Origin of the sequence: Pseudomonas sp. HMSC065H01 (genome assembly GCF_001815235.1) — a bacterium.
GTDB lineage: Bacteria > Pseudomonadota > Gammaproteobacteria > Pseudomonadales > Pseudomonadaceae > Pseudomonas > Pseudomonas aeruginosa.
The window spans coordinates 332058-445296 of record NZ_KV819937.1 but is presented as its reverse complement, the minus strand read 5'-3'; the positions used below and the strand labels follow the sequence as shown (position 1 = coordinate 445296).

General features: G+C 67.4%; 96 protein-coding genes, 2 tRNA genes, 1 pseudogene and 1 riboswitch (2 of these 100 only partly in view). Of the genes and pseudogenes, 30 read left to right on the top strand and 69 right to left on the bottom strand.

Annotation, left to right across the window (positions count from 1 at the left end):
* The 3 genes from HMPREF3014_RS31500 to mdlC all read right to left on the bottom strand — a co-directional run.
* Positions 1-356, bottom strand: the 5' end (the start) of a protein-coding gene (locus HMPREF3014_RS31500; RefSeq protein ID WP_003107137.1) for an aldehyde dehydrogenase family protein. 1114 nt of this gene lie to the left of the window's left edge; the window shows 356 of its 1470 coding nt (coding positions 1-356); the start codon lies at positions 354-356; its stop codon lies beyond the left edge, outside the window.
* Positions 357-378: 22 nt separating this feature from the next.
* Entirely contained in the window at positions 379-1716 is a 1338-nt protein-coding gene (locus tag HMPREF3014_RS31495) for an MFS transporter (RefSeq protein ID WP_034017046.1), read from the bottom strand.
* 86 nt (positions 1717-1802) lie between these two features.
* Positions 1803-3389, bottom strand: a complete 1587-nt coding sequence (gene mdlC, locus HMPREF3014_RS31490) for a benzoylformate decarboxylase (RefSeq protein WP_003121139.1) — start codon at positions 3387-3389, stop codon at positions 1803-1805.
* Positions 3390-3489: 100 nt separating this feature from the next.
* Here mdlC and HMPREF3014_RS31485 point away from each other — a divergent pair, with 100 nt between their 5' ends.
* The gene (locus HMPREF3014_RS31485) at positions 3490-4386 is read left to right on the top strand and encodes a LysR family transcriptional regulator (RefSeq protein WP_003095545.1); all 897 of its coding nucleotides are present in this window, start codon (positions 3490-3492) and stop codon (positions 4384-4386) included.
* Between the two features lie 14 nt (positions 4387-4400).
* Here HMPREF3014_RS31485 and HMPREF3014_RS31480 read toward each other — a convergent pair whose 3' ends face one another.
* On the bottom strand, positions 4401-5735 hold the full coding sequence (locus tag HMPREF3014_RS31480) for an MFS transporter (RefSeq protein ID WP_003112297.1): 1335 nt from the start codon (positions 5733-5735) through the stop codon (positions 4401-4403).
* A 378-nt stretch (positions 5736-6113) separates the two neighbouring features.
* On the opposite strand from HMPREF3014_RS31480, the gene HMPREF3014_RS31475 reads away from it, so the two are divergent.
* Complete coding sequence (locus HMPREF3014_RS31475) at positions 6114-7169, top strand: aromatic ring-hydroxylating dioxygenase subunit alpha (protein ID WP_003099966.1); 1056 nt, start codon at positions 6114-6116, stop codon at positions 7167-7169.
* Between the two features lie 14 nt (positions 7170-7183).
* The gene (locus HMPREF3014_RS31470) at positions 7184-8137 is read left to right on the top strand and encodes a PDR/VanB family oxidoreductase (protein WP_034067897.1); all 954 of its coding nucleotides are present in this window, start codon (positions 7184-7186) and stop codon (positions 8135-8137) included.
* Here HMPREF3014_RS31470 and HMPREF3014_RS31465 read toward each other — a convergent pair.
* The 8 genes from HMPREF3014_RS31465 to HMPREF3014_RS31430 form a co-directional block, all read right to left on the bottom strand.
* Positions 8134-8847: a GntR family transcriptional regulator gene (locus tag HMPREF3014_RS31465; RefSeq protein ID WP_003099978.1), complete on the bottom strand. Its 714-nt coding sequence runs from the start codon at positions 8845-8847 to the stop codon at positions 8134-8136. The genes HMPREF3014_RS31470 and HMPREF3014_RS31465 overlap by 4 nt on opposite strands.
* A 63-nt stretch (positions 8848-8910) precedes the next feature.
* Positions 8911-9672: an SDR family oxidoreductase gene (locus tag HMPREF3014_RS31460; protein ID WP_003095557.1), complete on the bottom strand. Its 762-nt coding sequence runs from the start codon at positions 9670-9672 to the stop codon at positions 8911-8913.
* A 356-nt stretch (positions 9673-10028) separates the two neighbouring features.
* Positions 10029-10961, bottom strand: a complete 933-nt coding sequence (locus HMPREF3014_RS31455) for a bifunctional Delta(1)-pyrroline-2-carboxylate/Delta(1)-piperideine-2-carboxylate reductase (protein ID WP_003099980.1) — start codon at positions 10959-10961, stop codon at positions 10029-10031.
* 70 nt (positions 10962-11031) lie between these two features.
* Positions 11032-11748, bottom strand: coding sequence for an ABC transporter ATP-binding protein (locus HMPREF3014_RS31450; protein ID WP_003095563.1), 717 nt, complete (start codon positions 11746-11748; stop codon positions 11032-11034).
* Positions 11745-12617: an ATP-binding cassette domain-containing protein gene (locus tag HMPREF3014_RS31445; protein WP_003095566.1), complete on the bottom strand. Its 873-nt coding sequence runs from the start codon at positions 12615-12617 to the stop codon at positions 11745-11747. The genes HMPREF3014_RS31450 and HMPREF3014_RS31445 overlap by 4 nt, the downstream gene beginning before the upstream one ends.
* Positions 12614-13891 (bottom strand): high-affinity branched-chain amino acid ABC transporter permease LivM, encoded by a 1278-nt coding sequence (livM, locus tag HMPREF3014_RS31440; RefSeq protein ID WP_003161297.1) that lies wholly within the window; start codon positions 13889-13891, stop codon positions 12614-12616. Before livM ends, HMPREF3014_RS31445 begins: the two co-directional genes overlap by 4 nt.
* A 10-nt stretch (positions 13892-13901) precedes the next feature.
* Positions 13902-14816, bottom strand: a complete 915-nt coding sequence (locus tag HMPREF3014_RS31435) for an ABC transporter permease subunit (protein WP_003095571.1) — start codon at positions 14814-14816, stop codon at positions 13902-13904.
* A 234-nt stretch (positions 14817-15050) separates the two neighbouring features.
* Positions 15051-16175 carry a branched-chain amino acid ABC transporter substrate-binding protein gene (locus HMPREF3014_RS31430; protein ID WP_003116179.1) on the bottom strand — a complete coding sequence of 375 codons (1125 nt, stop codon included), beginning with the start codon at positions 16173-16175 and terminating at the stop codon, positions 15051-15053.
* A 619-nt stretch (positions 16176-16794) separates the two neighbouring features.
* Between HMPREF3014_RS31430 and HMPREF3014_RS31425 the strand changes: the two genes are divergently transcribed.
* Together HMPREF3014_RS31425 and HMPREF3014_RS31420 are read left to right on the top strand one after the other, a co-directional pair.
* Positions 16795-17733: a LysR substrate-binding domain-containing protein gene (locus HMPREF3014_RS31425; protein ID WP_012614609.1), complete on the top strand. Its 939-nt coding sequence runs from the start codon at positions 16795-16797 to the stop codon at positions 17731-17733.
* A gap of 56 nt (positions 17734-17789) precedes the next feature.
* Positions 17790-19415, top strand: a complete 1626-nt coding sequence (locus tag HMPREF3014_RS31420) for a methyl-accepting chemotaxis protein (RefSeq protein WP_003099990.1) — start codon at positions 17790-17792, stop codon at positions 19413-19415.
* A gap of 46 nt (positions 19416-19461) precedes the next feature.
* Here the strand turns inward: HMPREF3014_RS31420 and HMPREF3014_RS31415 are convergent, their stop codons facing one another.
* Both HMPREF3014_RS31415 and HMPREF3014_RS31410 read right to left on the bottom strand, forming a co-directional pair.
* Positions 19462-20157 carry an NUDIX domain-containing protein gene (locus tag HMPREF3014_RS31415; protein WP_003095579.1) on the bottom strand — a complete coding sequence of 232 codons (696 nt, stop codon included), beginning with the start codon at positions 20155-20157 and terminating at the stop codon, positions 19462-19464.
* A gap of 14 nt (positions 20158-20171) precedes the next feature.
* Positions 20172-20774, bottom strand: coding sequence for an adenylyltransferase/cytidyltransferase family protein (locus HMPREF3014_RS31410; RefSeq protein WP_003125444.1), 603 nt, complete (start codon positions 20772-20774; stop codon positions 20172-20174).
* 109 nt (positions 20775-20883) lie between these two features.
* On the opposite strand from HMPREF3014_RS31410, the gene HMPREF3014_RS31405 reads away from it, so the two are divergent.
* The 4 genes from HMPREF3014_RS31405 (at position 20884) to choE (ending at position 24658) form a co-directional block, all read left to right on the top strand.
* Positions 20884-21543: a nicotinamidase gene (locus HMPREF3014_RS31405; protein WP_023087854.1), complete on the top strand. Its 660-nt coding sequence runs from the start codon at positions 20884-20886 to the stop codon at positions 21541-21543.
* A 2-nt stretch (positions 21544-21545) separates the two neighbouring features.
* Positions 21546-22745, top strand: coding sequence for a nicotinate phosphoribosyltransferase (pncB, locus tag HMPREF3014_RS31400; protein WP_003135529.1), 1200 nt, complete (start codon positions 21546-21548; stop codon positions 22743-22745).
* Positions 22746-22773: 28 nt separating this feature from the next.
* Complete coding sequence (gene nadE / locus HMPREF3014_RS31395) at positions 22774-23601, top strand: ammonia-dependent NAD(+) synthetase (RefSeq protein WP_003109458.1); 828 nt, start codon at positions 22774-22776, stop codon at positions 23599-23601.
* Positions 23602-23734: 133 nt separating this feature from the next.
* On the top strand, positions 23735-24658 hold the full coding sequence (choE, locus tag HMPREF3014_RS31390; protein WP_023087855.1) for a cholinesterase ChoE: 924 nt from the start codon (positions 23735-23737) through the stop codon (positions 24656-24658).
* A 68-nt stretch (positions 24659-24726) separates the two neighbouring features.
* Here choE and azu read toward each other — a convergent pair whose 3' ends face one another.
* Positions 24727-25173, bottom strand: a complete 447-nt coding sequence (gene azu, locus HMPREF3014_RS31385) for an azurin (protein WP_003095591.1) — start codon at positions 25171-25173, stop codon at positions 24727-24729.
* Between the two features lie 275 nt (positions 25174-25448).
* Here azu and HMPREF3014_RS31380 point away from each other — a divergent pair, with 275 nt between their 5' ends.
* Positions 25449-26036 (top strand): LOG family protein, encoded by a 588-nt coding sequence (locus HMPREF3014_RS31380; protein ID WP_003123561.1) that lies wholly within the window; start codon positions 25449-25451, stop codon positions 26034-26036.
* 12 nt (positions 26037-26048) lie between these two features.
* Here HMPREF3014_RS31380 and HMPREF3014_RS31375 read toward each other — a convergent pair whose 3' ends face one another.
* From HMPREF3014_RS31375 to HMPREF3014_RS31355, 5 genes are all read right to left on the bottom strand, one after another.
* Positions 26049-26744 (bottom strand): peptidoglycan DD-metalloendopeptidase family protein, encoded by a 696-nt coding sequence (locus HMPREF3014_RS31375; RefSeq protein WP_004352555.1) that lies wholly within the window; start codon positions 26742-26744, stop codon positions 26049-26051.
* Between the two features lie 186 nt (positions 26745-26930).
* Entirely contained in the window at positions 26931-27782 is an 852-nt protein-coding gene (locus HMPREF3014_RS31370; RefSeq protein ID WP_003095599.1) for a mechanosensitive ion channel family protein, read from the bottom strand.
* Positions 27783-28032: 250 nt separating this feature from the next.
* A complete protein-coding gene (locus HMPREF3014_RS31365; protein ID WP_003100003.1) occupies positions 28033-28968 on the bottom strand; it encodes a transglutaminase family protein in 936 nt (311 codons plus the stop codon).
* A complete protein-coding gene (locus HMPREF3014_RS31360) occupies positions 28968-31466 on the bottom strand; it encodes a circularly permuted type 2 ATP-grasp protein (RefSeq protein WP_009877177.1) in 2499 nt (832 codons plus the stop codon). Before HMPREF3014_RS31360 ends, HMPREF3014_RS31365 begins: the two co-directional genes overlap by 1 nt.
* A 261-nt stretch (positions 31467-31727) precedes the next feature.
* A complete protein-coding gene (locus tag HMPREF3014_RS31355) occupies positions 31728-33971 on the bottom strand; it encodes a YgiQ family radical SAM protein (RefSeq protein ID WP_003162499.1) in 2244 nt (747 codons plus the stop codon).
* Between the two features lie 212 nt (positions 33972-34183).
* Here HMPREF3014_RS31355 and HMPREF3014_RS31350 point away from each other — a divergent pair, with 212 nt between their 5' ends.
* Entirely contained in the window at positions 34184-36085 is a 1902-nt protein-coding gene (locus tag HMPREF3014_RS31350) for a diguanylate cyclase (RefSeq protein ID WP_023087856.1), read from the top strand.
* Between the two features lies 1 nt (position 36086).
* Here the strand turns inward: HMPREF3014_RS31350 and alr are convergent, their stop codons facing one another.
* From alr to rnr, 8 genes are all read right to left on the bottom strand, one after another.
* Entirely contained in the window at positions 36087-37163 is a 1077-nt protein-coding gene (alr, locus tag HMPREF3014_RS31345; RefSeq protein WP_003100010.1) for an alanine racemase, read from the bottom strand.
* Between the two features lie 68 nt (positions 37164-37231).
* Positions 37232-38626 (bottom strand): replicative DNA helicase, encoded by a 1395-nt coding sequence (gene dnaB, locus HMPREF3014_RS31340; protein WP_003100012.1) that lies wholly within the window; start codon positions 38624-38626, stop codon positions 37232-37234.
* A 128-nt stretch (positions 38627-38754) separates the two neighbouring features.
* A complete protein-coding gene (gene rplI / locus HMPREF3014_RS31335; protein ID WP_003095627.1) occupies positions 38755-39201 on the bottom strand; it encodes a 50S ribosomal protein L9 in 447 nt (148 codons plus the stop codon).
* 21 nt (positions 39202-39222) lie between these two features.
* Positions 39223-40092, bottom strand: coding sequence for a hypothetical protein (locus tag HMPREF3014_RS31330; RefSeq protein ID WP_023087857.1), 870 nt, complete (start codon positions 40090-40092; stop codon positions 39223-39225).
* A 36-nt stretch (positions 40093-40128) separates the two neighbouring features.
* The gene (gene rpsR / locus HMPREF3014_RS31325; RefSeq protein ID WP_003095634.1) at positions 40129-40359 is read right to left on the bottom strand and encodes a 30S ribosomal protein S18; all 231 of its coding nucleotides are present in this window, start codon (positions 40357-40359) and stop codon (positions 40129-40131) included.
* Between the two features lie 29 nt (positions 40360-40388).
* Positions 40389-40808 carry a 30S ribosomal protein S6 gene (gene rpsF, locus HMPREF3014_RS31320; protein WP_003095636.1) on the bottom strand — a complete coding sequence of 140 codons (420 nt, stop codon included), beginning with the start codon at positions 40806-40808 and terminating at the stop codon, positions 40389-40391.
* 214 nt (positions 40809-41022) lie between these two features.
* A complete protein-coding gene (gene rlmB, locus HMPREF3014_RS31315) occupies positions 41023-41769 on the bottom strand; it encodes a 23S rRNA (guanosine(2251)-2'-O)-methyltransferase RlmB (RefSeq protein WP_003095638.1) in 747 nt (248 codons plus the stop codon).
* Positions 41766-44480 carry a ribonuclease R gene (gene rnr, locus HMPREF3014_RS31310; RefSeq protein WP_003100016.1) on the bottom strand — a complete coding sequence of 905 codons (2715 nt, stop codon included), beginning with the start codon at positions 44478-44480 and terminating at the stop codon, positions 41766-41768. The genes rlmB and rnr overlap by 4 nt, the downstream gene beginning before the upstream one ends.
* Positions 44481-44684: 204 nt before the next feature.
* On the opposite strand from rnr, the gene HMPREF3014_RS31305 reads away from it, so the two are divergent.
* Together HMPREF3014_RS31305 and HMPREF3014_RS31300 are read left to right on the top strand one after the other, a co-directional pair.
* A tRNA-Leu gene (locus HMPREF3014_RS31305) sits at positions 44685-44771 on the top strand.
* Positions 44772-44900: 129 nt separating this feature from the next.
* Positions 44901-44987: transfer RNA gene (locus HMPREF3014_RS31300), tRNA-Leu, on the top strand.
* Positions 44988-45142: 155 nt separating this feature from the next.
* On the opposite strand, the gene HMPREF3014_RS31295 is transcribed toward HMPREF3014_RS31300, so the two are convergent.
* The 12 genes and pseudogenes from HMPREF3014_RS31295 to HMPREF3014_RS31240 all read right to left on the bottom strand — a co-directional run bounded on the left by HMPREF3014_RS31295 (position 45143) and on the right by HMPREF3014_RS31240 (position 58149).
* Positions 45143-46435, bottom strand: a complete 1293-nt coding sequence (locus HMPREF3014_RS31295) for an adenylosuccinate synthase (RefSeq protein WP_003095642.1) — start codon at positions 46433-46435, stop codon at positions 45143-45145.
* 51 nt (positions 46436-46486) lie between these two features.
* Positions 46487-47671 (bottom strand): ATP phosphoribosyltransferase regulatory subunit, encoded by a 1185-nt coding sequence (locus tag HMPREF3014_RS31290; RefSeq protein ID WP_003116169.1) that lies wholly within the window; start codon positions 47669-47671, stop codon positions 46487-46489.
* Between the two features lie 34 nt (positions 47672-47705).
* Positions 47706-47890 (bottom strand): annotated as a pseudogene (locus tag HMPREF3014_RS31285) (DUF2065 domain-containing protein).
* Between the two features lie 95 nt (positions 47891-47985).
* Positions 47986-48855 (bottom strand): protease modulator HflC, encoded by an 870-nt coding sequence (hflC, locus tag HMPREF3014_RS31280; RefSeq protein WP_023087859.1) that lies wholly within the window; start codon positions 48853-48855, stop codon positions 47986-47988.
* A complete protein-coding gene (hflK, locus tag HMPREF3014_RS31275) occupies positions 48855-50057 on the bottom strand; it encodes an FtsH protease activity modulator HflK (protein ID WP_003106427.1) in 1203 nt (400 codons plus the stop codon). Before hflK ends, hflC begins: the two co-directional genes overlap by 1 nt.
* Positions 50058-50151: 94 nt before the next feature.
* Positions 50152-51453: a ribosome rescue GTPase HflX gene (gene hflX / locus HMPREF3014_RS31270; protein ID WP_003113930.1), complete on the bottom strand. Its 1302-nt coding sequence runs from the start codon at positions 51451-51453 to the stop codon at positions 50152-50154.
* Positions 51454-51465: 12 nt separating this feature from the next.
* On the bottom strand, positions 51466-51714 hold the full coding sequence (hfq, locus tag HMPREF3014_RS31265) for an RNA chaperone Hfq (RefSeq protein WP_003095657.1): 249 nt from the start codon (positions 51712-51714) through the stop codon (positions 51466-51468).
* A gap of 105 nt (positions 51715-51819) precedes the next feature.
* Entirely contained in the window at positions 51820-52791 is a 972-nt protein-coding gene (miaA, locus tag HMPREF3014_RS31260; RefSeq protein WP_003106415.1) for a tRNA (adenosine(37)-N6)-dimethylallyltransferase MiaA, read from the bottom strand.
* 57 nt (positions 52792-52848) lie between these two features.
* The gene (mutL, locus tag HMPREF3014_RS31255; RefSeq protein WP_003106411.1) at positions 52849-54750 is read right to left on the bottom strand and encodes a DNA mismatch repair endonuclease MutL; all 1902 of its coding nucleotides are present in this window, start codon (positions 54748-54750) and stop codon (positions 52849-52851) included.
* Positions 54750-56177 carry an N-acetylmuramoyl-L-alanine amidase AmiB gene (amiB, locus tag HMPREF3014_RS31250; protein ID WP_003123571.1) on the bottom strand — a complete coding sequence of 476 codons (1428 nt, stop codon included), beginning with the start codon at positions 56175-56177 and terminating at the stop codon, positions 54750-54752. The genes mutL and amiB overlap by 1 nt, the downstream gene beginning before the upstream one ends.
* A gap of 8 nt (positions 56178-56185) precedes the next feature.
* Entirely contained in the window at positions 56186-56653 is a 468-nt protein-coding gene (gene tsaE, locus HMPREF3014_RS31245; RefSeq protein ID WP_003106408.1) for a tRNA (adenosine(37)-N6)-threonylcarbamoyltransferase complex ATPase subunit type 1 TsaE, read from the bottom strand.
* Positions 56641-58149 (bottom strand): bifunctional ADP-dependent NAD(P)H-hydrate dehydratase/NAD(P)H-hydrate epimerase, encoded by a 1509-nt coding sequence (locus tag HMPREF3014_RS31240; RefSeq protein ID WP_023087860.1) that lies wholly within the window; start codon positions 58147-58149, stop codon positions 56641-56643. Before HMPREF3014_RS31240 ends, tsaE begins: the two co-directional genes overlap by 13 nt.
* 81 nt (positions 58150-58230) lie before the next feature.
* Here HMPREF3014_RS31240 and queG point away from each other — a divergent pair, with 81 nt between their 5' ends.
* Positions 58231-59316: a tRNA epoxyqueuosine(34) reductase QueG gene (gene queG, locus HMPREF3014_RS31235; RefSeq protein WP_003110324.1), complete on the top strand. Its 1086-nt coding sequence runs from the start codon at positions 58231-58233 to the stop codon at positions 59314-59316.
* A gap of 33 nt (positions 59317-59349) precedes the next feature.
* Here queG and orn read toward each other — a convergent pair whose 3' ends face one another.
* Complete coding sequence (gene orn / locus HMPREF3014_RS31230; protein ID WP_003095671.1) at positions 59350-59892, bottom strand: oligoribonuclease; 543 nt, start codon at positions 59890-59892, stop codon at positions 59350-59352.
* Positions 59893-60003: 111 nt separating this feature from the next.
* Between orn and rsgA the strand changes: the two genes are divergently transcribed.
* Positions 60004-61023, top strand: coding sequence for a small ribosomal subunit biogenesis GTPase RsgA (gene rsgA / locus HMPREF3014_RS31225; protein ID WP_003113927.1), 1020 nt, complete (start codon positions 60004-60006; stop codon positions 61021-61023).
* Between the two features lie 3 nt (positions 61024-61026).
* Here rsgA and motB read toward each other — a convergent pair whose 3' ends face one another.
* Complete coding sequence (gene motB, locus HMPREF3014_RS31220; RefSeq protein ID WP_034017041.1) at positions 61027-62031, bottom strand: flagellar motor protein MotB; 1005 nt, start codon at positions 62029-62031, stop codon at positions 61027-61029.
* A 19-nt stretch (positions 62032-62050) separates the two neighbouring features.
* Complete coding sequence (gene motA / locus HMPREF3014_RS31215; RefSeq protein ID WP_009877181.1) at positions 62051-62902, bottom strand: flagellar motor stator protein MotA; 852 nt, start codon at positions 62900-62902, stop codon at positions 62051-62053.
* Positions 62903-63042: 140 nt separating this feature from the next.
* Here motA and HMPREF3014_RS31210 point away from each other — a divergent pair, with 140 nt between their 5' ends.
* The 5 genes from HMPREF3014_RS31210 (at position 63043) to fimX (ending at position 70598) form a co-directional block, all read left to right on the top strand.
* Positions 63043-64554 carry an HDOD domain-containing protein gene (locus HMPREF3014_RS31210; protein WP_003102046.1) on the top strand — a complete coding sequence of 504 codons (1512 nt, stop codon included), beginning with the start codon at positions 63043-63045 and terminating at the stop codon, positions 64552-64554.
* A 74-nt stretch (positions 64555-64628) separates the two neighbouring features.
* Positions 64629-65444 carry a thiosulfate sulfurtransferase gene (gene rhdA, locus HMPREF3014_RS31205; protein WP_003102047.1) on the top strand — a complete coding sequence of 272 codons (816 nt, stop codon included), beginning with the start codon at positions 64629-64631 and terminating at the stop codon, positions 65442-65444.
* Positions 65445-65447: 3 nt separating this feature from the next.
* A complete protein-coding gene (gene asd / locus HMPREF3014_RS31200; protein WP_003095677.1) occupies positions 65448-66317 on the top strand; it encodes an archaetidylserine decarboxylase in 870 nt (289 codons plus the stop codon).
* A 317-nt stretch (positions 66318-66634) separates the two neighbouring features.
* A complete protein-coding gene (gene fimW, locus HMPREF3014_RS31195) occupies positions 66635-68458 on the top strand; it encodes a cyclic-di-GMP receptor FimW (RefSeq protein ID WP_009877182.1) in 1824 nt (607 codons plus the stop codon).
* A 64-nt stretch (positions 68459-68522) separates the two neighbouring features.
* The gene (gene fimX, locus HMPREF3014_RS31190) at positions 68523-70598 is read left to right on the top strand and encodes a cyclic di-GMP-binding protein FimX (protein WP_009877183.1); all 2076 of its coding nucleotides are present in this window, start codon (positions 68523-68525) and stop codon (positions 70596-70598) included.
* Between the two features lie 86 nt (positions 70599-70684).
* Here fimX and serB read toward each other — a convergent pair whose 3' ends face one another.
* Complete coding sequence (gene serB, locus HMPREF3014_RS31185; protein WP_003095681.1) at positions 70685-71899, bottom strand: phosphoserine phosphatase SerB; 1215 nt, start codon at positions 71897-71899, stop codon at positions 70685-70687.
* 220 nt (positions 71900-72119) lie between these two features.
* On the opposite strand from serB, the gene HMPREF3014_RS31180 reads away from it, so the two are divergent.
* Positions 72120-73658 (top strand): AhpA/YtjB family protein, encoded by a 1539-nt coding sequence (locus tag HMPREF3014_RS31180; protein WP_003102052.1) that lies wholly within the window; start codon positions 72120-72122, stop codon positions 73656-73658.
* Complete coding sequence (locus HMPREF3014_RS31175) at positions 73655-74191, top strand: metal-dependent hydrolase (RefSeq protein WP_003095684.1); 537 nt, start codon at positions 73655-73657, stop codon at positions 74189-74191. The genes HMPREF3014_RS31180 and HMPREF3014_RS31175 overlap by 4 nt, the downstream gene beginning before the upstream one ends.
* Before the next feature lie 57 nt (positions 74192-74248).
* Here HMPREF3014_RS31175 and HMPREF3014_RS31170 read toward each other — a convergent pair whose 3' ends face one another.
* The 9 genes from HMPREF3014_RS31170 to HMPREF3014_RS31130 form a co-directional block, all read right to left on the bottom strand.
* A complete protein-coding gene (locus HMPREF3014_RS31170; RefSeq protein WP_003102054.1) occupies positions 74249-74959 on the bottom strand; it encodes a PqiC family protein in 711 nt (236 codons plus the stop codon).
* 292 nt (positions 74960-75251) lie between these two features.
* On the bottom strand, positions 75252-77516 hold the full coding sequence (gene parC / locus HMPREF3014_RS31165) for a DNA topoisomerase IV subunit A (protein WP_003095687.1): 2265 nt from the start codon (positions 77514-77516) through the stop codon (positions 75252-75254).
* Positions 77517-77523: 7 nt separating this feature from the next.
* The gene (locus HMPREF3014_RS31160; RefSeq protein ID WP_003116165.1) at positions 77524-78048 is read right to left on the bottom strand and encodes a retropepsin-like aspartic protease family protein; all 525 of its coding nucleotides are present in this window, start codon (positions 78046-78048) and stop codon (positions 77524-77526) included.
* Complete coding sequence (locus tag HMPREF3014_RS31155; RefSeq protein WP_003095689.1) at positions 78045-79058, bottom strand: esterase-like activity of phytase family protein; 1014 nt, start codon at positions 79056-79058, stop codon at positions 78045-78047. The genes HMPREF3014_RS31160 and HMPREF3014_RS31155 overlap by 4 nt, the downstream gene beginning before the upstream one ends.
* Entirely contained in the window at positions 79058-80947 is a 1890-nt protein-coding gene (parE, locus tag HMPREF3014_RS31150; protein ID WP_003095690.1) for a DNA topoisomerase IV subunit B, read from the bottom strand. The genes HMPREF3014_RS31155 and parE overlap by 1 nt, the downstream gene beginning before the upstream one ends.
* An 11-nt stretch (positions 80948-80958) precedes the next feature.
* On the bottom strand, positions 80959-81579 hold the full coding sequence (locus HMPREF3014_RS31145; RefSeq protein ID WP_003110317.1) for a YqiA/YcfP family alpha/beta fold hydrolase: 621 nt from the start codon (positions 81577-81579) through the stop codon (positions 80959-80961).
* 131 nt (positions 81580-81710) lie between these two features.
* Positions 81711-82529 (bottom strand): 3',5'-cyclic-AMP phosphodiesterase, encoded by an 819-nt coding sequence (gene cpdA / locus HMPREF3014_RS31140; protein WP_003123580.1) that lies wholly within the window; start codon positions 82527-82529, stop codon positions 81711-81713.
* Positions 82530-82682: 153 nt separating this feature from the next.
* Positions 82683-83141 carry a DUF1249 domain-containing protein gene (locus HMPREF3014_RS31135; protein ID WP_003102067.1) on the bottom strand — a complete coding sequence of 153 codons (459 nt, stop codon included), beginning with the start codon at positions 83139-83141 and terminating at the stop codon, positions 82683-82685.
* The gene (locus tag HMPREF3014_RS31130; RefSeq protein WP_003095694.1) at positions 83132-83749 is read right to left on the bottom strand and encodes an NUDIX domain-containing protein; all 618 of its coding nucleotides are present in this window, start codon (positions 83747-83749) and stop codon (positions 83132-83134) included. The genes HMPREF3014_RS31135 and HMPREF3014_RS31130 overlap by 10 nt, the downstream gene beginning before the upstream one ends.
* 242 nt (positions 83750-83991) lie before the next feature.
* Here HMPREF3014_RS31130 and HMPREF3014_RS31125 point away from each other — a divergent pair, with 242 nt between their 5' ends.
* Positions 83992-84738, top strand: coding sequence for an RsiV family protein (locus tag HMPREF3014_RS31125; RefSeq protein WP_003102069.1), 747 nt, complete (start codon positions 83992-83994; stop codon positions 84736-84738).
* 53 nt (positions 84739-84791) lie between these two features.
* Here HMPREF3014_RS31125 and thiC read toward each other — a convergent pair whose 3' ends face one another.
* Entirely contained in the window at positions 84792-86675 is a 1884-nt protein-coding gene (gene thiC, locus HMPREF3014_RS31120; RefSeq protein WP_003095696.1) for a phosphomethylpyrimidine synthase ThiC, read from the bottom strand.
* An 89-nt stretch (positions 86676-86764) separates the two neighbouring features.
* A riboswitch (TPP riboswitch) is annotated at positions 86765-86901 on the bottom strand.
* A 229-nt stretch (positions 86902-87130) separates the two neighbouring features.
* On the opposite strand from thiC, the gene opmH reads away from it, so the two are divergent.
* Complete coding sequence (opmH, locus tag HMPREF3014_RS31115) at positions 87131-88579, top strand: efflux transporter outer membrane subunit OpmH (protein ID WP_009877184.1); 1449 nt, start codon at positions 87131-87133, stop codon at positions 88577-88579.
* Between the two features lie 65 nt (positions 88580-88644).
* On the opposite strand, the gene HMPREF3014_RS31110 is transcribed toward opmH, so the two are convergent.
* The 12 genes from HMPREF3014_RS31110 to HMPREF3014_RS31055 form a co-directional block, all read right to left on the bottom strand.
* On the bottom strand, positions 88645-89349 hold the full coding sequence (locus HMPREF3014_RS31110) for an NAD(P)H-dependent oxidoreductase (RefSeq protein WP_003102071.1): 705 nt from the start codon (positions 89347-89349) through the stop codon (positions 88645-88647).
* Positions 89350-89399: 50 nt separating this feature from the next.
* The gene (gene aruH / locus HMPREF3014_RS31105) at positions 89400-90581 is read right to left on the bottom strand and encodes an arginine--pyruvate transaminase AruH (protein WP_003102073.1); all 1182 of its coding nucleotides are present in this window, start codon (positions 90579-90581) and stop codon (positions 89400-89402) included.
* 22 nt (positions 90582-90603) lie between these two features.
* Positions 90604-92283 (bottom strand): 5-guanidino-2-oxopentanoate decarboxylase, encoded by a 1680-nt coding sequence (locus HMPREF3014_RS31100; RefSeq protein WP_003123583.1) that lies wholly within the window; start codon positions 92281-92283, stop codon positions 90604-90606.
* A 41-nt stretch (positions 92284-92324) separates the two neighbouring features.
* The gene (locus HMPREF3014_RS31095) at positions 92325-94415 is read right to left on the bottom strand and encodes an acetate--CoA ligase family protein (protein ID WP_003114528.1); all 2091 of its coding nucleotides are present in this window, start codon (positions 94413-94415) and stop codon (positions 92325-92327) included.
* 66 nt (positions 94416-94481) lie between these two features.
* Positions 94482-95642, bottom strand: a complete 1161-nt coding sequence (locus HMPREF3014_RS31090; RefSeq protein WP_003095708.1) for an acyl-CoA dehydrogenase family protein — start codon at positions 95640-95642, stop codon at positions 94482-94484.
* 20 nt (positions 95643-95662) lie between these two features.
* Positions 95663-96454, bottom strand: coding sequence for an enoyl-CoA hydratase/isomerase family protein (locus tag HMPREF3014_RS31085; RefSeq protein WP_003116159.1), 792 nt, complete (start codon positions 96452-96454; stop codon positions 95663-95665).
* Between the two features lie 258 nt (positions 96455-96712).
* The gene (locus HMPREF3014_RS31080; protein WP_003116157.1) at positions 96713-98125 is read right to left on the bottom strand and encodes an amino acid permease; all 1413 of its coding nucleotides are present in this window, start codon (positions 98123-98125) and stop codon (positions 96713-96715) included.
* A gap of 183 nt (positions 98126-98308) precedes the next feature.
* A complete protein-coding gene (locus HMPREF3014_RS31075; protein ID WP_016253973.1) occupies positions 98309-100561 on the bottom strand; it encodes an ATP-binding protein in 2253 nt (750 codons plus the stop codon).
* Complete coding sequence (locus HMPREF3014_RS31070; RefSeq protein ID WP_003116156.1) at positions 100558-101334, bottom strand: substrate-binding periplasmic protein; 777 nt, start codon at positions 101332-101334, stop codon at positions 100558-100560. The genes HMPREF3014_RS31075 and HMPREF3014_RS31070 overlap by 4 nt, the downstream gene beginning before the upstream one ends.
* A gap of 3 nt (positions 101335-101337) precedes the next feature.
* Entirely contained in the window at positions 101338-102072 is a 735-nt protein-coding gene (gene aruR, locus HMPREF3014_RS31065) for a two-component system response regulator AruR (protein WP_003095718.1), read from the bottom strand.
* Between the two features lie 117 nt (positions 102073-102189).
* On the bottom strand, positions 102190-102837 hold the full coding sequence (locus HMPREF3014_RS31060) for a TetR family transcriptional regulator C-terminal domain-containing protein (RefSeq protein WP_003114535.1): 648 nt from the start codon (positions 102835-102837) through the stop codon (positions 102190-102192).
* A gap of 76 nt (positions 102838-102913) precedes the next feature.
* On the bottom strand, positions 102914-104005 hold the full coding sequence (locus tag HMPREF3014_RS31055) for an ABC transporter substrate-binding protein (RefSeq protein WP_003095722.1): 1092 nt from the start codon (positions 104003-104005) through the stop codon (positions 102914-102916).
* A gap of 173 nt (positions 104006-104178) precedes the next feature.
* Between HMPREF3014_RS31055 and HMPREF3014_RS31050 the strand changes: the two genes are divergently transcribed.
* Positions 104179-106125 carry an oxidoreductase gene (locus HMPREF3014_RS31050; protein WP_003116155.1) on the top strand — a complete coding sequence of 649 codons (1947 nt, stop codon included), beginning with the start codon at positions 104179-104181 and terminating at the stop codon, positions 106123-106125.
* A 77-nt stretch (positions 106126-106202) separates the two neighbouring features.
* Positions 106203-106802, top strand: a complete 600-nt coding sequence (locus tag HMPREF3014_RS31045; RefSeq protein ID WP_003095727.1) for a helix-turn-helix domain-containing protein — start codon at positions 106203-106205, stop codon at positions 106800-106802.
* Positions 106803-106850: 48 nt separating this feature from the next.
* On the opposite strand, the gene waaA is transcribed toward HMPREF3014_RS31045, so the two are convergent.
* Positions 106851-108128, bottom strand: a complete 1278-nt coding sequence (waaA, locus tag HMPREF3014_RS31040; RefSeq protein WP_014834154.1) for a lipid IV(A) 3-deoxy-D-manno-octulosonic acid transferase — start codon at positions 108126-108128, stop codon at positions 106851-106853.
* 35 nt (positions 108129-108163) lie between these two features.
* Positions 108164-109048, bottom strand: a complete 885-nt coding sequence (locus HMPREF3014_RS31035) for a LysR family transcriptional regulator (RefSeq protein WP_003114539.1) — start codon at positions 109046-109048, stop codon at positions 108164-108166.
* An 84-nt stretch (positions 109049-109132) separates the two neighbouring features.
* Here HMPREF3014_RS31035 and HMPREF3014_RS31030 point away from each other — a divergent pair, with 84 nt between their 5' ends.
* The 4 genes from HMPREF3014_RS31030 (at position 109133) to HMPREF3014_RS31015 (ending at position 112599) form a co-directional block, all read left to right on the top strand.
* A complete protein-coding gene (locus tag HMPREF3014_RS31030) occupies positions 109133-109465 on the top strand; it encodes a DMT family transporter (protein ID WP_003095735.1) in 333 nt (110 codons plus the stop codon).
* A gap of 60 nt (positions 109466-109525) precedes the next feature.
* On the top strand, positions 109526-110701 hold the full coding sequence (locus tag HMPREF3014_RS31025; protein ID WP_003109889.1) for an NAD(P)/FAD-dependent oxidoreductase: 1176 nt from the start codon (positions 109526-109528) through the stop codon (positions 110699-110701).
* Positions 110698-111510: an aldo/keto reductase gene (locus tag HMPREF3014_RS31020; RefSeq protein WP_003114541.1), complete on the top strand. Its 813-nt coding sequence runs from the start codon at positions 110698-110700 to the stop codon at positions 111508-111510. Before HMPREF3014_RS31025 ends, HMPREF3014_RS31020 begins: the two co-directional genes overlap by 4 nt.
* Positions 111511-111678: 168 nt before the next feature.
* Positions 111679-112599 carry a hypothetical protein gene (locus HMPREF3014_RS31015; RefSeq protein ID WP_023087862.1) on the top strand — a complete coding sequence of 307 codons (921 nt, stop codon included), beginning with the start codon at positions 111679-111681 and terminating at the stop codon, positions 112597-112599.
* A 24-nt stretch (positions 112600-112623) separates the two neighbouring features.
* On the opposite strand, the gene HMPREF3014_RS31010 is transcribed toward HMPREF3014_RS31015, so the two are convergent.
* Positions 112624-113239 carry the 3' portion of an acyl-CoA dehydrogenase family protein gene (locus HMPREF3014_RS31010; RefSeq protein ID WP_003095742.1) on the bottom strand. It continues 593 nt past the right edge of the window, so the window shows 616 of its 1209 coding nt (coding positions 594-1209); its start codon lies off the right edge, out of view; the stop codon is at positions 112624-112626.

Sequence of the window (113239 nt, the reverse complement as noted above, 5' to 3'; positions counted from 1 at the left end):
GCCGACTCCAGGGTGATCGCGCGCGCCGCGCCCCATTCGATCTCGGCCTTCAGGCGGGTGCTGCCGGACTCGCGGATGATCCAGTCGACGATCTCCTCGTGGCGGCGGTCGAACACCTCCACCGCCTTGTACAGTACCGCCGCGCGTGCCGAGGGCCCGAGCGCGGCCCATGCCGGCTGGACCTCGGCGGCCTTGGCGTAGGCGGCATCGAGGTCGTCGCGGTCGGCCTGCTCGATCTCCAGCAGCAGGCTGCCGTCGAACGGGTTGCTCACCTTCAGCCGGCGGCCGGCCCGGCCGTGGCGCCACTCGCCGGCCAGGGGCTGGAGACCGAGGTCGGTATAACGGGAATCGCTCATCGCTCTTCTCCTCTTTCGAAAATCACAGGGGTTTCTTCGCCGTCGCGTCGACGGACGCTTCCGCCGGCACGCGCGGCCGCAGGTGGATGCAGGCGATCGCCAGCGCGCCGATCACGCCGGGCGCGGCGAAGGCCAGGAAGTTCTGCTGGAACGGCAGCTCCAGGGCCAGCAGGCTGCCGCCGAGCATCGGCCCGGCGATGGCGCCGAGGCGGCCGACGCCGGCGGCCCAGCCGACCCCGGTGGAGCGCACCCAGGCCGGATAGAACTGCGCGGCGTAGGCATGGATCACCGCCAGGGTGCCGATGGTGGTGGCGCCGGCCACCACCAGCAGGCCGTTGAGCAGCCAGGGGCCTGGCCCCAGGCCGAGGGCCGCCAGGGAGGCCGCGGCCAGGGCGAAGAACAGCACCAGGGTGCGGCCGGCGCCGAGGCGGTCGGCCAGCCAGCCGCCGAACAACGCACCGAGGGTCGCCCCGACATTCAGGGTGACGAGGAACGCCAGGCTCGAACCGAGGGCGTAGCCGCCGCCGGCCATCAGTTTCGGCAACCAGGTGTTGAGCCCGTAGCTCATCAGCATGCACATGGCGAAGGCCACCCACAGCAGCAGGGTGCCCACTGCCTGGCGCCCCTCGAACAACTGGGCGACCCGTCCGCTCGGCGCTTCGGCCGCGACAGCGTTCGCCCGCTCGGCGCCGGGCCGGTAGTCGGGATCGACCTTGCGCAGCAGCGCGTCCAGTTCGGCGCGGCGGCCCTTGAGTTCGAGGAACGCCGCCGACTCCGGCAACCAGCGCAACATCAGCGGCACCGCCAGTACCGGCAGCACCGCCACGTAGAACACCGATTGCCAGCCCCAGGCGGGGATCATGGCGATCGCCAGTAGCGCCGAGAGCACCGCGCCCACCGAGAAGGCCGACATCACCGTGACCAGGGTGCTGCGCCGCCCGGCCGGGGCGAATTCGCTGATCAGGTTGATCGCGCTGGGCACCAGCGCGCCCAGTGCCAGGCCGGTGAAGAAGCGTCCGGCGCCCAGTTCCAGCGGGTCGCGGGCGTGCCCGGTGAGGAAGGCGGCGAGGCTCGCCAGCAGGGTGGTGGCGATCACCAGGCGGCGCCGGCCGAAACGGTCCGCCAGCGGCGCCAGCAGGGTGCCGCCGAAGAGCATGCCGAACAGCGCGCAACTGCCGAGGGTGCCGGCCTGCACCGGGCTCAGCTGCCACTCCTGCATCAGGCGTGGCACCACCGAGCCGTAGATGACCATGTCGTAGCCGTCGAACAGCATGATGAAACACCCCCAGCCGAGGATCAGCCAGTGAGTACGGTTAAAGCGGGCAGCGTCGATCACCGCCGCAGCGGATTGCCTGTTCATACCAACCTCTCTCTTGTTCTTGTTATGGGCGCACGCGGGCGTCGGTCGGCACCGCCCACTCTGGCATGGGGCGGCGCCGTGGAACATCAGGGTTCGATGGTTTGCGTCGGCACCTCGATCAAAACCGGGCGATCAGCGGCCAGGGCATGCTTCAAGGCGCTTTCCAGTTCTTCGCGGGTGGCCGCGTGGAGCGCCTCGACGCCATAGCCGCGGGCGATCGCGCAGAAGTCCAGGCCGGGCACGTCGAGCCCCGGCGCATCGGGCACCTCGAGCACCCCGGCGAACCAGCGCAGGGCGCCGTAGGTACCGTTCTTGAGGATGATGAACACCGCCGGCACACGGTATTGCGCGGCGCTCCAGAGTGCGGTGATGCCATAGTTGGCCGAGCCGTCGCCGATGATCCCGATCACCTGCCGCCGCGGCTGCGCCAGTTGCGCGCCGACCGCCGCCGGCAGGCCGAAGCCGAGTCCACCGGCGGCCGGGAAGAAGTAGCTGCCCGGCTCGCGCATCTCCACGCGCTGCCAGAAGGCGGTCACGGTGGAAGTCGACTCCTTGACGAAGATGGCGTCGCGCGGCGCCAGCGCATCGATCACGTCGAACACGGTTTCCGGCCGCAGCGGTCCGCCCTCCTCGGCCAGCGCCGGCGGTCGCGGCAGCGCCTCGGGCAACGGCCGCGCACTGGGGCGGACCTGTTCGAGCAGTGCCTCGAGGGTCAGCGCGATGTCGCCGACCAACGCGTCGCCCATCGGCGCCCGTGCCGCTTCGCCGGGATCGCAGGTGACCTGCACCAGCTCGGCGCCGGCCGGCAGGTAATCGCCGGGGGCGAACTGGTGATAGCGGAACACCGGCGCGCCGACCACCAGGATCAGGTCGTGGCCGTCCAGCAGCCGGCTGATCCCGGCGATGGCCGCCGGCAGCACGCCGCGGAAGCAGGCATGGCGAGTGGGGAACGGACAACGCGAGGCCGACGGCGCGACCCAGGCCGGCATCCGCAGCTTCTCCGCCAGTTCCACGGCCAGGCCGTTGGCATTCGCCCCGTCGACGTCCGGACCGAGCACCAGCACCGGGTTGCGCGAGCGCGACAGGCGCTCGCCGAGTTCGGCCAGCAATGCCGGCGCGGGCAGCGCGGCGCCGCTGACCTGGCGCGCAGCCAGGTGTTCGACGCCGGCCGGCGCCGGTTGCGCCCAGTCGTCGTAGGGAATCGACAGGTACACCGGCGCCCGCGGCGGCAGGCTGGCGGTCTGGATCGCCTGGCTCAGCGCGCGCGGTACATCCTGGGCGCAGGCCGGCTCGTGGCTCCATTTCACCAGCGGCTTGGGCAGTTGTCCGGCATCGACGTTGGCGAGCATCGCCTCGACCCCGATCATCGAGCGCACCTGCTGCCCGGCGGTGATGACCAGGGGGCTATGGGAGTACCAGGCGTTGGTCAGGGCACCCATACCGTTGCCGGTGCCAGCCGCCGCATGCAGGTTGACGAAGGCCGGGCGGCCGCTGGCCAGGGCGAAGCCATCGGCCATGCCGACCACCGCGCCCTCGTGCAGGCCGAGGATGTAGCGGAAATCCTCGGGGAAGTCCTTGAGGAACGGCAGCTCGTTGGAGCCGGGGTTGCCGAAGACGGTGGTCAGGCCGTGGCGACGGAGGATCTCGTAAGACGCGGAATGGACGGTTTTCATGCAGGCCTTCAAGCTCGTTTCCTGGATTTGCGCTACTGTTGCAGCCGCTCGATAATCAATCAAATCGATACTCTTTCTATAAAAAATAGAACTGGTCTATATGAGTCCGATCGATCTCAACCTGATCCGCACCTTCGTCACCCTCTACGAAGCCGGCAGCGTGACCCTCGCCGCGGAGCGCCTGTTCGTCACCCAGCCATCGGTGAGCTACGCCCTGGCGCGCCTGCGCGAACTGTTCGACGACGCGTTGTTCACCCGCACCCGCGACGGCATCCAGCCGACCTTCGTCGCCGAGCAGCTCTACGGCACCTTCCGCGAGTCGCTGACGCGCATCGAGGGCGCGGTACAGAGCGTTCGCCACTTCGATCCGGCGACCACCGAGCGACGTTTCCGCATCGCCCTCACCGATCTCGGCGAAGTGGGTTTCCTCTCGCTGATCCTCGAACGCCTGACCCGCGACGCGCCGTTCGCCGAAGTGGAAGTGCTGCCGCTGCAGGTGGACGAGGTCGGCGCCTGGCTGAGCAGCGCCAAGGTCGACGCGGCGATTTGCCGCCAGCCGGTGCCCGGCGCGCGCAGCCAGCGGGTCCTGCACGAGCGCTACGTGTGCCTGCTCAGCGACCGCCACCCGCGGATCGGCGACAGCCTGAGCCTGGAGCAGTACCTGGCCGAGCGGCACATCGTGGTGACCCGTACCTCCGGCCACGGCATCGCCGAGGACGTGCTCGAGGCCATGCAGGTGCAGCGCCGCATCAGCCTGCGGGTGCCGCACTTCTCGGTGCTGCCGAAGATCATTCCCGGTACCGAGCTGCTGACCATCCTGCCGGCGCAGATCGCCTATCGCTTCGTCGCCGAAGGCGGCATGCGCATGCTCGAACTGCCCTTCACCCTGCCGCCGTTCGACGTCTCCCTGCACTGGCACGAGAGCAGCGAACGCTCGGCGGCGCTGAACTGGTTCCGCACCACCATCGCCGAGGCAATCATCGCCGCCCAACGCTGAAACGCCGGCGGCCCTCACGCAGCGTCTCCCAGCGTCGGCGAGCGCTCGCGACGCCGCGCACCGAGCAGCGGCAACACGGCGGCCGCGACGACGAACACCGCCGCGAACGCCCCATAGAGGGACAGCGGCTGCCAGCCGTCGTCGAGCAGGAGCCCGGCCACCAGCGGCGAGAGGATCGCCCCGCCGCGACCGACGCCGATCCCCCAGCCGACCCCGGTGGCGCGCACCGAAGCGTCGTAGAGGCTCGGCGCCAGGGCATACAAGCCGGCCACGCAGGCGTTGGCGCAAAGCCCGATCAGCAGTCCCAGCGGCAAGGCCGCGCCGGGCAGCCCGGCGCTCAGCGAGAACAGCGCGAGCAGAGCGGCGGTAAGCAGCATGAACAGCGCCAGCACCCGTTCCAGGCGAAAGCGCGCGGCAAGCCCGCCGAGCAAGGCGGCACCGAAGATCCCGCCGATGCTCAGCAGGGTGCCGCCGGTGATGCCCTGGGCGGTGGACAGGCCGGCGGCGACCAGCAGCTTCGGCGTCCAGCTCATGATGAAGTAGAAGCCGAACATCACCAGGAAAAACAGCGCCCAGAGCAGCAGCGTGGTACGTCGCTGGGCAACGCAAAGCAACCGGGCGAGGCGGCTACCGTGCTCCGCTCCGCCACCGGGCGGGCTCGGCAGTTCCGCGAGCGCCGCGCGGCCCAGGCGCCGGGCCAGCGCGTTGACCCGTTGCAACGCCCGCGGCGGCCGGCGCGCCAGGAGGAAGTCCAGCGACTCCGGCAGGCACAGGCAGACCAGCGGGATCACCGCCAGGGTCAGGCCAGCGCCGAAGACGAACACCGAGCGCCAGCCCCAGGCGCCGATCAGCCATACCGCGAGCAGTCCGCCAAGGGTCGCGCCGAGCGCGTAGCCGGTGGACTGCAGGCTTACCGCCAGGCCGCGCCAGCGGCGCGAGGCGTACTCGCTGGCGATCACGTTGCTGCTGGCGAGGATGCCGCCGATACCCAGTCCGGTCAGCCCGCGCAGCAACGCCAGTTGCCAGGCCGCCTGGCTCAGCGCCGAAGCGAGCATGCCCAGGCCCGACAGCGCCAGGCAGGCGAGGATCAGCGGGCGGCGCCCCCAGCGGTCGGCCCAGGGCGCGATGAACAGCGAGCCGGCGGCCATGCCAAAGAGGCCGGCGCTGAGCAGCAGGCCGATCTCGGCGCCGCCAAGGTTCCATTCGGCGGCCACCGAGGATGCGGTGAAGGCCATCACCAGCACGTCGAAGCCATCGATCAGGTTGAGCACGATGCACACAGCCACCGCCAGCCACTGGAACGGACGCATCGGTTCGTCGTCGAGAGCGCGGCGCAAGTCCCGGTTCATGGGCGGCCCTCCCCGAGCGGACAGGAAAGAAGCGACGGCAGGCGGGAGCGAGGCGCGGGAATGCAGGAATCCATCATCGGGAAGACCCTTTTTCTTGTTGTTGTAGGCACGGCAAGCGCAGGCACCCTGGCACCGTTGCGTCGATGCCGCAATCCTATTGGATCCATTTTGGCGACAAGAAAACGGATGGCCAGCGGATATCCCACTGTCAGCGAAATCCGAGAAAGGCTCTGGAACGAGATAATTTGGCAATTTATTCCTGAAGTTTTTTATGTGCGACTATCGAACAGATTATTTTTTGTACAGAAGCGGTTGACTTGGAAAAGTTGCCTCGCGAATCATTGGATCCAATTACAAAAACAACGAGAGGATCCGACGATGTTTCCGAAGAACGCCTGGTACGTGGCCTGCACCCCCGACGAACTGGCCGGCAAGCCGCTCGGCCGACGCATCTGCGACGAGCCGATGGTTTTCTACCGAGGCGAGGACGGCCGCGTGGCGGCCCTCGAGGATTTCTGCCCGCACCGTGGCGCGCCGCTGTCGCTGGGCTTCGTCGAGGACGGCGTGCTGGTCTGCGGCTACCACGGCCTGGCAATGGGCGAGGACGGTCGCACCCGCGCGATGCCCGGCCAGCGGGTCCGCGGCTTCCCCTGCATCCGTCGCTTCCCGGTGCAGGAACGGCACGGCTTCGTCTGGGTCTGGCCGGGCGCGGAAGAACAGGCCGACGCCGCGCTGATACCCCGCCTGGAATGGGCGGAAAGCCCCGATTGGGCCTATGGCGGCGGGCTGTACCACATCCACTGCGACTATCGCCTGATGATCGATAACCTGATGGACCTGACCCACGAGACCTATGTCCATGCGTCCAGCATCGGCCAGAAGGAAATCGACGAGGCCGCGCCGACCACGCGGGTGGAAGGCGACGAGGTGATCACCAGCCGCCACATGCAGAATGTCATGGCCCCGCCGTTCTGGCGCATGGCTCTGCGCGGCAACGGCCTGGCCGACGACGTGGCGGTGGACCGCTGGCAGATCTGCCGCTTCACGCCGCCCAGCCACGTGCTGATCGAGGTCGGCGTGGCCCACGCCGGCCACGGCGGCTACCAGGCGCCGGCGGAGCGCAAGGCGGCGAGCATCGTGGTCGACTTCATCACCCCGGAGAGCGCCACTTCCATCTGGTACTTCTGGGGCATGGCGCGCAACTTCCAGGCCCACGACCAGGCGCTCACCGAGAGCATTCGCGAAGGCCAGGGAAAGATCTTCGGCGAAGACCTGGAAATGCTCGAAAGCCAGCAGCGCAACCTGCTGCGCCATCCACGGCGCGACCTGCTGAAACTGAACATCGACGCCGGCGGCGTGCAGGCCCGGCGCATCATCGAGCGCCTGCTGGCGGACGAGCGCCAGGCCGCCGCCCCCAACCGCGCCCAGGCCTGACGGGAGCCTTCGCCATGATCGAGGTCATCGTCGGCGCCATCCGCCTGGAGGCGCAGGATATCCACAGCTTCGAACTGTTCCGGGCCGACGGGGCGGCCCTGCCGTCCTTCGAGCCGGGCGCACACATCGACCTGCACCTGCCCAACGGCCTGGTCCGCCAGTACTCCCTCTGCGGCCCCGCCGAACGGCCGCGCCACTACCGTATCGCCGTACTCCGCTGCCGCGACTCGCGCGGCGGCTCGGCCACGCTGCACGCCGAACTGCGGGTCGGCCAGCGGCTGCGCATCGGCGAGCCGCGCAATCTCTTCCCGCTGTCGCCGGAGCCCGGTCCGCGCCTGCTGTTCGCCGGCGGCATCGGCATCACGCCGCTGCTGGCGATGGCCGAACGCCTGACCCGCGATGGCGCCGACTTCCAGTTGCACTACTGCGCGCATTCCGCCGAGCGCGCGGCCTTCGTCGACTACCTTGGCCGGTGCGCCTTCGCCGACCGCGTGCACTGCCACTTCGACCACGGCGAAAGCAGCCGGCGCGCGGACCTTCGCGCCCTGCTGGCGACCAGTCCGCGCGACGCCCAGCTATACCTTTGCGGGCCGGCGGGCTTCATGCAGTGGATCGAAGAAAGCGCCCGCGAACTGGGCTGGGAAGCAAGCCGCTTGCATCGCGAGCACTTCGCCGCCGCGCCACGAGACGCCAGTGCGGACGGCACCTTCGAAGTGCAGTTGGCGAGCAACGGAGCGCTGATCCGGGTCGCCGCCGGGCAGACCGTGCTGGCGGCCCTGCGCGAAGCCGGGGTGGACCTGCCGGCCTCCTGCGAGCAGGGCATCTGCGGCACCTGCCTGACCCGCGTGCTGGACGGCGAGCCGGAGCATCGCGACCTCTACCTCAGCGAAGAGGAGCAGGCCGCCAACGATTGCTTCACGCCCTACTGTTCGCGTTCGCGCAGCCCACGGCTGGTGCTGGATCTCTAGTCGGCGGCGACGTCGCCGTGAAGCACGGTGACACCCTGCCGCGCCGGATCGAAGTAGTCGGCGTAGCGCAGGGTCGCGTTGGCGTGCTCGCGCATGATCGCCTCGGCGCGCGCCCCCTGGCCGTTGACCAGCGCGTCGACCACCGCGTGGTGCTGCATGTGGGCGAAGTTGAAACGGCGGAATTCCTGCTCGAGATTGTCGCGATCCACCGCCAGGGCGCTCACCGAGGCGAACGGCAGGTGGTCGTTGCGCGCCAGCGCCACGGCGATCGCCGGGTTGCCGCTGGCCTCGATGATGGTGCGGTGGAAACGCATGTTCATGCGCTGGTAGCGCTCCAGCTCCTCCAGCAGGACCTGGCCGTTGGCGAACAATCGGTCGCCCTCGGCCAGGCATTCCTCCAGGGTCGCCCGTGCCTCGGCGGACAGCCCGCGCTCGGCCGCCTGGCGTGCCGCCAGGCCTTCCAGAACGCCGCGCACCTCGACCGCGCCGGCGATATCCTCGCGGGTCACCGCGCGCACCCTGTAGCCGCGCCCGGTCTTGCACAGCAGGCCTTCCTGCTCGAGGGTACGCAGGGCGATGCGCACCGGCATGCGCGAGACCTGCAGGCGTTCGGCGGTGGGAATCTCGACGATGCGCTCGCCGGCGGCGAGTTCGCCGGAAGCGATCAGCTTGCGTAGCTCGGCCAGCACGCGTTGGCCCGGTTTGCTCATGGAATTCGCTTATTCGATCGGGACGTCCGGGGCATCATAGCGTGCCCCGGCCGCCTCCGCCGGTCAGCTTTCGCGGTGGATGGCGAAGCCGGCCCAGGACTGGCTCACCGGCATGATCTCGAGGCTGTTGATGTTCAGGTGGGCGGGCTGGTTCATGATCCAGAAGATGGTCTCGGCGATGTCTTCCGGCTGGATCGGATGGGCTCCGGCGTAGGTCTTGTCGTAGCGCGCCTGGTCGCCGCCGAAGCGGACCAGGGAGAACTCGCTCTCGCACAACCCCGGCTCGAGGTTGGTCACGCGCACCCCGGTGCCCTGCAGGTCGCAACGCAGGTTCAGGGAGAATTGCTCGACGAAAGCCTTGGTGCCGCCGTAGACATGGCTACCCGGATAGGGCCACTTGCCGGCCACCGAACCCAGGTTGACGATGCTCGCCCCGGCGCCGTGGGCGATCAGCCGCGGCAGCAGCAGGCGCGTGCTGTAGAGCAGGCCCTTGATGTTGGTGTCGACCATGGTGTCCCAGTCGTCCAGGTCGCAGGACTGCGCCGGGTCGGTGCCCAGCGCCAGGCCGGCGTTGTTGATCAGGCCGCGCAGGGTGGCGAACTCTTCCGGCAGGTTGTCCACGGCCGCGCTCATCGCCGCGCGGTCGCGCACGTCCAGGGTCAGCGGCAACACCCGGGTCTTCGCCGAAAGCTCACCGGCCAGGGCTTGCAGACGCTCCTCGCGACGGCCGGTGAGCACCAGCGACCAGCCGGCCTCGGCGAAACGACGGGCGCAGGCTTCGCCGAAGCCTGAGGTGGCGCCGGTGATGAACAGGGTGGACGACATGGGCATCTCCTCGTACGGGGCGGAAAAACGATGTCCGGGGATTCTAGAGCCTCGCCGTGCCCGGTTGGCCATACAGTTGCGCACGAGTTTGCCGAGGCGTCTGCTCAAAAAACGACCAACCTCGCGGAACCCGCACCGTGCCTGGGCCGAAGCGAACAGCCACCAACTTGTCCACAGGGCGTCGCACAGTTTTCCTGAACAACTGTGGCAGCGGGATGACCACGCGTTGGGGATAAGTACCTGGCGCGAGCGCTGTTCATTTTCTGACCAGCCACGCATAACCCTCGCCGATTCGGGGGTTTGGCGGTTCTTACCCACCTTATCCACAAGCCCCCGCACAGAAATCCTGAACAACCTCAGGCGGCGTTATCCACAACCCGGCGCGCGGCGACCAGGTCCTCCAGCGCATAACCCACCGACTTGAACAGGGTGATTTCCCCGGGATCGCCGCGCCGCCCTGCCCCGCCCAGCAAGTCGCGCAGTTCGGTGGATATCGCCTCGCGCCCGATGGCGCCTTCGGCGATCGCCTGCAACAGGTCGCCGGCCTCTTCCAGCGCGCCTGCGCGGGTATCCACCACGACCCGCGCGCGCGCCACCGCCAGGGCGTCGGTCTCGCGCATGGACGGCAGGAAGGCGCCGACCAGGTCGAGATGGACGCCCGGCTTCAGCCATGCGCCGCGCACCAGCGCTTCGCGGGAGGTGGTAACGCAACTGACGCAGTCGGCCGCCTCCACCGCCGCGCGCAACCCGTCGGCCGCTCGCGCCGGGTAGCCCTCCTCGCGCAGCCGGGCGGCCAGCGCGGCGGCCTTGGCCGGATCGCGGCCCCAGATGTCGATGTGGCGATAGTCGCGCACGCAGGCGTGGGCCCGCACCATGTGCGCAGCCAGGGTTCCGCAGCCGACCACCAGCAGGCGCCGCGCATCGTCCCGCGCCAGGTAGTCGGCGGCCAGCGCCGAGCTGCAGGCGGTACGCCGGGCGGTCAGCTCCGAAGCCTCCAGCAACGCCAGCGGGCGACCGTCTTCGCCGTCGAACAGAGCGAACACCGCGGCCACCGCCGGCAGGCCACGCGCCCCATTGCCAGGGAACACCGTCACCAGTTTCACGCCGATCCCCGCGCCGGCTTGCCACACCGGCATCTGTAGCAGCGAGGCCTGCGCCGGCAAGGCATGGCAGTTGCGCAGCGGCGCGCTGCAAGGCTTGGCCAGGCCGATGCGCAACGCCTCGATCAGTTGTGGATAAGCCAGGCGCTCGGCGACCTCGGCGTTGCTGAAAAAGCGCAGGCTGTGCATAAGTCGAGTTTCCTCCGTGGCTCCAGGGCAGCGCCCGCCCCGGCGGCCAGGCAGCCGGGGCGGGGCGTGCTCAATGTCCGCCGAGATAGGCGTTGCGCACCTCCTGGTTGCCGAGCAGTTCTTCGCCGCTGCCGCTCATGCGGATTTCCCCGGTGACCATCACGTAGGCGCGGTCGGAGAGCTTCAGCGCATGGTTGGCGTTCTGCTCGACGAGGAAGATGGTCATGCCGCTCCTGGCCAGCTCGCGCAGGGTCTGGAAGATCTGCTTGACCACGATCGGCGCCAGGCCCAGGGAGGGCTCGTCGAGCAACAGCAACTTCGGCCGGCTCATCAGCGCGCGGGCGATGGCGAGCATCTGCTGCTCGCCGCCGGACATGGTCATGGCGCGCTGGTTGCGCCGCTCCTTCAGGCGCGGGAACAGCTCGAACATGCGCTGCATGTCCTCCTCGGCGTGGTCCATGCCGATGGGAATGGTACCCATCAGCAGGTTTTCCTCGACGCTCATGTCGGGGAACACCCGGCGTCCTTCCGGCGACTGCGCGATGCCGTTGGACGCCACGTAGTGCGCCGACTTCTGGCGGATGTCCTGGCCGCGATAGAGGATCTGCCCGGCCGCCGCACGCGGCTGGCCGAAGATCGACATCAACAGCGTCGACTTGCCCGCGCCGTTGGCGCCGATCAGGCTCACCGTCTCGCCCTCGTTGACCTGCAGCGAGACCTTCTTCAGCGCCTGGATCGGCCCGTAGAACACGTCCACCTCACGGAATTCCAGCAACGCCGCGCTCATGACAGCTCCTCTTCGTCGGCACCGAGATAGGCGGCGATCACCTTCTCGTCATGGCGGATCTGTTCGGGGTTGCCACGGGCGATCACGTCGCCGTGGTCGAGCACGATGATGTGGTCGGAGATGTTCATCACCATGCCCATGTCATGCTCGATCAGCAGTACGGTGATCCCGTGGTGGTCGCGCAGGTAGCGGACGATGTTGCTCAGGGCGTGGGTCTCGGCCGGGTTGAGGCCGGCGGCCGGTTCGTCCAGGCAGATGAGTTCCGGCCGCGTGCACATGGCCCGGGCGATCTCCAGGCGCCGCTGCTGGCCGTAGGACATCTCGCCGGCCAGGCGGTTGGCGCAGTCCACCAGGTCGACCACCTCCAGCCAGTAGAACGCGTGGTCCAGCGCCTCGCTCTCGGCGCGGCGATAGCCGGGAGTGTTGAGGATGCCGGCGAGCAGGTTGCGGTTGACGAACATGTGCTGCGCCACCAGCAGGTTCTCCACCACCGACATGTCCTTGAACAGGCGGATGTTCTGGAAGGTCCGCGCCAGCCCGGCGCGGTTCACCAGGTGGGTGCCGCCGAACATCTTGTAGTAGAGGCGACTGCCCAGTTGCGGCGGCTTGACGAAGTCGTCCAGCTGGAACGGCTCGCCGAGCACCTGGATGACGTCCGTGGTGCGCCCCTGGGTGTTGAGCAGGATGTTGCCGCCGGTGGCCTTGTAGAAGCCGGTGAGACAGTTGAACACGGTGGTCTTGCCGGCGCCGTTGGGGCCGATCAGCGCGGTGATCGAACCGCGCTCGACGTCGAGGTTGACGTCGTTGAGCGCCTTGATGCCGCCGAAGTGCATCATCAGGTGCTCGACGCTGAGGATCTTGTCGCTCATGGCGCCACCCCCTTGCGCGGGGCGAAGCCCACCCGGCTGATGCGGATCAGCCCGCGCGGCCGCCAGATCATCATCACCACCATGAGTATCCCGAGCAGCAGCACGCGGATGTCGGCGAAGCTGCGCAGCAGCTCCGGCGCCACGGTGAGGACGAAGGCGGCGATCACCACCCCGACCGTCGAGCCCATGCCGCCGAGCACGACGATGGCGAGGATCAGCGCCGACTCGAAGAAGTTGAACGAGGACGGGTTGACGAAGCCCTGGTAGCTGGCGAAGAACACCCCGGCCAGTCCCGCGGTGGAGGCGCCGAGCATGAACGCCGAGAGTTTCACCAGCACATGGTTGAGGCCCATCGCGCGACAGGCGATCTCGTCCTCGCGCAGCGCCTCCCAGGCGCGCCCGACCGGCATCCGGGTCAGCCGGTGCTTGATGTAGAGCACCAGCAGCACGACCAGGAACAGCACCACGTAGATGAACAGGAACTTCATGTTGGGGTTGTAGGCGATGCCGAGGAACTCGTGGATCGGCACCCCGCCATCCTTGGCCCGGCGGCCGAACTCCAGGCCGAGGAAGGTCGGCGCCGGCGCCGGCATGCCGTTCGGCCCGCCGGTGAAGGACAGCCAGTTGTTCAGTACCAGGCGGATGATCTCGCCGAAGCCCAGGGTGACGATCGCCAGGTAGTCGCCATGCATGCGCAACACCGGGAAGCCGAGGATCGCCCCGGCCACCGCGGCGGTCAGCGCGGCCAGCGGCAGGACGGTCCAGAAGCCCAGGCCGAGGTACTGGTAGCCCAGCGCCAGGCCATAGGCGCCAATGGCGTAGAAGGCCACGTAGCCGAGGTCGAGCAGCCCGGCGAGGCCGACCACGATGTTCAGGCCCAGGCCCAGCAGCACGTAGATCAGGCCGAGGATGACCACCGCCAGCAGGTACTTGCTGGCGAAGAACGGGAAGATCACCGCGGCCACCAGGATCAGCGGCACGATCCAGCGCAAGCGGGTCTTGTAGCCCGGCGGCAGGACGTGGACGCCGCTGCCAGCCCCCTCGAAGCGCTCCAGCACGGCGCGCCCGCCGCGGGTCTGCAGGTAGAGGCTGAGCAGGAAGCGCCCGGCCATCACGATCGCGATGATCCAGCCGACCCGCTCGTAATGCAGGTTGAAGCCGTAGCCGTCGAGGACCACGCCGACGATGGGGCCGAACACCACCAGGGCGATCAACCCGGAGAGCACGGCATCGACGACGCACTGCTTGAGATCGATGGAAGTCTCGTTGCTCATCGTCGTCCCCTTACACCTTGGCGATCTGCGGGCGGCCGAGCAGGCCCTGGGGACGGAAGATCAGGATCAGTACCAGCAACGAGAAGGCGAACACGTCCTTGTAGTCGGTGTTGACCATCCCCGAGAACTGCGCCTCGGCCACTCCCAGCACCAGGCCGCCGAGCATCGCCCCGGGCAGCGAGCCGATGCCGCCGAGCACCGCCGCGGTGAACGCCTTGATGCCGATGATGAAGCCGGCGTAGAAGTCGAAGGTGCCGTAGTTCATGGTGATCAGCACCCCGGCCAGGGCGGCCATCGCCGCGCCGATGACGAACACGTAGGAGATCACCCGGTCGGTGTTGATCCCCAGGATCGAAGCCATCTTGCGGTCCTGCTGGGTCGCCCGGCACATGCGCCCGAGCTTGGTGTAGCGGATCACGTAGGTCAGCACCGCCATGCCGATCAGCGAAGCGATCAGGATGAACAGCTTGGTGTAGGTGAGCTGGACGAAACCGTCGCCGACGTGGAATTTCAGGGCGCCGTCGAGCAGGGTCGGGATCCCCTGCTGGCGCGGTCCCTGCGCCACCTGCACGTAGTTCTGCAGGATCAGCGACATGCCGATCGCCGAGATCAGCGGCGCCAGGCGCGTGGAGTTGCGCAGCGGCTTGTAGGCGATGCGCTCGATCACCCAGCCGTAGGTGCAGGTCACCAGCACGGTGAACAGCAAGGTGCCGAGGATCAGCAGCGGGAAGTTCTGCAGGCCGAAGAAGGCCAGCAGGGCAAGGGCGATGGCCGACAGGTAGGCGGAGATCATGTACACCTCGCCGTGGGCGAAGTTGATCATGCCGATGATGCCGTAGACCATGGTGTAGCCGATGGCGATGAGGCCGTAGACCGAGCCGAGGGTCAGCCCGTTGATCATTTGCTGGAGGAAGATGCCGTCCATTTTTCAGTCTCTTCAGGGCGAATCGCGACGGCCTTTGTAAGGCGCGCCGGCGCTCGCCGGTGAAAGCGGACGGGTGCTACTGAAACGGCCCCGGATCGCGGGACTCCAGACCGACCACACGCAGACGTCTTCGGTGAATCCGCACTACGGCGGCAAGCACGGGCGAGCACTTCAGCAGCTCCCGGACTTACCCATGCGCCGGGCCTGTGCCCGGCGCATGGCGGTCGAGCGCGATCAGGGCAACTGGTGGTACTTGCCCTTGTCGTCCCACTCGTAGACCACGTAGTCGGAGACTTTCAGGTCGCCCTTCTTGTCCCATTCCTTCTTGCCCATCACGGTCTGCACCGGATGCGACTTCAGCCACTCGGCGGCCTTGGCCGGATCGTTGGCGCCGGCGCCGTTGAAGGCCGCCGCCAGGGACTGGATCGAGGCGTAGGAGTAGAGGGTGTAGCCTTCCGGCTCGAAACCGCCGGCACGGAATTTCTCCACCACCGCCTTGCCGTCGGGGATCAGCCGCGGGTCGGCGCCGAAGGTCATCAGCACGCCCTTGACGTACTGCGGACCGCCGGCGGTGGTCGCCAGTTCGTCGGTGACCACGCCGTCGTCGGACATGAACTTGGCGGTCAGTCCCTGTTCGCGCATCTGCCGTACCAGCGGACCGGCTTCCGGATGCAGGCCGCCGAAGTAGACGACCTCGGCACCGGAGGCGCGGATCTTGGTGACCAGCGCGTTGAAGTCCTTCTCGCCGCGAGTCAGGCCCTCGTAGAGAACCTCTTTCACGCCGAGCTTGTTCAGTTGCGCCCTGGTGGCGTCCGCCAGGCCCTGGCCGTAGGTGTCCTTGTCATGGATCACCGCGACCTTCTTGGCCTTGAGCACGTTGACGATATAGTCGCCGGCGACCACGCCCTGCTGGTCGTCGCGGCCGCACATGCGGAACATCCCGGAGAGTCCGCGCTCGGTGACCTGCGGGTTGGTGGAACCGGGGGTGATGGCGATGATCCCGGCCTCGTCGTAGACCTCGGATGCGGGGATGGTCGAAGAAGAGCAGAAATGGCCGACCACGGCGATGGCCTTGTCCTGGTCCACCAGGCGGTTGGCCACGGCCACGGCCTGCTTCGGTTCGCAGGCGTCGTCGGCCTTGACCAGCTTGATCTTCTCGCCGTTGATCCCACCCGCCGCGTTGATGTCTTCCGCCGCCTGGGACGCGCCGCGCCAGTATTGCTCGCCGAAGGAGGCGTTGGCGCCGGTATGCGGTCCGGCCACGCCGATCACGACGTCGGCCAGCGCATGCGTGGAAAGACCCATCACGGATGAAACCGCGAGAGCCAGGATGCCTTTTCTGAACAGCTTCTTGGACATGGGGTGTTGCTCCTGAGGATGATGTTGGCGCTCGTAACTACGATGTTGTTGTTGTGTTTCGCTCAACAGGCAGAGCAAGCGGCGTGCCATTCGTTTTTTTCCTGAGTGGCCGGCCACAAGAACTTTAGCCCTCCTTTCCGTTTTTATCTTTGTTATTGGAAATCAGTCATTTAGGCATTTCTCCGAATCCCCTTCGGAGAGCTACAGCCCAGGCTTCACAAGGCCTGAACCGTTCCTAGGAATAACTCTACAACGATATTGAAGCGGTTAGAAACTGCACGTCACTGGTGCGTTCCACGCACTAATTGAGGTCCTCTTTTTCAATGAAAGTGCAGGACAGAGCGGTTTTTAAAATTAATATGAACATGAACTTCCCGTAATTCGGTACTTGGCGGAAAAAGTCGATTCGAATACGACATGAACATATCCGTTAGCGACGCCACGTTCGGCGCAAAACCCTGTGACGGATTCGTCATAAGCCAGCGAATGCTCTATCGCGAGACTTGCCGGCAGTAATAAGCGTCGCGCGGCACTCCGGCAAGCGAGCTTTCCTCCCCACGTCATTCCGTTTATTCATATAACGCGTTCCGCCCGCTCCACCCGCGCCAGGAAACCCGCCATGCTGAACAAACGCCGCCTGCCGTCGATGACCGCCCTGCAATGCTTCGAAGCGGTAGCCCGGCACCTGAGCTTCACCCGCGCCGCCGAAGAGTTGAGCCTGACCCAGAGCGCCATGAGCAAGCAGGTCGCGCAACTCGAGGAGCAACTGCAGCACGCCCTGTTCCGCCGGGTGCGCAAGCGCTTGCAACTGACCCCGGCCGGCGAGCTGTACCTGGCCGAGGTACGACGCATCCTGCAACAGGTAGAGCTGTCCACCCGCTTCCTGCTTTCCTACGGCGGCGAGACCGAAGTGCTGCGAGTGGCGACCCCGCCGACCTTCGGCGCGCGCTGGCTGATCCCGCAACTGAACGGCTGGCGCCACCGCCACCCGAACATCCACCTCGACCTGCGCCAGGAACTGGAACCGGACGACCTGCGCCAGGGCCATTGCGACCTGGCGTTCTTCTTCGGCCCCGGCACCCTGCCGGGCGCCGAGTGCATCCGCCTGTTCGGCGAACAACTGGTGGCGGTCTGCGCGCCATCCCTGTTGCCGGCCGGCGGACTGGACGAACCGACCCAACTGGCGGAGCTGGTGCTGCTGCAGAACGCCAGCCGCGCGGAGGCCTGGCACGACTGGTTCGCCAGCCTGGAGCGAAATTGCCAGGGTTGCTACCACGGTCCACGCTTCGACACCTTCTACATGTGCATCCGCGCCGCCCAGGCCGGTTGCGGGGTAGCCCTGCTACCGCGCTTCCTGGTCGAGGAGGAACTCGCCGAAGGCAAGCTGGCGATCGCCTGGCCGCACGCCCTGCCCAGCCAGGAGGCCTACTACCTGGCCTATCCCGAGCATGCCGCGGAAGTCCCCAAGGTGCGCCATTTCATCGAGTGGATGGTAGAGCGCCTGGAGCAGGAGCAACCCTCAGCGGGCCCCCGCCAGACGCGCCACGGCCCGGTTTGACGTTTCCGCTGCGCGGAACCATCTTTACTCTCACTCGGTTCACCTCGGAACGTCCCATGCTCACTGGCGTCACGGTTCGAATCCGCCTGCTGGTCCTGGCGCTGCTACCGCTGACGATGCTCGTCACGGTCATCGCGATGGCGCTGGCCAACGCCAGTCGACTCGATGCCAGCTTCCAGGACCTTTTCAACAACCGGATGAAGCCCATCAGCCAGCTCAAGATCGTCGCCGACGCCGTTGCGGTCAGCGTGGTCGACGCCCTGCACAAGTACCGTGCGGGGGTCTTCGATGAAGAGCGCCTGCAGCAGGAGTTGAGTGGGGCGCTGTCGCGCATCGAGAAGTCGTGGGCCGACTATTCCGCAGACCACCGGACTGCCGCCGAGAAGGAAATCATCGAGTCGCTGGTCCCCACCCTGGAACGGGTCAAGCGGATGACCCTGGCATACGGCGAGCAGGCCAGGGCCGGAAGCCTGCGAAACGTCGAGGCCGGCACGTTCAATCGCGAGATGTATGGTGCGTTCGATCCGCTGGGAACCGCGCTGTCGACGCTGATCGACCTGCAGCTCAGTGAAGGCGCCAAGCTCAACGAGCAGATGGAGAAACGCTACGACTCCATGCGCACCACCTTCCTGCTCATCGGCGCCGCAGCCCTGGTCCTCATCGTCGCCGCGGCCTGGTTCATCAGCCTGTCGATCATGCGCCCGCTTTCCGATCTGCGCGGGGTGATCCGCCGCGTGCAGGACTCCTCGAATCTCACGCTCCGCGCCGATGCGCGCGGGCGCGACGAAGTGTCCGATACGGCGCGCGCCTTCAATATGATGCTGGAAAGCCAGCAGGCGCTGCTTCGGCATCTCGCCGAGACAGCCAGGAAGCTCACCATCACCTCGGACGAGATGAGTGCCATCAGCAACCAGGTCAGCCATGTCGCCACGTCCCAGGGCGACCAGACCGACATGGTCGCCACGGCGGTACACCAGATGAGCATGGCGGTCCAGGACGTGGCGCGGAACGCCCAGGCCGCCGCAGCCAGCGCGGAATCGGCGAACAGCGAGGCGCACACCGGAACCGGACTCGTGCATGCGAACCTCGACGCCATCCAGGGCCTGTCGGTCATGGTCGGAGAGGCGGGAGCCGTCATCGACACGCTACGCAACAAGACCGAGGAAATCAGCACCGTTCTGGAAGTCATCCAGAACATCGCCCAGCAAACCAACCTGCTCGCCCTCAATGCCGCGATAGAAGCCGCACGGGCGGGCGAGGCCGGACGCGGGTTCGCGGTGGTCGCCGATGAAGTGCGCAGCCTGGCCACCAATACGCACAAGGCCACCGAAACCATCCGCGAGATGATCGAAGCCCTGCAGGCAGGCGCCAGCAGCGCGGTCAGCGTGATGCAGCAGTCACGCGAGCAGGCCCAGGTCAGCGTCCAGCGCGCCCACGAGGCGGGAAAGGCGCTCGGTCTCATCGCCCAGGCGGTCGAAGGTATCGCCCAGAGCAACGCGCAGATATCCACGGCGACGGAAGAACAGACCGCCACCGCGAGCGAGGTCAGCCAGAACATCGACTCGCTCAATGCCAGCATCGGCGAAGTCGCCGAGGGCGCGGTGAAGACCTCCACCTCCAGTGTCGAGCTGGCGAAGCTGGCAAACGGACTGGAGCAGCAGATCCAGCGCTTCACCGTCTAGCAAGCGCGGCAGGGAGCGGCCTCACCGGCCCTGCCGCACCCGTTTGTCAGGACGCCAGCAGGCTGCGGTCGAAAACGAAGGCGCCGCCCGGCTTCGGGGTGAAATGCAGGACGTGTTGCGGGCGCCCCATGGGCGGACGCTGGCGTTCGCCGGTGTCCTCGACCCAGCCAGCCTCCTTCATCCGCTCCAGGCGCCCGCGCAGGCTGGAATGCTGGACTTCCTGGCCGATGGCGCACTCGAAGGCCTTCAGCGCCTCGGCCACGGTGAAGCGCGGCGCCAGCAGGAACAGCGGCAGGGCGCTGTACACCGACTTGCTCGCCAGGCGCTCGCAGGCCTGCTGTACCAGTTGGGCGTGGTCGAACGGCAGGGCGAAGCGCTCGCTGCGAACGTCGCGCAGCGGCACGAAGTCGAGGTCGTCGTCCTCCACCCGGGTGTCCGGACCGACCAGCACCAGGTAGAACACGCTCAGCGACCAGCCGCGCGGGTCGCGTACCGCGTTGCCGACCGTGGCCACCTGCTCGATGTAGGCCGGCTCCAGCCGCGCCTTGTCGCGCAGGGCGCGCACCGCCGCGTCGTCGAGGCTGTGGTCGGCGCTGCGGCCGTTGACCAGCACGCCGGGCAAGGCCCACTGGCCGGCGAAAGGCGCCTGGGCGCGGCGGATCAGCAACAGCTCCAGTCCGTGCCCGGGGTTCAGGCGCAACGCCACGATATCCACGCTGGCCAATACTTCCGCTGAACTCATCGTCACTCCTCTCTTCAGCCCGCCTGGCGTTCGCCGCCATAGCAGTGCAGTTCGTCCTTCACTTCCGGCAGGCACCAGGCCTCCGGTACCGCCAGCCCTTCACGCAGGCGCTGGCGGATCATCGAGCTGTGCAGCGGCAGCCGCTCCTCCGCCACCAGCCGGCCGAAGCGCCAGCACAATTCGGCGGCGCGTTCGAAGCGCGGCAGCTCCGCCTCGTTGTCGGCGCCGATCAGCAGGGCGATCCGCGGTGACGCCAGGCCGCTACGCGCGGCCAGCGCTTCCAGCAGGTCGATGCTGTAGACCGCCGGACAATCAGGCATCAATCCTGCTTCGATCGGTTCGCAATACACCCGCCGCGGATCGATCCGCCGGGCCAGCCGCGCCAGCCAGCGGCAGCGCAGCTCGAAATCGCCCATGCGCTTGCCGAAGGCGTGGCGGTGGCTCGGCACCAGGGCGACCCGTTCGGCGCAAAGCAGCGCCCGGCGGATCACCGACTCATGGCCGGGGTGCGGCGGGTCGAACGCCCCACCGTAGACCGCGAGGGCGAAGTCGGGGGCGCGTCCGCCGCTCATCCCGGCAGGCAGTCGGCGAATCCGGTAACTTATTTCATCACGCATAGAAAATACCTTCCACTGCGAAATTTTGTAGTACAAGTGCTTGACGACTTATTTCACGTGATGAATTATGTACCCACATTCAGCCCCAACCCGTCAAGCGGAGGCTTCCATGAATCGTCCCAGCAAGATCGCCAGCTTCGATGTCGACGCCCAGAAAGGCTTCACCCCGCTGTGCGCGGACGAACTGCCGGTGCCCGGCGGCGACGCCATCGGCGCCGCCCTCAACCAACTGGCCAGCCGCGCCGCGCTGCGCCTGGGCAGCAAGGACGCGCACAGCCCGAAGGCTGCCTGGGTAGTGGAAAGCGCCGAGCAGATGCTGCGGCCGCTGGCCTATCCGGATGCCGACCTGACCTGGGTGAGCCACTGCGTACCGGGTACGCCGGGTTTCGAGCTGCTCGACGAACTGCCGCGGCCGATCGACTACGACTTCTTCGTCTGGAAGGGCGTGGAGCCGGACCTGCATCCCTACGGCGCCTGCTACCACGATCTGGCGGAACGCCGCAGCACCGGGGTCATCGAATACCTGAGGCAGAATGGCGTGAGCCATGTGCTGGTGGGTGGCCTGGCGCTGGACTACTGCGTGAAGAACACCGCCCTGCAACTGCGCCGCGCCGGTTTCGAGGTGCTGCTCTACCTGCCCGCCTGCCGGGCCATCGCCGAGGACACCGCGCAGCGGGCCTGCGACGAGATGCGCGACGCCGGGGTGATCCTCTGCGCCGACCTGGAACGACTGGATAGCGCCCTCACCGGCGCCGACAAGGAGAAGTGAACATGGCCGAAAGCGTCTTTGCCGAGCGCATCGTGCAGAACCTGCTCGATACCGATTTCTACAAGCTGACCATGATGCAGGCGGTGCTGCACAACTACCCCAACGCCGAAGTGGAGTGGGAATTCCGCTGCCGCAACGCCGAGGACCTGCGTCCGTACCTGGCGGAGATCCGCTACCAGATCGAGCGCCTCGCCGAAGTCGAGGTAACCGCCGACCAACTCGCCTTCCTCGAACGCATCCCGTTCATGAAGCCGGACTTCATCCGCTTCCTCAGCCTGTTCCGCTTCAACCTGCGCTACGTGCACACCGGCATCGAGGATGGCCAACTGGCAATCCGCCTGCGCGGCCCATGGCTGCACGTGATCCTCTTCGAGGTGCCGCTGCTGGCCATCGTCAGCGAGGTGCGCAACCGTTATCGCTACCGCGAGGTGGTCCTGGAACAGGTCGGCGAGCAGCTCTACCGCAAGCTCGACTGGCTCTCCGCCCAGGCCAGCAGCGAGGAACTCGCGGAATTCCAGGTCGCCGACTTCGGCACCCGCCGGCGCTTCTCCTACCGCACCCAGGAGGAAGTGGTGCATATCCTCAAGCGCGACTTCCCCGGGCGCTTCGTCGGCACCAGCAACGTGCACCTGGCCCGCGAGTACGATCTCAAGCCGATCGGCACCATGGCCCACGAATGGCTGATGGCCCACCAGCAACTCGGCCCGCGGCTGGTCGACAGCCAGCAAGCGGCACTGGACTGCTGGGTCCGCGAGTACCGCGGACAGCTCGGCATAGCCCTGACCGACTGCATTACCATGGATGCCTTCCTCGACGACTTCGACCTGTACTTCGCCAAGCTCTTCGACGGCCTGCGCCACGATTCGGGCGACCCGCTGGCCTGGGCGGAGAAAGCCATCGCCCACTACCGCCGCCTGGGTATCGACCCGCTGAGCAAGACCCTGGTGTTCTCCGACGGGCTGGACATGCCCAAGGCGTTGCAGCTGTTCCGCGCGCTACGTGGCAAGATCAACGTCAGCTTCGGCATCGGCACCAACCTGACCTGCGACATCCAGGGAGTCGAGCCGATGAACATCGTCCTGAAGATGACGGCCTGCAACGGCCATCCGGTGGCGAAGATATCCGACGCCCCGGGCAAGACCCAATGCCGCGACGAGAACTTCGTCGCCTACCTCCGCCACGTCTTCAACGTGCCGGCCTAATCCTTTCGCACCTAACGGGAGCCCGAACATGCAACAGATCCAACGCGACATCGCCCAAGCCCTGCAGGTCCAGCCGCCGTTCCAGTCGGAGGCCGACGTGCAGGCGCAGATCGCCCGGCGCATCGCCTTCATCCAGCAGTGTCTGAAGGATGCCGGGCTGAAGACCCTGGTGCTGGGGATCAGCGGCGGCGTCGACTCGCTCACCGCCGGCCTGCTGGCCCAGCGCGCCGTCGAGCAACTGCGCGAGCAGACCGGCGACCAGGCCTACCGCTTCATCGCCGTGCGCCTGCCCTACCAGGTGCAGCAGGACGAGGCCGATGCCCAGGCTTCGCTGGCGACCATCCGCGCCGACGAAGAGCAGACCGTCAACATCGGTCCTTCGGTGAAAGCCCTGGCGGAACAGCTGGAAGCCCTGGAAGGACTCGAGCCGGCGAAGAGCGACTTCGTCATCGGCAATATCAAGGCGCGCATCCGCATGGTCGCCCAGTACGCCATCGCCGGCGCCCGCGGCGGCCTGGTGATCGGCACCGACCATGCCGCCGAGGCGGTCATGGGGTTCTTCACCAAGTTCGGCGACGGCGCCTGCGACCTCGCTCCGCTCAGCGGCCTGGCCAAGCATCAGGTACGCGCCCTCGCCCGCGCCCTCGGCGCTCCGGAGAACCTGGTGGAGAAGATCCCCACCGCCGACCTCGAGGACCTGCGCCCCGGCCATCCGGACGAGGCTTCCCACGGCGTCACCTATGCCGAGATCGACGCCTTCCTGCACGGCCAGCCGCTGCGCGAGGAAGCCGCGCGGGTGATCGTCGACACCTACCACAAGACCCAGCACAAGCGCGAACTGCCGAAGGCGCCCTGAGCCTCCCGGTCCGTGCGGCAGGCCCGTCGTCGACGGGCCTTTGTCGCGGGCGGGAATGTACCTGTCGCAACCAGGTCTTCAAGTCCGCGCGGCGGCGCGCTAGAAGGAAGCTGTATCCCTGCGAAGGCCAGCCATGTGCACCCGTCTCCCCGCCCTGCTCCTCGGTGTCCTGCTGGCCGGCCAGGCCTGCGGACACACATCCCCGCTGCTCGCGCCGGTACGGCAGATCCACGCCTTCGGCGACAGCTATTCGGACAACGGCGAAAGCCAGCGACTGACCCGCGAGATGCTCGCCAAGGGCATCGCCGGCGCCCAGGCATTGCCCGGCGAAGTCTACTGGCAGGGCCGCTGGAGCAACGGCCCGACCGCCGTCGAGGTACTCGCCCGCCAGCTCGGCGCACAACTGGCCGACCATGCGGTGGGCGGCGCCAAGAGCGGAGCGGACAACTACTACGGCTGGATGAGCGCCTACCGCCATACCGGCCTCGCCGGCCAGGTCGACGCCTACCTCGCCACGCTGGACGGCAAGCCGGTCGATGGCCAGGCGCTGCACTTCATCTTCGTCTCCGCCAACGATTTCTTCGAGCACGAGGATTTCGCCGGCGAGCAGCCCCTGGAACAACTGGCCGGCAGCAGCGTGGCGAACATCCGCGCCGCGGTGCAGCGTCTCGGAGAGGCCGGCGCACGACGCTTCCTGGTGGTCAGTTCGACCGACCTGAGCGTGGTCCCGGCGGTGGTCGCCGGTAACCGGGTCGAGCGGGCGCAGCGCTACCTGCAGGCAGTCAACGCCAGCCTGCCGATCCAGCTCGCTGCCCTGCGCAAGACCCGCGGCCTGGAGCTGAGCTGGTTCGACCATCTCACCTTCAGCCGCCACTTGCGGCGCAACCCGGCGCGCTATGGCCTGGTGGAGCTGGACGCGCCCTGCCAGCCGACCCAGCCCAGCGTCCGCCCGGCCTGCGCCAACCCGGACCAGTACTACTTCTGGGACGAGTGGCATCCGACCCGGCGCGTGCACCAACTGGCCGGCGAGGCGATGGCGGCACGCTACGCGCGCTGAGCCCGGCGCGCGCCCATGAAAAAGCCCGGCAGCGGCCGGGCTTTTTCATGCAGCGGATCGCTCGCGCATCACTTCAGGGTCAGGGTGCCCTTCATCAGCGCGGAGTGGCCCGGGAAGGTGCAGAAGAACATGTACTGCTCGCCTTCCTTCAGCTTGGAGACGTCGAAGGTCACCGAGTCCTTCTCGCCCGAGCCGATCAGCTTGGTGTGGGCGATGACGCGGCTGTCGTCGGGCTTCAGGTAATCCTTGTCCAGGCCGGAAGCCATGCCGTCGGTGACCACGCCCTGCATGTCGGCGGCGGTGCTCAGTACCCAGTTGTGGCCCATGACGTTCTTCGGCAGGTTGCCGGGGTGGGACAGGTTGACGGTGAACTGCTTGCAGCTCTTGTCGACGGTGATGGCATTGGTGTTGAACTGCATCTGGTCGTTACCCTGGATGTCCACCGAGCACTCGGCAGCCAGCAGCGGCGCACTGAGCAGGGACAGCAGGGATACCGCAGCGAGTTTACGTAGCATGGAGCAGCCTCCTAGGCAGGTTGGGCGATGAATCCTGAAAGAGCAGACTGCCCGATCGGGCACCGAGTTCCACTGATTCAGGTCAAACCCGAACCGGACGTGGCGGGGCATCGAGCGGGATCTGCCCGGCGTTTACTACGGGGAACTCCTGTTTTAGCACAGATGTGCCGCTTCGCGCCTGCGACGCAACGTCCGGCAACGCTTCGCACGGCTTGGTCGAAGCGCTCCCAGCCGCTACCCTGTGCGCCTTTTTCCACCCCCGACAGGAGTCGATCATGACCTTGCGTTCCGTCTGCGTATTCTGTGGCGCCAGCCCCGGCGCTTCCCCGGTCTACCAGGAAGCCGCCGTGGCCCTCGGCCGGCACCTGGCCGAGCGCGGCCTGACCCTGGTCTACGGTGGCGGCGCGGTCGGTCTGATGGGCACCGTGGCGGACGCCGCATTGGCCGCCGGCGGCGAAGTGATCGGGATCATCCCGCAGAGCCTGCAGGAGGCCGAGATCGGCCACAAGGGCCTGACCCGCCTGGAAGTGGTAGACGGCATGCACGCGCGCAAGGCACGCATGGCCGAACTGGCCGACGCCTTCATCGCCCTGCCCGGCGGGCTCGGCACCCTGGAAGAGCTGTTCGAGGTCTGGACCTGGGGCCAACTGGGCTACCACGCCAAGCCGCTGGGCCTGCTCGAAGTGAACGGTTTCTACGACCCGCTGCTGACTTTCCTCGACCACCTGGTCGACGAACGTTTCGTCCGCGCCGAACACCGCGGCATGCTGCAGCGCGGCGCCAGCCCGGCGGCGCTGCTCGATGCCCTCGCCGCCTGGACGCCGAGCGTGGCGCCGAAGTGGGTCGACCGCACCCCGCAGTGATCCGCTCCTCTCTCAGGACGGCGGCAGCAGGCTCAGCGGGTCGAGCGGCCGGCCGTTCTGGCGGATCTCGAAGTACAGCTGCACCCGGTCGGCATCCGAGGAACCGGCCTCGGCGATCTTCTGGCCCTTGCCGACCATCTGCCCCTCCTTCACCAGCAAGCGGCTGTTGTGCGCGTAGGTGCTGGTGTACGAGGTACCGTGCTGGATGATCACCAGGTTGCCGTAGCCACGCATGTTGTTCACCGCGAACACCACCTTGCCGGCCAGCGAGGCCTGCACCGGCTGGCCCAGGGTGCCGGCGATGCGGATGCCCTTGTTGAGCTTGTCGGAACTGGAGAAGCGGCGGATCACCGGCCCCTTCATCGGCCACTGCCAGCCGCGCAGGGTCACCGACGGCGGCGGAGGCGGCGGCTTGCGCGCACGGGTGTTAGACGAGGAGCGGCTGCTGGCGACGTAGGTCGACTTGCGCCCGTCGAAGCGCACCACCTGGCCGACCTTGACCGCGTAGGGCGGGCGGATGCCGTTGGCGCGCGCCAGGTCCTTGTAGTTCCAGCCGTGCCGGGTGGCGATCGAATAGAGGGTGTCGCCGCGCTTGACGCGATACTCGCCGCGCATGACCTTCGGCACCGACGCCCCCGGGCCGGGAGCCTTGGAGCTGCACGCGGATACCGCCAGCAGGACGGCGATCAAGAGCAATCTGAAGAACACACGGAATCCTTTTCCCGATGAAACCCGGCCGGCTGCGGCGACGGTTGCAGGCCCGCACTATACCTTGTTCGCCGGGGTGCCCGTTGGACTCGCCGATGGCCCGTTTTCTCCGCGCGGCCCGCCACCCGGTCCGCGCACAAACGCCAACGCCCCGCAGGACGGGGCGTCGGTGCCGAGCGGGAAACGTCAGGCGCCGGCGGACTGCTGCACGATCACCGTCTGCGCCGGCATCGGTGCCGGGAAGTCGGCGCCGAGGGCGTCCTTGATCACCTTGTTGGTATCGAAATAGACCTGCCAGTAATGGTCGTTGTGGCAATACGGGCGCACCGCCAACACCGGCCCGACCAGGTTGAACTCGAGGATCTCCACGTCCACCGGCGGCTCGCCGAGCACGTTGGGAATCGCCGCGACGCGCTGCTTGAGCAGGGCGATGGCCGCCTGGTAGTCGGCGGCACCGGAAAGCTGCGCCTTCAACTCGACCCGGCGGAACGGGTTGTGGGTGAAGTTCTGGATGTTGTCGCCGAATATCTTGTTGTTGCCGACCATGGTCAGCACGTTGTCCGGAGTGTTGATCGCCGTGGTGAACAGGCCGATCTCCTTGACCGTGCCGGTCACTCCGCCGGCGCAGATGAAGTCGCCGACCTTGAACGGCCGCAGGACGATGATGAAGCCGCCGGCCGCCAGGTTCGCCAGCAATCCCGACCAGGCCATGCCAATGGCCAGGCCGACCGCCGCGATCAGCGCCGCCAGGCTGGTGGTCTGGATGCCGAAGAAACCGAGGATGCCCACCACCAGCAGCACGTTCAGGGTCACCGTGATGAACGAACCCACGTAGCGCAGCACGGTGGGATCGACCTTTTGCCGCTCGAGGGATTTCTGCACCATGCCGACGGCGAAGCCGATCAGCCAGCGGCCGATCACCCAGAAGGCGATGGCCGCGAGAATCTTGATGCCGAAGGCGAAGGCGTACTGGGACACCGTCGCCCAGAGCGCGTTGATCTTCTCGGTACCTACGTTGACGATCGTCGTGTCATCCATATCGCTCACCGTGCGCAAGGAAGGAGTCTGGCTCCGTACGAGAACCGCCCCTGGCACCGGAAAGGCAGGCTCCGGCCCTTGGCCCGACAACGTCCGTAGCGGATTCTGGAAAAGCTAGCACGGCGCCGCGAATTTGCCGGAGCACCGCTTCGTTGTCCCCAAACGGCGTGGGCGAGGCTGTGGACAACCTGGGTGAAAAGGTCCGGGAGTCCCGGGCGGCAGGGCCTCCGCGAGACCGATCGCTTTTTGATCAGCCGGCTGTTTCCTGTAGCGGCAGCACCGTCACCCGCACCTCCGGGTCATGGCTACCGCCACCGAGGATCACCCCGCGCAACGGCGACACATCGGAAAAATCCCGCCCCCAGGCCAGGGTGATGTGCTCCAGGTCGGGCAACAGGTCGTTGGTCGGGTCGAAATCCACCCAGCCGTTCTCCGGGCAATACAGCGAGACCCAGGCATGCGAGGCGTCGGCACCGATCAGTCGCGCCTGTCCGGGCGGCGGGCGGGTCAGCAGGTAGCCGCTGACGTAGCGCGCCGCCAGTCCGCGCGCGCGCAGGCAGGCGAGCATCAGGTGGGCGAAGTCCTGGCAGACCCCGCGACGGCGCTCCAGCACTTCGTCCAGCGGCGTCGCCACCTGGGTGGCCTGCGCATCGAAGGCGAACTCGCGGAAGATCTTCTCCATCAGTGCCGCCGCCGCCACCAGCAACGGCCGTCCGGGCGGGAAGCAGTCGGCGGCGAACTCGGCGAATCGCCGCTGGATGCGCACATAGGGCGACTCGACGCGATAGCGGCAGGCTTCCAGCTCGGCGGCGGACAGCGCCCGCCCGGAAAATGCCAGCCCGGCGGCGACGGTTTCCCATGCCGGCGACGCGGTCAGTTGCGCCGGCGCATGGGCAAACACTTCGACCTGCAGTCGCGCGCTGACCCGCAGCGCCTCGTGGGGACGCTCGAAGGCCAGCCGGCTCAGCGGATTGCCGAATGCGTCGTGGCCATCCTCGCGCCGGCTCGGCCCCGGCTCGATCAGCAGTGCCCGCTCATGACAGGCCTGCCAGGCGCATTCGCGTGGCCAGAGATGCGCCAGTTGCCGCGACAGCGAGACCGGCGTCGCATAGCGGTAATGGGTGTCGTGCAGCACCTGGTAGCGGGCGCCCTGGAGCGGAACGGAGCGAAGCGCGGGTGCGGACATCAGGTGGATACCGTTCTCTGGCTGACATCGTCGACATGGGCGAAATAGCGCAAGCCTAGCCGATCGGAGACCTGTCCGGCGCAGGCGGCGATGTCGCGCAGCAGTCGCGCCAGCCCGACGAGCACCTCGTCGAGTCCTGCCGCGCCGAACAGCGGGCTTTCCAGGGCCGCCAGATCGAAGCTGCGCAGGCGTTCGCCCAGGGTCCTGAGTTCCCGCTCGCGTGGCGCGCCGAACTCCTCGTGCAGGCGCTCCAGCGAACGCTCCAGGGCCTGCAACTGGAAGCGCAGCGAGTGCGGGTTCTGCTCGTGCAACAGGAGCAGGTCGAGCACCGGGACCAGCTGCGGCGACGCCAGGTAGCGCGAGCGGTAGGTGATGCCGCTGTTACCCAGCTCCAGCAGCCACTCCAGCGCGCCGGCGTCCCAGGCGCTACCGCCGTCGAGGAAGGCGGCGATGCTCTCGGCGAAGAAGCGCACGCGCTCGATGCGCCGGCCGATCATCAGGAAACGCCAGCCGTCGTCGCGGGTCATGTCGTCGAGGGCGAAACCGGACAACGCGGCCAGGGACATCACTAGCCGGTTGAGGAAGTCCAGCGCTTCGCCGAGGTCGGTGCGTGCCGGATCGAGCGCCTGCATGTCGCGTTGCAGCTCCAGCAAGGCCAGCCAGTTCTCCCCGGACAAGCGCCCGCGCACCTGCGCCGCCGCCCAGTGCAGGCGCCGCAGGTTGGCGCACAGGCTCGCCGGCCAGTGCTCGTCGAGCAACGCCCGCAACAGGCACCTTTCCAACGGCTCGCCATCCCCGGGCAGCAGGCCGATGCCGCCGGCCAGGGCCAGGGCGCTGCGCAACGCCTCTTCGTCGCCATCGGCATCCACGTAGCGCGACAGCACCACCCGCAACAGGCGCGCATGGTCGTCGCAACGCTCGGCATAGCGGCCGTACCAGAACAGGTTCTCCACCACCCGCGACGGCAGGTAGGGGTCTTCGCGGACCAGGTCGCGCACGCCGAGCCGGCGCGGTCGCAACGGCTCGCCGCCGACTGCTCGCTCGGCCAGCACCCAGGTGTCCTTGCTCGCCCCGCCGCGCTGCATCGACACCACTTCGGCGTCCGCCGCCGAGGCTACGCGGGTCAGGCCGCCGGGCATCACCCAGTAGCGGCCGTCGCTGGCGGCGACGGCGAATACGCGCATGCCGATGGCCCGCGACTGCAGGCCGACGCCGGCCTTGCCGTCGCGCCAGACCGGTGCCTGGGACAACTGCGCCAGGCGTTGCGCCACGTAGGCCTGCGGGCGCTCGCGCAAGCGCTCGCCGAGGGATGCCAGGCCGGCACTGTCGAGGGCGTGGCCGAACAGAGGTTCGCAGCGCTGGCCGGGAAAGGCCGGCTTGATCACCAGGTCGGGCAGTGCCGCGAGTATCGCCTCGAGGGCTTGCGGCTCGCCGCACCAGCGGGTGTCGAGCGAGGGCAGCGCCAGTTCCTCGCCAAGCAGGCGGCGACAGGCCTGCGGCAGGAAGCCGAGCAGGCCGGGCGACTCCAGCACTCCGCTGCCCAGTGCGTTGGCCACCAGCACGCGTCCCTGGCGTACCGCCTCGAGCAGGCCGGGAATGCCCAGCGCCGAGTCGGTACGTAATTCCAGTGGGTCGCAGAAATCGTCATCGAGGCGCCGCAATACCGCGTGCACCCGTTTCAGGCCGCCGAGGGTCTTGAGATAGAGGGTGGCGTCGCGCACCGTCAGGTCGTGCCCCTCGACCAGCGGAAAACCGAGCTGGCGCGCCAGGTAGAGATGCTCGAAGTAGGTTTCGTTGAAACGTCCGGGAGTCAGCAGCACCACCAGCGGCGTCTCGCCGTCGCCGGCGGCCTGGCTGGCGAGGGTCTCCTGCAGGGTGCGGAAATACCCGGCGAGATGCTGCACGCGCAGGTCGCGATAGAGTTCCGGCAAGGCCCGCGAGACGATCTGCCGGTTCTCCAGCGCATAGCCCGCGCCGGACGGAGCCTGGGTGCGGTCGGCAAGGACCTGCCAGCGTCCGTCGGCATCGCGCGCCAGGTCCACGGCATAGCTGTGCAGGAAAATCCCGCCGGGCGGCCGGATGCCGAGCGCCGGCCAGAGGAAGTTCGGATGGCCGAAGACCAGTTCGCTGGGCAGCAGCCCTTCGGCGAGCAGACGCTGGTCGCCGTACAGGTCGGCCAGCAGCGCATTGAGCAGCCGAGCACGCTGCGCCACACCAGCGGCGATCGGCTCCCACTCGGCGGCGGACAGCAGGTTCGGCAGAAGGTCCAGCGCCCAGGGGCGGTCGGTGCCCTTGGGATCGGCGTAAACGTTGTAGGTGACGCCGTTCTCCTGGATCTGCCGTTCCACCAGGGCCTGGCGCTGGCGCAATTGCTCAGGGCTGCTGCGCTCCAGTTGGCGGAACAGCCGCTGCCAATGGGGACGCACGCCGCCCTGGCGATCGAGCAACTCGTGGTAGGCCGTATCGGTGAACGGATAGTGGGCAAGCAGCTCGGGCATCGAAGGCTCGCGGGGCTGGGGTTGCGGTCACTGTAGCGGAGTCGGCGGCGCGACGCCGGAGCGAAGCGACGAGGCGTTGCCGGGTCCGCCACGACGGTTCTTCGTGAAGACCGGGATGCCCCGGAAGCGCAAGACTTGTGCCAGCGCCGTCAGGCCCGGGCGGCCAGGAGGTCGTGCCGCGGCAATGCACTGCGACGGTGCGCGACCGCAGGCAAGGTTGCAGCCGCGCACGCTTTGCGGGCGGCAGGGCCGCCCCGGCGATCAGCGCGGGATGTTCGGCTGGCGCGACTTCTTCTTGCCCTTGGCGAAGGCCGTCGCCTTGTTCTGCTGGCCCTTGCTCCACGGCTTGCCGCCGTCGCTGGCGCGTGGCGGCAGGCCGGTATGCTGGGTCAGCAGCTTGCCGGCCTTCTTGCTGCCGGCCGGCGTCGAGTTCTTCCGCCGGGCGCTCTGGTATTCGCCGGTATCCGGCTGGTAGGTCGGGACCAGGTGGTGCTTGCCATTGCCGATCAGGTCGGCGCGCCCCATCCGCTCCAGCGCCTCGCGCAGCAGCGGCCAGCCTTTCGGGTCGTGGTAGCGCAGGAAGGCCTTGTGCAGGCGCCGCTGCTGGTCGCTCTTGACGATGGTCACGCCATCGCTCTTGTAGGTGACCTTGCGCAGCGGGTTCTTGCCCGAGTGATACATAGCGGTGGCAGTGGCCATCGGCGAAGGATAGAACGCCTGGACCTGGTCGGCGCGGAAGCCGTTGCGCTTGAGCCACAGGGCCAGGTTCATCATGTCTTCGTCGGTGGTCCCGGGATGGGCGGCGATGAAGTACGGGATCAGGTACTGCTCCTTGCCGGCTTCCTTCGAGAACTTCTCGAACATCTGCTTGAAGCGGTCGTAGGTGCCGATCCCCGGCTTCATCATCTTGTCCAGCGGACCGCGCTCGGTGTGCTCCGGGGCGATCTTCAGGTAGCCGCCGACGTGGTGGGTCACCAGTTCCTTGACGTACTCGGGCGACTCGACGGCGAGGTCGTAGCGCAGGCCGGAGGCGATCAGGATCTTCTTCACCCCCGGCAGCGCCCGGGCCTTGCGGTACAGCTCGATCAGCGAGCTGTGGTCGGTATCGAGGTTCTCGCAGATGCCGGGGAACACGCAGGACGGCTTGCGGCAGTGCCGCTCGATGTCCGGGCTCTTGCAGGCGATGCGGTACATGTTCGCCGTCGGTCCGCCAAGGTCGGAGACCACGCCGGTGAAGCCGGGCACCTTGTCGCGCATCTCCTCGATCTCGCGGATGATCGAGTCGTGCGAGCGGTTCTGGATGATCCGTCCCTCATGTTCGGTGATCGAGCAGAAGGTGCAGCCGCCGAAGCAGCCACGCATGATGTTCACCGAGAAGCGGATCATCTCGTAGGCGGGAATCTTCGCCTTGCCGTAGGCCGGGTGCGGTACGCGGGCATAGGGCATGCCGAACACGTAGTCCATTTCCTCGGTGCTCATCGGAATGGGCGGCGGGTTGAACCAGACATCCACTTCGCCGTGCTTCTGCACCAGGGCACGGGCGTTGCCCGGGTTGGTCTCCAGGTGCAGCACGCGGTTGGCGTGGGCATAGAGCACCGGGTCGTTGCGCACCTTCTCGAAAGACGGCAGGCGGATCACGGTCTTCTCCCGGGTCAACCTGGGGTTCGCCAGCAACTGCACGACCTTGGCTTCCTGCGGGTCCTCCTGCGCGCCCTTTTCCTGCTCGATGGCGCAGGCGGCGGTGTCCTGGGTGTTCACGTAGGGATTGATGATCTTGTCGATCTTGCCCGGCCGGTCGATCCGCGTGGAATCGATCTCGAACCAGCCCTCCGGGGTGTCGCGACGGACGAAGGCGGTGCCGCGCACGTCGGTGATCGCGCTCAGCGGTTCGCCCTGGGCCAGGCGCTGGGCGATTTCCACCACCGCACGCTCGGCGTTGCCGTAGAGCAGGATGTCGGCCGTGGCGTCCATCAGGATCGAGCGGCGGACCTTGTCCTGCCAGTAGTCGTAATGGGCGATACGGCGCAACGAGGCCTCGATCCCGCCGAGGATCACCGGCACATGGCTGTAGGCCTCCTTGCAGCGCTGGCTGTAGACCAGGCTGGCACGGTCCGGGCGCTTGCCGGCCAGGCCGCCGGGGGTGTAGGCGTCGTCGGAACGGACCTTCTTGTCCGCGGTGTAGCGGTTGATCATCGAGTCCATGTTGCCGGCCGCCACGCCGAAGAACAGGTTCGGCTCGCCGAGCTTCATGAAGTCGTCCTTCGACTGCCAATCCGGCTGGGCGATGATGCCGACGCGGAACCCCTGGGCCTCCAGCAGGCGGCCGATGATGGCCATGCCGAAGGACGGGTGGTCGACGTAGGCATCGCCGGTGACGATGATGATGTCGCAGGAGTCCCAGCCGAGCTGATCCATCTCTTCCCTACTCATAGGCAGGAAGGGCGCCGGACCGAAACACTCGGCCCAGTACTTGGGATAGTCGAACAGCGGCTTGGCGGCTTGCATCACGGGCACCAGGGGGTATCTCTAGGAATAGGGGGTCGCGAAAACGCGGGCGCGGAATATAGCACAAAAAATGAGCAATTCCGACGTTTTCACTGGGTATTGCCTGCCGTCGGCCGGCTTCGAAAAAATGCCATCATTTCGCCACCTTGTTTCTATACTCCATTCATCGTCATCTCACCCGGCCTCTAAGGCAGGCCCCCGGGAGAGTCATCGTGCGCCATCCTCTTGCCCTGCTCGCGGTCATCTTCCTGCTACTGGCCAGCGCCGTTTCGCGCGCCGCGCCGGAGTTTCCAGCGCCCCCGGCCAGCGGCGCCTGGTTGAACGGCTCGCTGGACCTGCTCGAAGACCCCGATGGCAACCTGGCGGTGGAGGACCTCGAACAAACGGAGCAGGCCGGCCGCTTCGTCGCCGCCGCCGGCCGCACCAGCGTCGGCCTCAGTCGCAGCGTCTGGTGGCTGCGCCTCGACCTGCCGAGACGCGAGGCGGTATCCGGCGGCTGGTGGCTGGAAGTCGCCAGCGCCAGCCTGCACGACCTGCGCCTGTACCTCCCCGACGAGCGCGGCGGGTTCCGCGAACATCGCAGCGGCGAAGCGGTGCCCTTCGCCGAGGGCCGCGACCACGCCTATCGTCATCCGCTGTTCCGGATCCCTCCCGGCGATGGGCCGTTGCGCGTCTACCTGCGCAGCTACGATCCCGGCGGCAACGCCTTTCCGCTGAGGCTCTGGAGCCACGACGAACTGCTGGAATACCGCAGCCAGGGCAACCTGCTGTTCGGCATGGCCTACGGGCTGATCCTCGCCCTGCTGCTGTACAACCTGTTCCTCTTCACCAGCCTGCGCGATCGCGCCTATTTCTGGTACGTGCTGACCGCTGCCAGCGCGCTGGTGCTGACCCTGAGCATCAGCGGCCATGGTTTCGAGTATTTCTGGCCCGAGCGGGCGGTGCCCTGGTGGCTTGACCGCCTGGCGCTGCTGGCGATCTGGGGCATCTGCGTGATCCGCTTCAGCCAGAACCTGCTGCAAAGCCGGCAGCACGCACGCTGGGCCCATCACCTGCTGAACGCCTGTTGCCTGCTGTTCCTTGCCTGCCTGGCGTTCAACGCCGCCGGCTGGCGCTGGCAGGCGGCCGGCGTGCTGGCGCTGACCCTGCTGGCCAACCTGCCGATCGCCATCGGCCTGGCAGTGCAGCGCTGGCGCCAGGGTTCGGCCACGGCGCGCCTGTACCTGGTCGGCTTCGGCCTGGTGCTCGGCAGCGTCAGCCTTGGCGTGATGCGCGCCACCGCGCTGGTCCAGCCGACCTCGGCCAACGCCATGGTCTTCCCGCTGGCGCTGACCCTGGAGGCCCTGCTGTTCTCCCTGGCGCTCGCCTCGCGCATCCAGGACCTGAAGCAGGAAAGGGCCCTGGCCCTGGACCAGGCCGACCAGGAAAAGAATGCGCGCCTGGCCCTGCTGCACAGCGCCCAGCGCGACCTGGCACGCGCCGTGGAAGTCCGTACCAACGAGCTGAGCGAGGCCAATCGCCAGTTGCAGATGCGCGAAGCGCAACTGCAGTACGCCGCCCATCACGACCCACTGACCGGGCTTGGCAACCGCAGGCACCTGATGGAGTTCGCCGAAAGTGCCCTGGACGACGCGCGCCGCCACGGCAACAGCATGGCGCTGCTGCTGATCGATCTGGATCACTTCAAGCCGATCAACGACACCCATGGCCACGATGCCGGCGACTTCGTCCTGCAGAACGTGGCCCAGCGGCTGCGCCATTGCGTGCGCACCGAGGATTGCGTGGCGCGCCTCGGCGGCGACGAATTCGCCGTGCTGGTCGGCGGGTCGAATGCCGAGCAGCATGCCCGCGACATCGCCGAACGCCTGCTGCGAGAACTGGCGAAACCGGTGGAGTTCGCCAAGCAGTGGCTGGTGATCACACCGAGCATCGGCGTCGCCCTGTTTCCCGGCGACGCACTGCAGTTCGGCAAACTCTACAAGGCCGCCGACCAGGCGCTGTACCGGGTCAAGGGCGCCGGGCGCGCCGGCTATGCGATGGCTGCCGACGATGAACGCGAGACCGCGCCGGCGCTCCCCTGGCCGACCGCCCTGGCACCGGAGCGTATCTCCTGAATCAGTGGCTGTAGCGTCGCGGAACCCGGGCCGTGACCTTGCTCAGAAGCTCGTAGCCGAGGGTGCCGCAGGCACGGGCGACCTCGTCCACCGACAACCCGGCGCCCCACAACTCCACCGGGTCGCCAACGCGAGCCTCCGGCAGGTCGGAGAGGTCGACCGCCAGCATGTCCATCGAGACCCGCCCGGCCAGGGTCGCGCGGCGTCCCCCGACCAGTACCGGAGTCCCGGCTGGCGCGGTACGCGGATAGCCGTCGGCGTAGCCGCAACTGACCGTGCCGATCCGCGCCGGCCGCTCGGCGATCCAGGTGGCGCCGTAGCCGACGCTCTCGCCCACGGCCACCTCGCGCAGTGAAATCAACTGCGCGCCCAGGCTCATGGCCGGCCTCAGGCCCAGTTCGGCGGCGCTCAGGTCGGCCAGCGGGGTCGACCCGTAGAGCATGATTCCCGGCCGCAGCCAGTCCATGTGGGCGGCCGGGATAGTCAGCACCGCCGCCGAATTGGCCAGGCTGCGCTGGTCGAAATCCAGGTCGAGCAGGCCGAGGAAACTCTCCAGCTGCTGCTCGGTGAGCGGATGGTTGCGTTCGTCGGCGCAGGCGAAATGGCTGATCAGGTTCAGCTCGCGCACACCAGGATGGTTGCGCAGGCGCGCATGCCAGGCGCGCAGCGCGGCAGGATCGAAGCCCAGGCGGTGCATGCCGGAGTCGAGCTTGAGCCAGACGTTGAGTGGAATATCCAGGCCGGCGGCGAGGAACGCCTCGCCCTGTTCCGCGCCCTGGATCACCAGGTCCAGGCGCAATTGCCCGGCGAGGGCGTATTCGCTCGCCTCGAAGCAGCCTTCCAGCAACAGGATGCGCGCGCTGGCGTGCAAGGCGCGGACTTCCGCGGCCTCCTCCAGGCAGGCCACGGCGAAGCCATCGGCATCGTCGTGCAACGCGGTAACCACTTCGCGCGCACCGTGGCCATAGGCGTTCGCCTTGACCACCGCGAACGCCTGGCGCTGCGGCGCGCAGCGCTTGGCCAGGGCATAGTTGTGGCGAATGGCGGAAAGGTCGACGGTGGCAACGAGGGGACGCATGGCATCGGGTCCTGCAACTGAAACGGGTGCCTATGGTAAGGCGCCCGCCGGGCAAGACCCAAGCCGGGTCATTCGTCCTCGAAGTTGTACATGCCGGCGGCAAGGTTCTCGAAGCGCGTGTATTTGCCGATGAAGGCCAGGCGCACCGTACCGATCGGACCGTTACGCTGCTTGCCGATGATGATTTCGGCGACGCCCTTGAACTCGGTCTCCGGGTGGTACACCTCGTCGCGGTAGACGAACATGATCACGTCGGCGTCCTGCTCGATCGCCCCGGATTCGCGCAAGTCGGAGTTCACCGGGCGCTTGTTGGGTCGCTGCTCCAGGGAGCGGTTGAGCTGCGACAGGGCAATCACCGGGCAGTTGAATTCCTTCGCCAGGGCCTTCAGCGAGCGGGAAATCTCGGAAATCTCGTTGGTCCGGTTGTCGCCGCTGGAGCCGGGTATCTGCATCAGTTGCAGGTAGTCGATCATGATCAGCGCCAGGTCGCCGTGCTCGCGCACCAGGCGACGGGTCCGCGCGCGCATTTCCGAGGGACTGATGCCAGCGGTATCGTCGATGAACAGCTTCTTGTCGTTGAGCAGGTTGATCGCCGAAGTCAGGCGCGGCCAGTCCTCGTCGTCGAGCTTGCCGGAACGCACCTTGGTCTGGTCGATACGCCCGAGCGACGAGAGCATACGCATCACGATCGAGTCGGAGGGCATCTCCAGGGAGTACACCAACACGGCCTTGTCGGTGCGCATCACCGCGTTCTCGACCAGGTTCATGGCGAAGGTGGTCTTACCCATCGACGGACGCCCGGCGACGATGATCAGGTCGGCCGGCTGCAGGCCGCTGGTCTTCTCGTCGAGGTCGGTGAAACCGGTGGACACCCCGGTCAGCGCCTCGGTGGTGTTGAACAGGTAGTCGATGCGGTCGATGGTCTTGACCAGGATATCGCTGATCCCTACCGGCCCGCCGGTCTTCGGTCGCGCTTCGGCGATCTCGAAGATCTTCCGCTCGGCCTCGTCGAGGATCTCGTTGGCGCCGCGCCCTTCCGGGTGGAAGGCGCTGTCGGCGATCTCGTTGCTGATGCCGATCAGTTGGCGCAGGGTGGCGCGCTCGCGGATGATCTGCGCGTAGGCCTTGATGTTGGCGACCGAGGGAATGTTCTTCGCCAGTTCGCCGAGATAGGCCAGGCCGCCGACCTGGGCCAGTTGTCCTTCCTTCTCCAACTGCTCGGAGAGGGTCACCACGTCGATCGGCTGGTTGGCCTCGGCCAGCTTGTAGATGGCGCGGAAGATCAGGCGATGGTCATGGCGGTAGAAATCGCCGTCGGACACCGAATCCGACACACGCTCCCAGGCGTTGTTGTCCAGCATCAGGCCACCCAGCACGGCCTGCTCGGCCTCGATCGAGTGCGGCGGCACCTTCAGGGCTGTGGTTTCCAGGTCGTATTGCTCGGGGCTGGTGATCTCGTTCATAGACTCGACGCAAGAAAAAGGAACAGCGGAAAAAACAACGGGCACGGTGCCGTTGCCGGTACCGTGCCCGATGTTAGCGGACTGCCGCGGACACGCATATGCCCGCCCAGCCCTACCGATCGGATCGCTTACTCAGCGACGATGATCAGCTTCAGAGTGGTTTCCACGTCGGTGTGCAGGTGCACGGCGACGTCGAACTCACCGGTGTTGCGCAGCGCGCCGTTGGGCAGGCGAACTTCGGCTTTTTCCAGCGGGTAACCGGCAGCGGAAACGGCTTCGGCGATGTCGCGGGTGCCGATCGAACCGAACAGCTTGCCTTCGTCGCCAGCGTGGGCGCCGAGGGTTACCACCAGCTCGGAGAGCTGGGCAGCACGGGCTTCGGCAGCGGCCTTCTTCTCGGCGGCAGCCTTTTCCAGCTCGGCGCGGCGTGCTTCGAACGCAGCGACGTTCTCGGCGGTGGCGACGGTGGCCTTGCCCTGCGGCAGCAGGAAGTTACGGGCGTAACCGCCCTTGATGTTCACCTTGTCGCCCAGGTTGCCCAGGTTGGCGACTTTTTCCAGCAGGATGACTTCCATTTGAGTCTTACCTCTTAACTTTTAACCTTCACCGTTCGTGGAACCCTGGCGCCGGGCCAGGCGTCCACGAATATCAAACAGACTGTCGACAACCGCCAAAAGACAGATCAGGTTCCCCAGCAGCAATACAGCCAGGTACAGGCCCACCAGCCAACCACCCGCGAGGCGCTTCAGGGCGATCAGGCCATGCCCGAGCGCCACGCCGGCGATGATCAGCGGCACGCTGCACAACGGACCGAGCACCGCGGCCTGCACTTCCAGCGCCGGGACCACGACGGCCCCCAGCAGCAGGATCACGGCAACCGCCGGCGCCAGCCGCAAACTCCGGAATTCGCGGCCGAAGCCGCCCGGGTTGTACAGCGAAGCCTGCCAGTACCGCGCGAGCATTAGGCAGAGCAGGCAGGTCACCTGCAGCGAGGAAGCCATGACCCCGGTCAGGGTCGGCACCAGCGCCACCTGCAACTTGTCCAGCTCTTCGCCCGACAGCTGGGACTCCCCGCGAAGCTGGGTCAGGACCTTGGTGACTTCCGTCGCCAGGGCGCCGATCAGCTCGCTGGAGGTATGCCCCAGCACCAGCGCGAATACCACGCCAACTGCAACACTGCCCAGCAGCACATGGCTCCAGGACGTGCTGGCGCGCAGGATCTGCGCCAGCGTCAGGGTACCGAGCAGGACCAGAAGGATGCTCGGATCGCCCAGGTACCACCAGAACATCGCCGGTAGCACCGCCCAGGCCAGGACGCCGAAGGCGTCGCCGAATCCGCGCCGCAGCAGCACCAGGCTACCGGCGGCGGCACTCAGCCAGAACAACAGTGGAACAACCGCGGAGCCTGCCACGGCGAGCGTGGCCTGCATGCGGCCGCGCATGGTGAACTCAGCCAGTGCGCGCATGCGATCTATCCCTTACCAGCGTTCGACTGCCCGATCTCAACGGCCGTGGCTGTCGGTGTAAGGAAGCAGGGCCAGGTAGCGGGCGCGCTTGATAGCGGTCGCCAGCTGACGCTGGTACTTGGCCTTGGTGCCGGTGATACGGCTCGGAACGATCTTGCCGGTTTCGGAAACGTAGGCCTTCAGGGTGTTGAGATCCTTGTAATCGATCTCTTTCACGCCTTCGGCGGTGAAGCGGCAGAACTTACGACGACGGAAGAAACGTGCCATGTGATTGGCTCCTCAATACTGGTCCGGAATTACTCGTCAGCGTTATCGCTATCGCTGTTGTCGTCGCCATCGGCGCCTTCAGCGTTATCGTTCGGACGCTCACGACGCTCGCGACGCTCGTTGCGGCTTTCTTCAGCCTTGAGCATCTCGGACTGCTCGGTGACAGCTTCGTCGCGACGCATGACCAGGTTACGGATCACGGCATCGTTGTAACGGAAGTTGTCTTCCAGCTCAGCCAGGGCCTTGGCGCTGCACTCGACGTTCATCAGAACGTAGTGGGCCTTGTGCACGTTGTTGATGGCGTAGGCCAGCTGACGACGGCCCCAGTCTTCCAGACGGTGGATCTTGCCGCCGTCTTCTTCGATGGCCTTGGTGTAACGCTCGACCATGCCACCGACTTGTTCGCTCTGGTCCGGGTGAACCAGGAACACGATTTCGTAATGACGCATAAATGCTCCTTACGGGTTGCAGCCTGCCGCAGAACGGTCAGGCAAGGAGTGAATGTTTTCTTGGCTTGCCTGGTGGAGAGGCGAACGAACGCCTGCCCGCGCGGCAAGGGGCGACATTCTAGAGAAGGGCAACCGGCGAAGCAAGGAAGATTGGCGAATATTTGTACAGCGGATGGAATGGTGCGGGGCCGCGCCGCGGCGGCCCCGCACGCGCTCACTCCAGCGGGGTGCGTTGGCGGAGGATCTCGAACAGGCAGACACCGGTGGCGACCGAGACGTTCAGGCTGCTGACGCTGCCGGCCATCGGCAACCTGGCGAGGAAGTCGCAGTGCTCGCGGGTCAGCCGGCGCATGCCCTTGCCTTCCGCGCCCATCACCAGCACGGTCGGCCCCTTGAGGTCGAGCTGGTAGAGGGTCTTGTCCGCCTCGCCAGCGGTGCCGACCACCCACAGGCCGCGCTGCTGGAGCTTTTCCAGGGTACGCGCGAGGTTGGTCACCGCCACCAGCGGGATCACCTCGGCGGCGCCGCAAGCGACCTTGCGCACGGTGGCGTTGAGGGTCGCGGACTTGTCCTTGGGCACGATCACCGCCTGCACCCCCGCCGCATCGGCGGTACGCAGGCAGGCGCCGAGGTTGTGCGGATCGGTGACGCCATCCAGGGCCAGCAGGAGCGGCACGCCCTCGCTCCGCTCGAGCAGTTCCTCGAGCATGTTTTCGCCCCAGACCTGGCTGGGGCTGACTTCCGCGACCACGCCCTGGTGGACGCCTTCCGCCCACTCGTCGAGTTCGCGCCGATCGCGCTGCCCTACCGGAATACGGAACCCGGCGGCCAGCTCGGTGAGCACCTGGACCCGCGGATCATGCCGCCCCTCGGCCAGCCACAACTGCTTGACCCGCTTCGGGTGATGACGCAACAACGCTTCCACGGCATGCACGCCGTAGACCTTTTCCCACTGACTCATGACTTGGCCTTACGTTTGCGCGCCCCGGTGGCGGCCGGAGCGTTGTCGGCCTTCGGCTTGGAAGGCCCCTTGCGATGCTTGGTCGGCTTGCCCGGCTTGGCGGCAGCGGCGGGCTTGCCGTCCTTGGCCTTGCCCTTCGCGCTCTTGCCCGCAGGAACGACCTTGCCCTTCTTCCCGCCCTTGTCCTTGCCGCCGACACGCGCCTCGGCGAGCAGCGCCTGCTTCACCTCGCGACTCTTGCGCACGTCGGTGTTGCCGAGCATCTCCGCGGCCTGCGCCAGCAGCTCCGGCGCGACCGGCGGCAGCGCCTGCACCTTGCCGGCCTTGCGCCGCGGCACCACCGCGGCGTCGGGACTGGCCAGCGCCGGCTCCAGGTCGACCTCGGGCACGGATGCGCCCTTGCGCCCCTTCGGCGCCTTGCCGGCGTTCGCCGACTTGTCGCCGTTGCGCTTCTTGCGTCCGATCGGCGCGCTCAGCACGTTTCCGGCCAGCTCGAAATCGATCTTCCGCTCGTCCAGGTCGACCCGCGCCACTACCACTTCCGTGGTGTCGCCGAGACGGAAGCTGCGCCCGGTGCGTTCGCCGCTGAGGCGATGGTGCACGGCGTCGAAATGATAGTAGTCGCCGGGCAGCGCGGTCACATGGACCAGGCCTTCGACGAAGATGTCGGTCAGCTCGACGAACAGACCGAAACCGGTGACCGCAGTGATTACGCCAGGGAAGGTCTCGCCGACCCGCTCGCGCATGTATTCGCACTTCAGCCAGTTGGTCACGTCGCGGGTGGCCTCGTCGGCACGCCGCTCGGTCATCGAGCACTGCTCGCCCAACTGGTCCAGGCGCAATTCGTCGTACGGATAGATACGCGCCTTGGGCATGCTCGCCGCGCCGGCCCGCTGCACGTGCGGAGTCTCCGCCTTGGAGCGGATCACACTGCGGATCGCACGATGCACCAGCAGGTCCGGGTAGCGCCGGATCGGCGAGGTGAAGTGGGTGTAGGCGTCGTAGTTGAGGCCGAAGTGGCCATTGTTGTCCGGGCTGTACACCGCCTGGCTGAGCGAACGCAGCATGACCGTCTGGATCAGGCGGAAGTCGGCGCGGTCGTGGATCTTCTCCAGCAACTCCTGGTAGTCGCCCGGGGTCGGCGCGGCCTTGCCGCGGCCGAGGCTCAACCCCAGCTCGCCGAGGAACTGGCGCAGGTTGTTGAGTTTCTCCTGCGGCGGGCCGTCATGCACCCGGTACAACGCCGGGATGGCGTGCTTCTGCAGGAAGCGTGCGGTCGCCACGTTGGCGCAGAGCATGCATTCTTCGATCAGGCGGTGCGCATCGTTGCGCTGGGTCGGGCGGATTTCCGAGATCTTCCGGTCGGCGCCGAAGACGATGCGGGTTTCCTGGGTCTCGAAATCGATCGCGCCGCGGACATGGCGGCCGGCCAGCAGCGCTTTATACAACGCATACAGCTGCTGCAAGTGCGGCACCACGCCGGGCAACTGCTGGCGCAGGTTCTCGGCCTCGACGCTGTCGGGGTGCTCGAGCAACTGGCTGACCTTGGTGTAGGTCAGGCGGGCATGGGAGTGGATCACCGCTTCGTAGAACTGGTAGCCGGTCAGCTTGCCAGCCTTGGACAGGGTCATCTCGCAGACCATGGCCAGCCGGTCGACCAGCGGATTCAGCGAGCAGAGACCATTGGACAGCACCTCCGGCAGCATCGGGATCACCCGCTCGGGGAAATACACCGAGTTGCCGCGCCTGGCCGCCTCTTCGTCCAGCGCCGAACCGACCTTCACGTAGTGCGAGACATCGGCGATCGCCACGAACAGGCGCCAGCCGCCGCCGCGCTTGGCCTCGGCGTACACCGCGTCGTCGAAGTCGCGGGCATCCTCGCCGTCGATGGTGACGAAGGGCACCTGGCGCAGGTCGATACGCTTTTCCTTGTCCTTCTCCGCCACTTCCGGCTTGAGCTTGGCCGCTTCCTTCTCCACCGCGGCCGGCCAGACGTGGGGGATATCGTAGCTGCGCAGGGCGACTTCGATCTCCATCCCCGGCGCCATGTAGTCGCCGAGCACCTCGACGATCTCGCCCTGGGCCTGGCGGTGGATGCTCGGCCATTGCTCGATGCGCACCTGGACGAACTGGTTGTGCCTGGCCTTGCCGGCCTTGCCCGGCGGGATCAGGACTTCCTGCTGGATCTTCGGGTTGTCCGCGACCACCACGCCGATGCCGCTTTCCTCGAAGTAGCGGCCGACCACGATCTCGTGGGCCCGCTCGATCACCTCGACCAGCTGGCCTTCGCGGCGTCCGCGCCGGTCATGGCCGGACACCCGGGCCAGGGCGCGGTCGCCGTCGAACACCAGGCGCATCTGGGTGGGACTGAGGAACAGGTCGTCGCTGCCATCGTCGGGGATCAGGAAGCCGAAGCCGTCGCGGTGCCCGCTGATGCGGCCGCGGATCAGGTCCAGCTTGTCCACCGGCGCATAGGCGCCACGACGCGTATAGATAAGCTGCCCGTCGCGCTCCATGGCGCGCAGGCGACGACGCAAGGCCTCTTCCGGCTCCTCGCCGGCGAGCCCGAACTCGTCGAGCAACTGGGAGCGAGTCGCCGGAGCGCCCCGCTCGGATAGGTGAGCCAGGATCAGTTCCCGGCTGGGGATGGGGTTTTCGTACTTTTCCGCTTCGCGAGCGGCCTCGGGATCGAGGTTTTGCCAATCGGCCATTAGAGGTAGGTCACCTTTTCTTCTTTAGCGTTTGCTGCCATTGCTCTATTGAAGCGCGAAAACGCTTCGTCGGTCAGCTTCGGCAACAGAATAATTTTTATCGCATCAGGGGTTTACAAGCAGAATACGTACTCGTATAGTTCGCGCCCACAACGTTGCTGAGACGTTGTAACACGGAAACGATGAGCGATCATCGACTCCAGTGCCCAGGTGGCGGAATTGGTAGACGCACTAGGTTCAGGTCCTAGCGGTGGCAACACCGTGGAAGTTCGAGTCTTCTCCTGGGCACCATATTTCAGACAAAGCCGGTCATTAGACCGTTTTTGTTTCAGCAGTTCAGCCACTACCAGGCATTGAAACTGCGACAAGGTTTGCAACACCCAAGTCGATGAGCGATCATCGCACAATGCTGAAAAGCATGCCCAGGTGGCGGAATTGGTAGACGCACTAGGTTCAGGTCCTAGCGGTGGCAACACCGTGGAAGTTCGAGTCTTCTCCTGGGCACCATCTTCAAGACAAACAGCCGAGCATCGCTCGGCTTTTTGTTGTCCGCGATTTTCCCTTCGAGCCACGCCACCCTCCCCCGCTCACCGCGGCGCCGACCCCGGAAATGAAAACGGGCCGCATGCGCAGCCCGTTCCGTCATCGCCCCGCTATCCGCCTCAGGCGAATGGATGGCGCAGGATGATGGTCTCGTTGCGGTCCGGACCGGTGGAGATGATATCGATCGGCGCACCCACCAGCTCTTCCACGCGCTTGATGTAGGCGCGGGCGTTGGCCGGCAACTCTTCCAGGGTCTTCGCACCCACGGTCGACTCGCTCCAGCCGGGCATTTCCTCGTAGACCGGCTGCAGGCCGATGTAGCTGTCGGCATCGGTCGGCGCTTCCAGCACATCGCCATCGGCATTCTTGTAGCCGACGCACAGGCGCACCACATCCAGGCCATCGAGCACGTCGAGCTTGGTCAGGCACAGGCCGGAGATGCTGTTGATCTCGATGGCGCGGCGCAGGATCACGGCATCGAACCAGCCGCAGCGACGAGCGCGACCGGTGGTGGCACCGAACTCGTGGCCGCGCTTGGCCAGGTAGGCGCCGACGTCGTCGAACAGCTCGGTCGGGAACGGACCGGAGCCGACGCGAGTGGTATAGGCCTTGGTGATACCCAGTACGTAGTCCAGGTACAGCGGGCCGAAGCCGGAACCGGTGGCGGTACCGCCAGCGGTGGTGTTGGAACTGGTCACGTAGGGGTAGGTGCCATGGTCGATGTCCAGCAGCGATCCCTGGGCGCCTTCGAACATGATGTCCTTGCCGTGCTTGCGCAGGTCGTGCAGGGTCGCGGCGACATCGGCCATCATCGGCTTGAGCAGCTCGGCATACTCCATCGCCTCGTCCAGGGTCTTCTGGAAGTCGATGGCCGGCTCCTTGTAGTAGTGCTGCAGGACGAAGTTATGGTAGTCCAGCAGCTCACCCAGCTTGGCGGCGAAGCGCTCGCGGTGGAACAGGTCGCCGACGCGCAGGCCGCGACGTGCCACCTTGTCCTCGTATGCCGGGCCGATGCCACGACCGGTGGTGCCGATCTTGGCTTCGCCGCGGGCCTTCTCGCGCGCCTGGTCGAGGGCGACGTGATAGGACAGGATCAGCGGACAGGAAGGACTGATGCGCAGGCGCTCGCGCACCGGCACGCCCTTCTCTTCCAGCTTGGTGATTTCGCGCAGCAGCGCATCCGGCGCCAGCACCACGCCATTGCCGATCAGGCACTGCACGCCTTCGCGCAGGATGCCCGATGGAATCAGGTGCAGGACGGTTTTCTCGCCATCGATCACCAGGGTGTGGCCAGCGTTGTGACCACCCTGGTAGCGAACTACGGCAGCCGCCTGCTCGGTGAGCAGGTCGACGATCTTGCCCTTGCCCTCATCACCCCATTGGGTGCCCAGGACTACGACATTCTTACCCATAACACTTGTCCCCATCGTGGAAGTTCGATGCCGGCCGCGGCCGGCGGAATCTCAGGACGCCAGCGGCGCCACCTGCCAATTGCCATCGCGCAGCGCCAGCTGCCGGTCGCAGCCCGCCTCGCGCGCAGAAGCCGCATCCTGCCCGGGCAGAGCCTGGACGACACGCTGCCCGTCGCGGCGCAGTCGTTGCACCACCTGCCAGAGCCCGGCCCCTTCGGCCGGCGCCCAGATACCCGATACAGCCTGGTCCAACCGGGCCTGGCCGAGAGTGACCAGGCTTTTCAGATCGGTGGAGAAACCGGTGGCCGGGCGGGCGCGCCCGAAATCGGCACCGATATCATCATAGCGACCGCCCTGGGCGATGGACTGGCCAACGCCGGGCACGAAGGCCGCAAACACCACGCCGGTGTGATAGTGATAGCCACGCAGCTCGCCGAGGTCGAAATACAGCGGCAAGCCGGGGAAACGTCCAGCCAGCGAATCGGCGATCTCGATCAGCTCGTTCAGCGCCACCTGGACATCGGCCGGCGCCGCCGCCAGACGGGCACGGCCCTGCTCCAGCGCATCGCGGCCGCCGCATAGCTCGGCCAGCGCACGCAACATGCCGCGCAGCTCGGCAGGCAGGTCTGCAGTCAGCGCCTCGACCTCGTCCACCGCCTTGCGCTGCAAGGCATCGAACAACTGCTGCTCGACTTCGCCGGACAGCCCTGCCGCGCGCGCCAGGCCGCGGTAGATACCGACATGGCCGAGGTCCATGTGCACGTCCGGCACTTCCGCCATCTCGAGCATTTCCAGCATCAGGCTGATCACCTCGACATCGCTGGCAGGGCTCGGATCGCCGTACAGCTCGGCGCCCAGCTGGATCGGACTACGCGAAGTGGACAGCGCGCGCGGCTGCGCATGCAGCACGCTGCCGGCATAGCACAGGCGGCTCGGTCCCTCGCGGCGCAGGCTGTGCGCATCCATCCGCGCCACTTGCGGCGTAATGTCGGCACGGAAACCCATGAGCCGGCCGGACGCCGGGTCGGTCACCTTGAAGGTGCGCAGGTCAAGATCCTGTCCCGCACCGGTGAGCAGCGACTCCAGGTATTCGATATGCGGGGTCACGACGAACTCGTAACCCCAGCGGTGGAACAGATCCAGCACCTGACGGCGGGCTGCTTCGATGCGCGCCGCCTCCGGGGGCAGCACCTCTTCGATCCCATCTGGCAGCAGCCAGCGGTCTACCGTTGCCATTTCGCCTCTCCCCTTTCAGCCGGGCGGCACATCATCAGTGAATCCAGTAAAGAAGCAGGGTGCCGAGCAGCATGCTGCCCAGCCCCACGAGACGCAGGTGACGGTCGCTCAGCCGGCCGATCCGGTGACCGCCTCGCGCCATTGTCGCGGACACAGGAACGGCAGGATGCCTTCCAGCACCAGCACGAGACAAAAAGCGATGCCGAATTCCTGCCACATGATTCTCGCGGACGCAAAAAAGCCGGGATTTCCCGGCTGGCTCATCATAACACGATTTCTCCGGCGGGCGCTGCCGCCCGCCGGAGAACCGAGTATTACTTGTTGGCCTTGTTCAGATAGCGGAAGAACTCGCTGCTCGGATCGAGCACCAGTACGTCGCGCTTCTCGGCGAAGCTTTCGCGATACGCCTTCAGGCTACGGTAGAAGGAATAGAACTCCGGATCCAGGTTGTAGGCCTTGGCGTAGATCGCGGCAGCCTTGGAGTCGCCGTCACCGCGGGTCTCTTCCGACTCGCGGTAGGCTTCGGCAACGATTACCCGGCGCTGGCGATCGGCGTCGGCACGAATGCCTTCGGCCAGTTCGCGACCCTTGGCGCGGTGCTCGCGGGCCTCGCGCTCACGCTCGGTGCTCATCCGCTCGAAGACGCTGCGATTGACTTCCTTCGGCAGGTCGATGGCCTTGACCCGCACGTCGATCACCTCGATACCCAGCTCCTTCTGCGCCATGCGGTTCAGCGAAGCGGTGATGTCGCCCATCAGCGCGTCGCGCTCGCCCGATACCACTTCATGCAGGGTACGCTTGCCGAACTGGTCGCGCAGACCCGCTTCGAGACGCCGCGACAGGCGTTCGTCGGCGATCTGCTTGAGGCCCGAGGTAGCGGTATAGAAGCGCTCGGCATCCGCCACCCGCCACTTGGCATAGGCATCCACCATCACCGCTTTCTTTTCCAGGGTCAGGAAGCGCTGGGTCGGGGCATCCAGGGTCAGCAGGCGAGCGTCGAACTTGCGCACCTGGTTGACGTACGGGATCTTGAAGTGCAGGCCCGGCTTGACGTCGGACTCGACCACCCGGCCGAAGCGCAACATGACCGCGCGCTCGGTCTGCTGGACTACGTAGACGCTGTTCCACAGGACGATGGCGGCGACGACACCGACGATCAGAGCGATCAAAGACTTGTTGCCCATCAGCGGCTCTCCCTCGTACGCGCGTCTTGCTGGCGCAGATCGTTGACGATCCGCGACCCCAGGTCGGAAGCGCTGGCGCTGCCACCACCGGCGGAAGCACCGGCACCCGTAGCGGGCGCGGCGTTACGACCATCGATCATCTTGTCCAGCGGCAGGTAGAGCAGGTTGTTCTGCCCTTGCTGACCGGTCACCAGCACCTTGCTGGTCTGGCTGAAGACTTCCTGCATGGTGTCCAGGTACAGACGCTCGCGCGTCACTTCCGGAGCCTTGCGATATTCCACCAGCAGCTTGGAGAAGCGATCCGCCTCACCCTGGGCGCGCGAAATCACCTCGTCGCGGTAACCGTTGGCTTCTTCGATGATGCGCTGAGCCTGGCCACGCGCCTCCGGCACCACGCCGTTGGCATAGGCTTCGGCCTGGTTCTTCTCGCGCTGCTCGTCCTCGCGGGCCCGGATCACGTCGTCGAACGCTTCCTGCACCTCACGCGGGGCCTGGGCGCTCTGGATGTTCACCTGGGTCACGGTGATACCGGTCCTGTAGGTATCCAGGAAGCGTTGCAGGCGCTCGCGCACCTCGGTCGCCATCTGCTCGCGGCCTTCGGTGAGGATCCGGTCCATGGTGGTGGAGCCGGCGACATGCCGCAGCGCGCTCTCGGTCGCCTGCTGCAGGCTGACCTCGGGCTGGTCGACGTTGAGCACGAAGTCCTGCAGGTTGCTGATCTTGTACTGCACGGTCAGCGGCACTTCGACGATGTTCTCGTCCTCGGTGAGCATCTGCCCCTGCTTGCTGTACGCACGCTCGCGGGTGACGTTCTCCTGGAAGCGCTTGTCGATCGGCGGGAAGTAGAAGTTCAGGCCGGGACCGACCGTCTCGTAATACTTGCCGAAGCGCAGGATGACCGCCTGCTCCTGCTCGTCCACCACATAGATGGCGTTGTACAGCCAGAGCACGGCGAGGATCGCCAGGCCGATGCCGAACAGGCCCAGGCCACCGCCCTTGCCGCCGGAACCGGAGCCGGAACCGTTGCCACTGCGTTTTTTTCCACCGAACAGCCCGTTCAGGCTGTCCTGAAGCTTGCGGAAAGCCTCATCCAGGTCGGGCGGCCCCTTGCGGTCACCACCGCCGCCACCACCACCGCGGCGGCCTCCCCACGGGTCTCGATCGTTGTTGTTCGAGTTGTCACCCGGCTCGTTCCAAGCCATAGCGCTCTCCATCTAGTAACGCGAAACGCGCCTGCGGCGCGGCCACCCATGCTACCGAATGCCCTGCCCGCTGCCAAAAGCAGCGATACGGGCTTTATTGCAAAGTGTGTTGCGCAACGAACTCCGCCGGCTGCCAGCCAGCGCGGCTCGCCAGGCGGTTCAACTCGGCCCGCGGCAGGCGCACCTGCAGCAGGGTACAACCCTCCTCATCGTGCGCCTCGGACTGCACCGCGCCCAGTTCGAACAACTGGGCGCGCAGGCGCCCGAGCCGCTGGGGCAGGCGCAAGGTTCCGACGAACAGGTCCTCGCCAAGCAGCTCGGCGATGGCCTGGCGCAACAGGTCGAGGCCTTCGCCGGTCTGCGCCGACAGCCAGACGCGCACCGGCTTGCCGGAGTCGTCGCGCTGGATGTGCGGCTCGACCGAGGGTAGCAGGTCAACCTTGTTATAGACCTCGAGCATCGGCAATTCGTTGGCGCCGATCTCGCCGAGCACCGCCAGCACCTGCTCGACCTGCGCATCCCGTTCGGGCTCGTAGGCGTCGATCACGTGCAGCAGGAGGTCGGCGTTGCTCGACTCTTCCAGCGTAGCGCGGAAGGCCTCCACCAGCTTGTGCGGCAGGTGGCGGATGAAGCCCACCGTGTCGGCCAGCACCACCGGCCCGAGATCGTCCAGTTGCAGGCGACGCAGGGTGGGGTCGAGGGTGGCGAACAACTGGTTGGCGGCATACACCTCGGAGGCGGTGAGCGAATTGAACAGGGTCGATTTGCCGGCGTTGGTATAGCCGACCAGGGAGACCGCCGGGATATCCGCGCGCTTGCGCCCGCGTCGAGCCTGCTCGCGCTGGCTGCGGACCTTCTCCAGGCGCTGCTTGATCTGGCGGATGCGCACGCGCAGCAGGCGTCGGTCGGTTTCCAGCTGGGTCTCGCCCGGACCGCGCAGACCGATACCGCCTTTCTGCCGTTCGAGGTGGGTCCAGCCGCGTACCAGCCGCGTGCTCATGTGCTCCAGTTGCGCCAGTTCCACCTGCAACTTGCCTTCGTGGGTACGTGCGCGCTGGGCGAAGATGTCGAGGATCAGCCCGGTCCGGTCGAGTACGCGGCACTCGAACGCACGCTCGAGGTTGCGCTCCTGGCTGGGCGTCAAGGTGTGGTTGAAAATCACCAGCTCGACGTTTTCGGCCTTGACCAGGTCGTGCAACTCCTCGACCTTGCCACTGCCGATAAGATATTTGGCGCTCGGCTGGTGGCGGGAGACGCTGACGAATGCCACCGTTTCCGCGCCGGCCGAACGCACCAGCTCCTGGAACTCCTGCGGGTCTTCACGCGCCTCGGGGTTCTGCCCTTCCAGATGCACCAGAACAGCCTGTTCCCCACCACCTGGGCGCTCAAAGAACAAAGCGGACTCCCGTCAAGCGTTGCCCGGCTCGGCCGGCTGGTCACCGCTCGGCAGACGCACCGGACGGCTCGGTACCACGGTGGAGATCGCGTGCTTGTAAACCATCTGGCTGACGGTGTTCTTCAGCAGGATGACAAACTGGTCGAAGGACTCGATCTGGCCTTGCAGCTTGATGCCGTTGACCAGATAGATGGAAACCGGGACGCGTTCTTTCCGCAGGGTATTGAGGTAAGGGTCTTGTAGCGAATGCCCTTTTGACATGTGCCGCACTCCTTTAAGGATCGTAGTTTGAAGTAGTCGAATAGGGTGACTTGGCGCCGTCCAAACTCCGGAGTCGTTCCGGAAACAGACGGACAAATTAAGGTCTCAGGCCAATATGGAGACCGTTTTCAGGTATTTCAAGGCACGCGGCAGATTGTCACCTGCTAGGCTGTCCATCCAGTGTAGATGGCTCCAGCTTCGCAGCCAGGTGAACTGGCGCTTGGCCAACTGGCGGGTAGCGATGATGCCGCGCTCGGTCATTTCAGCGTAGGACAGCTTGCCATCCAGGTAATCCCACACCTGACGGTAACCCACGGCTCTAATAGACGGTAATCCTGCATGCAAGTCACTTCTGGCATGCAGTGCTTCGACCTCGGCGATGAAACCCTGTTCCAGCATCTGGCGAAAACGCTGCGCAATCCGCGCGTGCAACACCTGGCGCTGCTCGGGAGCAATCGCCAGCTGAGCGACAGTATACGGCAATTGATTCCTGCCTGACGCGTCAAAATCCGCCTTTTCAGCGCTTTGCCGGCGACGCAGGTCGCTCATCGACACCCCGCCGAGGCGATACACCTCGAGCGCCCGCATCAGTCGCTGCGGGTCGTTGGGGTGGATACGCGCAGCCGACTCCGGGTCGACCTCGGCGAGTTGCCGGTGCAGCGCCTCCCAACCTTCGGCCTGGGCCTCGGCCTCGATCGCCGCGCGCACCTCGGGATCGGCGCCGGGCATGTCGGCCAGGCCCTCGAGCAACGCCTTGTAATAGAGCATGGTGCCCCCCACCAGCAGGGGAATCCTGCCGCGCGCGGTGGCCTCGGCCATCGCCGCCAGGGCGTCGGCGCGAAATTCCGCGGCCGAATAGCTCTCCGCCGGGTCGCGGATATCGATCAGGCGGTGCGGATAGCGCGCCAGCAGCTCCCGGGAAGGCTTGGCCGTACCGATATCCATGCCGCGGTAGATCAGCGCCGAGTCGACGCTGATCAGCTCGCAGGGCAGCGCATCGGCCAGCGCCATCGCCAGGTCGGTCTTGCCGGCGGCGGTCGGCCCCATGAGAAAGATGGCGGGAGGCAGGGAAGACATCGGAAAGCTCTTGGACAAAGCGCATAGCTTCGGGCTTTGCGCCCGAAGCTGCAAGGCTCAGCGTCCGCGCAGGAAGAGCTTGTCCAGCTCGTCCAGGCCCAGTTGGGTCCAGGTCGGACGCCCATGGTTGCACTGGCCGCTGCGCTCGGTGATTTCCATGTCGCGCAACAGGGCGTTCATTTCCGGCAGGGTCAGGCGCCGGTTGGCGCGCACCGCACCATGGCAGGCCATGGTGCCGAGCAACTCGTTCAGGTGCGCCTGGATACGGTCGCTGGTGCCGTATTCCAGCAGGTCGGCGATGACATCGCGCACCAACTGGGTCGCCTCCGCCTGCTTGAGCAGCGCAGGGATCTGCCGGATCGCCAGGCTTTCCGGCCCCAGGCGCTGCAGCTCGAAGCCCAGGCGCTGGAACCAGCTGGAATGCTCTTCCGCGCAATCCGCCTCGCGCTCGCTGACCGCGATCGACTCCGGCACCAGCAACGGCTGCCCACGCAAGCCTTCGCTGGCCATCGCCACCTTGAGGCGCTCGTAGGTGATCCGCTCGTGGGCCGCGTGCATGTCCACCAGCACCAGGCCGTGGGCGTTCTCGGCGAGGATGTAGATGCCCTTGAGCTGCGCCAGGGCGTAACCCAGCGGCGGGATGTCCTGGGCGCTCTCGGGCAACGCGGCTGGCGCCTCGCCCGCGGGTAACGGCGCGAAGTAGGCCTTGTAGGCGCCACCGGCCTCGGCCAGAGAGGGCGGCGCCTCCGGCCGGGTATAGGCGGAATAGCCGGAGGAGCCGCCGGAGGCCGATGAGCCGCCACTCCAGCCCACCCGTGCCGCCGGACTCTCCAGCACGCTCTCGGCCAGGCGCATCTCGCCCTGCGGGCCGAACTCGCCGGCGGCAGCGCCGGTCGGACGCGGCTCGGTCAGGCTGGTCGCCCCCGGCGGCGCGAGCTGGTCGTCGGGACGGACCTCGCCCAGCGCACGATGCAGGGTGCCATAGAGGAAGTCATGGACCATCCGGCTGTCACGGAAGCGAACTTCGTGCTTGGTCGGGTGCACGTTGACGTCCACCACCGCCGGATCGACTTCGAAGAACAGCACGAAGGTCGGATGCCGGCCGTTGTACAGCACGTCGCGATAAGCCTGGCGCACCGCGTGGGCGACCAGCTTGTCGCGCACCATGCGCCCGTTCACATAGAAGTACTGCAGGTCCGGCTGGCTGCGAGAGAAGGTCGGCAAGCCGACCCAACCCCACAGGTGCAGGCCGTTGCGCTCGACCTCGATCGGCAGCGCCTGCTCGAGGAATGCCTGGCCGCACACCGCGCCGACCCGGCGCGCGCGGGCCAGCTCGTCTCGCGCCTCGTGCAGGGCGAAGATGGTCTTGCCGTTGTGGCGCAGGTGGAAAGCCACGTCGAAACGGGCCAGCGCCAGGCGCTTGATGACTTCCTGCAGATGGTCGAACTCGGTCTTCTCGGCGCGCAGGAACTTGCGCCGCGCCGGGGTGTTGAAGAACAGGTCGCGAACCTCGACGCTGGTCCCCACCGGGTGCGCCGCCGGCTGTACCCGCGGCTGCATGTCACGGCCCTCGGTTTCCACCTGCCAGGCTTCGCCGGCGTCGGCGGTACGCGAGGTCATGGTCAGGCGCGCTACCGAACTGATCGAGGCCAGCGCCTCGCCACGGAAGCCGAGGCTCATCACCCGCTCCAGGTCTTCCAGCTCGCGGATCTTGCTGGTGGCGTGGCGAGCCAGGGCCAGCGGCAGGTCGTCGGCGGGGATGCCGCGACCGTCGTCGCGCACTCGCAGCAACTTGATGCCGCCCTGCTCGACCTCCACATCAATGCGCCGGGAACCGGCGTCAAGGCTGTTTTCCAGGAGTTCCTTGGCCACCGAGGCGGGACGCTCGACCACCTCACCGGCGGCGATCTGGTTCGCCAGCCGCGGACTCAGCAGCTGGATACGCGGTGCTTCACTCATCACTGGGCCGCCAGGGCGGTGCTCGGGATGGACAGTGCCTGGCCGACTTTCAGGTTGTCGCTGGACAGGCTGTTGCTGCTACGCAGCGCGGCCATGCTCACTTCATAGCGCTGGGCGATCATCGCCAGGGTCTCTCCGGGCCGCACCACGTGCTCGCGCGGCCCCATGGAGAGCTTGCCCTGGGCGCGCAAAGAGGCGATGTAGGTACCGGGCGGCGGGCTCTGCTGGAAATACTGGCGGATGCCGCTGGTGATCGAACGCGCCAAGGCCTGCTGATGGCTGGCGCTGGCCAGCTTGCGCGACTCGTTGACGTTCGAGATGAAGCCGGTTTCCACCAGGATCGACGGGATGTCGGGCGACTTCAGCACCATGAACCCGGCCTGCTCGACACGACGCTTGTGCAGCGAAGTGATGCGGCCGACATTGGTCAGTACCTTGTGGCCGACATCCAGGCTCGACGAGAGGGTGGCGGTCATCGACAGGTCGAGCAGCACGCCGGCGAGCATCTGGTCCTTGTCGCCGAGGCTGACGCTGCCATCGCCGCCGATCAGGTCGGAACGGTTCTCGCTGTCGGCCAGCCAGCGCGCGGTTTCCGAAGTGGCGCCGCGGTCGGACAGGGCGAACACCGAGGCACCGAAGGCGCTGCGGCTCGGCGCGGCGTCGGCATGGATCGAGACGAACAGGTCGGCGCCCTTCTTGCGGGCGATCTCGGTGCGCTTGCGCAGCGGGATGAAATAGTCGCCGGTACGGGTCAGCTCGGCCCGGTAACCGCGCACCTGGTTGATCTGGCGTTGCAGCTCGCGAGCGATCGACAGGGTGATGTTCTTCTCGTGCAACCCGCCCGGGCCAAGGGCACCAGGGTCTTCACCGCCGTGGCCGGCGTCGATGGCGATGACGATATCGCGGGTGCCGCCCTTGGTTGGCAGCGGCAGCTTGGCCACCGGCTGGGTCGGCGTCACCGGGGTGACCGGCACGCTCGGGGTCGGCGTCGCGGGTACGTCCGGGGTCAGGTCAGCGCCCTGGTCGTAGAGATCGACCACCAGGCGGTTGCCGTATTGCTGGTTGGGCGGCAGGACGAAGCTTTTCGGGGTGACCTGCGCCGACAGGTCAAGGACCATGCGCAGGTCGTTGGGCGTGCGCTGGGCGGAGCGCACCGCGGTGATCGGGGTGTTGCCGAGCTTGAGACCGTTGAGCTGGGTCGCCAGTTGGGCGCCGCTGACGTCGATGACGATACGGTTGGGCGCGGCCAGGGTGAACAGGCTGTGCTGCACCGGACCGGAGAGATCGAAGACCAGACGGGTGTTGTCCGGAGCGCGCCAGATCCGCACGCTCTTGATTTGCGCGGCGGCCAGAACCTCGCCGACCTGGCAGGCCAGCAGAATCATCACCCCAGTCAACAACGTCCGCAGACGCAAGCCCCAACCCATCGTTTTTCTCATGCTCCCATGGTCAGGGTGGCACACCAGGCTTCGCCCCGCGCACCGTGCGGTACCAGGCGCAGTGTCCGTCCACCCGCTTGGGCAGTAATGGTAATGTCCAGATCGGCGGTTGGCAAAACGCCCGCACCGCGCTCGGGCCACTCGATCAGACAGAGTGCGCTGCCGTCGAAATAGTCGCGGATGCCGAAGAACTCCAATTCCTCCGCATCGGCGAGCCGGTACAGGTCGAAATGGTAGGCGCGCAGCTCGCCGATTTCGTAAGGCTCGACCAGGGTAAAGGTCGGGCTTTTCACCGAGCCGGCATGGCCGAGGCCGCGCAGGATGCCGCGCGAGAGGGTGGTCTTGCCGGCGCCGAGGTCGCCATGCAGGTAGATCACCCCCTGCCCCCCGCTGGCCCGGGCGATGCGCCCGCCCAGTTCGAGCATCGCGTCTTCCCCTTCGGCGGACAGGATCACTTCAGACACGGACTGCACTCCTCGAGCAACTGACGAACGGTAGGTATGAGATCGGTCGCCGCCAGTCCACGCCCCTGGGCGCCGAGCCGCTCACCGGCGGCGGCATGCAGCCAGACCGCCAGGCAGGCCGCCTCGAACGCCTCCACGTGCTGGGCCAGCAAGGCACCGGTGATGCCCGACAGCACGTCACCCATGCCGGCACCAGCCATCGCCGGATGCCCCTGGGAACAGACGGCAAGTCGTCCGTCCGGCGCGGCGACCAGGCTGCCGGCGCCCTTCAGCACCACCACCGCCTGGTAGCGACACGCCAGTTCCAGCGCCGCCGCCGGGCGATCCGCCTGCACCTCGGCGGTCGAGCGACCCAACAGGCGCGCGGCCTCGCCGGGATGCGGCGTCAGAATCCATGTCCGCGGCCCTGCTCCGACCGGTTCCAGGGCCAGCAGGTTCAACGCGTCGGCATCCCAGACCTGCGGCAACGGTCGCGACCGGACAGCGCTCAGCAGGCTACGCCCCCAGGCGCGCTGGCCAAGACCGGGACCGAGCACCAGCACGCTGGCGCGTTCGGCAAGGGCCAGCAGTTGGTTCGCCGACGCCACGCCATGGGCCATGACCTCGGGACAACGGCCCAGCAACGCCGGCACATGTTCGACACGGGTCGCCGCCGAGACCAGCCCGGCGCCGCAGCGCAGGGCGCTTTCCGCGGCCAGTAGCACGGCCCCGCCCATGCCGGTGTCGCCGCCGACCACCAGCAGGTGGCCGAACAGCCCCTTGTGCGCGGTCCGCGGCCGCGCTGCCAGACTCGGCAGGGCATTTCGTGCCAGACGGTGGGCCCGGGGCTGGAGCCCTTGCAACACGACGGCGTCGCTGCCGAGTTCGTCGAACACCAGCTCGCCGACCCGTGCCGGCGCCTCGCCAGTGAACAGCCCGATCTTCAGGCCGATGAAAGTCACTGTCAGATCCGCCCTGATCGCTTCCCCCAATACCGCACCGGTGTCGGCGCTCAAGCCGGAAGGAATATCCACCGCCAGCACCGGCAGGTCGGCGGCGTTGGCCAGGCGGATGGCCTGCGCAAAGGGCTCGCGCACGGCACCTGCCAGGCCGGTGCCGAGCAATGCATCCACTACTACGCCCTCGAGCACGGCGCACTCGCTCCAGGGCTCCACCACGACCCCGGTCGCCAGCGCGGCGGCATGCGCCTGCGCCGCGTCGCCGGCAAGCCGCTGCGGCGCCGCGACCGCCAGCACCCGCACTCGCCAACCCGCACGTTGCGCCAGCGCCGCGATCAGGTAGCCGTCGCCGGCATTGTTGCCGTGCCCAGCGAGCACCGTCAGCGCCGCGGCCTCCGGCCAACGGCGGCGCAAGGCACGCCAGGCGGCGTGGGCGGCGCGCTGCATGAGTTCGAAGCCCGGCGTGCCGGCGGCGATCAGGCGCGCATCCAGGTCGCGCACCTGGGCGGCGGAATAGAGGGCGAGTGGCAGGTCGTCGTGCTGGAAGGTCATGGTCATCGGATCGATTCGGCGTCAGGCGCGCAGTCTGGCAGAATTATACCTATCCCATTTCGCTTTCCCTCGTCTTCGTTGCCTCCCATGACTCCCCAACCTCTGGCCGACAACCTTTCCCCGCCGGACCCCGCCCGCCTCGCCCAGTCCATCAAGGACTGGGGCCGCGAGCTGGGGTTCCAGCAGGTCGGTATCAGCGACGTCGAGCTGGGCGAGCACGAAGCGCACCTGCAGCGCTGGCTGGAGGCCGGCTACCACGGCGAGATGGACTACATGGCGGCGCACGGCAGCAAGCGCTCGCGACCTGCCGAGCTGGTTCCCGGCACGCTGCGGGTGATCTCTCTGCGCATGGATTACCTGCCCGGCGACACGCGCATGGCGCAGGTCCTCGCGACGCCGGAAAAAGCCTACGTCTCGCGCTACGCCCTCGGCCGCGACTACCACAAGCTGATCCGCAAGCGTCTGCAACAACTGGCCGAGCGCATCCAGGCCGAAGTCGGCCCGTTCGGTTTCCGCGCCTTCGTTGACAGCGCGCCGGTGCTGGAAAAGGCCATCGCCGAACAGGCCGGCCTCGGCTGGATCGGCAAGAACACGCTGGTGCTCAACCGCAAGGCCGGCAGCTACTTCTTCCTCGGCGAGCTGTTCGTCGACATGCCGCTACCCGTCGACCCGGCGATGGACAGCGAGCATTGCGGACGCTGCTCGGCCTGCCTGGACATCTGCCCGACCGCGGCCTTCGTCGGCCCCTACCGGCTGGACGCGCGACGCTGCATCTCCTACCTGACCATCGAGTACAAGGGCGCGATTCCGCTGGAGCTGCGACCACTGATCGGCAACCGGGTATTCGGCTGCGACGACTGCCAGATCGTCTGCCCATGGAATCGCTTCGCCCGCCCCACCGGGCAGGGCGACTTCCAGCCGCGCCACAGCCTGGACAACGCCGAACTCGCCGAACTGTTCCTCTGGAGCGAGGAGGAGTTCCTCGGCCGCACCGAGGGTTCGCCGCTGCGCCGCGCCGGCTACGAGCGCTGGTTGCGCAACCTGGCGGTGGGGCTGGGCAACGCGCCCTCGACCATCCCGGTGCTGGAGGCGCTGAAGGCGCGCCGCGGGTTCCCTTCGGAGCTGGTCCGCGAGCACGTGGAATGGGCCCTGCGGCGCCACGGGGAAACCTAGCCCGGCCGGCGCCTGCCGCCCGGTCCGGACGGATCAGAGCTTGATGAAGTGGTCGCGGTAGTGGCGCAGCTCGGCGATCGACTCGCGGATATCGTCCAGCGCCAGGTGGGTGTTGCCCTTCTTGAAGCTCTCGCGGACCTGCGGCGCCCAGCGCGCGGCCAGCTCCTTGAGGGTGGAGACGTCGAGGTTGCGGTAGTGGAAGTAGCCTTCCAGCCTGGGCATGTGCCTATAGAGGAAGCGGCGGTCCTGGCAAATGCTGTTGCCGCAGATCGGCGAGCTGCGCTTGGGCACCCACTGCTCGAGGAAAGCCAGGGTCTGCGCCTCGGCCTCGGCCATGCTCACGGTACTTTCCCGAACCCTCTGGGTCAGGCCGGACTGGCCGTGCTGGCGGGTATTCCACTCGTCCATGCCGGCGAGGATTTCCTCTGGCTGGTGGATGGCGATCACCGGTCCTTCGGCCAGGGTGTTGAGGTCACTGTCGGTGACGATGGTGGCCATCTCGATGATGACGTCCCGGTCCGGATCGAGGCCGGTCATCTCCAGGTCGATCCAGATAAGGTTCTGCGGGTTCTGCATGGGGAGTCGCTCCAGTCGCTATGCCGTGCATTCTAGCGTGGAACGCCGCCGCGCGAATGATGGCGGCGCGCCCATGTTAAACTCGCCGCCGATTTTTCATGCGGACGCATCATGGCCAAACGCCACTTGACCCGCCGGCAGAGCTGGCGCATCGAAAAGATCCAGGAAGAACGCGCGGCCCGGGCGGCCCGTCGCGAGTCGCGTGCCGTGGAAGAGCTGGAGGGCGGCGACCTGGGACCGGAGCAGACCGGCCAGGTGATCGCTCATTTCGGGGTTCAGGTAGAGGTCGAGTCCGCCGACGGCCAGGTTTCCCGCTGTCACCTGCGCGCCAACCTGCCGGCACTGGTGACTGGCGACCAGGTGGTCTGGCGCGCCGGCAACCAGGGCATCGGCGTGATCGTCGCGCAATTGCCGCGCCGCTCCGAGCTGTGCCGCCCGGACATGCGCGGGCTGCTCAAGCCGGTGGCGGCCAACGTCGACCGCATCGTCATCGTCTTCGCCCCGCGTCCCGAACCGCACGCCAACCTGATCGACCGTTACCTGATCGCCGCCGAACATGCCGGCATCCAGCCGCTGCTGCTGCTGAACAAGGCCGATCTGGTCGACGAGAGCAATGCCGAAGGCATCGATGCGCTGCTGAATGTCTACCGCACCCTGGGTTACCCGCTGATCGAGGTGTCGGCCTTCAATGGCCTGGCGATGGACGAACTGCGCGGCGCGCTGGACGGTCACGTGAGCGTCTTCGTCGGGCAGTCCGGGGTGGGCAAGTCGTCGCTGGTGAATGCCTTGTTGCCAGGTGTCGACACCCGTGTCGGCGACCTCTCCACGGTGACCGGCAAGGGCACCCATACCACCACCACCGCGCGACTGTTCCATTTTCCCGGCGGCGGCGACCTGATCGACTCGCCCGGCATCCGTGAGTTCGGCCTGGGGCACGTGTCGCGAGACGATGTCGAGGCCGGTTTCATCGAGTTCCGCGACCTGCTCGGACATTGCCGCTTCCGCGACTGCAAGCACGACCGTGAACCAGGTTGCGCCCTGCTCCAGGCTTTGGAGGACGGGCGCATCATGCCGCAACGCATGGCCAGCTACCGGCACATTCTGGCAAGCATGCCGGAAACGGACTACTGAACCTCAGTCGCCCTTGATCTGCTCCAGCTTCAGGCTGCCGCCGTCGTCGAACAGGTTGAGCTTCTTCTGCACCTCGTCCGCCGGTAGCGAAGGTTGCGCGCCCGGGGCAGCCGCGGGGGCGCTGGCTTCGGGAGCGCCGGTCTCGCCTTCGATGGCCTTCTGCGCCTTGCGGGTCAGGACCACGATGTCGATCCGCCGGTTCACCGGGTTCAGCGGGTCCTTGTCGTCGAACAGGCGTGCCGAGGCATAGCCGACAACCTGGGCGATCTGCCCTTCCGGATAGCCGCCGGCGACCAGTGCTCGGCGCGCGGCGTTGGCGCGATTGGCCGATAGCTCCCAGTTGCCGAAGTCGCCGTTGCCGGCATAGGGCTTGGCGTCGGTGTGGCCGCTGATGCTGATCTTGTTCGGCACCTGGCGGATGGTCTCGGCCATGGCCAGCAGGATGTCCTCGAAATACGGCTGCAGGCGCGCGCTGCCGAGGTCGAACATCGGCCGGTTGGCGGCGTCGACGATCTGGATGCGCAGGCCGTCGCGGGTGATCTCGAAGTGGATCTGGTCCTTGAAGTCCTTGAGCATCGGATTTTCGTCGACCTTGTTCTGCAACTCCTGCAGCAGCAGCGCCAGGCGCTCTCGCTCAACCTGCTCGGCGAGGTTCTCGGCCTGGTCGGCGTTGACCTGGTGGTCCTGCTCGGGGCTGATCCGGCTTTCGTTGGAGTCCGGCTGGGCCTGGACCTGCGGATTGAGGGTCTTGTCCGGCGCCGGCGTCGGCGTGCCGCCGAGGTCGATGACGTAGGGGCTGGCGCTTTCGCTGAAACCGATGGGGTCCTGGAAGTATCCGGAAATCGCCTTCTTCTGCTCCGGGGTGGCCGAAGACAGCAGCCAGAGCACCAGGAAGAACGCCATCATCGCCGTGGCGAAGTCGGCGAAGGCGATCTTCCACGAGCCGCCGTGGTGGCCGGCGGCATAGCGCTTGACGCGCTTGACGATGATCGGCTGGTTATTGTCCATCTATCGACAGTGCCTCCACTCAGCGGCCACGCACGGCCTGCTCGAGCTCGGCGAAGGTCGGCCGATGGGCGGGCAGCAGCACCTTGCGGCCGAACTCGACGGCCAGCGAAGGCGGCATGCCGGAAGCGGAAGCGACCAGGCAGGCCTTGATCGCCTCGAACATGTTCAACTCTTCCTTGGCATCGTGCTCCAGCGCGACGGCCAGCGGGCCGACGAAGCCGTAGGCGGCGAGAATCCCGAGGAAGGTACCCACCAGGGCGGCGGCGACGTGGTGGCCGATCTCCGCCTGGCTGCCTTCGCCAAGCAACGCCATGGTGATGACAATGCCGAGTACCGCGGCGACGATACCGAAGCCCGGCAGGGCGTCGGCGACCTTGGTCACCGCGTGGGACGGATGCTCCAGGTCCTCCTTGAGACTGGACAGCTCCATGTCGAACAGGCCTTCCAGCTCGTGCGGCGCCATGTTGCCGGAGGACATGATGCGCAGGTAGTCGCAGACATAGGCGGTCATCCGCTCATCCTTCAGCACACCGGGGTACTTGCTGAAGATGGGGCTGGCCGCGGGGTCTTCGATGTCCGCCTCGATCGCCATCATCCCTTCGCGCCGGCTCTTGTTGAGGATCTCGTAGAGCATGCCCAGCACCTCGAGGTAGTAGGTCTGGGTGAAGCGGTTGCTGAACATCTTCGGCGCTTTCTTCAGCACCACCATGAACGTGCTGCCCGGGTTGGACTGGAGGAACGCCCCCAGTGCCGCGCCACCGATGATCAGGACCTCGAAGGGCTGGATGATGGCGCCGATCTTGCCGCCGGAGAGCAGGAAGCCCCCGAGGACACTGGCGAAAACGACGATGATGCCGATGATTTTTGACATGAGGACCGGACGTGCGAAATGAACAGGATAAGGAGGGGGACTGCTAGGCTCCCTCTTGTTATCGGTTGCTAGCCGCAAGACTATAGTCCGAATACTCGAAAAGCCAGTTCGCCGCCTCGCCGACACCGAGCCCGACACCCATGACAGACCGCCTCGCCGCCTGGCTCGAAGAGCTCGACCGGCAACCCCTGCCGATCCCCGCCAGCCACTATGCCGGCCTGCACGCCGCGCTGAGCGACAGCCGCCGCTCGCTGCGCGAGATCGCCGACCAGTTGCAGGGCAGCCCGACACTGGCGTTGTCCATCCTGCGCGAGGCCAATCGCGCCGAGAGCGCCCGCGACAACCCCGCGGAAAGCCTGGAGGTGGCCCTCAGCCGCCTCGGCCTGGCGCGCGCGAGCCAACTTCTGAAGACCCTGCCGAGCATCCAGGATGCGGAGATGCCCAGGGTCCTCGGGCAGATGCTGCTGATCAGCCAGCACGCCATGCAGCAGGCCAGCGGCCTGTTCGGCGCGCGTCTGGCCAGGCTCTGGCAGGAAATTCACTGGGGCAGCCTGCTGACCATGGCTCCGGTCTGGGCGCTGGCCAACGCCCGCCCGCAGCTGCTGGAGCAATGGCAGCAACGCGTGCTGGTACAAGGCGAACCGACCCTGCGAGTGGAGCGCGAACTGCTCGGCATGCGCCTGCTGCCGATCTGCCTGGCGCTGGCCGAACGCTGGCGGCTACCGCAGTGGGTCATCCAGGGCTATCGCCTGCTCGCCTGCGACCGTCGTCTGCTGGTTCGAGCCCTGCGTATCGCCCGCGACCATCAGTCGCCCCTGCTCCAGCAACAGCAACTCGATGCCCAGCCCGATCTCGCCCGCTGGCTGACCCAGCCGGCCAACTGCACTCTCCTCGCCAATGGCCTGGCCATCGCCGCGCACCAGAGCTGGGACGGGCCGCACATGCTGCGCTGGCAGCGCCTGACCGGCCTGTACCTGGGCCAGCCGCTGACCGAAGTCCAGCAGCAGGTGCACATGCTCGCCGCGCAAAGCGCGCGCCTGCACGCCCGGCCGCCGCTGTGGCATCCGGCGGTGGCCTTGATCTGGCCCTGGCAGGCCAGCCGCTGGCGTGCCGAAGCGGCACCCCCGCCGCCGCCCTCGGCGGAAGCCCTGGCCGAGTGGCGGCAGCATTGCGCCGAGTTGCTCCGCGAGCCCAGCCCGTTCAGCAACGTGGTGCAGCTCACCGCCTGTGCCCGCGATGCGCTGCGCGCCTGCGGCCTGCAAAGGATGCTGCTGCTGGTGGCCGATCGCACCCAGGTACACGTGCTGGCGCAGCAGAGCGCCGGACTCGAACCGGGCCAGGAGAAATTGCAACTGGAGATTGCCAGCAGCCCGCTGCTGAAGAAACTGTTCCAGCAACCCGCCCTGCTGCGCATCGGCCCGAACAACCAGGACCAGTTGCTGCCGGCCCTCGGCGAACCCTTGCGCCAACTGTTCCCCGGGCCTCACCTGCTGCTGCGCTCGCTGGGCAACGGCTCGCGGGTGGTGATGCTGGTCCTGGCCGACCTCGGCGGCCAGCCGTTCAGCGACCTGCATGCCCAGGCCTTCGCCAAGACCGCCCAGTGCACCGAGCGCGCGATCCAGCAGTTCGGCCGCCAGCGCCGCACGGAATGAGGGACATGCCCGGCACACTGGTCGGGCGTGCTTTCCGTTAAACTGCTGCCCTTCTTCAACCCGGGGGTACTCGCATGTCCGTTTTCTCCGACCTGCCATTGGTGATCGAGCCCAGCGACCTCGCGCCGCGCCTGGGCGCGCCCGAGCTGATCCTGGTCGACCTGACCAGTGCCGCCCGCTACGCCGAAGGGCATATCCCCGGCGCGCGTTTCGTCGACCCCAAACGCACCCAGTGGGGACAACCCCCGGCACCCGGCCTGCTACCGGCGAAGGCCGACCTGGAAGCCCTGTTCGGCGAGCTGGGCCACCGCCCGGAGGCGACCTACGTGGTCTACGACGACGAAGGCGGCGGCTGGGCGGGCCGCTTCATCTGGCTGCTGGACGTGATCGGCCACCACCGCTACCACTATCTCAACGGCGGCCTGCCGGCCTGGATCGCCGACGCCCAGGCGCTCGACCGCGAGGTCCCGGCGCCTGTCGGCGGCCCGCTGCCGCTGACGTTGCACGACGAGCCCAGCGCGACCCGCGAATACCTGCAAAGCCGCCTCGGCGCCGCCGACCTGGCGGTATGGGATGCGCGCAACCCCAGCGAATACGCCGGTACCAAGGTGCTCGCCGCGAAGGCCGGGCATGTGCCCGGCGCGATCAATTTCGAATGGACCGCCGGCATGGACCCGGCTCGCGCCCTGCGCATCCGCGCGGATATCGCCGAAGTCCTGGAGGACCTCGGCATCACGCCGGACAAGGAAGTGATCACCCACTGCCAGACCCACCATCGCTCCGGCTTCACCTACCTGGTGGCCAAGGCGCTGGGCTACCCGCGGGTCAAAGGCTACGCCGGCTCCTGGTCGGAATGGGGCAACCACCCCGATACCCCTGTAGAGGTTTGAGGAATGTCGTTCAAAGATCGTCTGTTCATCTGCAGCCAGTACCTGCTGCCGCACCACCTGCTGTCCCGGCTGATCGGCTTCGCCGCCGACTGCCGGGCGACCTGGTTCAAGGACCGCCTGATCGCCTGGTTCGCCCGGCGCTACCAGGTCGATATGCGCGAAGCGCAGGTCGAGGACCTGCAGGCCTATGAACATTTCAATGCCTTCTTCACCCGCGCCCTGAAGGATGGCGCCCGCCCGCTGGCCCAGGAGCCCGGCGCGGTGCTCTGCCCGGCCGATGGCGCGATCAGCCAGCTCGGCCCGATCGAGCACGGGCGGATCTTCCAGGCCAAAGGCCACAGCTACAGCCTGGCCGAACTGCTCGGCGGCGACGCCGAACTGGCCGCGCCCTTCATGGGCGGCGACTTCGCCACCGTCTACCTGTCCCCCCGGGACTACCACCGCGTGCACATGCCGCTGGCCGGCACCCTGCGCGAGATGGTCTACGTTCCCGGCCGGCTGTTCTCGGTGAACCAGACCACCGCGGAAAACGTTCCCGAGCTGTTCGCCCGCAACGAGCGGGTGGTCTGCCTGTTCGACACCGAGCGCGGTCCGATGGCCGTGGTGCTGGTAGGCGCGATGATCGTAGCCTCCATCGAAACCGTCTGGGCCGGCCTGGTTACGCCGCCGAAGCGCGAACTGAAGACCTTCCGCTACGACGAAGCCGCCCGTGCGCCGATCCGCCTGGAAAAAGGCGCCGAGCTCGGTCGCTTCAAGCTGGGCTCCACCGCCATCGTCCTGTTCGGCCCGCAGCAGGTCGCGTTCAACGACGGCCTCGGGGCAGCGAGCCCGGTGCGCATGGGCGAATGCCTGGCCCTGCCGAAACAGTCCTGACCTCGCCGGGACGGAGCGCCCCGAGCGTCTCCGTCCCATCTCTCCCCGCCGCCGGGACCTCCCGGCGGGATCGTGGCGTCCGAAGGCTGCGGGTCCATTTCGATGCTGCTAGAGTTCGGAAAGGTCCTATCGAGCCTGTGCCGACCCCTCGGTCAGGAAAGCGGACTGCCGCACAGTTCCTGTCCTGGCCACGACGATGAACCCGCCTCCCGTGTTAAGAAAGAGGAGGCGCAGCCGCGGCGATCGGAAGTCCGGCACCTCTCCGGGGCTTCATCCCCCCGTAGAGCCTTTTCAGTAGCGGAGCCGTCTAACCCCCCATGGAAAACCAGAGCCCCCACCTCTCGTTGCGCGTCCCCACTCCGACGCAGCAGAACCTGAGCTTCTGCGACGCCACCCCGAAGGACATCAAGTACTGGCTGGCGCACCTGCCCAAGGCCAACCTCGGGGAAACCGCGCGCCAGCTCTACCAGGGCCTGATCGAACTCAACCAGTTGGTGCTGCCCGTCGAGGCCCGCCTGCAACTGCTCGAACTGTTCCGTCCAGAGGTGCATTTCGTCTGCGCCCACCTGGAACGGCACTTCCTCAACCAGGCCATCGTCCTCGACGAACGGCCGCGCAAGATCGCCAACCTCTGCCAGGCCCTGCAGAACCACCTGGCCATCGGCTACAAGCTGATCGTGGTCCAGGAAGCGCCGCGCAACAGCCGCGACCGCGCGCAGCTGTTCGCGGTCGGCATCCAGCGGGCGATCCGCAGCCTGTGCGGGCCGCTGATCCGCGCCAGCCAGTTGTACTGCCCGGTCCCCGAGGGGCTTTGGCTGGAACTCCACCAGCTCTACCAGTTGGCCAGCCAGCGCGGCGTTCATCGTCTCGCGGTGCGCGACGAACTGGCCAAGCACACCCCCGGCCTGAGCGTCGAGCAGGCCTACCTGATTCCGCTGCTGCTCGGCTGCGCGCGCTGCAACCAGATGCGCCAGAACAACATTGCACGGCTCGCCGAGGTGCTCGAACCCTGGAGCCAGCTGCTGTCGATACAGAGCGCGACGCTGCCCGGCTCGCTGTTCATCGCCGTGCCGCAGATCGACGGCCCGCCGCGCTACCGTTCGCTATACCCGGAGACCCAACTGGCCAATGCCCTGGGCATCGACACCCAGCCGCTGGTCGAGCTGATCCGCGAATACCTGCTGCAGCCCGAGGCCGAACGCGCGAAAGCACGCCTGCCGCTGATCGAAGGGGTGACCCTGGACCTGCTGCAACATCTCTCCTCGGCCTGGGGTGACATCGCCGAACGTACCTTCCAGCGCACCCAGGGCCAGGGCCAGTTGACCCTGTGCATCGGCATGAGCGCCCTGCACTACTTCCTCGCCGGGCGCCGCCCGTTCAACGAGGTCCTGCAGATCCAGGAAGCGCCCGAGGCGCCTCGCTTCAAGGCCGACGTCCAGGACGCCTGGGCCGGCGCCTTCGATGCACAGAAGGTCACCGACTGGCAGCCCGGCATGCCGCTGGAGGAAATCGAATACCGCCCGCATCAGTCGCCCCGCAGTGTGCAACCCGGGCACCCGCAGGCCCACGCACAGGCTGACGCCACCGAGGACTACCCGACCTACGCCCTGCCCATCGTCAACCACAGCCCCGGCGGCTATTGCCTGAGCTGGCCGAAGGAGGTGCCCGCCCAACTGCAGGCGGGCGAACTGGTCGGCCTGCAGGACCTTCCAGGCCAGGCGTGGAGCATCGCGGTGGTGCGCTGGATCCGCCAGGTACGCAATGGCGGCACGCAGATGGGCATCGAGATGATCGCCCCGGCGGCACAGCCCTGCGGCCTGCAACTGCTGCGCAAGACCGAGCAGAGCAGTCACTACCTGCGCGCCCTGCTGCTGCCGGCGATCGCCGCGATCTCGCGGCCGGCGACGGTGATCACCCCGCGCCTGCCGTTCCAGGAGGGCAGCCGGGTGCAGATCAACCTGCACGGCGAGGAGCGGCGCGCGGTGCTGAATCGCCGGCAGGCCTCGACCGGCAGCTTCAGCCAGTTCGAATACCGCTCGGCGGAACCGGTGAACACCCCGAGCGATAAGCCGGTCACAGCGCCAGTGGCCCGGCCGCCTGCGGGGGAGGAAGATTTTGACTCGCTCTGGAAGTCTCTGTAGATTGCCCCGACACCTCCATTCGCCGTCTTTTCGCGCCCGCCCGGACGCGGACTGAGCCCTTTCCATGGCCATCGAAAAGAAAACCATCCGCCTGCTGATTCTGGAAGACTCGCAGAACGAAGCCGAACGCCTGGTCAGTCTGTTCCGCAATGCCGGCCACGCGACCCGCGTACATCGACTGACCTCTCCCGAGGACCTCGCCGAAACCCTCCAGCAAAGCTGGGACCTGCTGATCGCCGCGCCGACCAGCGAGTGTCTCGAGCCCGGCGAGGCGCTCGCCACCTTGCGCCGCCAGTCGCGCGACATCCCGTTCATCCAGCTGGTGGCCGACAACAGCTCCGACGCCATCACCGACGCCTTGATGCTCGGCGCCCAGGACGCCCTGCCGCAAGGCGAGGACGAGCGCCTGGTGCTGGTCGCCAACCGCGAGCTGGCCGGCCTCGCCGAACGCCGCGCGCGCCGCGCCGCCGAACTCGCCCTGCGCGAGGCGGAAAAACGCTGCCAGTTGCTGCTCGACAGCTCGGTCGACGCCATCACCTACGTCCACGACGGCATGCACATCTACGCCAACCGCTCCTACATGGCGCTGTTCGGCTACGAGGACGCCGAGGAACTGGAAGGCCTGCCGGTCATCGACCTGATCGCCTCCTGCGACCAGGGCGCCTTCAAGGATTTCCTCAAGGGCTACCAGAACGACCAGCGCCAGACCGAACTGGTTTGCACCGGGGTCAAGCTCGACGGCCAGGAATTCAAGGCGCGCATCAGCCTCTCCGCCGCCACGTACGACGGCGAACCCTGCATCCAGGTGGTGATCCGCGGCGAGGTCGACAACGCCGAGCTGGAAGAAAAGCTCCGCGAAGTCAGCAGCCAGGACCCGGTCACCGGTCTCTACAACCGCAGCCACTTCCTCGACCTGATGGATGCCGCCGTGCAGCAGGCGGTGACCGCCCGCAAGCCGTCGACCCTGGCCTATATCCATCTCAACGGCTACCCCTCGCTCCAGGCCGACCACGGGCTTTCCGGGATCGACCTGCTGCTCGGCCAGTTGGCCGGACTGATGCGTGAACAGTTCGGCGAGGAAGCCGACCTGGCGCGTTTCGGCGATTCGATCTTCGCCGCCCTGTTCAAGGGCAAGACTCCCGAGCAGGCGCAAGCGGCGCTGCAACGACTGCTGAAGAAAGTCGAGAACCACCTTTTCGAGCTGAACGGCCGCAGCGCCCAGGCCACCCTCAGCATCGGCGTCGCCGGTCTCGACGAGAAGACCGCCAAGGCCCAGGACCTGATGAACCGTGCGCATCGCTGCGCCGATGACGCGGCACGCAAGGGCGGGTCGCAGATCAAGCAGTACAACCCGGCGGAAGAGCTTGCCGCCGCCGCCCAGCGCGGCGACGTCATCGCGATCCTCCAGCAGGCGCTGGAGACCAACAGCTTCCGCCTGCTGTTCCAGCCAGTCATCAGCCTGCGCGGCGACAGCCACGAGAACTACGAGGTGCTCCTGCGCCTGCTCAATCCGCAGGGCCAGGAAGTGCCGCCGGCGGAGTTCCTGCATGCCGCCAAGGAAGCCGGGCTGGCGGAGAAGATCGACCGCTGGGTGATCCTCAATTCGATCAAGCTGCTCGCCGAGCATCGCGCCAAGGGGCACCAGACCAAGCTGTTCGTCCACCTGTCCAGCGCGAGCCTGCAAGACCCCGGCCTGCTGCCCTGGCTCGGGGTGGCGCTGAAGGCCGCGCGCCTGCCGCCGGAGTCGCTGGTGTTCCAGATCAGCGAAGCCGACGCCACCAGCTATCTGAAGCAGGCCAAGCAACTGACCCAGGGCCTGGCCACCCTGCATTGCCAGGCGGCGATCAGCCAGTTCGGCTGCTCGCTGAACCCGTTCAACGCGCTGAAGCACCTGACCGTGCAATTCATCAAGATCGATGGTTCCTTCGTCCAGGACCTCAACCAGGTGGAAAACCAGGAGATCCTCAAGGGCCTGATCGCCGAACTGCACGAACAGCAGAAGCTCAGCATCGTCCCCTTCGTCGAGAGCGCCAGCGTCCTCGCCACCCTGTGGCAAGCCGGCGCCACCTACATCCAGGGCTACTACCTGCAGGGGCCGAGCCAGGCGATGGACTACGACTTCTCCTCGGGAGACGAATGAAGAACGGGCGCCCTGGGCGCCCGTTGCTTTTCCGCTCTACCGACCTGGTTCGTGGCTGCCGGGCCGGCAAGAGACGCCCGCCGGCCTCAGGCTCGTCCTTCGCGGTCGCGGTAGCCGAGCAGGTAGAGGATGCCGTCCAGGCCCAGGGTCGAGATCGCCTGCTTGGCCGACTGCTTGACCAGCGGCTTGGCGCGGAACGCCACGCCCAGGCCGGCCAGGCCGAGCATCGGCAGGTCGTTGGCGCCGTCGCCGACGGCGATGGTCTGCTCCAGGCTCAGGCCTTCCTTCGCCGCCAGTTCGCGCAGCAGGTCGGCCTTGCGCTGGGCATCGACGATCGGCTCGACCGCCACCCCGGTGACCTTGCCGTCGACGATCTGCAACTCGTTGGCGAACACGTAGTCGATCCCCAGCTTCGCCTGCAATTGACGGGCGAAATAGGTGAAGCCGCCGGACAGGATGGCGGTCTTGTAACCCAGGCGCTTGAGTTCGGCGAACAGGGTTTCCGCACCCTCGGTCAGACGCAGTGAGGCGCCGATCTCCTCCAGCACGTCTTCCGACAGCCCCTGCAGCAGCGCCAGGCGCTCCTTGAAGCTGGCGCGGAAGTCCAGTTCACCGCGCATCGCCCGCTCGGTGATCGCGGCGACCTTCTCGCCGACGCCGGCGGCCTTGGCCAGTTCGTCGATGACTTCCGCCTCGATCAGCGTCGAATCCATGTCGAACACCGCCAGCCGGCGGTTGCGGCGGAACACGCTGTCCTGCTGGAAAGCGATGTCGACGTTCAATTCCTGGGCGACGCTGAGGAATTCCGCACGCAGCGCCGCCGGATCGGCCGGTTCGCCGCGTACCGAGAACTCGATGCAGCCCTTGCCCTGGTCGGCGGGCATGTCCAGCGGCATGCGCCCGGAGAGACGGTCGATGTGGTCGATGTTCAGCGCGTACTTGGCGGTGATCGAGCTGACCCTCTGCAGTTGCTCGGCAGTCACCCGGCGGGTGAGCAGGGTCACGATGTGCCGCGCCTTGCCCTGGCCGTCGACCCATTGCCGGTAGTCCTCTTCCGAGACCGGGGTGAAGCGCACCTGCTGGTCCAGCTTGTAGGCGGTGAACAGCACGTCCTTGAGGACCGAGGAACCGGCCTCGGTATCCGGGATTTCCACCAGGATGCCGAACGACAGGGTGTCGTGGATCACCGCCTGGCCGATGTCGAGGATGTTCACCCCGCCCTGGGCCAGTACGCCGGTGATGGCAGCGGTGAGACCGGGGCGGTCTTCCCCGGTGATGTTGATCAGGACAATTTCGCGCAAGGCGTAAGCTCCGCCAGGTAAAAGACGCCATTCTACCCGCTTTCCCGCACACCCGAGAGACGCAGAGCCGGGCATTTGCCATCACCACCGGTCGGAACCGACCGGGAAAACCCGCGAAACCGCCGCGCGGCGGCCTGGAAAGCGCGTCAACGGCCCTTTGCCCCTCGGGGGGCGCTGGTTATACTGCGCGATACCTCTATTTCAGAAGACCGAGCCCCCTGTGACCCGGCCCACGTCCGTCAAGCCCGACAATTTCTTCCTCCTGCTGTTTCGTGCCTTGCGCCAGCGCCGCGTCCCGATCGCCCTGCGGCTCGCCAGCCATAGCCTGATCCTGGTGGCCCTGGCCCTGCTGATCTACGCCTGGGTCATGGGCATGCAGTTTCGCCAGGCCATGCAACAGCAGGCCGATGCCCTGGGCCAGAGCCTGATCACCCAGACCGCCGCGTCCGCCACCGAGTTGCTGGTGTCCAACGACATCCTCAGCCTCAACGTGCTGCTGAACAACCTGGTGAAGAACCCGCTGGTGGCCCATGCGGCGATCTACAGCGTCGACCAGCGCATCCTCGCCGAGGCCGGCAGCCGTCCGAAGCAGAGCCTGCTCGGCGCCACCGAAGGCCTGTACTCGACGCCGATCACCTTCCAGGAAGTGATCGCCGGGCACCTGCGCATCAGCCTGGACATGCAGCAGTTCCAGCAGCCGATGATGATCAGCCTGCAGAGCATGGGCCTGATCAGCCTGATCCTGCTGATCCTCGCCCTGTATTTCAGCCTGCGCCTGGGGCGGCAGATTTCCACACCCTTGTTGCAATTGCGTGTCTGGTTGCGCGATCCGGACAATCCGGCCCCCGGCGCCGAACTGCAGAACGAGCTGGGCGACCTGGCGCGCGACCTGGAAGAGCGCCTGGTGCCGGAGAAGCCGCCGGCGCCGGAGCCGGAAGAAGCACCGCTGCCGCAGAACTTCGACGACATCCTGCTGGAAGACGACGAAGCCGACCTGCGCAGCCGCAAGGTCGAGGCCTCGGCCTTCGAGGAAGACGACATTCCGCTGGGCGACGCCCTGCTGGACGAGACCAAGCCGGTGGAATTCACCTCCATCGACGAAGACCCGCTGGACCAGGACGCCTTCGACGAGAACGGAGCCGAAGCCGGGGAACAGCCCGCAGCGCCCGCCGCTGCGCGCGAACCGCAACACAGTGCGGTGCTGGCGATCCAGCTCGGCGCTCAGGAACAGTTGCGCCGGTTGCCGCGCAGCCGCCTGGTGGATCTCCTGCAACGCTATCGCGACTGCCTGGAACAGGCCGCCCGCCAGTACAAGGGCAGCCTGCACACGCTCAGCGACGGCGGCAGCCTGATTCTCTTCCACAGCCGCGACAACCGCGCCGACTACCTGACCAACGCGCTCTGCTGCGGTGAACTGATGCGTGCGCTCGGCCATGCCCTGCAGATCGAGGTCGCCGACAGCGGCATCACCTTGCAACTGCAACTGGGCCTGAGCCTCGGCGAAGACCTCAGCGAACAGACCCAGGCCGACCTGCTGCTCAACGAAACCGTGCAGAACGCCCTCGCCCTCAACCAGCACAGCCGCAACCTGCTGCTGGTCGAACGCAGCATCGCCGACGACGCGGTGGTCCGCGAGCGCGCCCGTATCCGCGCCATCGCCAGTCCGGAAGGAGCCTGCTGCGTCGAGCGTCTGCTGGAGCCGTATCCGTCGATGCTCGAGCGCCAACTGGCGCGCATGCACGACCGCGCCCGCCCGTGACCACCCTGATCACCCACCCGCTGCCGGTCCTGGCGGTGGGACTGGCCCTTGGCAGCCGGGTGATCCCGCCACGCCTGCTGCTGGCAGGCATGCTCGCCGCCTGCCTGCCGGACTTCGACGTAGTCGCCTTCAAGCTCGGCATCGCCTATCACGATGCCTTCGGCCATCGCGGCTTCAGCCATTCGCTATTGTTCGCCGCGATCCTCGGCGCGCTCGCCGCCCTCGCCTGCCGGCCGCTGCATAGCGGACCGCTGAAAGCCGGGCTGTGGGTAGCGCTGGCCACCGCCTCGCACAGCCTGCTGGACGCGATGACCAATGGCGGGCTGGGCGTCGCCTGGTTCTGGCCCTGGAGCGACGCCCGCTACTTCATGCCGTTCCATCCGATCGCCGTGTCGCCGATCGGTCTGTCGCGCTTCCTCAGCGAACGCGGATTGCTGGTGCTGCAATCGGAGGCGCGCTGGGTCTGGCTGCCCTGCCTGCTGCTGGCGCTCGCCGGCATGGCCCTGCGCTTCCTGTTGCGCCGCTCACGCTGACGCCGAAACGAAAAAGCCCCGCTTCGGCGGGGCTTTCTCCTGGTCGGCTATCGACAATCAGAACCGATAGACCTCGGCGTCGGTGCGAATCGGCACCACCAGTGGCATTTTCGGACCTTCCTCTTCCTTGACCTTCGGCTTGGCCACCGGCTTGCGCGCGGTCGCCGGCGGCGGCGCCTCGGCCGCCACGGCGATCGGCTTGACGTCCTTGGCCAACTGCGCCGCCAGGCGCTTGAGCAGGTCGCTCTGGGCACGGATCTGGTCGCCGATGCTGCCCTGATGCTGTTCTTCCTCGTGGAACACCCGGCTGTCCTTCAGGTCGCCCTTCTGGTCCAACAGGCGCCAGCGCGCCTCGATCACTGCCGGCTGCTTGGGGCCGGAGTCGAGGCGACTGATGGTCAGCATCACCTGGACCTGGGGGGTGAAACCGGGTTTTTCCGGGAACAGCGCCAGGCGGCTGCTGCCCAGCTCGCTGGACATCTGCCGCAGCAGTTGCTGGCTGACATTGGTCTCCAGGTTGCCGGCCCAGCGCGCTTCGGTGGACAGACTGAGAATACCATCGGCCTGCCGCTGCACCATCACATCGCGCTTGAGATAGTCGGCCAGTTGTACCGGCCCGAGCAGGACGGCCGCACCGCCGTCCTTTTTCGGTACCGCAGCGGCACCGACGTCCAACTGGTAGAGCTGGGCCGGCGGATGGACCGCACAACCCGTCAGCCCGAGCAGGCTGACGAGGGAAAGACATGCGAAGACGCGCCACGCGCTCATCGAGAACCACCGTATTTCGCCGAAGATCGGCACTACTGATGCAAGACTTGAATTCTACTGGCCACCCGCCATCGGAAACGGCGGCCGAAGGGGCGTATCATCCCCTAACCAGCGCCATAGCTCCAGAGGCAGAGCGTATTCCGAAACCGGTTTCGGACCACCTGCGTCAGGGGAAAACCCGGCGGAACCCGCCAGGGAGACGACATTCCCCCGGAAAGCCGGCCTCGGAAGAGGCCGCTTTCGCCATTCCCTTGCGGATATGCGAGAGATCGGAGACCGGTAACGGCTCATTTCAATCCTGTGGCGGAATATCCACCAGCAGGCTGTCGACGCGCTGGAAACCGCGCGGCAGCTTGTTGCCTCGCCGGCCTCGCTCCCCCTTGTAGTGTTCCAGGTCGTCGCCCTTGAGCGACAGGGTACGCTTTCCGGCCTGCAGGACCAACGTCGCCCCGGCTGGCAGAACAGCCAGGTCGGTGAGGTATTCCTCGCGGCTGGCCACGCGTTCGCCGGGGATGCCGATGATCTTATTGCCCTTGCCCTTGCCGAGCTGCGGCAGGTCGGAGACCTTGAACAATAGCAGACGGCCCTCGGTCGTCACGGCCGCCAGCCAATCCTGCTCCACATCGCGCACCGGGCGCGGCGCCACCACGGCGGAGCCGTTGGGCAGGCTGAGCAGGGCCTTGCCGGCCTTGTTCTTGGCCTGCAGGTCCTCGCCCTTGACCACGAAACCATAGCCGGCGTCGGAAGCGATCACGAACAGCGCATCGTCGTCCGGCAGCAGCACGCATTCGAAGCTGGCCCCCGGCGGCGGCGTCAGCCGGCCGCTGAGTGGCTCGCCCTGGCCTCGCGCGGACGGCAGGCTGTGGGCCGGCAGCGAGTAGCTGCGCCCGGTGGAGTCGATGAACACCGCATACTGGTTCGAGCGTCCCGGCGCGGCGGCCTTGAAGCCGTCGCCGGCCTTGTAGGAGAGGCCGGCGGCGTCGATGTCGTGGCCCTTGGCGCAACGCACCCAGCCTTTTTCCGAGAGCACCACGGTCACCGGTTCGGTGGGCATCAGCTCGGTTTCCGACAGCGCGCGGGCCTCGGCGCGGGCGACGATCGGCGAACGGCGGTCGTCGCCGTAGGTCTCGGCGTCCTTGATCAGCTCCTCGCGCACCAGCTTCTTCAGCTTGGCCTCGCTGCCGAGCAGGGTCTGCAGGCGCTTCTGCTCCTTCAGCAACTCTTCCTGCTCGCCGCGGATCTTCATCTCTTCCAGGCGTGCCAACTGGCGCAGGCGGGTGTCGAGGATGTAGTCGGCCTGCACCTCGCTGAGTTCGAAGCGCTCCATCAGCACCGCCTTGGGCTGATCCTCGGTGCGGATGATGTGGATCACCTCGTCGAGGTTGAGGAAGGCGATCAGCAAGCCATCCAGCAGATGCAGGCGGCGCTCGACCTTGTCCAGGCGGAACTGCAGGCGTCGACGCACGGTGCCGATGCGGAACTGCAGCCACTCCGAGAGCAACTGGCGCAGGTCCTTGACCTGCGGCTTTCCGTCGAGGCCGATGATGTTCAGGTTGACCCGGTAGCTGGTTTCCAGGTCGGTGGTGGCGAACAGATGGGTCATCAGCTCTTCGACATCGACCCGGTTCGAACGCGGGATGATGACGATGCGGGTCGGGTTCTCGTGGTCCGACTCGTCGCGCAGGTCGGCCACCATCGGCAGCTTCTTGGCCTGCATCTGCCCGGCGATCTGTTCCAGCACCTTGGAACCGGACACCTGGTGCGGCAGGGCGTGGATGACGATGTCGCCGTCCTCGACGCGGTACACCGCGCGCATGCGCACCGAACCGCGGCCGGTCTCGTAGACCTTCTGCAGGTCGGCGCGCGGGGTGATGATCTCGGCTTCGGTGGGGAAGTCCGGGCCCGGCACGTGTTCGCACAATTCGGCGACCGTCGCGCCCGGCTGGTCGAGCAGGCGCACGCAGGCCGACGCGACTTCCCGCAGGTTGTGCGGCGGCACGTCGGTGGCCATGCCCACCGCGATGCCGGTGGTGCCGTTGAGCAGCAGGTTGGGCAGGCGGGCCGGCAGCACGGCCGGCTCGTCGAGGGTGCCGTCGAAGTTCGGTACCCAGTCCACGGTACCCTGGCCCAGTTCGCTGAGCAGCACCTCGGAATAGCGCGACAGGCGCGCCTCGGTATAACGCATGGCGGCGAAGGACTTGGGATCGTCCGGCGCCCCCCAGTTGCCCTGGCCGTCCACCAGCGGATAGCGATAGGAGAACGGCTGCGCCATCAGCACCATGGCCTCGTAGCAGGCCGAGTCGCCGTGCGGGTGGAACTTGCCGAGCACGTCGCCGACGGTGCGCGCCGACTTCTTGTGCTTGGAATCGGCATCCAGCCCCAGTTCGCTCATGGCGTAGACGATGCGTCGCTGCACCGGTTTCAGGCCGTCGCCGATATGCGGCAGGGCGCGGTCCATGATCACGTACATGGAATAGTTCAGATAGGCCTGCTCGGTGAACTCGGCCAACGACCGGCGTTCGACCCCTTCCAGGCTCAGATCGAGGGATTCGCTCATGCGTACCTCACGGAGAAGTGTTTTGGCGCAGCACCAGGGTGCCGTCGCGCTGGGTGAATTCGAGTTGTTTCAGGGCGCTCATGCCGAGTAGCACCTCATCGCCGTCCATGCCCGGCGCAATCAGCGCCGCGACCCCGGACAGGCGGATATCGCCGAGTTGCAGCTGGTCCAGCCGCGTGCGCCAGCCCGTGGCGCGGCCGTTGGCCGTGCTCAGGGTGATCGGCGCGCCGCGCTCCAGCGCGAGTCTTGCCGCCAGGGCTTCCGGCACCGCCACCTGGGTCGCCCCGGTATCGAGCAGGAAGGTCACGCCCTGGCCGTTGATCTGCCCGTTCAGCAGGTAATGGCCCTGGCGGCTGCTGGCCAGGCGCAACTCGACGTAGCCGTCGCCATGGATCGATTGCGGCGCCTGGTTCGGGTTGCGCTGTCGATCTTCCCAGACGCCGAAATAGCGCGTCGCCAGCGCCAGCCCGGCGACCCAGGCCAGCACCAGCATGATCCGTCCCAGCCGCTGACCGGGCGCCTGTTGCGTCACTTGTCCCCCAACCAGCCGCCGGCGGGCGCGGCGAAGCGCAGGACGAAGGGCCGCACATCGCCATCGGCGCGCGCATGGTCGCCATTGTCGATGCCCAGCCAGGCGCCCTTGTCGTCCAGCGACAGGGCTTCCGCTACGCCATAAGGCAGCTCGTAGCGACGCTCCGGCGCCAGGACCGCCGAGGCGAACGACCAGCAGCGCTCGACCTTGGCCTGGGCCAGGTCGCGGCGGCAGATCTGATGCGCCAGGCGCTCCAGGGTGAACAGCTTGCCGCGGTAGAAGGCGAGGTCGGAGAAATCCTTCGGCAGCTTGCGCGCGCTGCCCAGTTCCGGCGGCGGCTCGATCTTGCCGCCCTCGGCGAGCAGTACGCAGCTGCCCTCGCAGCGCCAGGCACTGTTGTCGCGGTGGGCCACCAGCAGGCCGCGGCGCTCGCGCTCGGCAGCCAGCCAGAGGCGCTTGCCCTCGGGGTCGACGGCGATCCCTTCGAACAGCGCGTTGAAATTCATCAGCATGCCGCTGGCCCGCGCTTGCGGCAGCAGGCCGGGCGGCAGGCGCAGCCAGTTCGGCGCGCCGCTCACCGGCAGTTGCAGGACCGCCGCGTGCGCCTCGCTGACCAGGTAGCGATTGCCGGCGGCATCGCAGGCGATGCCTTCGAAGTCGAGGTTGCCGCCGCGCACCAGGCCACTGAGCCAGACCCGCGTGCTCATGCCCCAGGGCAACCCGCTGTCCGGCGGGGTCGGAGCGATGAAACTCTCGGCCTCGGCCTGCCAGGGCTGGTCGGAGCCTTCGGCCGAGGGTTGCAGGCGATACAGGCGGTCGTCGTCGCGGTCGGAAACCGTCCACAGCGCGCCGCCACACCAGGCCAGCCCGGAGAGGTTGCCGCCGCGCATGCCCTCCACCGCATGTTCGGAGATGAAGCTCAAGGCTGCCGGAACCGGTGGCTCTGGCGGCGCCTCGGCCGCCTGGACCAGGCCCCCGAACAGGCCGAGGATGGCCAGCAGGCGGCGCATCAGACCAGCACCTCGGCCAGGTTGCCCTTGCTCTCCAGCCAGGACTTGCGGTCACCGGCGCGCTTCTTGGCCAGCAGCATGTCCATGATCTCCAGGGTACCGGTGGCGTCCTCCAGGGTGAGCTGGACCAGCCGCCGGGTATTCGGATCCATGGTGGTCTCGCGCAGTTGCAACGGATTCATTTCGCCAAGGCCCTTGAAGCGGGTGACCTGCGGCTTGCCGCGCTTCTTCTCGGCGGCCAGGCGCTCGAGGATGCCGTCGCGCTCGGCTTCGTCGAGGGCGTAGTAGATTTCCTTGCCGAGGTCGATGCGGTACAGCGGCGGCATCGCCACGTAGACGTGGCCGGCCTCCACCAGCGGGCGGAAATGGCGGACGAACAGCGCGCAGAGCAGCGTGGCGATGTGCAGGCCGTCGGAGTCGGCATCCGCGAGGATACAAATCTTGCCGTAGCGCAGCTGAGCCAGGTCGCTGGCGCCCGGATCGACGCCGATGGCTACCGCGATGTCGTGGACCTCCTGGCTGGCGAGCACCTCGCCGCCGTCCACTTCCCAGGTGTTCAGGATCTTTCCGCGCAGCGGCATGATCGCCTGGAACTCCTTGTCCCGCGCCTGCTTCGCCGAGCCGCCGGCGGAGTCGCCCTCGACCAGGAACAGTTCCGCGCGCATCGGTTCCTGTCCGGCGCAGTCGGCCAGTTTGCCGGGCAGCGCCGGCCCCTGGGTGATCTTCTTGCGCTCGACCTTCTTGCCCGCCTTGAGGCGACGCCCGGCATTGCTGATCGCCAGTTCCGCCAACTGCAGGCCGATCTCGGCGTGCTCGTTGAGCCACAGGCTGAAGGCGTCCTTCACCACGCCCGAGACGAACGCCGCCGCCTCGCGGGACGACAGGCGCTCCTTGGTCTGCCCGGAGAACTGCGGCTCCTGCATCTTCATCGAGAGGACGAAGGCGATCCGCTCCCAGACGTCCTCGGGCGCCAGCTTGACGCCGCGCGGCAACAGGTTGCGGAACTCGCAGAATTCGCGCATGGCGTCGAGCAGGCCCTGGCGCAGGCCGTTCACATGGGTGCCGCCCTGGGCCGTGGGAATCAGGTTGACGTAGCTTTCCTGCACCGACTCACCGCCCTCGGGCAGCCACAGCAGGGCCCAGCTCACCGCTTCCTTGGAACCTTCGAGGTTGCCGCAGAAGGGTTCATCGGGCAGGCGCGGCAGCTCGGCGACCGCGTCGGTCAGGTAGGAGCGCAGGCCGTCCTCGAAGTGCCACTCGACGCGCTCGCCGGTGTTCTTGTCCTCGAACACCACGCTCAGGCCCGGGCACAGCACCGCCTTGGCCTTGAGCACATGCTTGAGGCGGCTGACCGAGAACTTCGCCGAATCGAAATACTTCGGATCCGGCCAGAAATGCACGCTGGTACCGGTATTGCGCTTGCCGACCGTGCCGATGACTTCCAGGTCGCTGTCCTTGAAGCCGTCGGCGAAGGTCATCCGGTACTCGTTGGCGTCGCGCTTGACGCGTACCTCGACCCGGGTCGAGAGCGCGTTCACCACCGAGATGCCGACCCCGTGCAAGCCGCCGGAGAACTGGTAGTTCTTGTTCGAGAACTTGCCGCCGGCATGCAGCTTGGTAAGGATCAGCTCGACGCCCGGCACGCCCTCTTCCGGGTGGATGTCCACCGGCATGCCGCGGCCGTCGTCGATGACTTCCAGCGAGTTGTCCTGGTGCAGGATCACCTGCACGCTCTTCGCGTGGCCGGCCAGGGCTTCGTCGACGCTGTTGTCGATGACTTCCTGGGCCAGGTGGTTGGGGCGGGTGGTGTCGGTGTACATCCCCGGGCGCTTGCGCACCGGGTCGAGGCCGGAAAGGACTTCGATGGCGTCTGCGTTGTAAGTAGCCATGGGGTCTCTATTCAGTCAAAAGTCGAAAAATCGGTGTCGCGCCACAGCGCCGACGGGTAGCCGGCGAACGCCAGCAGCGCCGGCAGGTGCCGGGCGAAGCCCTGGAAGCCGTGGTCGCCGCCGGCCTGGATGCGTAGCGCGCAGGCTCGGTAGAAGGCCTGCGCGGCGCGATAATCGAGGGTTTCGTCGGCGGTCTGCAGCCATACCTGGTAGCGTTCGGGACGTTGCAGGCGCGTGACTTCCAGTTCGGCCAACGCCGCCACGTGGTCCTCGGTGAGTTCCCAGGTCTCGCCGCTGTAGTGGTTGGTCTGCGCGCCCAGGTAGCCGTCGAAGGAGCGATGCGGGGCGACCGCGGGATTGACCAGGATCGCCGCCAGGCCATGGCGCTCCGCCAAATGGGTCGCATAGTAGCCACCCAGGGAGCTGCCGACCAGCACCGGTCGCCCGAGCTCGGCGATGGCCCGCTCCAACTGGGCGATAGCCTGCCGTGGGTGATGGTGCAGGGCCGGGACGCGCAGGCCTTCGGCCAGGCCCAAGTGGCCGAAGGCCGCCTGCAGCTGACGCGCCTTGTGCGATTCGGGCGAACTGTTGAAGCCGTGGATATACAGCAGGGATGGGCTGGTCGCGGTCATCGGGAACGGGCTAATGGGCTTCAACTCGGTAGGGAAAGCCGAACGGTAACAGCTTCCAGGCTTCATCTTCCAGCCTGCGCGCCGATCGGCAACGACGCACGTGGCCGCGGTATCCCGCGACCGGGGGCATGTCAGTATCCGGCGGTGTCGTAGTCCACTTCGAAGACGACGTCGTCGACCCGCGAGATCCCCGTTTCCAGGCGCCCGTCGTCGTGCAGGCGCAACCAGCGGTAGCCCGGCGCCAGGCGGTCGAGGGTGAAGTCGCTGCTGCCGGGGGCGAACTGTACGCAGGTGGACGGCGAGGCCAGCAGGCGCAGCGGGCCGCGCTGGCGGTCGAACTCCTGGTGAATGTGCCCCCACAGCAGGCAGCGCACCTGCGGATAGGGCGCCAGCAGGTCGAACAGCGCCTGCGGGTTGCGCAGGCCGATGGGGTCCATCCAGTCGCTGCCGATCGGCACTGGGTGGTGATGGAAGGAAACCAGCAGGAAGCGTTCGCCAGCGCTGTCGATGGCGCGCCGCAGCAGGTCGAGCTGGTCGTCCTCGAGATAGCCCGGCACCGCGCCGGGAATGCTCGAGTCGAGCAACACCACGCGCCAGTTGCCGACGTCGACGACCTGCTCCAGCAGGTCGCTGCCCTCGGTCGCCCGCTGCATCGGCTCGCGTTCGTCGTGGTTACCGGCGAACCAGCGCAACGGCGCGTCCAGGGGGGCGCTCAACCTGCGGAAGCGTGTGTAGGAATCGAGGCTGCCGTCCTGGGAGACGTCGCCGGTGGCGAGAATCAGGTCGATCCGCGGCTGCTCCCGGGCGACCCGCTCGACCACCTTCTCCAGGCTATGGGCGGTATCCATGCCAAGCAGGCGCGCGCCATCCTCGGCGAACAGGTGGCTGTCCGAAAGCTGCACCAGCAGTACGGAGGCGTCGGTGGCGGGAGTGTTCGAATGGCGTGACAAGGGGCCGTCTCCTGAAGGCGAGGCGTCCGCGGTGAAAGGGATGATTATGGTGACCGACGAAAGTGGCGGCAAACCCGGAAAGCGGAACAGATCACAGTTGCGAGGACTACTTTTGGCTTGATGTCATTCAACTGGCCTTTTGCCTGCAACCGCTCAGCGCTGGGCCACCGGCTCCATTTCGTGGCCGCAGGCCAGGCAATGGGCGAGCCACTCGCCGAGGAACAGGTTGAGCTGGTTCTTCTCGTCGGGCTGGTGCATCGCCTGGTTCGGGTAGGGATAGATCGCCATCAGCCGCCGCGCCTGTTCGGCGCCGATCACTTCGGCCATCCGCGCATCGTGGTAGACCCGCACTTCCAGCCGCGGCGCCGGCAACCAGGGCAGGCCCAGTTCCTGGCGCACCTGAAGGGTGGTGGTGTAGGGGCAGGCCTCGGTCACTTCCAGCGCAAGTACGCCGAGCAGCCGCTCCCCTTCGCTCAGCGCGACCCGGCGCGAGGCCTGCGCCTCGCGCATGTCCGGGAGCAGGCGCATGAGCCGCGCGTAGTTCGCTTCGCAGGTCGCCTGCAGGCTGGCCAGGTCGACCCGGTAGCGCTCGCGCAGCAGGTTCAGGCCCATAGCCCACGCACCTCGGCCCGGTTCAGGGCCAGCCACTGCAGGGCGATGATGCTCGCCGCGTTGTTGATCCGCCCGTCGCGCACGGCCTGCAGCGCATCTTCCAACGGCCAGACGTGGACGCGGATGTCCTCGCCCTCCTCCGGCAAGCCATGCACGCCGCCGACGCCTTCGCTGTCGCAACGGCCGACGAACAGGTGCACCACTTCGTCGGTGCCGCCCGGCGACGGCAGGTACTGGGTTATCGGCCAGAGCGCACCGAGAGTCAGCCCGGCCTCCTCCATCGCCTCGCGATGGGCCACTTCCTCCGGTTGCTCGTCCTTGTCGATCAGGCCGGCGACCAGCTCCAGCAGCCAGGGGTTGGCGAGCTTCTGCATCGCCCCGACGCGGAATTGCTCGATGAGCACCACGCAATCGCGCTGCGGGTCGTAGGGCAGCACGCAGACCGCGTCATGGCGGACGAACAGTTCCCGACTGATTTCCCGGCCCATGCTGCCGTCGAACTGGCGATGCCGCAGGCGCAGGCGATCGAGACGATAGAAGCCGCGGAAGCATTCCTCGCGCTGCACGAGCTCGACGTCACCGGGGGCGGGTTTGAAGGTTTCGGACATCCTCGACTCACTTCACTCGGGTATGTGGGTTTCGCGCCATCCTATCGCGGCCCGGCGCAGGGCGCAGCCACTTTCAGGACAGCTCGGGAAAACTTCGTGGCGCTCGCCGCACGGGCGTGTTTCCCGGCCACGGCTAGGCCATACTTGGGGTTTGCGCGGGCCGAACTCAAGCGCGACGCCAGGGTCGAAACGGACTGGTCGACGCTTCGAGCCCGCCCATCCACCGTCGCAAAAGGAATCCCATGCGCCTTCTGAAATTCGCCGCCCTCGGCAGCCTGGTCGTTCTGCTGAGCGCCTGCCAGAGCCTCTTCAAGCCCGGCCTCGACGACCCGCTGCCCACCGAGCGCCTCGCCAGCGAGCACCTGAAGCCCGGCTGTCAGGGCGAACAGTGTCCCTTGGTAAACATCGACACCTTGAAGTTCCCCGACGAACCGCAGTTGGACCCGATCGTCGAGCGCGCCCTGCTGGAAATGACCCGGGAAAACAACGAAACGCCCCTGCCGGCATCGCTGGCGGCCTACGAGCGGCAGTTCCTGGACAGCGCCGAGCCGGGCTGGAGCAGCTACCTGCAAGCCAAGGTGCGCGAACAACATGACGGTCTGGTGATCATCGAGCTTTCCAGCTACCTGTTCACCGGCGGCGCCCACGGCATGCCCGGTCGCGGCTTCATCAACTACGACCGCAGGCAGCACAAGGTGCTGAGCCTGCAGGACATGCTGGTTCCCGGCCAGGAAGAAGCCTTCTGGAAACAGGCCGAGCTGGCGCACAAGGCCTGGCTGCTGGCCAACAAGCTCGACCAGGACGCCGATTTCCAGAAGACCTGGCCGTTCCAGCGCACCCCGCACGTGGCATTGACCTTCGGCGCGGTGACGCTGAAGTACGACGCCTACTCCATCGCGCCGTATTCCTATGCCCACCCCGAACTGAAGATCCCGTATCCGCGCCTGAACGGCATCGTCAAGCCGAACCTGTTCCCCGGCCGCGGCTGACGCTTCCGACGCTCCGCAGCCCCTCGTCACGGCGAGGGGCCCCGTGGCGCGGCCTACACCTGCCTGTAGATCACCGATCCTTCGTCCTTGAAGCGCGCCGCCTGCTCCTGGAAGCCGGCCTCGATGGCCTTGCTCTCGTCGGACAGGCCGTTTTCCTTGGCGTAGTCGCGAACCTCCTGGGTGATCTTCATCGAGCAGAACTTCGGTCCGCACATGGAGCAGAAGTGCGCGACCTTGGCCGAGTCCTTCGGCAGGGTCTCGTCATGGAACGCCCGCGCGGTGTCCGGGTCCAGGCCAAGGTTGAACTGGTCCTCCCAACGGAACTCGAAGCGCGCCTTGGACAGCGCGTTGTCGCGGATCTGCGCGCCCGGATGGCCCTTGGCGAGGTCGGCGGCATGGGCGGCGATCTTGTAGGTGATGATCCCGGTCTTCACATCATCCTTGTTCGGCAGACCCAGGTGCTCCTTGGGCGTGACGTAGCAGAGCATGGCGCAGCCGAACCAGCCGATCATCGCCGCGCCGATGCCGGAGGTGATGTGGTCGTAGCCGGGGGCGATGTCGGTGGTCAGCGGGCCGAGGGTGTAGAACGGCGCCTCGTCACAGCACTCCAGCTGCTTGTCCATGTTTTCCTTGATCAATTGCATCGGCACGTGGCCGGGACCTTCGATCATCACCTGCACGTCGTGCTTCCAGGCGATCTTGGTCAGCTCGCCGAGGGTCTCCAGCTCGCCGAACTGGGCGGCGTCGTTGGCGTCGGCCACCGAGCCCGGACGCAGGCCATCGCCCAGCGAGAAGCTGACGTCATAGGCCTTCATGATTTCGCAGATCTCTTCGAAATGCGTGTAGAGGAAGTTCTCCTGGTGGTGCGCCAGGCACCACTTGGCCATGATCGAGCCGCCGCGGGAAACGATGCCGGTGACCCGCTTGGCGGTCAGCGGCACATAGCGCAGCAGCACGCCGGCGTGGATGGTGAAGTAGTCGACGCCCTGCTCGGCCTGTTCGATCAGGGTGTCGCGGAAGATTTCCCAGGTCAGGTCCTCGGCGACGCCGTTGACCTTCTCCAGCGCCTGGTAGATCGGTACGGTGCCGATCGGTACCGGGCTGTTGCGCAGGATCCACTCGCGGGTTTCATGGATGTGCTTGCCGGTGGACAGGTCCATCACCGTGTCGGCGCCCCAGCGGATGCCCCAGGTGAGCTTCTCCACCTCTTCCTCGATCGACGAGCCCAGCGCGCTGTTGCCGATGTTGCCGTTGATCTTCACCAGGAAGTTGCGGCCGATGATCATCGGCTCAAGCTCGGTGTGGTTGATGTTCGCCGGAATGATCGCGCGGCCGCGGGCGACTTCCTCGCGGACGAACTCGGGGGTGATTTCCTTCGGGATATTGGCGCCGAAGCTGTGCCCCGGGTGCTGCTGGTCGAGCAGGCCGGCGGCCCGGGCTTCCTGCAGCTTCATGTTCTCGCGGATGGCGATGTATTCCATCTCCGGGGTGATGATGCCTTTCTTCGCGTAGTGCATCTGCGAGACGTTGGCGCCCGGCTTGGCCCGGCGCGGCGTGCGCACGTGGGCGAAGCGCAGGGCGTCGAGGCTGGCGTCGGCCAGGCGGGCCTGGCCGAACTCGGAGGTCAGGCCGGGGAGTATCTCGGTGTCGCCGCGCTCGTCGATCCAGCGCGAACGCACGTCAGGCAGGCCCTTGCGCAGGTCGATGCGGACCTCAGGGTCGGTATACGGGCCGGAGGTGTCGTAGACGAACACCGGCGGGTTTTTTTCGCCGCCGAAGGCGGTGGGGGTGTCGGCGAGGGAGATTTCCCGCACCGGGACGCGGATGTCCGGGCGCGAGCCGGTCAGGTAGACCTTGCGCGAGTTCGGGAAAGGCTGCGTCGACTGGCGGTCGAGCTGCTCAAGGCGGGTAATGTTGTTCTTCTGCGTTGCGCTCATCGATGGCTCTCCTGGGTGATTGTCGGGAGAACCTGGCACGCGGGGCCACCGGGACTGGTGGCGAGAAGGACGCGCCGGCAAGGCAGGCATGGCGCGGACATCTTGTTCCCTACGCGGGTTGCTGCGGTCCGCGCGAGGCGGAACCGGACGCTAGCCCGATCAGGTTCAACGGGATCCGGAACTATCCGATCTCAGCCCCTCATATAGGGCACCCCGACAAGAACCCCGGCAGTCTAATCAACACCGGCGGGATACGCCAACGGGAAAACGCCCCGCCCGACCGGCAGTCATGGTCCAGTCCGGCGCCCTCTCGCCAGGGAAGACGCAGATCCCCGCACGTTCGCCGGCACATCGATCCGGACTGGCTCTTCGATCAGTTGCCGCGCAGGTGCCTTGACCGCCACCGGTAGCGACCTTAGCCTTGCCCCACCTCGCATCTTTTCCAGGACGAACGAATGCTGCGCAGACTCTCCCTGGCGGCCGCCGTGGCCGCTGCTACCGGTGTCGCCTGGGCCGCCCAGCCGACCCCGCTGCCGACCAAGACCGACCTGATCAGCGTCTACAAGGAAGCCGTCGACAACAACGCCGACCTCGCCGCCGCCCAGGCCGACTACCTGGCGCGCAAGGAAGTGGTGCCCCAGGCCCGCGCCGGCCTGCTGCCGCAACTCGGCGCCGGCGCCCGCGTCGGAGACACCCGGATCGCATTCGACGAGCGTCCGGCGACCGTCAAGCGCAACAGCCAGGTCGTCCAGGCCACCCTCAGCCAGCCGTTGTTCCGCGCCGACCGCTGGTTCCAGTGGCAGGCCGCCAAGGAAACCAGCGACCAGGCCCGGCTGGAATTCTCCGCGACCCAGCAGGACCTGATCCTGCGCAGCGCCGAGACCTACTTCACGGTGCTCCGCGCCCAGGACAACCTGGCCACCAGCAAGGCCGAGGAAGCCGCCTTCAAGCGCCAGCTGGACCAGGCCAACGAGCGCTTCGACGTGGGCCTTTCCGACAAGACCGACGTGCTCGAGGCCCAGGCCAGCTACGACACCGCCCGCGCCAACCGGTTGATCGCCGAACAGCGCGTGGACGATGCCTTCCAGGCCCTGGTGACCCTGACCAACCGCGACTACAGCGCCATCGAGGGCATGCGCCACACCCTGCCGGTGGTGCCGCCGGCGCCGAACGACGCCAAGGCCTGGGTCGACACCGCGGTGCAGCAGAACCTGCGCCTGCTGGCCAGCAACTACGCGGTCAACGCCGCCGAGGAAACCCTCCGCCAGCGCAAGGCCGGGCACCTGCCGACCCTCGATGCCGTGGCCCAGTACCAGAAGGGCGACAACGACGCCCTCGGCTTCGCCAACAGCGCCGCCAATCCGCTGGTGCACTATGGCAAGTATGTCGACGAGCGCAGCATTGGCCTGGAACTGAACATCCCGATCTACAGCGGCGGCCTGACCTCCTCCCAGGTCCGCGAGTCCTACCAGCGCCTCAACCAGAGCGAGCAATCCCGCGAAGGCCAGCGCCGCCAGGTGGTGCAGGACACCCGCAACCTGCACCGCGCGGTGAATACCGACGTCGAGCAGGTCCAGGCGCGGCGCCAGGCGATCATCTCCAACCAGAGTTCGCTGGAAGCCACCGAGATCGGCTACCAGGTCGGCACCCGCAACATCGTCGACGTGCTCAACGCCCAGCGCCAGCTGTACGCCGCCGTGCGCGACTACAACAACAGCCGCTACGACTACATCCTCGATACCCTGCGCCTGAAGCAGGCGGCCGGCACCCTCAGCCCGGCCGACCTGGAGGCGCTCAGCGCCTACCTGAAGCAGGACTACGATCCGGACAAGGACTTCCTCCCGCCGGACCTGGCCAAGGCCGCCTCCGAGCAGTTACAGAGCAAGCCGCGCCAGCAGTACTAGCACGAGCCAAGACGCCCCCGGTCGGGGGCGTCTTCGCTTGACTGGCCTGGCGCGCGTCGCCCGGGTCAGCGCGCCAGCGGCTGGAGCAGCGCGTCGAACTGCTCCAGCCGCGGGAACCGCAGGGGTACATCCTGCTCGAGATTTTCCAGCCGCGCCCGGTAGGCGCGCAGGAAGTTGCCGCGCGCTTCCTCGCTGATGTATGGCACGTGCCAGGCGACGAAGGGCTCCAGCACCTGCATGCCGACATAGGCCAGGGTGCCACGCAGGATCGGCCGCAGCATGTCCTCCAGCGGTCCGTGGATGGCACCCTCGCCGAACATGTGCTGGCGCCCGCCCAGGGTCAGGCTGACCAGCGCCTTCTTGCCGGCCAGGCCACCCTGGTCGTAGAAGCGCTTGCCGCCATAGCAGACCCCGGACACCAGTACCCGGTCGAACCACCCCTTGAGGATCGCCGGCACCGAGAACCAGTAGATCGGAAAGTTGAGGATCAGCAGGTCGGCCCACAGCAGCTTGTCCAGCTCGGCCTGGATGTCGGCGGCCAGGCTCTGGCGCTTGACGCTCTCGCGCTGCTCCAGGGCGTACACCAGGTAGTCGGGATCGGCGCGCTCGGCGAAGTCGGCGGCACTGGCCACCGGATTCCAGTTCATCGCGTAGAGATCCGAGACCTGCACCGCGTGGCCCTGGCCTGCCAGGGTCTCGCATGCCTGGTCACAGAGCGCGCGGGTGAAGGATTGCGGTTCGTTGTGGGCGTGGACGATCAGTACGTTCATCGTGGTTTCCGAATCGTGGTGACCGGCCGCATCGCTCGCGGCCGAGGGGTTCAGGCCTGGCCGAGCAACTCGGCGGCGCACAGCGCAATGCGCCGACAGGCTTCGCGCAGCGGTTCGGCACCCAACACCAGGCCGAGGCGGATGTGACCGGCGGCGCTCGGGCCGAAGGCTTCGCCGGCGAGCACCGATACGCCATGGCGGTCCAGCAGGCGGTCGGCGAAGGCCTGGGCGGAAAGTCCGGTGGGACGGATGTCGACCATCACGAACATGCCGCCGTCCGGGCGCAGTGGACGCAGGCCGGGGCTGTCGGCCAGGCACTCGATTACCAGGTCGCGGCGGCGGCGGTAGGCCTCGCGCATCGCCTCCAACTCCGGCAGCGGCGCTTCCAGCGCGGTGCAGGCGGCATCCTGGATGAATTCCGGCGAGCCATAGAGCATGCACAGGGCGAGGTTCTCCAGGTGCGCGCAGAGTGCTGCGGGACCGACCACCCAGCCGACCCGCCAGCCGGTCATGGCGTGGGATTTCGACAGGCTGTTGAGGGTCGCGGTACGGTCGGCCATCCCCGGCAGGCTGGCCGGGCTGACATGCTCGCCGTCGAACAGCAGTTCGCTGTAGACCTCGTCGGAGATCATCCACAGGTCATGGGCCATGCACAGCTCGGCCAGGGCTTCCCAGGTGGCCCGCGGCAGGCTGGCGCCGGACGGGTTGTGCGGGCTGTTCAGCGCCATCGCGCGCGTGCGCGGGGTGATCAGTGCGGCGACCTCCTCGGCCTGCACGCGGAAGCCATTCTCGGAGCGCACCGGCACCGGCACCACCCGCGCGCCACAGGCGCCGAACACCGCTTCGTAGGTGACGTACATCGGCTCGGCGACTATCACCTCGTCGCCCGGATTCAGCAGGCACTGCACCACCGCGTACAGCGCGCATTGGGCACCTGCCAGCACCACCACCTGCTCCGCGTCCACCGCCTGGCCGCTGCGCCGCCGGTGGCGCTCGGCGATGCGCTGGCGCAGGGCGCGCTTGCCGCGCACGTCGGCGTAGTGGGTGTTGCCGGCCAGCAGGCTGTCGATGGCCGCCTGGACGATGGGCGCCGGGGTATCGAAGTCGGGGTCGCCGACCGACAGCAGGAGGATTTCCTCGCCCTGCTCGACCCGCGCCAGCGCGCGATAGTGGATGTCCCAGGCAGCGGCGCCGTCGCCGGCGATACGTTGAGTGAAGTCGGAATAGCGCATGGATGCTCTCCTTGTCCGGCGGTCAGCGCGCACAGGCGTGCCGCAGTTCGATCAGGGTCACGCCGGGCTGCCCGAAGCCGGCGCGCAGGTCGCGCTCCAGTTCGTTCAGGTCCTGCGGCTGGCGCACCGCGCAACCGTAGGCGCGGCCCAGCAGGGCGAAGTCGGGGTTGCGCGGCAGCACGCCGACCGGCTCGATGTCCAGGCCGAGCATGTCGTCGCGGATCTGGCCGAGCGCGTCGTTGTTCCACAGTAGCACCACCAGCGGACTGTCCAGTTCCTCGCTGGCGGTGGCCAGTTCCTGCGCGGTGTAGAGGAAGCCGCCATCGCCGACCAGCACCAGGCCCGGGCGCTGCGGGGCGCCGAGCTTGGCGCCGATGCCGGCCGGCAGGCCGTAGCCGAGGGTGCCGTAGCCGGTGGGATGCAGCCAGCTGCGCGGCGCTCGGCTGGCGAACGCGTAGTTGCCGGTATAGGCCAGTTGGGTCATGTCGGTGCTGACGAAAGCATCGGCCGGCAGCGCGGCGGCGATCCGGTCGAGGATCGCCTGGTGCAGCGCCTGCAGCGGCGCGTGTGCCGCGCGGATCTCCGCGCGCAGGCGCGCCACCCTCGCGGCGGCCGGCGCGGCGTCGCGGGCCTCCTGCGGCAGGCGCGCCAGCAGCGCCTCAAGGGTCTGCCGGGCATCGCCCCTGAGCGCTACGGCAGAGGGATAGAAGTCGTTGAACTTGCGCGGGTCGATATCGACGCGGATCAGTTCGCCGGACAGCGGCAGGCGTTCGCGCCAGAAGTCGGTGTCGGCCATCTCGGTGCCCACCGCCAGCACCAGGTCGGCCTCGGCGATCATCTCCCAGCCCGGCGCTACGCACAGGCTGGCCCCGGCGTTGAGCGGCGCGTCCGGCGGCAGCAGGCCCTTGCCGGCGACGCTGGTGAACAGCGGCGCGGCCAGGCGCTCGCTCAGCGCGGCAAGCGCATCGCCGGCCGCCAGCGCGCCGCCGCCGGCGATGAGCATTGGTCGCCGGGCCGCAGCCAGGCGCTCCGCCGCCGCCCGCAATGCCTCGGTGCACGGCACACCACGACCAGGGCGGCGCGCCACGGCAGCGCTCCAGTCATGGGCCACCGGCGCGGCAAGCACGTCGAGCGGGATCGAGATATGCACCGGGCGCGGACGCTCGCTGTCGAACACCGCGTAGGCCCGGGCGATCAGTTCGGGCAGCTGTTCCGGGCTCAAGGCCAGGGCGGAGAAGGCAGTGATCGGCGCGGTCATGGCACGCTGGTCCTGGGTCTCGTGCAGGCAGCCCCAGCCCTTGCCCAGGCTGGCGCTGTGGTTGACGCTGGAAATCACCAGCAGCGGCACCGAGTCGGCGTAGGCCTGGCCGATGGCGGTGGCGACGTTGGTCACGCCCGGCCCGGTGATGACGAAGCACACTCCCGGCTTGCCGCTGACCCGCGCATAACCGTCGGCCATGAAGCCGGCGCCCTGCTCGTGGCGGGTCAGCACGTGGCGGATGCCGCTGCCCGGAAGTCCGCGGTACAGCTCCAGGGTATGCACGCCGGGGATGCCGAAAACGGTATCCACGCCGTAGTTGGCCAGCAAGCGGACCAGGGCCTGGCCGGCGGTGAGGGTCTTCTGTGGTTGCATGGGCAATATCCTCGTCCAGTTCGGCGACCATCGGAGTCGCCGTTCGCGCCGCAGCGCTCTTGCTCCCATTCCCACAAGCGGGAGGGGGAGCCGTCGTGTCCCCCCGGCCTTCAGCCATTGGCCAGCCGGATCAACGCATCCACCGCCAGCGCTCCCTCGGCATCCGCCAGCAACGGATTGACGTCCAGCTCCAGCAAGCGCTCGGCATGTTCGCAGGCGAATTCGGCGACCGCGCGGATCGCCGCCACCAGGGCCTCCATGCACACTGCCGGGCGACCGCGGAAGCCGCTGAGCAACGGCGCGCTGCGCAGGCTCAGCAGGGCATCGCGGATCGCCGCGTCGGTGGTTGGCAGGAGCAGGCTGCGACTGTCGCGCAGCAGCTCCACGAGTATCCCGCCGGCACCGATCACCAATGCCAGGCCGAAGCCCTCCTCGCGCTTGACCCCGACGATCAGCTCGGCCAGCGGCGCGCCAGCCATGCGCTCCAATAAAACACGCTCGAAGACCAGTTGCGGCGCGTGCCGGGCCAGGCTTTCGCGCATGTCGAACAATGCCGCCTCCAACGCCGCCTCGTTGCGCAGGCCGAGCGCCACGCCACCGGCCTCGGTCTTGTGCGGCAGTGCGGCGCTGACCGCCTTGAGCACCAGCGGGAAGCCGAGGTCGAGGGCCGCTTCGCGGGCCTGGCCGGGGGTGCTCAGCACCCCCTGGGGCAGTGGCAGGCCGAAGGGTTTCAGCGCCTGCTTGGATTGCCACTCGTCGAGCAGGTAGCCGTCGCCCGCCAGCGGCCCTGGGCAGATCGGCACCAACGCCGCCTCACCGCGCTCCAGCAGCGCCGCGCGGCGCTGGCGGTAGCGGGCGATCCGTCCCCAGGCGGCGAGACCATCCTCGACGCCCTGCAGCGCGGCGACGCCCTCGCCGTGCAACAGCTCGCGGGCCCGGGCCGGCAGCAGTTCCGGGAACGCCGAGGCGATGAAGCCGACTTTGCCGTGGCGCTTCAGCGCGGCGCAGTAGCGTTGCAGAAGCAGGTCGCACTGCGGCCGCTCGCCGGTTTCCTCGCCCGGATAGTCGAGCACCAGCAGGGCGGCGTCGGCAGGGCTGCGCAAAGCGCTGTCGAGCATTTCCTCCAGGGCCGCGGCATCGCCCCAGATGGCGGTGGTGAAGTCCAGCGGGTTGGCGATGTTGGCGTAGTCGGGCAGCACCCCGGCCAGTTCGTCGCGCTGTCCGGCGTCGAAAGACGGCAACCCCAGGCCGTTGCGCTCGGCGTAATCGGCGATCAACCCGGCGTCGCCGCCGGAACAGGCCAGCGCGACCAGGCTCGGCCCGCCAGGCAGGTGGCCGCAGGCGGCGGCCTTGAGGGTTTCGACGAAGCTCACCGGGCCGCTCACGCGGATCACCCCGAGGCGCTCGAACAGGCTGTCGTAGAGCGCGTCGGAACCGGCCAGGGAACTGGTGTGGCTGAGCGCGAGGGCCGCGCCGATCTTCGACACCCCGGTCTTCAGGGCGATCACCGGCACGCCTTTCTGCAACGCCTTGTAGGCCGCGCGGGCGAACCCCGGGACGTTCTTCAGCCCTTCCAGATGCAGGCCGATGGCAGTCACCCGCGGCTCGTCGAGCAGCACGTCCATCAGCTCGGCGATGCCCAGCTGCGCCTGGTTGCCCACCGATGCCATATAGGCCACCGGCAGCGAACGGTCGCTCATCGACAGGTTGTAGGCGAAGTTGCCACTCTGCGTCAGCACCGCGACGCCCCGCTCCACCTGCCGACCGCCATGTGCCACCGGCCATAGCGCGGCGCCGTGCAGGTAGTCGAGCAAGCCGTAGCAGTTCGGGCCGAGCAGCGCCATTTCGCCGGCGGCGGCCAGCAGCCGGCGTTGCACGGCCAGGCCCTGTTCGCCGGTTTCGGCGAAGCCGGAGGCATAGCAGATCGCCCCGCCGGCGCCTTTGGCGGCGAGCGCGGCGACCGCGTCGAGGGTCAGTTCGCGGTTGGTGGCGACGAACGCCGCGTCCGGGCCGCACGGCAGGTCGGCGACGCTGGCCACGCAGGGTACGCCTTCGAGTTCGGCGTGCTGCGGATTGACCAGCCACAACTGGCCGGCGAAACCGCCTTCGGCACAGCGTTTCAGGGCACGCGCCATGCCACGGCCGCCAATGAAGGCGAGATGCCTGGGTGCCAGCAGGCGCTTGAGGTTTTCACGATTCATGTCGGTTCTCGATTCGGAACATGGCAGCCTTCCCCTCTCCCCTGGAGGAAGAGGGGAGCCAGGACTTCAACGCAGCAACGGCCGCAGCAGTTCGCGGGAAACGATGTGCCGCTGGATTTCCGAAGTGCCCTCCCAGATCCGTTCGATCCGCGCGTTGCGCCAGATGCGCTCGACCGGTCCTTCATCCATCAGGCCCATGCCGCCGAAGATCTGCACCGCTTCGTCGGCGACCTTGCCGAGGGTCTCGCTGGCGAACAGCTTGGCCATGCCGGCCTCGCCGTCGGTCATGGTGCCCTGGTCCATCTTCCAGGCGGTGTGCAGGGTCATCAGCTCGGCGGCACGGATCTGCGTGGCCATGTCGGCGAGCTTGAAGGAAACGCCCTGGTAGCTGCCGATCGGCTGGCCGAACTGCTTGCGATCGGCCGCCCAGCGCAGCGACAGGTCGAGGGCGCGCTGGGCCTGGCCGACGCAGTTGGCGGCGACCATCACCCGTCCGGCGGTGAGCCAGGCGTTGGCCACTTCCCAGCCCTTGCCGACCTCGCCGAGCACCTTGGAGGCCGGCACCCGGCAATCGTCGAAGAAGATCTCGTAGGTGTGGTAGCCACGGTTGCTCACGCATTTCGGCCCGCGGCGCACGGTCATCCCGGGCGTGCCCTTGTCCACCAGGAAGGCGGTCACCGCGTTGCGCTTGCGGCCGTTGTGCTCGTAGCTGTCGGTGACGGCGAAGACGATGGCGAAGTCGGCGTGCCCGGCGTGGCTGATGAAGTGCTTGCTACCGTTGATCACGAAGGCGTCGCCGTCGCGCACCGCGCGGGTCTTGATCGAATTGGCGTCGGAGCCGGCGCCCGGCTCGGTGAGGGCGAAGCAATCGGTCTTTTCGCCCTGCACGCAGGGCAACAGGTAGTCGCCGAGCTGTTCTCCGGTGCAGGCCATGAGGATCTTCGAGGGCCGCGCGACGAATACGTGGAGGGCCCAGGAGACCTTCGACAGCTCGCGTTCGACCAGCGCCTGGGACAGGTAGTCGAGGCCGCCGCCGCCCACTTCCTCGGGCATGTTGAAGGCATAGAAACCGGCGGCGAGGGCCTTGCCGCGAATCTGTGCGGCCAGCTCCGGCGACACCGCGTCGGCGCGGTCGACATCGTCCTCGTGGGGCAGCAGTTCCTTCTCGACGAAGCTGCGCACCGCCTCGACCAGCATGTCCTGTTCCTGGGTCAGCCTGAAATCCATGGGAATCACCTGCTCGGCGCCTAGCGCCCGCTGAATTGAGGGGAACGTTTCTCGGCCACGGCGCGCAGCGCCTCGGCGGCATCCTCGCTGCGCCCGCAGAGCAGCCCGGCGGCCTGCTCGGCACGCAACTGCTCGGCCAGCGAGCGCCCGGCGCCGTCGCGCAGCAGGCGCTTGGTCTGGGCGAAGGCGAAGGTCGGGCCGCTGGCGAGACGCGCAGCGAAGGCGCCGACCGTCTCAACCAGGCGCTCGTCGGCGACCACCTCGCCGACCAGTCCGGCGCCCAGGGCGCGCTCCGCGCTCCAGGCTTCGTCGAGGAACAGCAGGCGCTTGGCCGCCTCGCTGCCAAGCAGCCGTGGCAGATGCCAACTGGCGCCGGCGTCCGGGCAGTAGGCCATGCCGGTATAGCCGGCCTTGAAGCGCGCCGAGGCGGCGGCGATGCGGAAATCGCAGCACAGCGCCAGGTCCATGCCAGCGCCCACGGCGCTGCCGTTGACGGCGGCGACTGTGGGTTTGTCGAGGGCGTGCAGGCGCCCCATCAGGGCGTGGGCGGCCTCGGTCCAGCCATAGCTTTCCAGCTCGCCACGGGCTTCAGCCGCCGCCCATTCGGCGAGATCGGCCCCGGCGCAGAAGCTGCGTCCGCTGCCGCCGAGGACCACGGCGCGCACTGCCGGGTCGCGCTCGCAGGCATCGAGTCGGACGTGCAGGGCCTCCAGGGTGGGGATATCCAGTGCATTGCGCTGTTGCGGACGATTCAGGACGAGCCAGGCGATCCCGGCTTCGACCCGCGTCTGCAATGGGGAAAGGTCAGTCATGCGGCCCTCGTTCTTATTGTTGGTTGATGGCGATCGCGGCTTTCAGGCAATACTAAACACTCGTTCAACAAGACCACAATCCACCCATTCGGGTGTATGTAACGGCCCTGCGGCAGGCGCAAAGCCACACGCCATGCGATCCGCCGAAAAGCGGCGAAGGCCCGCGCGAGCCGGCTGTTACAACTTCGAACAAACCAACCAGGCGAAAACGAAAACGCCCGCCGGATGCGGCGGGCGTCGGGTCCTGCGAATGGCCGTTCAGCCGGCCCGTCCCAGGGCGGGGTCGCCCAGTCCCTGCGGCTGCCGGCGACGAACCACGTAATAGGCCAGGTAGCAGGCGGCGATGAAGCCGAAGCCCCAGTACAAGGACGGCCGCTGGGTGGGATCGAGGGCGAGGAAGACGAACAGCGAGCAGCACACGGCGATGCAGGCCAGCGGCACCAGCGGGAACAGCGGCGCGGCATATTTCAGCTCGGCGACCGTGCCGCCGCTGGCCATGTACTCGCGGCGGAAGCGGTATTGGGCGTAGGCGATGACGATCCAGGTGACGGTGCCGGACATCCCGCTCACCGCCATCAGCACCATGAACAGGGTGTCGGCGGCGACCACGCTGGTCAGCAACGAGAGCAGGGCGAAGCACAGGGTGATCAGCAACGCGTAGAGCGGCACGCCGCGCGCGCTGAGCTTCGACAGGCCGCGCGGGGCCATGCCGGTCCTGGACATCGCCCAGAGGATCCGCGTCGAGGCGTACAGGCCCGAGTTGCCTACCGAGAGGATGGCGGTGAGGATGACGAAGTTCATCAGGTCCGCCGCGTAGGGAATCCCGACCATGTCGAACACCTGCACGAACGGGCTTTCCATCAGCCCGGCCTGTTGCCAGGGAATGATGGCGGAAAGCACGACGATGGCCAGCACGTAGAAGATCAGTACGCGGAACACCACGTTGCGCACCGCCCGCGGGATGCTCTTCTCCGGTCGCTCGGTCTCGCCGGCGGCGACGCCCATGATCTCGCAACCCTGGAAGGCATAGACCACCGTCATCATCACCGCGAACACCGCCGACAGGCCGTTGGGGAACAGCCGCTCGCCGACCAGGTTGGAGAACATCGGCGCCGGCGCACCGCTCTTCAGTTCGATACCGCCGAAGATCACCAGCCCCCCGACCACGATGAACACCAGGATCGCCGCCACCTTGATCCCGGCGAACCAGTACTCGGCCTCGCCGAAGGCGCGGGTCGCCAGGGCATTGAGGGAGAACAGCACGACCACGAAGAAACCCGACCATAGCCACACGGGCACCTCCGGGAACCAGCGGGTCATGAGCATCCCGGCCGCGGTGAATTCCAGGCCTACCGTGGAGGCCCAGCTCATCCAGTAGACCCAGCCGATCATGAAGCCAGTCGCCGGGCCGATGAAACGCGTCGCGTGGGCCTGGAACGAACCGGAGACCGGCATCTGCACCGACAGCTCGCCGAGGCAGACCATCACCAGGTACATCAGCACCCCGGCCACCAGGTAGGCCAGCACCGCGCCGGCCGGGCCGCCCTGGTTGATGGTCACGCCGGAGCCCATGAACAGCCCGGTGCCGATCACCCCGCCGAGGGACAGCATGAAGATGTGGCGGCTCGCCAGGGCCCGGGTGAGTTGCAGCCTTTCCTTGCCGTCAGCCATGGCGCACCTCCGGATGAGGGTACGCACAGGGGTCTTCGAGATGGCTCATTATTCTTGTCTCCACTCTGTCAGAGGCCGTGTCTTGCGCACGGATGAGCGGATTATTGGCGGCGGATGTAAGACGCCGTTGAACGCGCGGATCGAAGATGTAAAAAGCTGTAAGGAAGTTGTTCGCCGCGCCGCTCAACCGGCCGCTGAGTCGGCTTCGCCGAGGAAGCCGGCGCGGCGCAGGGCTTCGGCGCCGTCGCGGCGCAGGCTACCCAGGCGTGCGCCCCAGGCTCGCGGGTCGACCCCGGCCGCGCCCAGGGCCTCGCGCTCCAGCTCGCCCAGGCCGGCGCCGAGCGCCACCAGGCCCATGGAGTGGCAGCTTCCGGACAGGCGATGGGCGATGTTCGCCGCCTCGGCCAGGTCCGCCTGGTCCAGGGCTTCGGCCAGCAGCGGCAACTGCTCGTCCAGGCTTCCCAGCAGGTTGCCCAGCAGTCCGGCGAGCTTGTGCCGCCCCAGCAGGCGGCGGTGGGTCTCGAGCATTTGCCGGTCCAGCGCGGCGTCCACCGCAAGCGCAGGCACGCTGGTGCCGACCTCGCCCAGCGCGCGGCGCAGCTCGTCCATCCGCAGGGGCTTGCCGAGCACCCCCTGCATGCCCGCGGCGAAGTACCGACGCACCATGTCCGGCTGGATGCTGGCGGTGAAGGCGAAGATCGGCGTGGCGCGGTTCAGGCCGTCGAGCTGCCGGCGAATCCCGGCGCAAAGCTCGAGGCCAGCCATCCCCGGCAGGTGCATGTCCAGCAGGATCAGGTCGAAGCGCCGCTGCCGGCACAACGCCAGGGCCGGCCCCGCGTCCTCGGCCAGCATCACCCGGTGGCCGTCCCGCTCGAGCAGGCCCTGGGCCACCTCGCGGTTGAGCGCCACGTCCTCCACCAGCAGCACCTCCAGCGCAGACACCGATGCCGCCGGCGGCGTCGCGCCGGACAAGCTCGCCAGCGCCAGCTCGATCTCGAACCAGAACGTGCTGCCCTGGCCGACCCGGCTTTCCACGCCGATCCGCCCGCCCAGCGCTTCCACCAGCCGCTTGCTGATCGCCAGGCCCAGGCCGGTTCCGCCGTAACGGCGGGTCACGGCGTCGCCGCCCTGGGTGAAGCGTTCGAAGATGCGTTCGCGCATTTCCTCGGGAATGCCGATTCCATCGTCCGCGACGCTCAGCCGCAGTCGCTCGCTTCCTGCGCTGCGCACCAGCCGCTCGACGCGAACGCGCACCTCGCCGGCCTCGGTGAACTTCACCGCGTTGCCCAGCAGGTTGGTCAACACCTGGCGCAGGAACTGCTCGGCGCCGCGATGGCCGTCATGAACCTGCGGGTCCAGCCACAGGTCCAGCCGCGTGGCGTTCTCCCGCGCCCGCGGTTCGAGCAGGGTGAGGACGTCCTCGAGCAGGCTTCGCAAGGAAAAGTCCACCGCTTCCGGCACATCCGGCGCTTCCTCCAGCCGGGCGAAGTGGAGGACCTCGTTGAGGATCGCCAGCAGTCCCTCCCCCGCTGTCGCCAGTGCCCGCAGGCGCTGGCGGTCACGCTCGCCGAGCGATGCCTCGCGCAGCAGCTCGGCCATGCCCAGGATGCCGTTCAGCGGGGTACGGATCTCATGGCTCATGGTCGCGAGGAAACGGCTCTTCGCCCGGTCGGCGGCTTCCGCCTGGTCCTTCGCCCGACGCAGGCTGGCGGTGCGTCGCTCGACCTGTCGGCGCAACTCGTCGCGATCGGCATCGCGCCGGCGGCGGTCGGTGCGCAGGGCCTGGCGCATGTCTTCCAGGGCGGCGGCGACGGCGTCGATCTCATCGCGCTCGCGGTCCACCTTGTCCAGTCGCAGCGGCTGTTGCAGGTCGCCTTCGGCGATATGCCCGGCGAACTCGGACATGCGCCACAGATGGCGAGTGACCAGGCTGTGGAACAGCCAACTGAGGGCCACCGCCAGGCCGCAAAGGAAACTGCCCATCCACAAGAGGCTGGCCAGGCCGCCGGAAACCAGCCGGCGATAGACCGCCGCCAGGTCGATGGCGATCTCCAGCTCGCCCAGTTGCCGACGCTCGCCCCCCGGCGGCTGGTAGCTCAAGGGAAAGCGCTCGACCCGCAGCATGCCGCGTGGACGCTGGTCGCCCTGCAACAGGTTGAAGTCGGCGCTTTGCAGGCTGACACGGGCGATGTCGGGGAAATCCCCGAGGCCGCGCAACTGCACGTTCAACTGCTCCTGGTTGAGATCCCACAGGCTGCGCTCGAAGCTGGCCAGGTAGCCGCTGCGGATCAGTTCCAGGCGCGCCTCGATCTCGCGCATTTCGCGGCGGTATTCGAAGAACAGCTGCACGGCGCCGGCGAGGACGGTGAAACACAGGCTGAACAGCAGCACCCGCCACAGCAGGCGCCGCGCCAACACTCCGCCGTGGCCGCTCACCAGGCGTCCGCGCGGTTGCCGGCGAGGCGCCGATAGTCGCGCACGCTGTCGTCCAGCCAACGCTGGATGCTGCCGTCGTCGCGATAGCCACGCAGGGCCCGGTCGATCTCGTCCATCTTCGCCGCCAGCGGCGAGTGCCGCGAGACCGCCACCCGCAGGTAGTCCACCGTCAGCGGTTCGGGCAGCGCACGGATGTTCTCGCCGCCGGCCAGGCGCTCGGCGAACAGCGTGCCGGTGCGCCGTTCGTGGGCGATGTAGTCGATGCGCTGGCGCACCAGCTTGCCGAAGTTCTGTCGGCTGTCGGAAACCCATTCGACGTTGCCGTGGCGGCCGACGAAGCGGTCGAAGTCCGCCCCGTAGCTTTCGCCGAACAACAGCCCGCCGCGATAGCCGGCGAGGTCGCCGAGGGATTGGATGCGCACCGGCCGCTGGCGGTTGTAGAAGATCGCCACGTCCTCGCGCAGCACCGGCTCGGCGGAAAACGCCAGGTCGCGATCGCGCGCGGGCGTGCGGTAGGCCAGTATCAGGTCGACCCGTCCGGCGGCGGCGTCGAGCAGGCAGCGCCGCCAGTTGCCCAGCACCACCACCTCGACCCGGTAGCCCAGCGCGCCGAACAGCCGCTTCACCAGCTCCGGCGCCAGCCCCCGGACCTGCTGGCCGTCGCTCCAGGAGATCGGCGGGTATACCGGATAGTCGCAATAGCGGATGGTCTCCGCAGCCTGTGCCAGGCCGCCCAGCAGCCATCCGCAGAGCGCCAGCCAGCAGGCCTGCATGGCTCAGGCGTCGCTGGCCGCGGCGGTGAACAGGTAGCCGGCGCCGTGGATGGTGATGATCAGTTGCGGTTCGGCCGGGTCGTCGCGCAGCTTGCGACGCAGGCGGCCGACCAGCACGTCGATGGAGCGATCGCTGGGCAGCCACTCGCGGTTGCGGATCTGGTCCATCAACTGGTCGCGGCTCAGGGTATGCCCGCTGTTGCGCAGGAAAGCGCCGAGCAATTGGAATTCGCCATGGGTGAGCAGGGTTTCGTTGCCCGCGTGGTCGATCAGGCGGCGCCGGTCGGCGTCCAGCAGCCAGTCGCCGAACTGCCTGAGGGCCTGCCGGGCGGGGCCGGCGCTGGCCTGGGCATGGCGCACCCGGCGGATCAGGTTCTTCGCCCGCGACACCAGTTCGCGCGGGTTCAGCGGCTTGATCACGTAATCGTCGGCGCCGCACTCCAGGCCGACGATGCGATCGATCTCGTCGTTGCGCCCGGTGATCAGGATGATCCCCACCTCGGAGCGCACCCGCAGCTCGCGGGTCAGGGTCAGGCCGTCCTTGCCGGGCAGGCGGATGTCCAGCAGCACCAGCTCGACCGGCTGGCCGAGATGGGCGCACTCGGCAAGGCAGGCTTCCGCCTGCTCGGCGTTGCCGGCGCAGAGGACGTCATAGCCCTCCTCGCCGAGATAGGCCTGGAGAAGCTCACGAATCACCGGGTCGTCGTCGACCACCAATACGCGCGGAACCATCGCCATCACCTTGCGCCTCCGGCGGTCCGGGGCGTTTCTTGTTCTGGGTTGTCGGACGGTGGGCGGAAGGGGCCGGGGCGCCTTCCGCTGCCAGCAGCAGCCTATCCACTACTGAACGGACGATCAACAAGCTTCCATCGCACGCCGGAAGCGGCGATGGGCGCCCGCCTCCAGGCCATCCACCCAGGCCTCGCAAATCTGCACGCCCTGCCGCGGCGTGAAGGTCGCGGGATTCAGCCCAGACTCCAGCCACAGCCCGTCGAGCAGGGCGCTGAGGCTGATGGCCGCCAGTTCCGCGTCGAAGTCCGCCCAGCCGCCCTCCTCCGCCAGTTGCCGCAGCACGCCGACCAGCAGCGCCCGGTACTCGCCATAGGAATGGTCGTGGACCCGCCCGATCGCTTCGATGCTGCCCACCGCACCCCAGAACGCCAGCCAGGCGTCGAGCAATTGCGGATCGAGCAGCTCGGCGGAGAAGGATGCCTCGAAGAACGCCGAGAGCCGCGGGCGGGCGCCGCCCGGAGCGGTGTCGATGGCACCGCGGAGCAGGCGCATGACGCGTCCGGTGACCGCCAGGTAGGCCTCGGCCACCAGCGCGTCCTTGCCATCGTAGTGGTGATTGATCAGGCCCACCGATACCCCGGCCTCGGCGCAGATCTTGCGCACCGAGGCGCCCTGGAAGCCATGCCGCTTCAGGCAGGCCAGGGTCGCCTCGATCAGCAGCGCCTTGCGCTGCTCTGGCTCCAGACGGGAAAAGCGCACTTCCTGGTTCATCCTTTCGCGGCTCCTGCTCGTCGCCCGCGACCACCGGCGGGCAGCCCCGATGATCGCAGGTTACGTAGCGCCCGTCTCACTGGCTGGCCCAGGCGTTGAAGCGCTCCTCCAGCTCCTCGCCGTGCTCGACCCAGAATTCGTCGTCCATCGCCAGGCCCTGCTCCAGGTTCGCCGGCGCGGTCGGCACCCAGCTCGCCAGTTGCGCGGGCAGGCGCTGGGCGGCCTGGCGGTTGGTCGGCCCGTAGGGAATGTTCTCGACGTAGCGCACCTGGGCATCCGGGGCATTGGCGAAGGCGATGAAGCGACGCGCCTCGGCGCCGCGCTTCGAACCCTTGACCACCGCCCAGTAGTCCATGCCGTACAGGCTGCCCGGCCATACCAGGGCCAGGTTGCGCCCCGCGCGGTGGGCGTCGGCGATGCGCCCGGTGTAGGTGGACGTCATCACCACGTCGCCGGCGGCCAGCCACTGCGCCGGCTGCGCTCCCGCCTCCCACCACTGGATGTAGGGCTTGAGCTGGCCCAGCTTGGCGAAGGCACGGTCGGCACCGGCGCGGGTCGCCAGCAGCGGATAGACCTGCTCGCGTGGCACGCCGTCGGCGAGCAGGGCGAACTCCAGGTTGTAGATCGCCCGCTTGCGCAGGCCGCGCTTGCCGGGGAAGCGCTGGACGTCCCAGAAGTCGGCCCAGGACGCCGGCGGCTGTTGCAGCCGGTCGGCGTCGTAGCCGATCGCCACGCCCCAGACCAGCGCGGCGGAACCGCATTCCTGGGCGGCATTGGCGATCAACTGCTGCTTGCCGCCGATGGCCTGCCAGTCCAGACGCTCGAACAGGCCGTCGTCGCAACCGCGCGCCAGGTCCGGCCCCTCGACCTGGACCAGGTCCCAGTCGGCGTGACCGGTGTCGGCCATCACCTTGATCCGGGCCATCTCGCCGTTGTACTCGCTCTGCACCACGGGAATCCCGGTCTGCTGCGTGAAGGGCTGGAAGAACGCCACCTCCTGGGCCTTCTGTCCGGCGCCGCCGTAGCCGACCACCACCAGGCCATCATCGGCCTGGACCGGCGCGAGGCCGCCGAACGCCAGCAGGACGGCGCCGAGCAGGACGCGGCAAGGAAAAACCGGGTGCGGACGGGCGCTGGCCGCGCGGCGCAACGGAAAGGAACGGTTCATGTGCGTCTCCTCTTGTTCTTGTTGTGGAGTGGATCGCAGCGAGCCGCCGGGAAGCGGCCACGGGACAGAAACTATCCAGTCGATTTTAAAAAAACAAGTTGATTTTTTACTGATGGTAAATTCATATCCTGTTTCTGAAGCGCGCCGCGAGAACAACAAGAAGGACGCCAACCGTGAATTTCCCGCACCTGTTCAGCCCCCTGGAAATCCGGGGCAAACGCCTGAAAAACCGCATCATGTCGAGCGGCCACGACACGTCGATGCCTACCGACAACCTGGTCAACGAGCCACTCGTCGCCTATCACCGCGCCCGGGCCCGCGGCGGCGCCGGACTGATCGTCATGCAGGTGGCGGGGGTCCACGACAGCGCGCGCTACACCTCGCACGTGCTGATGGCCACCGACGATGCCTGCATCCCCGGCTACCGGCGGGTCGCCGAGGCCTGCCACGCCGAAGGCTGCGTGGTGCTGTCGCAGATCTTCCATCCCGGGCGCGAGATCATGGAGTCCGCCGACGGCCTGCTGGCGGTGGCCTATTCCGCCTCGGCCTCGCCCAACGAACGGTTCCGGGTGATGCCGCGCGAACTCGACCAGCCGCTGATCGACGAGATCGTCGCCGGCTACGCCGCCGCCGCGCGCCGCCTGCACGAGGCAGGACTGGACGGGGTGGAGGTGGTCGCCAGCCACGGCTACCTGCCGGCGCAATTCCTCAACCCGCGGGTGAACCGCCGCAAGGATGGCTACAACGGCGACCTCGATGCCCGCCTGCGTTTCCTCCGCGAAGTGCTGGCGGCGGTGCGCGCGGCCACCTCCGAGGACTTCATCGTCGGCCTGCGCCTGTCCGCCGACGAGCGCGACCCCGAGGGTCTCAGCGAAAGCGAGTCGCTGCAGGCGGCCGAGGTGGTCCAGGGCGAGCTAGACTACCTGCACATCGTCGCCGGCACTTCGGCCTCCCTCGGCGGCGCCATCCATATCGTCCCGCCGATGGCCATCGAGCCGGCCTACCTGGCCCGCGAAGCCGGTACCTTCAAGGCGCGCCTGGCGATCCCGCTGTTCGTCACCGGGCGCATCAACCAGCCCCAGGAGGCCGAGGCCATCCTCGCCCGAGGCCAGGCCGACGTCTGCGGCATGACCCGCGCGCTGATCTGCGACCCGCAGATGCCGAACAAGGCCGAGGCCGGGCGCAGCGACGACGTGCGCGCCTGCATCGCCTGCAACCAGGCCTGCATCGGACATTTCCACCGAGGCTATCCGATCTCCTGCATCCAGCACCCGGAAACCGGCCGCGAGCTGACCTACGCAACGCCCAATCCGGCCTCGCGGCGCAAGCGCGTGCTGGTCGCCGGCGGCGGCCCGGCGGGGATGAAGGCGGCGGCGGTGGCGGCACAGCGCGGCCACGAGGTAGTGCTCTGCGAGGCCGGCGCCCAGCTCGGCGGCCAGGTCAACCTGGCGCAACTGCTGCCGCGCCGCGCGGAATTCGGCGGCGCCTCCACCAACCTGCAACGGGAGATGCAACTGGCCGGCGTCGAGGTACGCCGCAACACGCCGGTCGACCGCGCGCTGGTGGAGCGCGAACGGCCGGACCTGGTGATCGTCGCTACCGGCGCCGAACCCTATTGGCCGCCTTTCGAGCGCGGCGGCGAGCTGCAGGTGGTGGATGCCTGGCAGGTGCTGCGCGGCGAGGTGCGGGTCGGTCGTTCGGTGCTGGTCACCGACTGGCGGGGCGACTGGATCGGCCCCGGTATCGCGGAAAAGCTTGTACGCGAGGGCCACCAGGTGCGCCTGGCGGTGAACGGCACCCACTGCGGCGAGAGCCTGCCGCTGTATGTGCGCGACCAGTTGGCCGGCGAGCTGCACCGCCTGGGTATCCCGGTCACGCCCTACGCCCGCCTGTACGGCTGCGACGATACCACGGTGTACATGCAGCACAGCGCCAGCGGCGAGGCGATGCTGTTCGAGGAGGTCGATACCCTGGTGCTATGCCAGGGCCACCAGCCGGTGGACCGCCTGGCCGACAGCCTGCACGGCCTGGCGGAGGTGTTGCGGATCGGCGACTGCCTGGCCCCCCGCACCGCCGAGGAGGCGATCTACGAAGGGCTCAAGGCCGCCTGGAGCATCTGAGCGGCGCGGCCGCGGCTCCCTCGACGGGTCCCGGCCCAGCCCCTAGAATGCCGCAAACGCAGCCAGGACCCCGCCGCATGCCCCGCCCGTCACCGCCGGACGCCACCGACACGCCGCGCAGCGAAACGCACTTCCTCGGCACCCGCATCCGCGGCCTGCGCAAGCGCCGCGGCCTGACCCTGGCCGAGCTGGCCGCACAGAGCGAACTCACCGCCGGCTACATCAGCCAGTTGGAACGCAACCTGGCGTATCCGTCGATTCCGGCGCTGTTCAACATCGCCCGCAGCCTCGGCGTGACCATCCAGTGGTTCTTCGCCAGCGAGGCCGCGGTGGACCCGGCGGACGCCGGCTACGTGGTGCGGCGCAACACGCGCATGAGCGTGCATTACGAAGACGGCATCATCGACGAACTGCTCACCCCGCAGCCCAGCCGCCAGTTGGAGATCCTCCACTCGCGTTTCCCGCCGGGCACCTACAGCCAGCAGAGCTACAGCCATGAGGGCGAGGAAGCCGGCTACATCCTCAGCGGAATCTTCGAACTCTGGGTCGGCGACCGCCATTTCCAGCTCCGCGAGGGCGACAGCTTCAGCTACTCCAGCCAGGAACCGCATCGCTACGGCAACCCGGGCGACAGCGATACCCTGGTGCTCTGGGTGATCACCCCGCCGACGTTCTGAAACGCCCTGTCGCGATGCAGGGCCAGGGGAGGGCCGACGGGGCGAGCGCTACCCGCCGCGCCCGAGCAACCGCGCCAACCCCGCCAGCAGCCGCTCCAGGGCGCCCTGGTTGTTACGCAGCACCTTCTCTCCGGCAGTGGCCATGGCCGTCGCGACCTCCGGCTGCGCCCACAGGCGCGCGAGGCCGTCGCACAGCTCGCCGGCATCCGTCACCTCGAGCAGCGCCCCGGCGTCGCGCAATTGCGCGGCGATGTCGAGGAAGTTGAACAGGTGCGGACCGGCGAACACCGGCTTGCCCAGGGCCGCCGGCTCCAGCAGGTTGTGCCCGCCGTTGGGCACCAGGCTGCCGCCGACGAAAGCGATGTCGGCCAGGGCATAGAGGAACAGCAGCTCGCCCATGGTATCGCCGAGCAGCACCTGGGTCGCACGTGCCACCGGCTCGCCGCCGGAGCGCCGGACCGTGGCGAAGCCTTCGCGGCGGCATAGCTCGTGGACGCCGGCGAAGCGTTCCGGATGGCGCGGCACCAGGATCAGCAACGCGTCGGGACGCGTTTCCAGCAGGCGCCGGTGGGCTGCCAGGACGATCTCGTCCTCGCCGGCATGGGTGCTGGCGGCGATCCACAGCGGTCGCGCCGTCGCGTCCCATTCCTCGCGCAGGGCGGCAGCGGCCAGCGGCAGCTGCGGGTCGATGCGCAGGTCGAACTTGATCGAGCCGGTCACGCTGACGCACTCAGGACGCGCGCCGAGACGACGGAAGCGCTCGGCCTCGGCCTCGGTCTGCACGGCGATCCAGGACAGCTCGGCGAGCATCGGCCGGGTCAGCCCGGCGAAGCGCGCGTAGCCACGCGCCGAGCGCTCGGACAGGCGCGCATTGGCCAGCGCCACCGGGATCCCGCGCACGGCGCAGGCATGGATATGGTTGGGCCACAGCTCGGTTTCCATGATCACCGCCAGGCGCGGCCGCACCCGGTCGAGGAAGCGCGCCGCCGCCCAGGGCAGGTCGTAGGGCAGGTAGCAGTGCCGGACCTGCTCGCCGAACAATGCGCGGATGCGCTCCGAGCCGGTCGGGGTCATGCAGGTGACGGTGACCGGCAGCTGCGGATGGCGCTCCAGCAGCGCCCGCACCATCGGCGCGGCGGCGATGCTCTCGCCCACCGAGACGGCGTGCACCCAGATGCCGCCGGGCGGCACCTCGGGCAAGGACAGGGAAAAACGCTCGCCGATGCGCTTGGCGTATGCCGGCGCCCGGCGCGCGCGCCACCACAGGCGCAACGCCACCAGCGGCAAGCCGAGGTGGAACAGCAGGGTATAGAGGGTACGGTTCATGGGCGCGCAGCTTAGCAAAACTCCCGCCGACCGGCTCAGCCGATGGCGCGCAGGTGGCGGGTGAAGGTTTCGCCGAGCCAGGCCGCCGCCGGGCCGAGCACCTCGTTGCGCCGCCAGACCAGTTCGACCACCAGCGCCGGCGGCGTCCAGTCGCTGGTCAGCTCCACCATCAGCCGGTCGTAGGTGGGGTACTGCACCACGTGCCGCGGTAGCCAGGCCCAGCCGAGGTTGCGCATCAGCAGCTCGGCCATGGAATAGAAGCTGTCCAGCCGCCAGACCTGCGGGCTGATCTGCTCGCCGCCTGGATAGCCGCTCTGCTGGGGCACGATCAAAAGTTGCCGGTGCTGTGCCAGCTCGCGGCGACTGACCCGTTGCAGCCCGGCCAGCGGGTGGCCGGCACCGCACACCGTGACCATCTCGACGCTGCCGAGGCGCCGCCGCTCCAGCGACTCAGGCATGCGCTCATGGTGGAACAGCAGGCCGAGGTCAGCCTGCTCCTCGAGCAAACGACGGGTGACGTCACCCTGGCCGCCGCTGGACACCTGCACCTCCAGACTGGGAAAGCGCTGCGCCAGCGCTTCCAGGCTGTCCAGCACCGGCTGGTAAGGCATCGCCTCGTCCTGGGCCAGGCGCAGCCGCGGCTCCTCGCCGCGCGCCAGGCCCAGCGCGCGCCCCTGCAGGCGCTCGCACTGGCGCAGCACCTCGCGCGCCTCCGCCAGCAGCACCCGGCCCTCGTCGGTCAGGCGCGGCTGGCGTCCGCTGCTGCGTTCGAACAGGGTGACGCCGAGGTCCGCCTCCAGCAGCGCGATGCCGTTGCTCACCGCCGATTGCACCCGCTTCAGTTCGCGGGCGGCGGCAGAGAACGACTGGCGCTCGGCGACGCTGACGAACAGGCGGATCTGCTCCAGGTTCCACTGCATAACCTATCTCCAATACAGATAGGTAACGACTTTATCCCATCCGCCGGCTCCCTAGAATGGCCGCAGTTTCCGGAGGACCCCGCCATGACCAATTATCTCTACCTCGCCATCGCCATCGCCGCCGAAGTGGTCGCCACCACCTCGCTGAAAGCCGTCGCCGGATTCAGCAAGCCACTGCCGCTGCTGCTGGTGGTGGGCGGCTACGTGCTCGCCTTCAGCATGCTCGTGCTGGTCATGCGCACCCTGCCGGTCGGCGTGGTCTACGCCATCTGGTCCGGGCTCGGCATCGTCCTGGTCAGCCTGGTGGCGATGTTCGTCTACGGCCAGCGCCTGGACCCCGCAGCCCTCCTCGGTATCGGCCTGATCATCGCCGGCGTGCTGGTGATCCAGTTGTTCTCCCGCGCTTCGGGGCACTGAACGACCGTCGCGGGCGCAGGTTGTATACTGCGCCCTTTCCGTTCCCGATAAGGCAGCCCCATGCCCCAAGCCCTTTCCACCGACATCCTCATCGTTGGCGGCGGTATCGCCGGCCTCTGGCTGAACGCCCGCTTGCGCCGGGCCGGCTACGCCACCGTGCTGGTGGAAAGCGCCAGCCTCGGCGGCGGACAGAGCGTGAAGTCGCAGGGGATCATCCACGGCGGCGCCAAGTACGCCCTGCATGGCGCCCTGACCGGCGCCTCCGAAGCCATCGCCGACATGCCGCGGCGCTGGCGCGCCTGTCTCGGCAGCGACGGCGAACTCGACCTGCGGGGCGTACGCCTGCTTTCCGAGGCGCACTACCTGTGGTCGCCGGGCGGCCTGGCCGGCAGCCTTACCAGCTTCTTCGCCAGCAAGGCGGTGCGCAGCCGGGTCGAGCAGGCCAAGGGCGAGGATTTGCCTCCGGCGCTGCGCGACAAGGGGTTCAAGGGCAAGGCCTACCGCCTCACGGAAATCGTCTTCGACGTCCCCGACCTGATTCGCCGCCTGGCGGAACTGGCCGGCGACAGCCTGCTCGCCGGCGAGCGCATCGAACCGCTGCGCGAAGGCCGGGAACTGGCCGGCCTGTGCGTCGACGGCCGGGAGATCCGTGCCCAGCGCGTGGTGCTCAGTGCCGGTGCCGGCAACGAGGCGCTGCTCCGCGAACTGGGCCTGGAACAACCGGCCATGCAGCGGCGGCCGCTGCACATGGTGATGGTCAAGGCGGCGACCCTGAAACCGCTGTACGCCCACTGCCTGGGGGCAGGACCGAAGCCACGGATCACCGTGACCACCCATCCGACCCGCGACGGCCAGTCGGTCTGGTACCTCGGCGGCGACATCGCCGAAGCCGATGGCGTGGCCCGCGACGAAGCCGCGCAGATCGCCGAAGCGCGTCGCGAACTGGCAAAGCTGCTGCCCTGGATCGACCTCGGCCAGGCGCAGTGGGCCACCTTGCGGGTGGATCGCGCCGAGCCGGCACAGTCCAACCTGTTGCGTCCGGACAACGCCTTCCTCGCCGAACAGGGACGCCTGCTGGTCGGCTGGCCGACCAAGCTGGCGCTGGCCCCTGACTTCGCCGACCGGGTCTGCGCCCGCCTGGAAGAAGACGGCATCCGCCCCAGCGAACATGCCGCGCTGCCGCAACTGCCGCGTCCGCCGCTCGCCGAACCGGCCTGGGAGGTAGCCTTCGCATGATCAGGGATACCCTCCACGACCTGCACCGCCCGCTGGGCGACACCGGCCTGGCCGTTTCGCCGCTGGGCCTGGGCACCGTCAAGTTCGGCCGCGACCAGGGAGTGAAGTACCCTTCCGGCTTCACCATCCCCGACGACCGCGAAGCCGCCGACCTGCTGGCCCTGGCCCGCGACCTCGGCATCAACCTGATCGACACCGCCCCGGCCTACGGCCGCAGCGAGGAACGCCTCGGCCCGCTGCTGCGCGGCCAGCGCGAACATTGGGTGATCGTCAGCAAGGTCGGCGAAGAGTTCGTCGACGGCCAGTCAGTCTTCGACTTCTCCGCCGCGCATACCCGGCGCTCCGTCGAACGCAGCCTGAAGCGCCTGGAGACCGACCGGATCGAGCTGGTGCTGGTGCATTCCGATGGCAACGACCTGGATATCCTCGAGAACAGCGAGGTCTACCCGACTCTCGCCGCGCTCAAGCGCGAGGGCCTGATCGGCGCCTACGGACTCTCCGGCAAGACCGTCGAAGGTGGCCTGCGCGCCCTGCGCGAGGGCGATTGCGCGATGGTCACCTACAACCTGAACGAGCGCGCCGAGCGCCCGGTCATCGAGTACGCCGCGGCCCATGCCAAGGGCATCCTGGTGAAGAAGGCGCTGGCCAGCGGGCATGCCTGCCTGGGCGCCGGACAGGACCCGGTGCGTGCCAGCTTCGAACTGGTCTTCGACCAGCCGGGCGTCGCCGCCGCCATCGTCGGCACCATCAATCCGCTGCACCTGGCCCATAATGTCGCGATGGCCGCGCAAGCCCTGAAAAAGGCCTGAACCATACATCGGCTGCAACATCCGCGGGTTGACACCCGCGGTGCATTCCGCTGCCATGTTCCTCCCGAACGAGCCGTATCCTGCCTGCCGCCCTCGCCTCCGGTGGCCGGTGCATCGAACGTGAGCCTCCGTCCCGCCCCGGCGCGATGACCCGACAAGGAGCCCCGTATGCCCCGTATGCTCGCCCGCAAGGATCCGTCCGCCTTCAAGACCCTGCCGCTGCTGGTAGAGGCCTCCCCGGACGGGCTGGTCTACCAGGCCCTCGGCCTGCCGCTGAACTTCCAGCAGATGCTCGTACGCCGCCGCCGCATGGAGGTAGCCGACCCGCAGCGCTTCGTCGCCGAGCTGGCCAACCTGGGGGTCTCGGTGCGCTTGACCCTGAACTGGCAGGGCCGCGACTACTGGGTGCTGGTCCGTCAGCGCCGGCTGGACCGCGGCGATACCGTGCTCAAGCTGATCTCCGGCTACGTACCGGCCCACGAACTGAACCTGCCGTTGCTCACGGCGATCCAGGAAGTCGCCGAGGAATGCCTGGTGGAGACCGCCGGCGGCTGGCTCGGCGGGCGCTTCGGCGACACCTGGCTGCCGACGCCCTACCAGGGTTCGCTGCGCTACCGGGAGAACAGCCACTTCGTCCTCACCCCGCTGTCCGGCGCCGCCCGTCCGGTGCAAGCCGGCAGCCTGCGCTTGCTGGAGCGCCCGCGCGCCTACGTACACCTGCCCACGGCCTCGCTGCAACTGGTCTACGACATGCGTCTGGAGCTGCCGCGCGATGCGCGCGAGCCGAGCCTCTACCATGTCGACGAGCGGCTCGAGAGCGGTCCGCTGGTGGCGCGCCTGGACCGTCGGCGCCCCGATCTCTACCTGCTGCCGCTGGACCAGGGGCGCCCCACCGGCGACCTGTTCACCCTGCGCAAGGGCCAGTTGCGCCTTGCGGCCACCCGCGGCCTGTGGTTGGCCGAGAGCTTTGCCGTACAGGACGGCTGGCTGGTGCATGAGGAACGCATCCGTTTCCGCGACTGGCTGGCACTGTGGCCATCCAGCAACGGCGACCAGGCCGGCGGTGGACGCGACCGCGCCAGCGCCTGAACCGGGCGGGCTTTGCCGCCCTTTCTACTTCAACTGGCTGGAAGACTTGCCGAGCAGGCGGCGGGCGACGATGAGCAGCTGGATCTGCTGGGTGCCCTCGAAGATGTCGAGGATCTTCGAGTCCCGCGCCCACTTCTCCAACAGCTCATCCTCGGCGTAGCCGAGGGCGCCGGCCAGCTCCACGCACTTCAGGGTGATCTCGTTGGCCACCCGTCCAGCCTTGGCCTTGGCGATGGACGCTTCCTTCGAGTTGGGCAGCTTGTTGTCGGCCATCCATGCCGCCTTCAGGGTCAACAGGCGCGCTGCCTCCCACTCCGCCTCCAGGCGATAGAGAGTGGCCTCGGCGTGGCTGACGGTCAGCAGCGGCTTCCTGTAGTCGAACTTGCAGCCAGCCTTCTTCAGCAATTCGCGGGTCCGGTCCAGCGCCGCCTTGGCCACCCCGACAGCCATGCCGGCCACCAGCGGGCGGGTATTGTCGAAGGTCTCCATGACCCCGGCGAAACCCTTCTGCACGTCGACCTCGGCGTTGCCCAGCAGGTTCGCGGCCGGCACCCGGCAATCATTGAAACTGATCGAAGCGGTATCCGAAGCCTTGATCCCGAGCTTCTTCTCCAGGCGCGTCACGGTCATCCCCGGCGTG

Excerpts from the sequence above, each read along its gene's own strand:
- HMPREF3014_RS31495 (WP_034017046.1), bottom strand. The coding sequence starts at position 1,716 with ATGAACAGGCAATCCGCTGCGGCGGTGATCGACGCTGCCCGCTTTAAC.
- HMPREF3014_RS31455 (WP_003099980.1), bottom strand. The coding sequence starts at position 10,961 with ATGCACAGCCTGCGCTTTTTCAGCAACGCCGAGGTCGCCGAGCGCCTG.
- rhdA (WP_003102047.1), top strand. The coding sequence starts at position 64,629 with ATGTCCGTTTTCTCCGACCTGCCATTGGTGATCGAGCCCAGCGACCTC.
- HMPREF3014_RS31290 (WP_003116169.1), bottom strand. The coding sequence starts at position 47,671 with ATGGCAACGGTAGACCGCTGGCTGCTGCCAGATGGGATCGAAGAGGTG.
- parC (WP_003095687.1), bottom strand. The coding sequence starts at position 77,516 with ATGAGCGAATCCCTCGATCTGAGCCTGGAAGGGGTCGAACGCCGGTCG.
- alr (WP_003100010.1), bottom strand. The coding sequence starts at position 37,163 with ATGCGTCCCCTCGTTGCCACCGTCGACCTTTCCGCCATTCGCCACAAC.
- HMPREF3014_RS31170 (WP_003102054.1), bottom strand. The coding sequence starts at position 74,959 with ATGAGCGCGTGGCGCGTCTTCGCATGTCTTTCCCTCGTCAGCCTGCTC.
- asd (WP_003095677.1), top strand. The coding sequence starts at position 65,448 with ATGTCGTTCAAAGATCGTCTGTTCATCTGCAGCCAGTACCTGCTGCCG.
- HMPREF3014_RS31060 (WP_003114535.1), bottom strand. The coding sequence starts at position 102,837 with ATGAACCAGGAAGTGCGCTTTTCCCGTCTGGAGCCAGAGCAGCGCAAG.
- HMPREF3014_RS31445 (WP_003095566.1), bottom strand. The coding sequence starts at position 12,617 with ATGAGCGACAAGATCCTCAGCGTCGAGCACCTGATGATGCACTTCGGC.
- azu (WP_003095591.1), bottom strand. The coding sequence starts at position 25,173 with ATGCTACGTAAACTCGCTGCGGTATCCCTGCTGTCCCTGCTCAGTGCG.
- rsgA (WP_003113927.1), top strand. The coding sequence starts at position 60,004 with ATGGCCAAACGCCACTTGACCCGCCGGCAGAGCTGGCGCATCGAAAAG.
- HMPREF3014_RS31480 (WP_003112297.1), bottom strand. The coding sequence starts at position 5,735 with ATGAACCGGGACTTGCGCCGCGCTCTCGACGACGAACCGATGCGTCCG.
- HMPREF3014_RS31155 (WP_003095689.1), bottom strand. The coding sequence starts at position 79,058 with ATGCGCCGCCTGCTGGCCATCCTCGGCCTGTTCGGGGGCCTGGTCCAG.
- HMPREF3014_RS31415 (WP_003095579.1), bottom strand. The coding sequence starts at position 20,157 with ATGAGTTCAGCGGAAGTATTGGCCAGCGTGGATATCGTGGCGTTGCGC.
- rlmB (WP_003095638.1), bottom strand. The coding sequence starts at position 41,769 with ATGAGTCAGTGGGAAAAGGTCTACGGCGTGCATGCCGTGGAAGCGTTG.
- HMPREF3014_RS31135 (WP_003102067.1), bottom strand. The coding sequence starts at position 83,141 with ATGGGCCTGAACCTGCTGCGCGAGCGCTACCGGGTCGACCTGGCCAGC.
- HMPREF3014_RS31085 (WP_003116159.1), bottom strand. The coding sequence starts at position 96,454 with ATGACTGACCTTTCCCCATTGCAGACGCGGGTCGAAGCCGGGATCGCC.
- thiC (WP_003095696.1), bottom strand. The coding sequence starts at position 86,675 with ATGAGCGCAACGCAGAAGAACAACATTACCCGCCTTGAGCAGCTCGAC.
- dnaB (WP_003100012.1), bottom strand. The coding sequence starts at position 38,626 with ATGAACGAGATCACCAGCCCCGAGCAATACGACCTGGAAACCACAGCC.
- pncB (WP_003135529.1), top strand. The coding sequence starts at position 21,546 with ATGGCCGAAAGCGTCTTTGCCGAGCGCATCGTGCAGAACCTGCTCGAT.
- HMPREF3014_RS31295 (WP_003095642.1), bottom strand. The coding sequence starts at position 46,435 with ATGGGTAAGAATGTCGTAGTCCTGGGCACCCAATGGGGTGATGAGGGC.
- HMPREF3014_RS31435 (WP_003095571.1), bottom strand. The coding sequence starts at position 14,816 with ATGGACGGCATCTTCCTCCAGCAAATGATCAACGGGCTGACCCTCGGC.
- motA (WP_009877181.1), bottom strand. The coding sequence starts at position 62,902 with ATGTCAAAAATCATCGGCATCATCGTCGTTTTCGCCAGTGTCCTCGGG.
- amiB (WP_003123571.1), bottom strand. The coding sequence starts at position 56,177 with ATGGGTTGGGGCTTGCGTCTGCGGACGTTGTTGACTGGGGTGATGATT.
- HMPREF3014_RS31330 (WP_023087857.1), bottom strand. The coding sequence starts at position 40,092 with ATGCGCGCACTGGCTGAGTTCACCATGCGCGGCCGCATGCAGGCCACG.
- HMPREF3014_RS31470 (WP_034067897.1), top strand. The coding sequence starts at position 7,184 with ATGATCGAGGTCATCGTCGGCGCCATCCGCCTGGAGGCGCAGGATATC.
- HMPREF3014_RS31365 (WP_003100003.1), bottom strand. The coding sequence starts at position 28,968 with ATGTCCGCACCCGCGCTTCGCTCCGTTCCGCTCCAGGGCGCCCGCTAC.
- HMPREF3014_RS31080 (WP_003116157.1), bottom strand. The coding sequence starts at position 98,125 with ATGGCTGACGGCAAGGAAAGGCTGCAACTCACCCGGGCCCTGGCGAGC.
- rpsR (WP_003095634.1), bottom strand. The coding sequence starts at position 40,359 with ATGGCACGTTTCTTCCGTCGTCGTAAGTTCTGCCGCTTCACCGCCGAA.
- HMPREF3014_RS31130 (WP_003095694.1), bottom strand. The coding sequence starts at position 83,749 with ATGTCCGAAACCTTCAAACCCGCCCCCGGTGACGTCGAGCTCGTGCAG.
- queG (WP_003110324.1), top strand. The coding sequence starts at position 58,231 with ATGACTCCCCAACCTCTGGCCGACAACCTTTCCCCGCCGGACCCCGCC.
- HMPREF3014_RS31485 (WP_003095545.1), top strand. The coding sequence starts at position 3,490 with ATGAGTCCGATCGATCTCAACCTGATCCGCACCTTCGTCACCCTCTAC.
- fimW (WP_009877182.1), top strand. The coding sequence starts at position 66,635 with ATGGAAAACCAGAGCCCCCACCTCTCGTTGCGCGTCCCCACTCCGACG.
- HMPREF3014_RS31145 (WP_003110317.1), bottom strand. The coding sequence starts at position 81,579 with ATGACCGCGACCAGCCCATCCCTGCTGTATATCCACGGCTTCAACAGT.
- HMPREF3014_RS31450 (WP_003095563.1), bottom strand. The coding sequence starts at position 11,748 with ATGAGCGCGGCGTTGCTGGAATTCCGTGAGGTGGACGTGTTCTACGGG.
- HMPREF3014_RS31035 (WP_003114539.1), bottom strand. The coding sequence starts at position 109,048 with ATGCAGTGGAACCTGGAGCAGATCCGCCTGTTCGTCAGCGTCGCCGAG.
- waaA (WP_014834154.1), bottom strand. The coding sequence starts at position 108,128 with ATGAACCGTACCCTCTATACCCTGCTGTTCCACCTCGGCTTGCCGCTG.
- HMPREF3014_RS31405 (WP_023087854.1), top strand. The coding sequence starts at position 20,884 with ATGAATCGTCCCAGCAAGATCGCCAGCTTCGATGTCGACGCCCAGAAA.
- HMPREF3014_RS31095 (WP_003114528.1), bottom strand. The coding sequence starts at position 94,415 with ATGAATCGTGAAAACCTCAAGCGCCTGCTGGCACCCAGGCATCTCGCC.
- rnr (WP_003100016.1), bottom strand. The coding sequence starts at position 44,480 with ATGGCCGATTGGCAAAACCTCGATCCCGAGGCCGCTCGCGAAGCGGAA.
- fimX (WP_009877183.1), top strand. The coding sequence starts at position 68,523 with ATGGCCATCGAAAAGAAAACCATCCGCCTGCTGATTCTGGAAGACTCG.
- HMPREF3014_RS31475 (WP_003099966.1), top strand. The coding sequence starts at position 6,114 with ATGTTTCCGAAGAACGCCTGGTACGTGGCCTGCACCCCCGACGAACTG.
- hfq (WP_003095657.1), bottom strand. The coding sequence starts at position 51,714 with ATGTCAAAAGGGCATTCGCTACAAGACCCTTACCTCAATACCCTGCGG.
- HMPREF3014_RS31380 (WP_003123561.1), top strand. The coding sequence starts at position 25,449 with ATGACCTTGCGTTCCGTCTGCGTATTCTGTGGCGCCAGCCCCGGCGCT.
- mutL (WP_003106411.1), bottom strand. The coding sequence starts at position 54,750 with ATGAGTGAAGCACCGCGTATCCAGCTGCTGAGTCCGCGGCTGGCGAAC.
- opmH (WP_009877184.1), top strand. The coding sequence starts at position 87,131 with ATGCTGCGCAGACTCTCCCTGGCGGCCGCCGTGGCCGCTGCTACCGGT.
- HMPREF3014_RS31025 (WP_003109889.1), top strand. The coding sequence starts at position 109,526 with ATGCCCCAAGCCCTTTCCACCGACATCCTCATCGTTGGCGGCGGTATC.
- HMPREF3014_RS31420 (WP_003099990.1), top strand. The coding sequence starts at position 17,790 with ATGCTCACTGGCGTCACGGTTCGAATCCGCCTGCTGGTCCTGGCGCTG.
- parE (WP_003095690.1), bottom strand. The coding sequence starts at position 80,947 with ATGGCTACTTACAACGCAGACGCCATCGAAGTCCTTTCCGGCCTCGAC.
- orn (WP_003095671.1), bottom strand. The coding sequence starts at position 59,892 with ATGCAGAACCCGCAGAACCTTATCTGGATCGACCTGGAGATGACCGGC.
- HMPREF3014_RS31125 (WP_003102069.1), top strand. The coding sequence starts at position 83,992 with ATGCGCCTTCTGAAATTCGCCGCCCTCGGCAGCCTGGTCGTTCTGCTG.
- HMPREF3014_RS31045 (WP_003095727.1), top strand. The coding sequence starts at position 106,203 with ATGCCCCGCCCGTCACCGCCGGACGCCACCGACACGCCGCGCAGCGAA.
- HMPREF3014_RS31240 (WP_023087860.1), bottom strand. The coding sequence starts at position 58,149 with ATGACCATGACCTTCCAGCACGACGACCTGCCACTCGCCCTCTATTCC.
- nadE (WP_003109458.1), top strand. The coding sequence starts at position 22,774 with ATGCAACAGATCCAACGCGACATCGCCCAAGCCCTGCAGGTCCAGCCG.
- aruH (WP_003102073.1), bottom strand. The coding sequence starts at position 90,581 with ATGCGCTATTCCGACTTCACTCAACGTATCGCCGGCGACGGCGCCGCT.
- HMPREF3014_RS31355 (WP_003162499.1), bottom strand. The coding sequence starts at position 33,971 with ATGCAAGCCGCCAAGCCGCTGTTCGACTATCCCAAGTACTGGGCCGAG.
- HMPREF3014_RS31430 (WP_003116179.1), bottom strand. The coding sequence starts at position 16,175 with ATGTCCAAGAAGCTGTTCAGAAAAGGCATCCTGGCTCTCGCGGTTTCA.
- hflK (WP_003106427.1), bottom strand. The coding sequence starts at position 50,057 with ATGGCTTGGAACGAGCCGGGTGACAACTCGAACAACAACGATCGAGAC.
- HMPREF3014_RS31410 (WP_003125444.1), bottom strand. The coding sequence starts at position 20,774 with ATGCGTGATGAAATAAGTTACCGGATTCGCCGACTGCCTGCCGGGATG.
- HMPREF3014_RS31090 (WP_003095708.1), bottom strand. The coding sequence starts at position 95,642 with ATGGATTTCAGGCTGACCCAGGAACAGGACATGCTGGTCGAGGCGGTG.
- HMPREF3014_RS31425 (WP_012614609.1), top strand. The coding sequence starts at position 16,795 with ATGCTGAACAAACGCCGCCTGCCGTCGATGACCGCCCTGCAATGCTTC.
- HMPREF3014_RS31015 (WP_023087862.1), top strand. The coding sequence starts at position 111,679 with ATGCCCCGTATGCTCGCCCGCAAGGATCCGTCCGCCTTCAAGACCCTG.
- HMPREF3014_RS31055 (WP_003095722.1), bottom strand. The coding sequence starts at position 104,005 with ATGAACCGTTCCTTTCCGTTGCGCCGCGCGGCCAGCGCCCGTCCGCAC.
- HMPREF3014_RS31070 (WP_003116156.1), bottom strand. The coding sequence starts at position 101,334 with ATGCAGGCCTGCTGGCTGGCGCTCTGCGGATGGCTGCTGGGCGGCCTG.
- motB (WP_034017041.1), bottom strand. The coding sequence starts at position 62,031 with ATGGACAATAACCAGCCGATCATCGTCAAGCGCGTCAAGCGCTATGCC.
- HMPREF3014_RS31210 (WP_003102046.1), top strand. The coding sequence starts at position 63,043 with ATGACAGACCGCCTCGCCGCCTGGCTCGAAGAGCTCGACCGGCAACCC.
- mdlC (WP_003121139.1), bottom strand. The coding sequence starts at position 3,389 with ATGAAAACCGTCCATTCCGCGTCTTACGAGATCCTCCGTCGCCACGGC.
- livM (WP_003161297.1), bottom strand. The coding sequence starts at position 13,891 with ATGAGCAACGAGACTTCCATCGATCTCAAGCAGTGCGTCGTCGATGCC.
- HMPREF3014_RS31460 (WP_003095557.1), bottom strand. The coding sequence starts at position 9,672 with ATGTCGTCCACCCTGTTCATCACCGGCGCCACCTCAGGCTTCGGCGAA.
- miaA (WP_003106415.1), bottom strand. The coding sequence starts at position 52,791 with ATGTCTTCCCTGCCTCCCGCCATCTTTCTCATGGGGCCGACCGCCGCC.
- HMPREF3014_RS31100 (WP_003123583.1), bottom strand. The coding sequence starts at position 92,283 with ATGGGAGCAAGAGCGCTGCGGCGCGAACGGCGACTCCGATGGTCGCCG.
- HMPREF3014_RS31020 (WP_003114541.1), top strand. The coding sequence starts at position 110,698 with ATGATCAGGGATACCCTCCACGACCTGCACCGCCCGCTGGGCGACACC.
- HMPREF3014_RS31360 (WP_009877177.1), bottom strand. The coding sequence starts at position 31,466 with ATGCCCGAGCTGCTTGCCCACTATCCGTTCACCGATACGGCCTACCAC.
- hflC (WP_023087859.1), bottom strand. The coding sequence starts at position 48,855 with ATGGGCAACAAGTCTTTGATCGCTCTGATCGTCGGTGTCGTCGCCGCC.
- HMPREF3014_RS31370 (WP_003095599.1), bottom strand. The coding sequence starts at position 27,782 with ATGGATGACACGACGATCGTCAACGTAGGTACCGAGAAGATCAACGCG.
- rplI (WP_003095627.1), bottom strand. The coding sequence starts at position 39,201 with ATGGAAGTCATCCTGCTGGAAAAAGTCGCCAACCTGGGCAACCTGGGC.
- HMPREF3014_RS31030 (WP_003095735.1), top strand. The coding sequence starts at position 109,133 with ATGACCAATTATCTCTACCTCGCCATCGCCATCGCCGCCGAAGTGGTC.
- choE (WP_023087855.1), top strand. The coding sequence starts at position 23,735 with ATGTGCACCCGTCTCCCCGCCCTGCTCCTCGGTGTCCTGCTGGCCGGC.
- HMPREF3014_RS31110 (WP_003102071.1), bottom strand. The coding sequence starts at position 89,349 with ATGAACGTACTGATCGTCCACGCCCACAACGAACCGCAATCCTTCACC.
- rpsF (WP_003095636.1), bottom strand. The coding sequence starts at position 40,808 with ATGCGTCATTACGAAATCGTGTTCCTGGTTCACCCGGACCAGAGCGAA.
- HMPREF3014_RS31465 (WP_003099978.1), bottom strand. The coding sequence starts at position 8,847 with ATGAGCAAACCGGGCCAACGCGTGCTGGCCGAGCTACGCAAGCTGATC.
- aruR (WP_003095718.1), bottom strand. The coding sequence starts at position 102,072 with ATGGCGATGGTTCCGCGCGTATTGGTGGTCGACGACGACCCGGTGATT.